This window comes from Bacillus sp. A260 (genome assembly GCF_009861435.1).
Taxonomy (GTDB): Bacteria; Bacillota; Bacilli; order Bacillales; family Bacillaceae_G; genus Bacillus_A; species Bacillus_A cereus.
The window spans coordinates 5,005,858-5,121,200 of sequence record NZ_CP046398.1; the positions used below are offsets into that span (position 1 = coordinate 5,005,858).

The window sequence follows — 115,343 nt, forward strand, 5'->3', positions numbered from 1 at the left end:
ACAGAAATGGGACTAGATCCAGTCACATTAAAAACAATCTATCTTGCAAACATCATTGGTAGTGATATCGGTTCACTATTACTACCAATTGGTACACTAGCTTCACTCATTTGGATGTATATTCTGAAACAAAACAAAATTAAAGTAAAATGGAAAGACTATTTAAGTGTATCCCTTATCGTTATCCCGCTCACAACAGTCGTCACACTATTCCTCTTATTCTACTGGGTACATCTCTTCTTTGCCTTATAAACAACAGAAGCCCCATTTGCTACCGTCTTAGCAAATGGGGCTTCTTCTATAATAAAGTTAGGTACTACAGTGTGATCAATCAAGTAAAGAGGTGTAACATATTATTGATATAAATGACTACCAGCTTCTTTAAATTCTTCTGCTTTCTCTTTCATTCCTTTTTCAATTGCTTCTGTCGTTTCTAAATCATTTTCTTTTGCATACTCACGAATATCATGCGAAATTCTCATACTACAAAACTTCGGTCCACACATTGAACAGAAGTGAGCTGTCTTTGCCCCTTCTGCAGGCAACGTTTCATCATGATATTCCATCGCACGTTCAGGATCTAAAGATAAATTAAATTGATCGCGCCAACGGAATTCGAAGCGTGCTTTTGAAAGTGCATCATCACGCTGATGAGCCGTTTTATGTCCTTTCGCAAGATCAGCCGCATGCGCTGCAATTTTATACGTAATAACACCCGTGCGTACATCATCTTTGTTTGGCAAACCTAAATGTTCTTTCGGCGTTACATAACAAAGCATCGCTGTTCCAAACCAGCCAATCATAGCAGCTCCAATTGCAGATGTAATATGGTCATAACCTGGTGCAATATCTGTCGTTAGCGGCCCAAGTGTGTAAAACGGCGCGCCCTGACAAATATCAAGCTCTTTCTCCATATTCTCTTTAATTAAGTGCATCGGTACGTGTCCAGGTCCTTCAATCATAACTTGCACATCATGTTTCCAAGCAATTTTGGTTAATTCGCCAAGTGTTTCAAGCTCAGAAAACTGTGCTTCGTCATTTGCATCTGCAATAGACCCTGGACGTAATCCATCTCCAAGAGAGAACGAAACATCGTACTGCTTCATAATTTCACAAATCTCTTCAAAGTGAGTATATAGGAAGTTTTCTTTATGATGGAATAGACACCACTGCGCCATAATCGAACCACCGCGCGAAACGATACCTGTCGTACGCTTTGCCGTGATTGGAATGTAACGAAGCAATACACCAGCGTGAATCGTAAAGTAATCAACGCCTTGCTCCGCCTGCTCAATTAACGTATCACGATATACTTCCCACGTTAAATCTTCTGCAATTCCGTTTACTTTTTCCAGCGCTTGATAGATCGGTACAGTTCCAACTGGTACAGGCGCGTTACGAATAATCCACTCACGCGTCGTATGAATATTTTTACCTGTAGATAAATCCATAATCGTATCTGCACCCCAGCGAGTAGCCCACGTCATCTTCTCTACTTCTTCTGCAATCGAAGAAGATACAGCTGAGTTTCCGATATTCGCGTTTACCTTCACATGGAAGTTACGCCCGATGATCATCGGTTCAGCTTCTGGATGATTAATATTCGCTGGTAAAATAGCGCGGCCTTCTGCGATTTCCTTACGAACAAACTCCGGCTCTACCCCTTCACGAATCGCAACATATTCCATCTCAGAAGTAATAATGCCATTACGTGCATAGTGCATTTGCGTAACGTTTGCACCTTGCTTTGCTCTAAGTGGCTGGCGATCCATTTGCGGGAAAACAGGTGTATGTTTCGAAGCCACTTTCACACCGTCATCCTCTGGTTTCACTTCACGCCCTTCGTATGCTTCTACATCACCACGCCCCATAATCCAAGAGTGGCGCGGCGTTGGAATCCCCTTTTCTAACTCCACTTTATACTCAGGATCCGTATAAGGGCCGCTCGTATCATACACACGAATTGGCGGATTTGGAACGCCATTCGTTTCGCTTTGTTCAATCTCACGCATCGGTACTTTCATGCCTTCTCGTGGCCCATCCACATATACTTTCTTACTCCCTGGTAAACTCGATTTCAATTCAATTTGCTCAGCTGAAACAGATTGTTTCATAATTTTTGTTGCCCCCCTGTACGTGACAAGGACGAGATATGGCCAGCGTATGCCAAAATAAAAAGAGCCAGGTCCATAAAAAAATAAGGACCTGGCTCATAAAAGACATCATTATGTAAAGCCGTTAACTTCCCTACGCTGGTACGAGCCAGATCAGGTCCAAAGGGTTAAGAAGTTCACGCGCTTCTCTCTCAGCCTACGCATACGTTAGGCACCCCTAGTTTATCACTGATTTAATTTTCAATACTTTCCCATCATACACCATAATCTGAAAAATTCAAAGCTTATTTCTTTTGCTCTTTACGGAATCATCCAAGTTAAATAATACGCCTGCACATACGTCATAATACCAACAATAATTACGAAGAATAAGCTATGCTTCACTGTAAAACGGAACAAATCCGATTCTTTTCCAGCAAGACCAACCGCTGCACAAGCGATCGCAATCGACTGCGGGGAAATCATTTTACCTGTTACACCGCCTGTTGTATTTGCTGCAACGAGAAGCACTTCAGATACGCCGACTTGCTGCGCTGTAATGGCTTGTAAATTTGAGAACAGTGCATTCGCAGACGTATCAGACCCTGTTAGGAATACGCCAATCCAGCCTAAGAATGGTGAGAAGAACGGGAATAGTCCGCCAGTTCCAGCTAATGCTAACGCTAACGTGGAAGATAGACCAGAATAGTTTGCGATAAATGCAAACCCTAGTACGAATCCGATAGATAGAATTGGCATTTTTAATTCGCTTAACGTTTCTTTAAATGTCACTACTGCATCTTTTACATTCATTTTCAAAATAAACATGGAAATGATACAAGCAATTAAAATCGCTGTTCCGGTTGCCGATAATACATCAAACTTCAGAATTGCCTCGTAAGGCGTTGGTTTATTTACAATTGGCTCTGCTTTCATTACTAGATTATGCAGACCTGGAATTTCAAACTTAAATACAAGACTTTCTAAAGCCCCTCCTGGAGTGAATAATGCCTTAAAGAAACTTTGGCTCCAAATGACTACCATAACCGTTAATACGATAAATGGGGACCATGCCTTCACTACTTTTCCAAACGTTAATTTCGGCATCGATGCCGCTGTCGTTGTTGCTGCTACTTCACTATTTGCTTGCCCAGATTGATAAATTTCTTTCGGCTGCCAAACTTTTAAGAACAGCGCTAAACTAATTAAACTTACAAGTGCCGATGTAATATCCGGAAGTTCTGGTCCTAAAAATGTCGCTGTAATGAACTGCGTAATCGCAAATGAACTACCCGCTACAAATAAGGCAGGCCACGTTTGTCGTATCCCCTTAAATCCATCCATTAAAAATACGATAAAGAATGGCACAAATAATGATAGGAACGGTAATTGATGCCCAGCCATTTGTCCAATTTTATGTGGATCAATACCTGTTACTTGTCCAGCAACTGTAATCGGAATTCCCATCGCTCCGAACGCCACTGGTGCAGTATTTGCAATCAAACAAAGACCTGCTGCGTATAAAGGATTTAACCCAAGCCCCGCAAGAAGTGCTGCTGTAATCGCTACTGGTGCCCCAAATCCTGCCGCTCCTTCTAAAAATGCTCCAAATGAAAATCCAATTAAAATAACGAGTAGACGATGATCGTTCGTAATCGATAATACCGATGCACGAATCACATCGAATTGACCTGTTTTCACAGAAATTTTATATAAAAATACCGACATAATGATAATCCAAGCAATTGGCCATAATCCGTATAAGAAACCATATCCGGTCGCTGCCATCGCCATCGTGAACGGCATTTTATAAGCGAATAACGCTACTAAAACTGTAAGTACAACTGTAATAAATCCTGCCACATACCCTTTCATGCGGAAAACTGCTAAAGCTAAGAAAAAAAAGATAATCGGAATAAGTGCTACCGCTGCCGAAATCCAAATGTTTCCGAATGGATCATAAACTTGTGTCCATGTGTTCATTGTTCTCTCCCCCTAAAGAATCCCCTTTTAAATAGAATAACCTCATCAATAGACTATCAGGTCATCATACCTTTAAGTCTAAAATAAAAAAACGTTTAAGAAAACGTTTTCAACAACTTTCATTTATACTGTACCATAACAATTTCCATTAAAAAAGATTTTTTTGAAAATTTTATCATTTAACGAAAAAATCTTACAAAATCGTCATGTTCCTGTAATGTTCATCGATAGAAAGCTTGCAAAATTTATTGCATAATAATAGTATAACAACGGACATTATTTATGAGGTGATATATATGAATGGAAACAAAATATTAGCTGCTTTATCGTACTTTAGTGTACTATTTGCCCCTATCTTATTCCCAATTATCGTTTGGATTGTGGGGGACGCTGAAACAAAGCCACATGCAAAACGTGCTCTATGGACACACATCATTCCAAGTATTGCTACATTTATCGGCGTAGCCATTTTAGGAATTATGGGCATGGGATCTGACCAAGCAGATGTAACACTTGGAATTGGATCAATGATTGTCTTAGCTATTTGCGGAATCATCAGCTTATACTACTTCATCTGGAACATTGTAAAAGGAATTAAAGTACTGAAAGCTTAATTTTAAACAAACGTTTGTTTAAAAAAGGACCCTTGCAAATTGCAAGGGTCCTTTTCCTAATTCGTTCACTTTATCTTCTGCGTTTCTTCTTTTTTCTCATCATTTTCTTTCGGCGCGTATTCACTTTATCCGCTATAATGTGAAGCGTACTTGCCACAACAATTCCCATTAAGAACGTTACAATTTCAACCTCATGTTTCTTCGCAATTTCTATTAAATTACCATCCAGTGCGATTACATTTAATAGAAATAAAAATGGAGAAAAGACGATTAACATGTACGCAATACGAATCACATCACCAAGTATAATCGTATGCGTAAAGAAAGATCGATGCGGCATTACTTTTTTATAAGGATACCAAAATATACGTAAGAAACCCCATTTGTTATAAGCATTACTGTACGTATCTAAATCTGGTGTTAAAAATGAAGTACCTACTAAAAAACCAATTGCAAAAGTTAATAAAAAATCAAAATTTGTTAATCCATACGAAAAGAGAAAAAACAAAACAACCGGAAGGGATATTAAGTTTATTTTCGTATGTGTTCTTCCTGATGGCATAATGCACTTCCTCGCTTACGTTCGTCCTGTCACCTTATGACAGGTTTCACCTATTGACCTAATTTCTGATCGATAAATGTTGTGTCTATATCCGAACCAAACCATTCTGCCAACTTCACTCGTGCCTTATCTTTCACATCTTCATTGACGTATAACGACACCTGTATTAGTGCGGCCGTTAACGCCCCTAAATCATCCGTATAGCCAATTCCAGCAATGAAATCTGGAATCGCATCAATCGGTGCAATAAAATAAGCAAGTGCTCCAATTACAATAATTTTCACTCGTTTTGGAACATCGGGTCTTTGCAAAACGTAAAACAGTAATAAACTTGCATAAATGACCGACTGCCCAGCTTGCTTTGCAACATGTTTTACTTTCTTCCAAAACGCTTCAACTGAAAATTTTTGTTTCATGTAAAAAGCCTCCCTATTTTTAAAAAGAAATAAGCTACAATATGTTATCAGTAAAAGTTCATGGAAATTACACAAAACCTATCAATGAACTTTTATTGTAACAAACAAACTAAAAAAGAACAAGTGTTCGTTAATTTTTACACGATTTCCTTCATATAATAGATTTCTAGATAACCCTTACCCATCTTCGTTTCTTATTTCTCAACAAAGAAAATTTTCACTTCTACTTAACATTCTGCTCTACCTTTGTTATATTTTCTAGTTGACGGACATATAAACGAATGTTAAAGTTTTCTCTGGTAGTGACAAATCTTATACAAAAAATGTAAAATGTTATAGTGTTTCTCAGAAATGAATTTTGTTGTATAATACAGAAATGACGTTATGCTTATGAGCAACAAAAGAAACCAAAAGGGTATGCATAGTTATAGTCGTATATGGGTGAATATAGAACCTTTAATTATGGCCAAGAAAACTATGTATTTTTTATTTTAGCATTTTTCGCTCCAAAATCGACCAAGCCTGATAGAGAAAGGGTGGAAATGAATGAAAGAAACCTTGAAATCACAATTTCAAAATGTGCGTTTCACTGTATTCGTAGCTTTAGCCTTATGGCTGAAAACTTACCTTATTACACGCACAAGCTTTGACTTAAAACTTGAATCTTTCATGCAAGAATTCATTTTATTCCTTAGCCCATTAGCAGCATCATTACTGCTTGTTGGTCTTGCATTATTTGCAAAAGGGAAAAAACGTAACTATATAGCACTTGGAATTAATTTTGTCTTAACAATCGTTCTTGTTGGTAACGTAATGTTCTACGGATTCTACAATGACTTCGTTACATTACCGGTGCTAGGACAAACATCTAACTTCGGAAGTTTAGGTTCTAGTGTGAAAGAATTATTTAACTACAAAATTATCCTTGCATTTGCAGACATTATCGTTTTCTTCGTTCTATTAAAGAAAATGAAGAACTTTGCACCTACAGAGCGTGTAGCACGCCCGATGCGTTCTCTATACTTCGTATCAACAGTTGCTATTTTCTTCGCAAACTTAGGACTTGCAGAAGCTGAACGCCCAGAACTATTAACACGTTCATTCGACCGCGTTATGCTTGTTAAAAACTTAGGATTATATGTACACCAAGTATACGATCTTGGCTTACAAGCAAAATCAAGTTCACAAAAAGCGTTCGCTGACGGTAGTAAATTACAAGAAACAGAAAACTACGTAAAAACAACACAAAGTAAACCAGATCCAAATATGTTCGGTACTGCAAAAGGGAAAAACGTAATTGTTGTCTCTCTTGAGTCATTACAAACATTCTTAATTGGTGCAACAGTTAACGGACAAGAAGTTACACCATTCTTAAACCAATTTACGAAAGAAAGTTATTACTTTGATAACTTCTTCCATCAAACTGGTCAAGGTAAAACATCTGATGCTGAATTCCTAGTAGATACTTCGTTATATCCACTAGACCGCGGTGCTGTATTCTTCACACACGGTAACAATGAATATACAGCAACTCCAGAAATTTTACGTCAGCAAGGGTATCACACGTCGGTATTCCACGCAAACAACGCAACATTCTGGAACCGTAACATTATGTATCCAGCACTTGGTTATGATCGTTACTACAACGAGCTTGACTACAAGATTACGCCAGAAACAAAATTAAATTGGGGATTAAAAGATATCGAGTACTTCGATCAATCTATTGATATGTTAAAACAAGTGAAGCAACCATTCTATACTCGCTTCCTTACTTTAACGAATCACTACCCATTCACTTACGATGACAGTACAAAATTAATCGACGAATACAATTCTGGTGATGGAGTATTTGACCGTTACATGGTAACTGCTCGTTACTTAGACGAAGCAATGAAACACTTTATTGAGCGTCTAAAAGCAGAAGGTATTTACGACAACTCAGTAATCGTATTCTACGGTGACCACTACGGTATTTCTGAAAACCATAACCGTGCAATGGCACAGTTCTTAGGAAAAGAAGAAATCACTGCATTTGACCATATGAACTTACAAAAAACACCGATGTTTATTCACGTTCCAGGTCAAAAAGAAGGTAAAACAATTTCGAAACCAACTGGTGAAATTGACATTAAACCAACTATTCTAAACTTACTTGGTGTAGATTCTACAAATGACGTTCGATTCGGTCATGATGTATTCTCACCTGATAATAAAGGATTCGTTGTTCTTCGTGACGGTAGCTTCGTTACAGATAAATACATGTACACAAACAGTACATTCTATGACCGTGCTACTGGCGAAGTTGTACAATTACCGAAAGAAGAATCTCAACCACTAATTGATCGCGCCCAAAATGAATTGAACATGTCTGATAAAATCATTGAAGGTGACTTACTTCGCTTCTCTGAAAGTAATAAGATCAAAACTGGTGAAGTAAAAACAGTTATTAAAGAAGAAAAGAAGAGTGCTGAGTAATCTCAGCCTCTTTTTTTATTTTCTTCCATACAACTACTTATATTCATTAACTTTAAAATTACATAACCTTTACCAAATATTCACATAGTGTTAATGAAAAATCTCTATAATAAAATATGTAAACGAGGTTCTACATATTTCTTATCTCTCATCTTTCGTAAGATCCCTTAAAGAAGTGTGTAAATCTTTTGTTTCTACTTTCTTATAATTGTCTTTCAACATGTTTTGTTTCCATACACAAAACATTCAACGAGACAATGTCCCTATGAAAGATAGCTACCCTCCTTGTGCAGCATTCCATAAGAATGTTGCTTTTTTTTATTTAAAAGCAGGATTCTCATTCTTATTTTCGAATTTGTATATACAAAATGCTGTAAAGTGAAACTTTAATCAGCCCTCACCAATCGGGCAGCTACGGGCAGTTATTCGCCCAATTCACTTCTTTGCTCCACCCGAATTTTTAAGTAGGAGTTTTACTGCCCGTTAATGCGGGGTAAACCATCCTTACTTCTCTATGATTTACAAATACATATACGGTCATATGTAGAGAATTGCTTACATAAAAATTACTATAGTGATTTTTATCTCGCATGAATGAAAGTTTCACGTTACTTACGTACTTACGAAAGGATGGGACGGAAATTGGCATACGAAAAATTTGTACTTTGGAATGATGAAGTTATTGATACAACAAAACAACAAACGTACATAGAACTTGAAGAGAGAGGTTCGCAGTTCGGAGATGGTGTCTACGAGGTTATTCGCCTATATAAAGGGAACTTTCACTTATTAGATCCGCACATAACGAGATTATATCGATCCATGGAAGAAATAGAATTATCGCTCCCTTTTTCAAAAGCTGAGCTCATCACTTTACTTTACAAATTAATTGAAAGAAACCATTTCCACGAAGATGGCACAATTTATTTGCAAGTATCTCGTGGTGTACAAGCTCGCACACATGTATTTTCATATGACACCCCTCCGACAATTTATGCCTATATTACAAAAAAAGAAAGACCAGCCTTATGGATTGAATATGGTATACGCGCTATATCAGAACCCGATACTCGATGGCTACGCTGTGACATTAAATCATTAAATTTATTACCAAACGTACTAGCTGCTACGAAAGCTGAACGAAAAGGCTGTAAAGAGGCACTTCTCGTAAGGAATGGTATTGTAACGGAAGGAAGCCATTCCAACTTCTTTTTAATTAAAAACGGAACTCTTTACACACATCCAGCCAATCACCTTATTTTAAATGGCATTATTCGTCAATATGTCCTTTCTTTAGCGAATACTCTTCACATTCCTGTACAGGAAGAACTTTTCAGCGTTCGTGACGTTTATCAAGCAGATGAATGCTTTTTTACAGGCACAACAATTGAAATTTTACCAATGACCCACCTTGATGGAACCGCGATTCAAGATGGGCAAGTTGGAGCTATCACCAAAAAACTGCAAAAATCTTTTAATAAAATCTTGTTACAATCCAATATGTCATCTTCTTAAACACGAATAATTTCTGTCCTTTTATATTCAATATATGCATTTAAATGGAAATCAAGGTGTAAATTTATACCTTGATTTTTTCTTGTAATCTTTTTGTCATATTCAGATTCCCACATAAGCCTTGACAGTAATCGACATGCTCTTTAGAATTTTTAACAGTTGGTAAATATTTCTTCACTACATTACAGACAGAAAGGAATCGACAAATTATGAAAAAGTATCTTGCCGGTCTTGCGGCAGTGTCTGTAGCAGGAGGAGCAGCACCTACACTTGATAGTGTTCAAGCTGCACCTGAACAAAATACACAAAAAGCTGCTACAACTGTCCAAGCTTCTGCGTCAAACAACTCATCTTATACGGTAAACACGAGCGTCTTACATGTTCGTGCGGGATCAAGCACTTCTCACGACATCATCTCACGTGTTTATAACGGTCAATCACTAAACGTGATTGGCGAAGAAAATGGTTGGTTCAAAATTAACATTAACGGAAAAACAGGCTTTGTTAGTGGCGAATTTGTATCAAAAAGTGGAGCAGCAAACAACAATGTAAGCACAGGTGGAAACAATAAAGTTACCGCTGATGTATTACGTGTACGTACAGCTCCTAACACTTCTAGTTCTGTTTCTGGACGTGTATATGCAGGACAAACATTAAACGTAATTGGACAAGAAAATGGTTGGGTGAAAATTAACCATAATGGACAAGTAGGTTATGTAAGTGGCGAATTCGTATCTGGCGGTTCTTCTAATGGGGGTTCTTCAAACAACAATACGAATAATAACAACCAAGAAGTAAAACCAGCAAGCGGAAACTATACAGTAAATGTATCTTCCCTTCGCGTTCGTACAGGTCCTAGCACTTCTCACACAACTGTAGGTTCTGTCAAAAAAGGACAAGTAGTACAAGTTGTTGGCGAAGTTCAAGATTGGTTCAAAATCAATTACGCAGGACAAACTGCTTATATAAGCAAAGACTACGTAACAAAAGGCGGTTCTAACGAAAACGTTACAGAAGGCAACAAACAAGGGCAAAACAATAATGGAACTATTCAAACTGGCGGTTCTTATGTAGTTAACGCTACATCTTTACGTGTTCGTACAGGCCCTGCTGCTTATCATAGTGTAATTGGTGGCGTTTTAAACGGTACAACATTAAACGTAGTTGGATCTGAAAACGGTTGGTTTAAAGTAAATTACCAAGGAAAAACAGGCTTTGTTAGCAGCGAATTTGTAAAATTCGTTAAAGGTGGCACTACTACTCCTGAGCAACCAAAACAACCTGAAAAACCTAACCAAGGTACAATTGGTGACTACTACATTAATGCTTCTGCACTAAATGTACGTAGCGGCGAAGGTACAAATTATAGAATCATAGGCGCACTTCCACAAGGTCAGAAGGTTCAAGTAATCTCTGAAAACTCTGGATGGAGCAAAATTAACTACAACGGTCAAACTGGTTATATCGGAACACGTTACCTATCTAAAACACCAGTTGGAGGCGCAGTAGATAATAAGCCTAACAATAACCAAAATAACAATCAAAACAATAACAACAATAATAATACAGGTAATAATAGCGGCGACAGTTCTTCCGTACTTGCATACGCAAAATCAATGCAAGGTGTACCATACGTTTGGGGCGGAACTTCTGCTAACGGTGTTGACTGCAGTGGTTACATCTACCACGTATTTAAGAAATTTGGTCATAACATTAGCCGCCAAAGTGTTGCAGGATATTGGAGTAGCCTACCAAAAACTTCAAGTCCACAACCTGGTGACTTAATTTATTTCCAAAACACTTATAAATCTGGCCCTTCTCACATGGGTATTTACCTTGGGGGCGGATCATTTATCCAAGCTGGAGATAAAGGTGTAGCAATCGCTTCATTAAGTAACTCTTATTGGAAGAGCCACTTCTTAGGATACACGAAAGCACCTTAATTAATAGTTTCAAAGCCTTCTAGTTTACTAGAAGGCTTTTTGCTATGAGTTCAACAATTACTCCCTTTCCCCTAGCTTCCCTCTACAAAAATAATGTATCTATTCTTCCATTTCATACACTTTATTCTGCAAAAACAATCCATAACGTTATCATAATGTATATATTCCCATAAAAAACATAACCTATTTCATGTCTATTTATTTCATATGTGTTTTTTTGAAGAATTTTCTTTTTATTTAAACTTTTCATTAGACGTTTGACCTCCGATGTCCATTATGATAAGTTACTTAAGATGTTATATTCGTAAACGTATAGACAACTGGTTTATACACTGTTTTTACTATGAGGAAGGAGCATACACTGCATGAATCTTTTATGGGGAATTGGCGGCGTGATTGGAGTATTAGCAATTGCATTCTTACTATCTTCCAACCGCAAAGCTATTAATTGGCGCACAATTTTAATCGCGCTAGCATTACAAATGTCATTTTCATTTATCGTATTACGATGGGATGCTGGTAAAGCAGGTTTAAAACACGCTGCTGACGGTGTTCAAGGATTAATTAATTTTTCTTACGAGGGAATTAAGTTCGTTGCTGGGGATTTAGTCAACGCAAAAGGACCTTGGGGATTTGTATTCTTTATTCAAGCACTACTTCCAATCGTATTTATTAGTTCATTAGTAGCAATCTTATATCATTTTGGTATTATGCAGAAATTTGTTAGCGTCGTTGGTGGCGCATTAAGTAAACTTCTTGGAACTTCTAAAGCAGAAAGCTTAAACTCAGTAACGACTGTATTTTTAGGACAAACTGAAGCTCCAATTTTAATTAAACCTTACTTAGCACGTTTAACAAATAGTGAATTCTTCGCTATTATGGTAAGCGGTATGACAGCTGTTGCTGGATCTGTTCTCGTCGGTTATGCAGCAATGGGTATTCCGTTAGAGCACTTATTAGCGGCTGCAATAATGGCAGCTCCATCAAGCTTATTAATTGCGAAACTGATTATGCCTGAGACAGAAAAAGTAGATAATAACGTTGAACTTTCTACAGAACGTGAAGACGCAAACGTTATCGACGCAGCTGCACGCGGTGCATCTGAAGGTATGCAACTTGTTATTAACGTAGCAGCAATGTTAATGGCTTTCATCGCATTAATCGCTTTATTAAATGGATTATTAGGATTGATTGGTTCTCTGTTCGATATTAAACTTAGCCTTGATTTAATCTTCGGTTACTTATTATCACCATTTGCAATCTTAATCGGGGTTTCTCCTGGTGAAGCTGTACAAGCAGCAAGCTTTATTGGTCAAAAACTTGCAATCAACGAATTCGTTGCATACGCAAACTTAGGACCACACATGGCAGAGTTCTCTGACAAAACAAATCTAATTTTAACATTTGCAATCTGTGGATTCGCAAACTTCTCTTCTATCGCAATTCAATTAGGTGTAACAGGAACGTTAGCTCCTACTCGCCGTAAACAAATTGCACAATTAGGGATTAAAGCAGTTATCGCTGGTACATTAGCGAACTTCTTAAATGCAGCAGTTGCAGGTATGATGTTCCTATAAACTTATATAGAGTCTTCTCTTTCTACAAGAGGAGACTTTTTTCATGCAATCCAAGCGTCTTTTATGCATCTATTAATCACCTTATGCCAAATATAGGAACATTATGATACAATAATGTTTAAGTCTTTTTATTTTTCTAATGAAAATAGCGATACTACTTATCGTTGCCCTTCAAAAGAATGTAACGACATGGTCAATTTCTTAATAATTGTGCATACTACAAGTATCTATTGATGAAATAGCTTTAAGGAGGAAAGTTTTGTGAAAGATAAGTTCTATAAAATCCTCTCTATGTGGATTCTACAAATTGTATTTTATTTTACTACTGTACATGTGACGAATTATGAGCATGCGCTCATTTTTACAATAATATACGTAATCGTAAATGTACTATTCTTATTTTTAGCTGACAAAACAGCATTTATTTTCTTCATACTAGGAACCATTATTTCCGTATTTTATTTGTTTTATGAAGCATGGCTTCATTTATGGAGTACATCAGATCAATGGCAATATATGATTACCCACTTCCTGATGGCAGCTAACTTCTTCATTGTATACATAACAACTCACCTATTGAAAAAAGTTATTCATGAAAATAAAACTTTGACTGAGCGTGTGAGAACGTTGGAACAATATATTGGAGAATCAAAATTACTAACAAGACAAGAATTCGAGAGACGCCAAGCTTTATTAACGACTGCAATGAATCGTCGTAATGAAACAGGCATTATTGTTTACTTTGATTTCACTTCCTTTAGTAAATATACGAAGGAAAGTGTTATGGACCGTGTAGCTTCCTTATTAGTTGAAACGGTAAGGAATGATTTTGACCTTGCTGCTGAATATGATAATAATACGCTAGTTATTTTATTACAAAACACAAATGAAGCTGGTGCTGATATTGTAATGAACCGCCTAAAGCCAAAAATGGAGCAATGGCTTGCAGCTGAAGCAATCCGAGATATAAAAATTTCATGCGAGCAAATTGGAAACAAAGGACAGACATTGTTATGATGACTCTCGTTATACTTCTTTTATTTCTTCTGTTTTGCGTACTCGTTTTTTGGATCAGTATCACATTTTCAATTAAATATGTTCTTATTTTTACGGCCTTTCTATTCTCTGGCTTACTCGTTTACTACTCTTTCTTAACAATTGCGGGCTTAATTCACCGAAATAGTAAACGAAAAGATCGTACGCTAGAACATTATCCGAGTGTCGATATTTTCATACCTGCCCATAATGAAGGCGTCGTTATTAAAGATACTTTAGAGGCAATGGCGAAGATTGAATATCCAGGAAAGCTAACCATTTATTTATTAAATGATAACTCTCAAGATGAAACACCTGAAATCGGCGATGATTTCGACAAAGCTTATGCCCACATTCGTCACATTCGTGTTCCACCCGGTGAACCGAAGGGTAAATCACGTGTACTAAACTACGGCCTTAGTATTTCAGATGGTGAATACTTCTGTGTGTACGATGCAGATAACCAGCCTGAGCCACACGCACTGCGAATGCTTGTAGAGCACGCTGAAACAACTGAAGATGCTGTTGGGGCTGTTGGACATGTTCGTACAGTAAATGAAAAAAGAAACTGGCTGACGCGAATGATTTCGCTAGAATTTCAAATCTTCCAGCTCCTTATGCAATCTGGACGCTGGTTACTATTCCAAACAGGCTCACTGACAGGAACAAATATGCTTCTTCGTCGCTCTGCACTAGAAGAGCTTGGTGGCTATGACCCTTATGCAATTGCAGAAGATGCCGAATTAACATTACGAATTACACAAAAAGGTTATCTCTTACCAATCGTCCCAGAATCAGTTACTTGGGAACAAGAACCAGAGCATTTAAAAATCCTTATTAAACAACGTACACGTTGGCTCCAAGGGAATTTATACATTTTAGAGAAAATGTTCTCGTCATTAAGCTTCTTTAAAGGAAAACTGCTCGTTCATTCCTTACAACAAGTTCTAGTGTATGTTGTATTTTGGCTATTCCTAATCATTTCGAACGTTTGGTTTGTAATTGGGCTACTCGGGATATTCCAAATTCAATATAGCATTCCGCTACTATTTATGTGGTATGTCGCATATATTACATATGTTTCTCAATTATTTAGTGCCCAGAGTGTCGAACGAACCTTTACACCGACTAATATTTTTATTAGCGTTATTATGTACTTTACGTACGCACAGCTCTTTACGTACTTATTTATTCGTAGCTTAATCTTATACTTACGTGCAAAGAGTAAGAAACAAGTCATCGGCTGGGATAAGACAGTTCGATTCAAAAAAGATAAATAATAAAAATAAGCACAGAGCGCCGTATGCTCTGTGCTTATTTATTGCCGTATAAATTATATATCAGACAATACCCCTTAGCTGAAAGTAATTTCACGTCCATCCCCCAACGAACGATCGACCTTCATTTATATACGAAAAAGTGATTGCTATTTTTGTAGAACCAATTGCTTCTCTTGCTGTTCTTTGCGCGTTTCAGTCTTAGGTTCCGTGCTTTCTTGGACACTACGATGTGCCACACGTTTCAAACAAATATGCTTCCACTTTCTTTCGTAACGTTTCATTATTCTAGATGTCCCCCTTGAATGCGCTTTAAAACTATTTGAAATCGCTTACAGGAAATAATATAGCACATATATATAAACGTGACAACACATTTCCGACATATTTTTGACAAAAATACGAATAGAATTCGTAAGGTATCGAATATTGTCGAAACCTATCGTTTTTTCTTCGTATAAAAGGCATACTACTTATATGGTAAAGTATTTTATTTCCCCTACCCGCATTTCAAATTCCTTCTATATAAAGTGAAACTTTCATTAGCCATCACCAATCGTACTTTTACAGGCAAATAGAGAAATAAAAAAGAGCTGATATGAAATCAGCTCTTTTCCTTCTATTATTAATGACGCTTCATACGTCCTTCTTTTTGTAACTCTTTAAATAATGCTGCCATCATAAAGAAAATAACAAAGACGAACGGGAATGCTGCAATGATAGCTGCCGTTTGTAAGGCTTCTAATCCGCCAATATATAATAGCGTAGAAGCTATCGCGGCTAGAACGATACCCCAAATCATTTTAATACGATTGGGTGGGTTTAAACTACCATGTGTCGTTAACATCCCTAAAACGAATGTTGCAGAGTCTGCAGATGTAATAAAGAATGTTGCAATAAGTAAAATACCTAAAACTGATAAAGCTGATCCAAAGCTGCCCATCTGATCGAACATAGCGAATAATCCTACTTCTGTTCCCATTTCTTTCACTTTGTCGAAGATATGTGCATCACCAAACAGCTCCATATGAATACCAGTACCGCCGAACACAGAGAACCAAAGTGCACCAATTACGGTCGGCACAAGTAACACACCGATAACAAACTCACGAATCGTACGACCTCGTGAAACACGAGCAATAAACGTACCTACGAACGGTGACCACGCAATCCACCATGCCCAATAGAAAATTGTCCATGACTGAATCCATTGATTCCCACCTTCGTCTAATGGACTTAAACGGAAACTCATACTTGGCAATTCCTGAATATAAGAACCGATTGTTGAAGTGAAGTAATTCATAATAAAGTTTGTTGGACCTGCAAATAATACAATGATCATAAGTGCAAATGCAAAAATAATATTCGTATTACTTAAATATTTAATTCCTTTATCAAGACCTGTTTGCGCAGATAACATAAATAATACTGTTACGATTGCAATAATAACTAACTGAGTCGTTAATGAGTTCGGGATAGATGTTAAATAACTAACACCACCTGCAATTTGTTTCGCACCAAGACCTAATGACGTTGCAACACCAAATACAGTTGCGAAAACAGCTAACACATCAAATGAATGAGCAATACGCCCGTGTTCCCCGCCCTTAAATAACGGACCTACTGTCGCACTAATCGTACTTGCTTTTCCTTTTCTAAAAGTAAAGTAAGCAATGCATAACGCTACAAACGCATATAGTCCCCAAGGATGTAATCCCCAATGGAAAAACGAAAAACGCAGTGCAAGGCGCGCACTTTCCTCAGTTGCACTATCTCCAAACGGAGGTGCGTATAAATGGTTTAATGGTTCGGCAACGCCCCAGAAAACTAAGCCAATACCCATACCAGCACTAAATAACATAGCAAACCATGTCATATAACTATAATCAGGTTCATCATCATCTTTACCTAAACGAATAGAACCGTATTTCGAAACAATTAAAAAGATAGAAACACCTAAAATAATAGACACTGAAATAATATAAAACCACCCGAACTTACTAACTAATGCAGTTTGAATTGCGGTTGTTACATTTCCTAAACTACCTTTTCCAATAATAGATTCGGGAATAATCCCCCAAATTGTAAATGCAATACATAATGTTAATGAAACGATGAATGTTTTTGTCAGTTTCCTCATCAAATCCCCCTTCGTAGGTTTCGCTTTTGTAAATAACATAAATTCCGATATGTAAAATCGGGTAGAAAACTATAATTTTGCGGTGATTTTCTTACTTTCACCTTCACCAATTCGAATTCTTATGGACAGCCTTACCTTTCGTATAACTTTTTCACTCTGCAAGAGCTACAAGTTAGAAATACTGCTGTCAAATTGTGTGAGAAAAACGCGGATAGGAATGTATTTTCCTAAAAAAGGATGTGTTACATATGTAAAAAAGGGCAAAGTTCTTCCTTGCAACCCTTTCGTTTTGTAACAATTATGCGGTTTTTTTGCTAGTATATAGCACGTGTTTATAGCTTCACAAACAAAATGTTTATGTTTATATAACTATATTACCCATAAAACGGTAAAATACTCAAGGAATGTAATCGTTTAGTAAACATCATGTGACATTCCTGTAACATTTTTATTTACGTCGAAAAAAACATGTTGTATTAAATATTTTGAATATAACTAGAAACCTATGAGTCATATAGAATGAAAAACGCTTTCCTATATTTTTTGTTATATTACAGGATGTTAACGACTTATTACGAATGGTTTGTAATTGTGTGTTTTCCCCAAATCCGAAAAAATCTGTTGCTATAATGAGGACACGAAAACAAACGCAATGGAGGCTATCATGAAAAAATTAATTGGTATAGCAACAGCAGCAGTTTTTGGTCTTGGGATTTTCACATCATCTGCTAATGCAGAAACTGTTGTAACAACAGACGTACTAAACGTACGCGAAAACCCTACTACTGAATCAAAAGTTGTCGGTAAATTACTAAACGGTAATAAAATAGATGTTCAAAATACAGAGAACGGATGGTCAAAAATTACTTTAGACGGTAAAGACGCATTCGTAAGTGCAGAGTTCACAAAAAGCATCTACTACGTAACAGCTAACGTATTAAACGTACGTGCTGAAGCGAACACAAACTCAGAGGTTCTTGGAAAGTTGAAGAAAGACGATGTAATCGAAACAACGAACCAAGTACAAAATGAGTGGTTACAATTTGAATATAACGGGAAAACAGCTTATGTTCATGTTCCTTTCTTAACAGGTACAGCACCTGTAATTGAGAAACAAGAAACAACTGCTCCTGCTAAAGCTGCAGCACCAGCTAAGGCTCAAGCACCTGTAGCACAAGCAAAACCAGCTGCTAAGCCTGCTGTGAAAGCTGCTGAAACTAGCACACCATCTGGTGGTCGTGAGTTAACAGTTGTAGCTACAGCATATACAGCTCACCCGAGCGAAAACGGTGGCACATATGGCGGCCGTGTATTAACTGCAATGGGTCATGATTTAACTGCGAATCCAAATATGAAAATGATCGCTGTTGACCCGAAAGTAATCCCATTAGGATCTAAAGTATGGGTAGAAGGTTACGGAGAAGCTATCGCTGGAGATACTGGTGGTGCAATTAAAGGTAACCGTATCGATATCTTACTTGGATCAGATAGCGCTGCTCAAAAATGGGGACGCAAAACTGTTAAAGTGAAAATTTTAAAATAACCAATGACTGCTAAATTACAAGCCGGTTCTCTTTATTGAGAGCTGGCTTTTATTTATTTATAATACATATAAGGAGGCTACGCCCATGAATGTACAAGCAAAAGTAGACTGGATTGGTACGCCAAAACCGTACATATATAAAGATGAAGTGACATATAACGCTACTTCTATTGATTTTTCACTCGCTGGCGATGATAACCGCTATAAGTTAATTGTGCTCAAGTCTGAAAACAATACACATTACAAAATTGTGCAATATGGAATAAAACCAGGCTCTCAAAAGCCATTTCCTATCGACATTCCATTTGAACAAAACATGTTACCAATTATAGAACAAATATTACATGATTCGTATGTACAAGCGATACTAAAGGAAACACACTCATAATTGTAAAAAAATATATCAACGATTTTTCAATTATATCTATCATAAATCGCAATATATCAACGATTTTCCGATTATATCTATCATAACTTACGATATATCAACGGTTCGACACGAAATATCGATTTAGCTACAAAAAGAAGCTGTTCAAATATTGAACAGCTTCTCTCATATTAACGAGTTGGACCAGATACATCTTCTGATTTCAACGTATTATTTGCCCCAAGAGAATGATACAACATCTTTCCATTTCCATTCACAGTTACAATATGTTCGTTATTAAAACTTTTGAACTTCACAGATCCATCACCGTAACGAATATGATACTCTTCATATGTCGTTACTTTATATTTCGTAGCACTTTGACGCTCTACATTACGAACTTCCATTGTTAATAAGTCTTCTGTAATTCCTTTTTTGTTTAAATACTGTATATAATCACGGTCTTCCTTATACGATTTTCCGCTCTTATCATAATTATTTTCAATTAAACTAAAATCATTTAATGAAATTGCACGTACGTTATCATAAATATGATTTCTTACAAATTCGCCCACTGCTGAACTTGATGTTTCTTTCGGGAATTTTAAGTAATATGTGCTTTGGTCTCCAATTTTAACACTTTCAGATTTCATCACACCAAGATCAGTAGTTTTCTCTAAATGTACTTCTACTGTTTCATCTGTGGATACAGGGCCAAGCTTATAACTTCCATAATTTAATTTTCCACGTTTTTTCCCATTCACAAATACAGTTGCATCACTTTCATCAGAAGAAATGCTTACATACTTGCCTTCAAGCGATAAATCCACTTTCACCTTCTCGCTCTGTTCATCCGCTAAATCTACTTCTTTCTCTGTTTCTAATTCAGTAAGTTCTGTCTTCGCCGTTGCCTTTACAACATATGTACCTGGGAAGTATGGCCCCAACTCTTTCGAAGTTTTATCACTAGAAAGCTCTGCTTCTTTTTTGTCATTCACATATATTTCTGCATTTTTTGCAGTTGTACTAACGCTCATATAATAAGATTTCATGCTGAACTTATACTTTGGATATAAGAACCACTCTTTTCCCTCTTCTACTATTTCCCCGTCCTTAAATGAAGATTTATCTTTTGTTAACTTTTGATCTACTGTCTCTTTCTGTAAATAAGACAGTAATTGTTTATTGTAAGAAGGATTCTCTTTTAAATAACGCATGTACGCTTTAAGATCCTCTGTCTTAATCTTTAAGCTTGAATCATTTGCTTTTACAAACTCATCAATTGCATTAATATCTTTCTTTTGGAATGCTTCAATCATTACATTTACTTGCTTTTCTTTTGAAAACTTATATGCTCCAAATTTATATGCCCCAAATAATAATGCAGCAATAATGGCAAAACCAATGATTAAAAATAAATTTTTTTTACTTTTCACTGGTTTTGTCTCGCTTTGTAATTCTGTATATGAAGCAGCAGTGTTATCAACGATTACTTCTACTTTACTCCCACACGCAGGACAAAAGTTCAAATGGTCTGCAACATTCTTTTTACATGTTCCACAAAACTTCAACGTGCTCTCCTCCTATTTTTTAGCTAATTTCATTCCAGCAAATGCCGCTACATATGTCACAATAAAACTAAACAAAATTAAATATGTAAATGAATTTTGCATAGATAGTACTGTTCCGCTTGTTCCAAATAAACTTGTTACAGTTCCTAAAACATTAATTTGGAACTTAGAAATCATATTCATTACAATCATCATAATTGTGTAAGAACCACTGCATACCGCTAATGTAATATATATATTGGCAGTCGGTAATTTAGCTAACTTTCTTCCCGCTCTAAACATAAAGAACAATGGAATAATAAGCAGTAATAAACCGTAATGGAATACGTTATTCACTTTATCAAATTCTGCAAGGCTTCCCTCATTTGCTCCTTTTGAAATCAATATCTCTCTAAGCTCTACGCCATTTACAGAGACGCCTGATATAAATGAAAACGATAGTGTGCTCTCATATGCATTTGATTTCTTACCAATTCTAGTAAATTCCTTACTAAGTGCTGGACTTGATACTTCTAACGGCGCAAAATGAGCCATACTCCATAATTGAGGTATTAACTCTAATGCTAATAATGTACTTTCAGATTTTAAAGTTGTTATTTCTTTTAATGGTTCAATACCGTCTTCCTTACTTACTAACGCCATAATACAAACCGCTACTGCTGTTACTAAAAGTCCTTTTATCATAGCCGAAACACCGTAATAAACAGACGCTCCATATGGCATTAACTCTTGAAATGCTGCTGCCATATTGTTTTTGCTTGTATGAGCAATAAATCCTAATAAGGTAAATAATGTCCCACATACAAAACCACTCAATAAATTCTTCATCGCTGAATAGCCAACCGTAATCTTACCTGCTTCTGAGAATGGGATTGCAAAAGATTGTGATGCTATAAAACTTATAATGAATAAAAAGACTCCATAAATAATACCAACTGTTGCTGCCATAAAGATTTGATTTTTAATCGTTTTCGCAACATGCTGTTTCCCTAACCAAATTCCTGTACCAGCGAAAATAATAAATGGAATGATTAATAATAATGTAAATGGAGGATGCCAAGATAAAGAAAATATCAATCCACTATCATCGTTAGCTGTAAAACCAAGTAAATGGTAACTTAACATCGTAGAAGTTGCACTCGAATAAAAACTTGGCAACATTTCTAATTCTTTCGCAAATTTGCTAAACATCTCACTTAACATAGAGGCAAATAATAAACTACCAATCCAACCAGCAATTAACATGAGAATACTTGCAACAGCCCCACGAATAAAACCTTTTTGTAAAACGGCTTTATCTACTTTAAATTCAACTTTAGGAGCACCATCCATTGTAGGCAATTTTACAGTTTGTTCTTTTTTCTTCACAACAGATAAAGAATACCCACACTTTTGACAATATAAATTTTTTTGAGCATTTTCACTGCCACAACCTCTGCAGTATTTTGCAGTATCTTTTTCTAATGTTACTGCATCTATAGCTCCTGCAATCTCCATACTACCTTCATTTGGGCAATAATTTACTTCTTCACCATGTTGTTTTCCACATGTGCGACAATACATTTAATTCACTCCCCACTTTGCTTAATTCCACAAACTGGACAGTAAGTAGAGTTTTTATCGATATGCTCATTACATGAAATACAATTTACCGTTTCACCTTCATTTTCTACTGCTAACATCGGGTTAGGCTTTCCACACGAACCACAAAACTTATCATTTATTGATAAAGGTCCACCACATTCACATGTAGCTTTTTCACCTTGTTGTTTTTGCAATTCAACAATGCGCTTTCTTGCTTGATAAATAGCTACATCAAATTCTTGAACTGGAGCAATCATTTCTTTTAAGCTCGCTTCATTTACTCCACTTCCTCTTAATTGAACATACACTTGCTGTCCAACCTCTAACAGAACCTCTGCTTTTTTCTGCATTTGCACTTGCATTCCCTTTTTCAATTGAGCAATTTCTTGTGCAACTTGCAACTTCATTTTCCCTTGTTCTATTCCTTCTTGTAACTTATTCATTCCACTACCTAACTTCGTCTGTAAATCTGACAAATCATTTCTCCTTCTATATATATATATATATATATGAAATTAACTTTTTATTTATTACCATGATTTTCAAGTTATGTAATCCAAATTTCATTTTTTCTGTTTTGAGCATTTTTTGTTTATAATGGTAAAGGAAAGAAATATGTGTACGGAGGAATATTATGCTGCAACACTCAATTACGAAAGATGAAATTATGATGATTGCGAATGAGTTCGTTCAAGGACTAGATCCACAGCAAACAGCTGATCAGGAACATGTCGCTACAGCTCGGCACCTATATCGTAGTGGTGTTGTCTACAACGTTGACTTTGATGGTTATACACTATCAGGAACTGTAGATGCGGAAGGCAACGTATATAGCGTTCATATTCCGATTCGTAATGTCGCTGAAAGTTATTGTGATTGCTTCGCACCAACACAATGTGAGCATATGCTCGCTGTATTACTATCTGCAGCGTCTAGTTTCGGGCAAGTAGGAGATGTATTAACTTTATTTAAAAATAATACGAAACCTTCCCTTCCTCCTATTCGAACTGCAAGACAAGTATTGCAATCATCAGCTTTTGAAGAAACGGATTATAAAAGTTGGGAATCATATTTTGAAAAAGAATATGAATCATTTAAAAAAGAACAAGCTCGCCTTACTTATAAACAAATGTATTTTCTTATGAGTATCTTTACAGATTTCTATACGAAGCTTGAGCGGAAAGCTCCGCGCGTCATCGCCATACATGAATTATTCAGGTTACATGCAGCACTTTACTGCTTTCAAAAATTATTAGAAGAAATCCAGGCATTCGAAGCAAACAAAACGTATTCTTATCACCAACCTGTTAATGTCGTTCGCCTATTTGTAGACAAAGTGGAATCCATCGTTCGGGACTTACAATCAGAAGCGATTCCTTCAGAGTCTGAAATAATTTTGCAAGAAACAGCTCGTCTTGTTCATGAAGTATTCTTCTCTACCGACGCTTATACACAAGAGCGATTTTTCATTTATCGCCACATATGGAGTGAACTTTTAAACAATAAGGAGAAAATACAAGAGGAAGAAAAACGAATCGATACGAAAATCAATCCACTATCTAAAGCATTAGCGTCTTCTCACCTTCTGTTTTTAAATGAAGAAGATCTACTAGCAATGGACTTACTAAAAAAACAGCCTGCTTCTGTTGTGAGTCTATACTTCTATTGGTTAGAAGAACTATTAAGTGCCATGCAGTGGGATCGTGCAAAAAACTGGCTTTCCTTTACGTATAAACAAGTAAAGAAAACGATCCAAAATCACGAAAATACGATTTTCATAAAAGATATCGTTCGGCTATTTGTAATCATGTATGAAACATACGCAACACATACAAATGAACAAGCTGGTTTTGAAATGATTTTACAAGAACTATTACCGTATAGTTTCACAAACTATGAACAGTACGTACTCGCGAAAAAACAGTATCGTACATGGGCAGAGCTTCATCTTTTATATGGGTTTGAAGCAATTGAACTGTTAAAAGAACCACTGAAAGATATTGAAAAAGAAGCGCCAGAAGCAGCACTTCCTCTTTATCATCTTGCTGCTGTAGAAGCAATTGAAGAACGAAATCGTAAATCATATAGACGCGCAGTTCGTTACTTAAAGAAATTACGTACATTATATAAACGATTAAAACGCACCGATGAATGGGATGCTTTCATTATTCACATCGCCAATCTCCATTCACGTCTGCGTGCACTACAAGAGGAATTACGGAAAGGAAAATTAATCGATGATCAATCAAACTGAAGTAACAATTAGGCTCCAGCATGTTAGTCAAGGTTGGTTCCTTTGGGGAGAAGATGACAGCGGTACTCCATTATCCGTAACAAGTTGGAAACGAAATGCATTCACATGGCACTCTACTTCTTTCTACGGTACGTTTCTAAAAGAAGCAACCTTCGAAGGAAAACAAGGTGTGCTGCTAACAAATGCACAAGCCTTTGAATACATTGCAAACAAACCGATGAATTCCTTTGCACATATTCAACTGAACGGCCCTATTACAGCACTTACAAAAGATGCAAATGAATTATGGGATGCCTTTACGAGTGGTAGCTTCGTACCAGATATGGAGCACTGGCCCAAACAACCATCTTGGAAAGTTCAAAACACGCCAATTGAAGATGACACATTAGCATCTCTTTTCTCAGCAGCAGTTAATGAAAGCATATTACAAGACAATCGCTCAAATGACGGCTGGGAAGATGCTAAAAGACTATATGAACATTACGACTTTACGAAAAGACAATTGGAAACAGCACTACATGAAGAAGATTGGCTTCGAAAAATTGGTTATATTGAAGATGATCTTCCGTTTACAATCGGACTAAGACTGCAAGAACCACAAGAAGAATTTGAAATGTGGAAACTTGAAACAATCGTGACACCAAAGCGCGGGGCGCATCGCATATATGTATATGAAAACATCGATTCCTTACCGAAAAGATGGCACGATTACGAAGAACGGATTACAGAAACACAAGAAGGTTTTAGTAAGCTCATACCGTGGTTAAAAGAAGGAGATACGTTCCGAAATGAGCTCTTTGAAACAGAAGCTTGGAACTTCTTAACAGAAGCAAGCAATGAATTACTTGCAGCCGGCATTACAATTTTACTACCATCATGGTGGCAAAATTTAAAAGCAACAAAACCGAAATTACGTGTCCAGCTGAAGCAAAATACAGTACAAACACAATCGTTCTTCGGTATGAATACGCTCGTTAATTTTGACTGGCGCATTTCTACGAATGGCATTGACTTATCAGAAAGCGAATTTTTCGAACTCGTTGAACAAAACAAACGTCTATTTAATATAAACGGTCAATGGATGCGACTAGATCCAGCCTTTATCGAAGAAGTAAGGAAACTCATGAACCGTGCCGATAAATACGGACTAGAGATGAAAGATGTCCTGCAGCAACATTTATCAAATACGGCTGAAACAGAAATTGTAGAAGATGATAGTCCGTTTACTGATATTGAAATCGAACTAGATGGATATTATGAGGAACTATTCCAAAAGCTGCTTCATATTGGAGATATTCCAAAAGTAGATGTCCCTACTTCACTAAACGCAACACTTCGTCCGTATCAACAACACGGCATTGAATGGTTGTTATATTTACGAAAGCTTGGATTTGGAGCATTGCTAGCTGACGATATGGGACTCGGGAAAAGTATTCAAACAATCTCTTACTTACTATATATAAAAGAAAACAATCTCAAAACAGGCCCTGCATTAATCGTAGCGCCGACATCTGTTCTTGGAAATTGGCAAAAAGAATTTGAGCGTTTCGCACCGAATTTACGTGTTCAATTACATTACGGAAGTAATAGAGATAAGGGCAATTCATTTGAAGATTTCCTTCAATCCGCAGATGTTGTATTAACATCTTATGCATTGGCTCAACTTGATGAGGAAGAACTAACTTCATTATGCTGGGATGCTGTTATTTTGGATGAAGCACAAAATATTAAGAACCCACATACGAAACAGTCGAAAGCAGTACGAAACTTGCAAGCAAATCACAAAATCGCTTTAACTGGTACACCGATGGAAAATCGCCTCGCTGAACTTTGGTCCATTTTCGACTTTATTAATCATGGATATCTCGGAAGCTTAGGGCAATTCCAACGTCGCTTCGTCACACCGATTGAAAAAGATCGTGATGAAGGAAAAATTCAGCAAGTTCAACGGTTTATCTCACCATTTTTACTGCGCCGAACGAAGAAAGATCAAACGGTCGCATTAAATTTACCAGATAAACAAGAACAAAAAGTTTACTGTCCTCTTACTGGTGAACAAGCTTCCTTATATGAACAACTTGTTCAAGATACACTGCAAAATGTCGAAGGATTAAGTGGAATTGAAAGACGCGGCTTTATATTACTTATGCTGAACAAGCTAAAACAAATTTGTAATCATCCAGCTCTTTATTTAAAAGAAGAAGAGCCACAAAATGTCGTTGAACGCTCTATGAAAACAAAAACGTTAATGGAGCTCATCGAAAATATAAAAGATCAAAATGAAAGTTGCCTCATCTTCACTCAATACATCGGCATGGGGAACATGCTAAAACGTGTGCTAGAAGAAAAATTCGGCCAGCGTGTCCTCTTCTTAAACGGTAGTGTGCCGAAAAAAGATCGCGACAAGATGATTGAGGAGTTCCAAAACGGAACGTATGACATTTTCATCTTATCCTTAAAAGCTGGCGGAACAGGATTAAACTTAACCGCTGCCAACCATGTCATTCACTACGATCGTTGGTGGAATCCAGCTGTGGAAAATCAAGCAACAGACCGCGCATATCGCATTGGTCAAAAACGATTTGTTCATGTTCACAAACTCATTACAACAGGAACATTAGAAGAAAAAATTGATGAAATGCTAGAAAGAAAACAATCTCTAAACAATGCGGTCATCACAAGCGATAGCTGGATGACTGAACTATCAACAGACGAACTAAAAGAATTACTTGGTGTATAAAGTGAAACTTTAATCAGTGGAGGTTTTACTCCCCGCAAAAAAAGCGCTAATCTTATTTGAGATTAGCGCTTCTTTCTATTCCAAAACCAATTACTTATTATAATTCCCGTTAATCCGCCGCACGTATCAAGCAATGAATCTTGCCACATTGGTGTACGGTCTCCCGTATACCATTGGTGAATTTCATCAAATGTTGCATAACCCGCAACGAAAAGAAGGGCATATATAAAGCATCTTTTCCTCGAATGACCTGATCGATGAAAAGCGTAATAAATCAATGAACCTAGCATAAAGAACACCATAAAATGAGCACCTTTACGAAGGAAAAACTCAATAAATCCGCCTACACCTTTATTCGCAATACTAACTGGGGTTCCTCCACCATAATCGATAGATACCCATGAAAAATGCTCTTTCACAAATTCAACATTTACATATTGTTCAATATCTGAACGCATATCCTGCTTTTTATATGGTTGTGCCGAAGAATAGAAAATCAGCCCCATCCATAGTAATACAGGAATCCAAAATAACCATTTACGATTCATTATCCAGAATTCTCCTCTCTTAATCTTTTAAGGGTACCAAAAAAAAGAAAAAATTTCACGCCAAAACATGACATTCATGCCCTATTTATAAAGTGAAAGGAGGTGATACACATGGCAATTGAAACAATCGTAATGGATTTAACTTTACGTCTTGTCTTAAATAACGGATTAGATAAGAACGGCAAAACAGTTTTCAAGAACAAACAATTTAAACGTGTTAAAACAAATGCGAGCTTAGATCAAGTACACAACGTAGCTCATGCTCTAGCTTCCTTACAAGCATCACCACTTCACGCTGTACAACTTGTAAGCACATCAGATCTTTCTAAACTATAAAGTAAAACTCGGATCAGTGGGGATTTTAATCATCCCCGCTGATTATTAGACCGCAATTTAACCGGCAGACCCAAATCCCATAAATAGCTTGATAAATACAAAGGAGGGAATAACACATGCAAGTACTAGAGTTGATTTTCGCAAAAGAAGATGGAAAAACAGTCGTTTTTTCTATCGATACGCCCATCACACCAATCGATGCACAAGTCGTAAATCAAGTAATGGATACAATCCTCGCCTCATCTGTATTTTCATCCATTGATGAAAATACACGAAAAAAGGGAGCTCGCCTTGTAGAAAAAAATGTATCTGAAGTTCCAATTACTCTATAAAATGAAAAAGACGAATCTGCATCATTTTGCAGATTCGTCTTTTTTCTTCGGCATTTCAATCGGGATAAAAATCTTTGAAAAACCGACGCATACATACTTATAATGTTCTTCCCCTATATCAAACTCAGTCGTATATGTTGAGAAGAATATATAATCATTTCGCTTCGTATAATGATCGATTAATAACCCAACTTGTGGCTCAACATACTTTTTCGCTAACTTTTTACCGGCCGATGCCAAGTCGCCAAGAAGACCCTCTTCATTCTCTTTTTGAACTTCATCTAGCTTCTTACTCACATCATTACGCTTCATAAACTGCTTCGCTGCCCATTCTGTATATTCTCCTTTACTCGGATTACTGTTTGCTAAATATACTAGGAGAACGACAACTAAAGCCATAATAATATATTTTTTCTTCATACTATATCACCGCCTACTCTTTTCTATTTTCATATATATGTACAAGCGATGCAAATTAGAAAGACTATCACCTATTGATTGTAAACGAATAGCCAAAATTTACAATACAAAACAAAATATTAACACCGAGTTTACTTATTCCGTATATAATTATATTCGAAATATTAATTTCATAAGGGAGGACTTAAAATCATGAATAATGAAAATAACATTATTATTTCTAGTTCTACTATGATGCTTGTTCCATACAATCACCCTTATTATCGTACAAAACTTATCGACAGTAGCGGAAATGATCTTCGTTCCTGCCAAACCGCATTACAACTCATCAAACAATCTTGCTTAACCCATATTCACTCTACTTATCAAGGCAGGCGTAATGCAGTCCAAACAAATTTTAGATTTAAACAAAACGTTCCAATTCCAATTAATCATCGGGAATACATTTGTACTTTTCCAACAGAATCTCCTTCATCTCCAAACTGTATATGGCTATTTTATAACCACATACACGATATAGAATTTTGCCAAAAGATTAAAAAGACTAAAATACACTTTTCAAATGGCACTACAACAACAATATCTATCAGTCCCCATAAATTGCAGCAACAATTATTAAAAGCTGGATACATACTATCTCGTATGAACATGCAAGATTCACTACAATTTAAAAACCCCTTGTTACATTTACTACATTAAACTAACAAATAGAATGGAAAGCAACATCTCTTGCCTTCCATTCTTATATTAATATTTATCCTCTTACACTATCTCGCATTTTCTCGAGTGCTTGCCGATACATCCATCTTACTTGATAATATGTCATTTCCATCTCTAAAGCGATTTCTCCCATCGTCTTCCCTACAAAAAAACGTTCAAAAATAATATACTTCTCCTTCTCATCTAACACGCTCATAAAATCCTTCACTCTTATTTCAACATCCTCAAAATGAAAGATATCCTCATACTCTCCTACACATACACATCTCTCCTGCACTGCGAACTCTTTCTTCAATCTCTCTAATATATAACCTCGCACCGTTACAACTGCATATGCAGGGAAATACCCCTTCTTTTCATCAAATCTTTCATACGCATGCCAAAGACCGATTAAACCACATTGATAATACTCTTCATAATCTTTACGAATACCTAATTTCTTTATTTGATTTACAATCATCCCTTCATACAAAACAACTGCCTCTTTAAAAGTCGCTGGCTTCACACAGTACCCGTTTCTAAAAGGTATACCTTTCTAGTATTCCGCGGTACCTTCACAATATAAAAATAAAGAAAAGATTTCACTGTGAGTAATTTCAAATACTACCGACGGAATTTGAAATTACACTAGATAGTATTTGAAATTTTGTTGGTGGTATTTGAAATAGAGGTAAAAATAAAAAAGGTGACTCTTGGAAGAGCCACCTTTTTCTAAAAGAATAAATTATGCACCAAATTTTGGAGCTAGACCACTTAAACTAGTAAATCCAACTGAAAGAATAAAGAAAATAACAATTAAAATCGTTGCTTGTTTTTTACTTAATCCAGCCGTAATATGTAATCCTAATCCCATTACAACTAATGTCCAAATATTGAAAACTTCGAATGATGAAGCAGCACCATGAGCAACTGTACCTGGCTCAAATAAAGTTGCTAAACTTGTATAAGAAGTTTCAATATCTCCACCAAGAATCATTCTAATAATAAAGTTCACAATTGCACCTAAAATTGAAATCGTATATGTGTAGACATAAATAGATAATAATTTCATGTATGAAGTATCATTACTCATAAACATCATAATCACTTTATAAATAGCTGCCGCAATGAAGAACCAAATCGCAGTACCAAATAGCCCTCCAACAATACCTGCTCCTATTCCGAAGTAACCAACAACTTTAGCCGTTTCAGCATCAGGCACCTCACTCATTACATCAGGATGATTCATTACTTGATACATGCTAATCCCTGCAATTACAGCTGTTAATATAATGAAAAGGAAAAATGCCCCCCATACTGGACTTTTCGTCTTCATTCTCTCAAATTGCTCACCTGGAGAAGTAATCATTCCTAATAATGATGGCTTCTTCGCACCTACATCTTGCGTATTAATATTTGCTTCCATTATAACGCCTCCTTCTATTTATATAACCCGTTCTAACGGGCGGTTCACTTCCTCATATAGAGGCTACGAACCGCCCACTAGAACGGTAATGTGTAGTTCTACTACACTATTAATTACTCATAACGCAATGCTTCAATTGGATCTAATTTCGCAGCTTTATTTGCTGGAATTAATCCGAAAATAATACCGAGTGTCATCGAGAACAGTACGCCTCCAACGACAACTTCCCATGAAACAAGTGGTGGCCATTTTGCGAATGTAGAAACGATATATGCTCCGCCATACCCAAGGCCAATTCCGATCAAACCACCTAGAAGTGTTAACATAACTGCTTCAATTAAAAACTGTAATAAAATTTTACTACGCGTTGCTCCAAGCGCTTTACGTATCCCAATTTCGCGCGTACGCTCCGTTACAGATACAAGCATGATGTTCATAACACCGATACCACCAACGACTAATGAAATACCAGCGATACCACCGATGATCATTGTCATAATGTTAGTAACTTTAGAAACATTTTCTTGGAATTCTTTTAAATTAACCAGTTCATATTTACCCGGAATTTCACTTGGCTTACGGCTATTTAATACATCAACAGCTTGTTTCCCTGCTGCTTCTAAATCATCTACATTTTTAGCTTGAATTGCGATACTTTGAATTTCATCTGTTCCGTATAAAACAGGCCATAACGTAAGAGGGATTAACGCTTCTTCCATTTCAAATCCCATAAATTCATTATCAGATGTATACACACCGACAATTTGCATCGGTTGTCCTTTCATCTCAATAATTTGTCCTACTGGATTTACACCCTTAAATAACGTCTCTTCTGTTTTTGTACTAATCATCACAACGTTATTTGCATGAGAAATATCTGATTCATTTAAAGTACGTCCCTTTACGACCTTTACTTTATTAACCGCAAAATATTCATTATCAAGACCAATAACATTCAAATTTGCTTTTTTATCATTTACATCAAGCACCTCTGTCGTCTGGTTTGTCGTAATAACATGTGAAACATCTTTCACTTGTTTTACTTCCAAAATATCCTCTTCCGTTAACTTCGGCATTTCAAATCCACCTATAGCAAACTCATCATTAATATCTGGTTTAAATTGAATTGGCATAAGGTTATTACCACCAGAACCTGCGAATTTCGACTTCAGCATCGCTTCTCCGCCTTGCCCAATTGCAACGACTGTAATAATCGAACCTACCCCGATAATAATACCGAGCATCGTAAGAGCTGAACGTAATTTATGTGCTAAAATAGAAGATAGGGCAATTTTTATACTATCTAGTAAACTCATACCGCACACCTTCTATCTTCTGTAACTTTCCCGTCTCGCAGTACAATGCGGCGGGAAGAATACGCTGCTACTTCCTCTTCATGCGTAACCATAACAATCGTCGTACCTTCTGCATTAAGCTTCGTGAAAATATCCATAACTTGCTCACCAGACTTCGTATCAAGTGCACCAGTCGGTTCATCAGCCATAATGAACGTTGGATTATTTGCAATCGCTCTTGCAATCGCTACACGCTGCTTCTGTCCACCTGATAACTCATTTGGTAAATGATGCACGCGGTCTGCTAATCCAACTTTACCTAACGCCTCCAAAGCACGCTTGCGACGCTCCGCTTTCTTCACGCCACCATATACGAGCGGAAGCTCAACATTCTCCACTGCTGAAAGACGAGGCAGTAAATTAAAATGCTGGAATACAAAGCCAATATATTCATTACGAATTAAAGCAAGCTTTGACTCGTCTGCTGTTAAGATATTCACGTCATTCAGCATATATTCGCCTTCTGTTGGACGATCTAAACAACCGATAATATTCATAAGCGTCGACTTACCAGAACCAGACGGTCCCATAATCGAAACGAACTCACCGCTCTGAATTTTTAAACTAATACCATGCAAAATCGGCACCGCCAATTTTCCTTGATAATACGTTTTAGCAATATTATTTAACGTAATCATTTCTCTTTCACTTCCATTCCGTCATACACATCGTCGGAAGGATTTTTAACCACCTTTTGCCCCACTGTTACGCCTTCTACAACCTCTGTCCAATCTCCATCAGTAGAACCTTTTTTCACATTTTGTTTACGAAGCTTCCCTTTATCCTCAACATAAACAAATGCATCATCGCCTTTTGCTACAATGCTCTTACTTGGGACAGCAATCATCTTCTTATTCTCTAAGTTTACTTGCAATGAAACATGATAACCTGGAGATAAACCATCTTGACTATCAAGACTTGCTTTATATGTATACTGAGACATATTTTGAGTTGCTTCACCCACGCCGCCAGCTTGCGCCATCTCTGCGCTCGTTGGGAATTCGCTTACCTCTGTAATCTTACCTGTCCACTTCTTCTTATTATTTGCTTTCGCCGTTACAGTGAATGTTTGATCCTTTTGAATTTGTGACTTCTGAAGCTCAGTTAACGTACCTTGAACTTGGAATGGATCTTTAGAAGCTACTTGTAAAAACGCTTTTCCTTGACCACCTAAAGCTTGAGATGAACTTTGTGCCGCATCTTTATCTAACTTTTGAACAACACCAGCGAAATTACTATAAATCGTAAGCTCTTTCTGCTTCTTACTTAACTCTTCTTTCTGCAACTTTCCTTTTTCTTTCTCAAGATCAGTTGTCTTTTGAGCTATCTCTAACTCGTTTACTTGCTCGTCCATTGGATCCGTTACTTCTTTCCCAGCTCCGCTATCTTTCGCCTTCTTAATTTCTTTCTTTAACGAATCAATCTTCTTTTTCCCTTGATCATAACGCATATCCGCCATCTTCTGATCAAGCTCAGCTTGCTTCATTTGAAGATTAATCTCTTCATTGTCATAAGAGAATAACTTCGTACCTTTTTCTACCTCTTGCCCTTCTTTTACCTCAATATCTTTCACTTTTCCTTTGGCCGGATCTGCATAAAAACTTTCAATATTACCAGGCTTCACCTGACCAGAAATTAACTTCGTATTATTCAGCTTACGCTCTGTCACTTTCTCAAAACTTACAGCATCAGCATTTGTTGATGCACCCTTCTTCTTACCTTGCATAACAAAAATATTAATTGCCGCTACAATAACAATTAGTGCAATAACCCCAATAATAATCCATTTCTTCTTCTTGTTTGGAGTACGAACCGTATTTGGTAACATATTCTCTCTCCCTTTATAAATTAATAGTTTAATAAATATCATAATTGTATAAAACTTTCCGAAAATAAATTGTATATTATTACAATCTTTTTACAAAGTTTTACACATCCATTTATATTGTAACAAAAATTCCAATGATTAGAAATATGACATTATATCTTTTAAGATAGATTTAAGAAAAGATTATATTATATAGAAAAAGCCATCCAATATAACAATTGGATAGCTTTTTTAAATAAAATATTATACTACTTTAGAAGATTTTCTCTCATGTCCCATTTGAACAATCAGTAAGAATATTGTTGATAAAATACCGCCTGCTAACAGTAACATGAAGCAACCATCCCAGCCAGAACGATCAACAATAATACCAATTGCTGCGTTAGCTACGAAACTACCCCCAACATAACCGAACAGACCACACATACCAACTGTTGTACCTACTGCAAACTTCGGTACTAATTCCATTGCACTTAAACCGATTAAGAACTGTGGTACATAAATTAAACAGCCAATTACAGAAACTGCAATACTTACAACAAGTATACTAGTTGCTTGCCAATATACAATCGTACCAACAACAACTCCAGCCATACTCATAACACATAATGGCATACGTTTTCCTTTGAATAATTTATCACTTAAAAAACCGACAATTAAAGAACTTGGAATCGCTGCTGCTTCAAATATTGAATATGCTGCATGTGCTTCTGTTTTCGTAAAACCTTTCACTGTTGTTAAGTAAATTGGTACCCAGTTAATAACACCGAAACGAATTAAATAAACAAATGCATTTGCAATACATAAGAACCAAACAAATTTATTTTTCACTACATACTTCATTAAAATTTCTTTTGGTGACATCTTATTAGCATTATCTGCTTTTTCAAGATTTTCATAGTCATTACGATACTCATCAATTGGCGGAAGACCTTCAGATTCTGGCGTATCTTTCGCATTAATCCAAACAAGAACTGCAATTACCATTGCGATAATCGCAGGGAAAATAAACACGCCGCCTTGCCAATGATTTTCACCGAAAATACCTACACCAATTCCAATGAATGGTGGAACAAGTAATCCACCAACGTTATGTGAAATATTCCAAAGACCTGTTTTCGTCCCACGTTCTTTCTTCGAGAACCATTTCGTCATAACAATACTACAAGGTGGTGCTCCCATACCTTGTACAATACCGTTTAGAACAAGTAATGTTAAAATCATCCCAAAGGAAGATGCATAACCGAAACAAATATTAACAAGCCCAGATAAAAATAAACCTACTGCAATAAATCGTTGAGCAAATGCCTTATCCGATAAATTACCCATAAAGAATTTACTAAGTCCGTAAACAACAGCCATTACTGCACCTAATAATCCGATTTGTGTAGTGCTAAATCCGAACTCGTCTACTAAATACGTAGTAGATAAATTAAAGTTACTACGAACTAAATAATAAGCAGCATATCCAACTGAAATCCCGATTAACACACGAATACGTAGTAATCGATATACACGATCGATCATATCCGCTGGCAATCTTTCAATTGCAGGTGCTGGCTTGAGCCATTTAAACATATATTTCTGTCTCCTTTTCTCACTTCAGAGAGAGACGCTGTCTATTCCATATCTCGATTATTCCGCTATTTGATATATTTTGGTTCGTCCTTCTAACCGGCTGTCCTTCTATTTCTTTCTCATTCTTCGCAAACATCGTTGGTACGCCAAACGACACTTTTTCTAAAATATGCCCCGCTTCTTCTGATAAACAATAATCAATAAATAAATCCGCAATAATACCACTCGGTGCACGTTTTAGTTTAGAAATCGCATTAACAGATAAGCCTGTTTGCTCAGGTTCGTTACTTAAAATCGGAAAGCCTTGTTTTTGAAGCATTCTCTGATCTCCCATAAAGTTGATGCCTATCATATATTCACCGCTCGCAACAAGTTCTGCTGGGATGTAACCATTCACTGTTACTTCTCCAACTTGTTCCGCCAGATTCTTCACATATTCCTTCGCTTCCTCTTCACCTAACGTATCAATAAGTGATTGAAAAAACGTATATGCTGTACCTGAAACATTTGGATCGGGCATGACAATCTTTCCTTTATATACTGGATTCAATAAATCTTTCCATCTTAACGGATACGAGAGACCGAGCGGCGCTATTTCCTCGTTCCACCGCTCTTTATTAATCGCAATTGCCAGCTTCTCCACTTCATAACCGTACCAATAACCATCTTTATCTTTAACAGTTTTTGAAATACGATTTGCATGTTGGCTTATCACAGGAATAGAAAGATTTTTTTGCTTCATCATTTGATGCGCATCTACTGTACCGCCAATAATAATATCCGCCTTCGGATTTCCGGCTTCTTCTTCCACTCTACGAAGAAGTTCTTCTGTTGAAAGACGAATAAATTCATACGTACATCCGCGCGGCTTACAAAATGATGAAAGTAACGCTTCACCAACTTCCTCACGAGCCGCTACATACGCAACAATATGACGATCATCCAAAATAGGGAGACCATTTTTACTATATTTAATAGAGGTTGTATCTCGAGAGCAACTAGACATCGCTCCTCCAATTACTAGCAAAAAGAAGAAAAAGGCTATCTTTCTCATGACGCATTCTCCTTTACGAATAACTCTGCTAGAGAACCTTTCATATACATGACATTTCCGTTATTATCACCGAGATATTGCACAACAAAGTACGATGGATACACAGAAATCGTAAGAATATCTTCACGATCATTCTTTACACGCTTACCTGTTTTATAAGCTGTAATATAAGCAATCGGTTCATTCTGCGATTGTAATAACTTCTGAATTTCTCCGTAATCTGTAATTTGCTTTGCGTATCGAATAGAATTAAGTATGTGCGTAAGATTGATAGTACGTACCACATCACCTTGACGTACTACGACATCCTTTGCTGAAGCAAAGAAATCACTAATACGCTCTGGTGTGTAATACAGGCTTAATAAATACGTTTGAAGTGCTGAAATCATCGGATCCATGCCATTCTTTCCGTATACATTTTCCCCATACTGGAACAAGTCACCTACTGCAAAAGTACGCTTATGTCCATTCAAGTACGTTACTTCTCCAGTAAATACTTGTTCTTGGCTCTTAACGTCCCCAGGCTCTATTCGAATTCGGTCAAAGAATGAAACAATCGTATGCAAACGAACTTCATCCGTTACAACAATTTCTCCCCACTTTTCATGTCTTACTTTCACTTCAATTGGAAGAGATTCATTCACCCTTTGTAAAACGGCTTGTTTATCATTTACAATGTTAATTCGATTATAGATTTGCTTCTCCATAACATAAAACAAAACAAGAGAAACAATCATACAAATGACAAACATAAGAATTTGAAATGATAGCCTTTTCATTTCTGCCTACCTCCAAGATAAAAAAACGTTGTTTCGAAAATACCGCATAATTGTTTCATAAATGTATCATTTAACCGCTTTCAAGTTTTTTATGTCTTCCATCCTTCTCGGAAGCAAAAATGTAATGAATGTTGTAGTACCTATTTCTTCACTACTCTCAATCCACATGCTTCCGCCCTGCTTATTCATAATCTCCTGACAAATATACAAACCATACCCATTCCCGTAACTAGAAGGAAGTGCCTTTCCTTTCGGAGACTCATTCCACTCCGCAAGCACCACTTCATCTATACCGATCCCATCATCATGAACAAAGACCTTCGCCTCATGCTCATTTACAATTACATTCATACGAATGTGCGAAGCATCACTATACTTAATTGCATTATCAAGCACATTTAAGAAAATTTGCTTCGTCTTATCAAAATCCGCAACAACACGTACATCCGTTAACTCATTTATCACTTCAATTTCAAACTGATTTAGACGAGGTTTCACAATTGAAACTGCTTCCTCTGCCAATTCCTTTATGTTCACAACTGTAGGTGACACTTCAAACGTACTCGTCCCATATTTCGAGGACTTAAGCAGCTCCTCTACAAGTGATAATAAACGCTCACTTTCCACAGCCACATAACGAAGACTTTCCTGTACATCTTCTTTCGACTGTAACTTCGGAATTAAATCAACATAACCGATAATTGCCGTTAGCGGTGTTTTTAGCTCATGCGTAATACGGTCTAGGAAATCTTTCTGCTTCTCTTTCTCCTCCTGCAATTGCTTAATATGCAGCTCAATTCCATCAGCCATCACATTAAAAGATGCTGAAAGCTGAGCGATTTCCACGTACTCATTTAACTCAATCTTACTCTTATAATCACCATTCGCGAGCCTCTGTGCCATTTGTCTCAACTGATCAATTGGTTTATGAAGAGACTTCGCCAAACGAATCGCAAAGAAAATACCGGTAGCTACTAAACAAAGAGACGTCATTAAGAAAGTCCAGCTCACATTTGTTAAAACTTCCTTCTCACCCGTTAACTCATTTATAAAACGAATACTTCCAATGACATCGTTTCCATAATAAACTGGGCTTGAAAACAAAAGAATGGGAGCGGGATCCGCCTCCTCGAAAACATAAGACTTCTTCCCCTTCAAGGAACTCTCAATGTCGATGTTACGGTGAAGCAATGCTCCTTTTTGTGTATCTGCAACAACATCGCCATTCTTCCCGATCATCTGCACACGGACATCCATACGCTTCGCTAAATACGACGCAATTAAAAGTGAATTCGGACCAAGCGTATCCACTTCTGCTTCCTTCTCTAAATAATTCATCGTATAAATTTGCGCTTCTACACTTAACTTTTCTAAAGAATCTGCTGCGTTATGATACATATTCTTTTCTAACGTAATATAAACAACTGCATATAAAAGAACAAAAATCGGAATTAACAGCCCAACTATTCCGAACACCATATTTCGCTTTAAAGACATACCATCACCACTTAACAATCCAGTTTATAGCCAACGCCATAAATTGTCTTAATATATTCTCCGCTCGTCCCAAGCTTCTTGCGAAGTCTCTGCACCATAATATCAACTGCTCTCGTATTTCCGATATACTCAAATCCCCATACTTTCTCAAGCAACTCATCCCTCATAAACACACGCTGCGGATTTGAAACAAACAACTGACATAAATTAAACTCTCGGTACGTTAACTGAATCTCTTGTCCACTCACATGTACCTTTCTTTCCTTAGGACAAATCACGATCTCTCCAGCCTCAATTACTTCATGACTTACAGCGGCCTCCGTCTTCTTTACACGCCGCGCCATATTCTTAACCCGAAGAATAAGCTCCGCATAATTAAATGGCTTCGTCACATAATCATCAGCACCAAGCTGCAAGCCAAGCAACTTATCATTCATCTGACTCTTTGCTGTTAACATAAGCACCGGAATATCCCTATCCCTCTCACGGAACAAACGAAGCAACTCATACCCATCCGTATCCGGAAGCATAACATCCAAAATCAATACATCCGGCCCTTCATTCCATTTCTCTAAAGCTTCTCTCCCATCAGCCGCTGCCAACACTTCATAACCTTCCATCTCCAACTGCATCCGAATCAAATTACGAATACTCGATTCATCATCAACCACAAGTATTTTCATCATTCTCCTCCTTCCATCATGTATTATAGTACAGTTTAGTATAGCAAAAATCCTATAAAAAAAGAGAGGGTATTGTCGAACATATTTTGTCGACGATACCCTCTCTTTCACTTATTATATTTATTTAGCATATCCATTCGGTTGCTTTTGATGCCAATTCCAAGCATGCTCAATAATTGTTTTCACATTTACATACTTAGGATCCCATCCTAGCTTCTCTTTCGCTTTCTTAGAAGAAGCAACTAAACGTGCCGGATCGCCTGCACGGCGCGGTGCTACCTCAGCCGGAATTTCATGATTTGTAACTTCGCGAACTGCATCAACGATTTCTTTTACACTGAAACCATTACCATTTCCTAAGTTATAGAAATCACTCTCTCCGCCGTTCTGCAAGTCTTTAAGCCCTAAGAAATGAGCCGCTACTAAATCTTCAACATGAATATAATCACGGATACAAGTACCGTCTGGCGTATTATAATCATCACCAAACATCATAATCTTCTCACGTTGACCTAAAGCCACTTGCAGCACAAGAGGAATTAAATGTGTCTCTGGGCGATGATCTTCTCCAATAATACCACTTGGAGTGGCACCAGCCACATTAAAGTATCTGAAAATCTTATAACGTAAATTTGAAGCTTGGCTATACCAATGAAGCATCTTCTCGATTGCTAACTTCGTCTCTCCATACGTATTCGTTGGATTTGTCATCATTTCCTCAGTAATAAGATCCACATCTACCTCACCATACGTTGCTGCAGTAGAAGAGAAAATAAACTTATCTACCTTAAACTCATCCATCACTTCTAACAAGCAAAGGGCACCATACACATTATTATTATAATATTGAAGGGGCTTCTCCATACTAACTCCAACTAAAGAATCAGCTGCAAAGTGCATAACCGCCTCAATATTTTCTTGTTTAAAAACATCCCTTAAAAAGGATTTATCACGAAGGTCGCCATTATAAAACTTCGCGCCTTCCATAATTGCATCTTCATGACCAGTTTGTAAGTTATCTACTACTACTACAGATAAACCTTCGTCTACTAATTTTTTCACAGCGTGAGAACCGATGTAGCCAGCTCCGCCACAGATTAGAATTGAGTTCATTGTTTTCCTCCTACTATTTCAAATATCTTAATTATAAAAGGAAAAGGTATACGATAACTCGTACACCTTTTATCTCTCCTTCATTACTTAGCTACAAAATAATCAGTTACATACTTCGCCCAAACGTCATGTCCTTTTGCACTTGGGAAACCGAATTCTTCTTGTAGGTATGGTAAAATTGCTTTCGTTGAAGCATCCGGCCATGCTGCCCAATGATTAATATATGTATAATTATTTTGCGTCGCAAATTGTTTTAATGCTTCAATCGCTTTCGGATAATTTTTCGCACCATACACTGGATTTGATGGTTGAATCATAATCGTAGCACTCTTTGCACTAGTAGAAAGTGCTTGAACGAACTTCTGTGTATTTGCGACAGAGTTTCCATTACCAGTTTTACCGTTATCAGTAATAAATGGTGGCTCAAATAAAATTACATCTGGATTCTCTTTCGCAATTTCTTTATCACGCTTATTCGCAATTAACTCTTCTGTGCTTTCACCTTTATATTCCTTTACAGTCACATTCCATAAACCTTTACCGTAAGCAGTTTCTAAATTAGACGTTAACTTAGCTGCCCAAGCACCTTTTTCAGATGAAGAACCTTCATCACCAACAATAATAAGGTTTACTGCCTTTTTATCCTCAGCAGCTTTCTTTAACTTCTCTTTCACTACATCTGGCAAGTTCTTCGCGTATGCCTCATTAAAAGATGACTTCGCATCTTGTTTTTTCTCTTCTTTTTTCTCTTCTTTCTTTGCTCCGCTATCTTTCACTTCAGCCTTTGTTTTCGTTACTTCACTTGTCTGTCCTGTTGCATTCGCAATCTTCTTATTCCAGTACAGTTTACCACTCACAACCGAAGCAACAAACAATACAAAAATAACAAGGACAAGTACTGCTTTCTTATTCATCGATTCACCTCATCTATTAATCTCACAATATATAATACTAATATAAATCCATGCAAAAATAAACCCAACTCCTTCCAAAGGAGTTGGGTTATTACATATTATTTAGTCACTTCAAGATGCGATCTTAACTTATTCGTTAAATCTTGTTTTGCTGCATCCGGAACATAGTAGTACCAAATACCATCAGCAGCTTTGTGACCATCACCTGGTATTTGGATTTCTTCACTATTCTGCATGCAATTTTTATAGTTCTTTTGAATATCAAACATTTGGTCTTGCGTTAAACTTGTTTTAACGTTTTTCTCAATTGCTTTTAATACATCACCGTAACTTGCTAGAGAAGATACACTTGCACCTTTTTTAATTACTGCTTGGACAACTTGACGTTGGCGCATTTGGCGACCAAAGTCACCTCGTGGATCATTATACCTTGCACGGGTATATAAAAGGGCTTTATCTCCATTTAAATGAACATCACCTTTAGTAAAATGAAATTTATCCACATCAAAGTCTAAATCATTATATACATCAATTCCACCCACTGCATCTACAACATCTTTAAAACCTTCCATATTAACTTCAATATAATGATCTACAGGCACATCTAAAAAGTTCTCAACAGTTTTAACTGCCATATCAATACCACCAAAGGCGTAAGCATGATTAATTTTATCTTTTTTTCCTTTTCCAACTATTTCAGTGTACGAATCTCTAGGAATACTAACAATCTTCATTGACTTATCTTTAGGGTTTAATGTTAATAACATCAATGAATCTGAACGCCCTTTGTCACCTTCCCTCTCATCTACACCTAGCATTAAAATAGAGATAGGCTGATTTTTACCAATCGCAACTTTCTCGTTTCTCTTTTCAGAATTTTCCCTATTTAAAGGCTTATGCACAGTATCTAATGTTTTAGATACTGTAGAATAGACATTATAAGCATATACCCCACCTGCAATTATCATTATTCCTATTATTCCTAATATCCAAAAGAAAATTTTCTTTTTCACTTTTAATACCCTCTTTAAATTATTTTTCAACTTAAAATCATGTATTATACGTATTCAACGCAAGAATTCATTAACTCCCTAAATTCATTTTCACCTAATCTTTTTACGCTTCTTCCATTTTCTCTAAAATCTCTTTTCAAAGCTCCAGATGCTATATTAATTAATGATGAACATATAGGGGTAGAAATATTAAAATATTCACCTAAGGATTCTAATAATACAAGTCCTTCTGGTACATCTTCCGTAATATACCTAGAATCAACCTCATTCGGGCCTTTTGGTGAATGATTGTTTGCATAATTAAAAAATACTTCTCTAGCATCCTCATTAGAGTTACTAGAATTTCTTTTCTTACATGCCTCTACATAAGATAAACGTGGTAAATTCAGCCGATCTAGAACTTTCATTTTCTCATTATCAAGTCCTTCTACTAAATTCCACACAGAAGGTGTGAAAACTTCTCTGTACATCCAGTACTCACCTTTTGTATATTCAATCCTTGGCATACTCATTATTGCTCCTAAAGTATGTACAATTAAATTTGGGTTATGCAAAGCACTTTCAATAATAGAATTCACACTTTCAAAATTATATCCTAAAGTAGCTAATTTAGTCAAAGCTCCTTCTGTCCTACGTACTGGATATACTCCAATAGGGTTTACAACGTTTTCAAACAATACAGTTACTTCTCCTGGGTTAGTAATACGACAATCTATAGGAGAACTCTCTGCTTCTACATAAGTAATTGTTTCTAATGAATTATATTTTTTAAAATAAAGTGTCCCTAAATAACCAGGCTGTAGCATTACAATTTGATCCTTTAAGTATGGAGCTATTTTTTTAGCAACTTCTTCATGGTAATTTGTTTGGATAAAAACAATTACTAGTTCGCTCCCTTGAAGGGCCATTTCATAATCTGTAGTAATTAATTTTAACCTCGCTACTTTTTTAACACCATTTCGAATTAATGATATTTTATATCCATTATTAAGAATGGTATTAAAATGTCCATTATGGATACCATTAGATGTTTTTAGTAGCGTAACTTCATGACCTTTGAGAGTTAAATCTGCTGCGATTGCCGATCCACCATTTCCTGCACCAACTATAGTTATTTTCATATTGTTCACACCTTTTATTTTAAATTATTAATTATAAGTTTCGTTTTCCCAGACTTTGTTTTTTCTACATTAGATATATACTTAATTTGAATATCGAAAAAATCTCCCCATTTTTTTTGTTGTGATTCTTTTATTTTTTTTTCAATATCAACATTATAATTATCTCTTCTTAAAACATGAAACTCTATTTTACCAACTTCATTTTGAACAACCTGAAATACTTCAACGTACTTCCATACAAACTGATCAATTGAAATTGAGAAACCAGGTATTTTAGCTCCAGTCCTTGTTATTAAAAATTCCTGGGCCCTTCCCTCTAAACTTCTCACATACCCATTCTCAATTTCCCCTAAATCTTCCGTTCTATATCTAATCAAAGGCATCACATAGTTCCAATAAGATGTGCCTACTAATTCCTTATAACCATCTTCTCGAATGTAATTTTCACTAAAACCGTATACCTTTTCACATTTATACACAATTGAATTATCCTTAAAAACGCCCCAGGCCAAATTGGTTCTTTCAGTAAGACCGTACCCAAAATTAATTCCGACTCTTTGTCCAAATATTTGATTTATCAAAATCAAAATTGACTTATCAACATACTCCGAAGCTATAAATATTCCTTTTAAACTCTTTAAGTCTAAATTATTTTCCTCCATGTATTGTAACAAATACATTAGAGAAGATGGATATGCATGAAAATACTCCACATTAAAATCATTAATCTTTTTATAAATAGCTTCAATCCACTTTTTATTCAAATGATAGGGCGAGATTAAGAGCCGATCCCCTTGATAGCTAAATGGGGAATCTGAATCTTTTTTAATACCATCAGCTCCAATTCGAACTACCTTAGATTTAGGATTATATCCTAATTTACCCCATTCATAATCATAGAAGGCCCTCTCAATCAGTATTTCCTCTAAATTATTAAAAACCTTAATTCCTCTTCCTGTAGAGCCACCACTAGTTCTTGTAATTAACTTTTGATTTATAAATTTTTGATTCAAAAATTTATCCGGTTGTTTCATTATGGTATCTTTTGAAATTAAAGGGAATTCCAAAAGTATTTCCCTAGCATTATCAGCATTGATTTCTGATACCGATATATTCAAGTTTAGCTCTTTATAAAAGGGAACATGTTGTAAAGATTCTCTTAAAATAAAAGCTAACCTACTATTAAGAATATCATCTAAATTTTCGCCATTATCCTGTCTCTTTAGTATTTTTTGAATCTCAAAATAACTTTTAGGATAAAAAAGTTTTTTAGGTATACGATTAGTTATTTTTATAATTGTTGAGTATAAAAATTTATTGTTTTTTATTTGACTTATCATTAAGTACGGTGCCTTCCTTTCTATAAAACATACCTAATTTCTATTTCTTCTTCCACTCTTTGTATAGCAAGGCTAGAAATCTAGAATTCCCCACAAGGTATCTTTTCCACATACGTCTTGGTTCTTGGATAAACCTATAAAACCATTCAAGTCCAGATTTTTGCATCCACACTGGTGCTCTCTCTGTAACACCAGCTATTACATCAAAACTTCCGCCTACTCCCATACAAAAAGGAGTATTTAAATCCGGTCCATATTTACTTAAAAATTCCTCCTTAGCAGGTGAGCTAAATGCTACAAATAAGATATCAGCCTTTGACTGGCTAATTTGTGTTACAACCTCTTGCTCTTCATCTCCTTTAAAATAACCATTTCGATATCCTGCTACCTGCAGGCTCGGATACAATGTCTGATAATGCTCTATGGTTTTTGTAACTACCTCTTCTTTTGCTCCAAAGAAGAATATTCTATAACCTTTCTCGGCTGATTTCTTTACAAGTTCCTCCATAATATCAATTCCAGTAACCCTTTCAGGAAGCGGCCTTCCTAATAATTTTGCTGCCCAAACAATTGATTGTCCATCTGCATTGATAAAATTACAACCTTCAACAATTCCCCTCAATCTCTCATTATCTTGCATCAAAACTACTTTCCCTGCATTAATTACAACATGTTGCGTATAACTTTTGGTATCAATAATCTCTTCTATTTGTCTTAATGTTTCATTTAAATTTAAGCAGGCAACATCACAATTAAATAATTTTACAGTATTCAAAACATTACTCCCCTAGCAGTTTTAATAGATTTATTTCTTCATTATTTATTACTATGCATTTATCTTTCAATACAAATGAATATGGTGAAATAATAGTGTAATGTACAGGATTATTAATAAAATTATGATTTATTAATAGTCCCGAAGACTTAATTTTTTCCATAAATTTGTTTGACACATATTTCTCTATAATTTGTAAATCAGATGAGGTATTTAAGTATAATTCATCATTAATTATTAAACTATTCGATGTTTGTTGTTTGATTTGAACCAGTGAATCAAATGTATAATTAATATCAGCTTCTTTATCAAATCGATCTGCAATTATTAATAATTCATATTTCTTTAAGTAACAGACTGCTCTATGATGTATAGATGAATCATAACCATCATGCTTCCCTTTTAACAAAAATCCATTTTCGAGCTTTTCAACATTTTCTAAAATAGCATTCGCCTTTTTTCCCCATAGGAAGGGACCTTGCATTTCAGATTGATTATCCCCAGATACACTCAACGTATTATGTACATCTGTGCGTCTAAAATAATCTCTCCATTCGGATTCTATGTTGTAAATATATGTGCCTGGTTCAACTAGGACCGGTTTATTTCTATAGTTATATATAATATTTAGCGCATCTGCATGACCATGTGCTGCCAACCCGCCAAACCCTAAAGGACCTGTATCAAATACAAGAAAGGTATCCTTGTTATTAATGACTGAATATCCACCTTTTTCAAACAAAGAAAGCTCCTCATATTCAATATACTCTAAATTAATACTTTGGATATCACCTAATAAAAATTCAATCTCCGGATATATTTTTTCTGATATAATAAATTGTTTCCTAAAATAAAAAGAAGCCAATTGTAATAAATATTGATAGTAATTTGTATATCCACCAAAACATACAATCTTAGCATCATCACTATCTCCTATCTCTGGAACCGAACCACTTTGAGATAAGCAACCTAAAAACTTTGTCATTTTGTATAATGTGTCTTCATGCAAGGGGGAATCTCCCTTTTTTTGAAGTACAATATTATACTGAATTAAAATATCAAGTACAAATGCATGATAGTGGACAGCCTGCTCCTTATTTACCCCATCACTATATACCTGTTTAGGAATTTCTTTTTCTAAAATATGATATCCTTTTTGGAACCAATCTTGTTTATAAACTGGTTCTAATATAAATCCAATAATTGAAGCAATTGCTACCTCTAAAATTAAGTGATTATTAGCTGAAGAATATTTCGATAAGTTTTTCATTACATAATTTATCGAATTGATACTCCCCTTTAAGAGATCTTCTGTAAACTTTGAATTCTTTTCTTTTAAAATAGAATAAGTTAATATCCATTGATATGCCCTAATACTAATTTCCATAGAAGAGGACCAATTTACTCCCTTATAAAAGGGGTTTTTATCCACCCAATCATAAAAATGTTTTTTTAATATTTTTAAATATTCTTCTTGACCGGTTTGCTTATATAGAGCGGCTAATCGCGGAAAAAATAAATGCCTATTTATCTCCCATGTATATCTTATTTCTCCTTTATCCGAATTTCGAAAAGGTATATCAAAAGAAAAGCTCTTAAAATCCCATTGAAATCCTTCTGATCCCTGATGCCAATCTATTTCTTTAAAAATGCTAATATTTCCATTAAATATTTTCAAATTTTCTTGTTTAGATATGACACTTAAGAAATCTTTATAATATAAATTCTCTAATCTCTTATTTGTTTCATCTATACCCTTTTTAGATAAATTAATATTACTATCTAATTCTAAAACCGAAGTATTTTCACTATACTTCCATCTCCCATAGTGCTTTTTAGATAATTGTATAAATCTATACGGAATCTCAGCAGGTGACATTGCCTTAAGTCTGTTATAATACCAATTAATCTTTTTCATACTGTACTCCTTTTCACACTATATACTATCCATAGTTTTAAAATACTTAGCTAATTTAATTTCTACGACCTATGTGACTCCTTAGGTTATTAAGGTTCAATATTTTAAACATTATTGATAAAATAAGAAATAAAATACCACCTATAATAATAGCGCACCCTATAGAAAACATTTGGGCAAAATTATTTGATATATTAATAAAACTTTCAATCCATACGTACGTAAATTTCGAACAAAAATATACAGGTATACTAATTATAAGTATTAATAAAAAATATTGAGGTATTCCCTTCAATATTACCCTCTTTGTCTTTAAATATTTCATTTGCAAGATAGTAACAATCATTACACTAAGTGACGTTGCCAATGCTATTCCGCTTAATGACAAGTATTGAACAAAAATAAGTTTAAGAACTATATTAATCACTACACCTAATATGGAAATATACATTGGTGTTTTAGTGTCTGCTAACGAATAAAATGATCTATTAAAAATCTCTCTAAATGTAATAAATATCATCGCAGGACTATAAAACAATAGAACTTTCGCAGTTTCCAAAGTAGCTTCATGAGTGAATTTACCTCTTTCAAATAAAATACTAATAATCGGTTCCTTTAGAGCTATTATTAATATTGTAATAGGTACTATTACTAAGCTAGTCATCTTCACAGCATTTTGTAATGTATTTGTAAACTCTCCCTTTTCGTTCCGGGCTGCTAATTCTGATAAAGTAGGAAAAACTACTGTTGCAATCGCTAATCCAATTACATGTGTTACCAGAACATTCAATTTAGATGCATAATTTAAGATTGATAAGGCACCTGACGCAATTAAGCTAGCCAATATACTATCAATTATTAAATTAATTTGTAGTACGGAAGATCCTATAAAAACTGGTATTATTCTTTTGAACATGTCCTTTATTCGACGTTCTTTAAAAGAAATGAATGTAGTGTATTGATATCCCACTTTTCTTACAAATGGTAACAACGATAAGATAGATATAATGTAACCGATCGTTATTGCATAAACAATCCCATACCTACCCAACTTATCATGCCAAAAGCATAAAAATATTATTAGCGTAAAATTTGTATATATACTGACACTTGCAGCTGCTCTAAAATTTTTATAACAATTCAAAATACCTACTAATATACTTTGGATGCCTATTAAAATTAAAGTAAAAGACATTATCTTGACCGAATTAATAGCTGTATTAAGTTCAAACTTTGAGTAATTAATTACAAACCCGGGTGCTAATAATTCAATAATTTGCTTTGCAAATATAAAACAGGAAAAACTTATACATATTAAAAATAGTAAAAAAATATTTAAGGTATTACTTATAAATTTATTTTGCTCTCTGTTGGATTCATTCACAATTAATGTAGATAATATAGGGCTAAATGTAGTGCTTACTGCTCCTCCTACAGAAATAAATATAAGAGTTACAATGGACACTAAAAATACATATAAATCGCTAGAAAATGAAGGCCCATATTTATAAGCAAATAGGGTATCTACACCGAAGCCTGAAATTTTACTTATTAACGTAAAAACAACTACAATGATGGTACTTTTAAAAAACGTACTTTTCATAAAATCCTCTTCCTTATGAATCCGAAGTTAACACGGCATACATATTCAATATTTCATCCCCTATTACATTTAAACTAAAAGATTTATCTACTTTATATTTTGCTGCCTCACCTAATTGTTTTCGAGCATCTTCATTTTCTAGTAAAAATTTAATGTGATTTAATAAACTCTCTGTATCACCAGGTTTGATAATAAAACCGCTAGCTTTATGATCAATTTGTTCTGGAATTCCACCAATATTTGTAGAAATGACCGGTAAACCTGCAGCCATAGCTTCTAAAATAGATACTGGTAATCCCTCATTATAAGAAGGCAAAGCAAATATTGATGAGCGCTCTAACAATTCAATTTTTTGATTGTGATTGATCCAACCATGTATACAAATTGAATTATTTATATTTAAATCTTTTATTTTTCTTTTTAAGGCTGGTAGATCACCATCACCTGCAATATGCAATTTCACATGAGGAAATTTACTTACAACTTGAGGCATTATATCTACCAAATCATATATCCCTTTTCTTGTTCCAACCCTACCCATAAATAATATGTTCTGATTATCCAAATTTGACAAATTAAATTTCTGGCTATCGATAGCATTGTATATAACTTTAACATTTCTATTATTAGTGATACTTTCTATATCTTCTTTCCATTTCTGAGACAATGTTATTATTACATCTACTTGATTTAATATCTCTCGAATCTGATTTCTTATATCCTCACTACTCTCCTGATAAAAAACCATAAACTCTGCACCATGTATATGTAAAACAACTTTTTTCTTAAATAATTTCCCTAGCTTAACAAATATTCTCTTACGGAAAAAACTTCCTCTAGAGGCAGTGTGAATATGCATTATTTTCACCTGTCTATTAAAGATTAATATGAATAAGCAGTGTACTATCCCCTTAAAAAAGGCTACAATTTTTTTGAACTGGCTTCCATCATTATATGAAGATACAAGAAACGTTCTATCATACATATTTTGTAGTTCTAATAATGATTTAATTACAGAAGAAATCCCTCCCCTATTAAGTGGGGAAGGACCAATCATAATAATATCTTTTTTATTTTTCATTAATATAAAATCTCCTCTTTAGAAGGTTCTCTTTTTACGCATCTATATTTTTCAAGTTACAATAATCAAATATATTAACATTACTTTTTATAACGGTAGCAGGATTCCCCGCGACGATCGTATTGTTAGGTACAGATTTAATCACAACTGAATTAGCACCTACAATAACATTACTTCCTATCGTAACGTCTCCCAATATTTTGGATCCTGTACCTAGATATACATTATCACCAATAATAGGGAGTTTAGGATTATTAGACTTACCACCTATTGTTACTTGTGGCCCAATCAATACGTTTTTGCCAATCACTGCTTTTGGATGAATAACTACCCCTATCCCACCATATCCTAATTTAGTATGCAATCCAATTTTTGCTTCACTAGGAACAATAGAATTATACAGAAAAAAAATTAACCCTTTGATAACTTTAGGTATAAAGGGTATTTTTTTTCTATATAAATAATTTCCGATTCTATGTAACTTTATAGCATTCATTCTATCACCCTCTTATTTTTCAATATTATATAAAATGTATTTCCTGTAAGATATAAACCACAACAATTAAAAGTATCCAGTATGACCTTGCCGAATACTGTTTATTAGAAATCATTATTATTACCATCATTTTTTCTCTTAAATATTAATAAACATAAAAATCACACTACCTCAAATAAGAAAAACCCTACTTTTCTAAATTACCATCTTATGCATATAACGATATTAAAATTTTATTTTAGACAATTGAATTAATTTAAGACTAATAAAGATTCAATTATAGATGATATTTCTGTTCTATTAATAGAGGAATGTCCCATGATAACTATATATATTTTATTACTCCTTAATATAAGGCCTCCTATTCTAATAGGTTTCTTATAAAGAACCTCTTTCTTATTTCCTCAAAATATTTTTGATATATTAAATTCGTCCAATTAACAACAACTTAGCTTATAATAACCCATAACAAATATTACTGAATTTCAATACCAATAAAGTTGTAAGAGGACTAAATTATTAAGATAATTCAGTCCCCTTAAGAGAAAATTCTTTATTATACAGAATCAATAAAAATCCAGTTAATAACCAAAAATAAAAGGATTGATATCTATCATTTAAATTGGAACTAAAAAAGCTTTCAGTTAAAATAACCCCTATATTCGAAGCATAGCCTAAAGCAAACCATTTTATAAAACGATGAGAAGTCTTTTTAAACAATTTTATACTTTTTATAAAACAAATAATATAAATGGCCACCCATAATAAAAGACCAATTAAACCAACTTGACCTAATATTGAAATCCAAAAAACATCCATTGAATATTGAATAGGAATATTATAATGTACATAAACAGAGGAATTTAAACTGATAGCTGGCTCCGTTCCATACATTCCCATACCAACCCCCAATAAAGGTACTTCTTGTAAAAATAATTTTCCAACTACGAATATAAAATATAGTCTTCCATAATTACGAATATCAAATAAGAAGTTTTCATATGTTAGCGCACCAAAAAAACGATTGGTAAAGTCTTGTGAGATATCATTCGCAACAAACCCCTGTGTATTTTGTAAGAATATAAAAAAACTGATTGTAACTATAGTAAAACCCATTCCCATAACAATTCGAAGCTTTTTATTATTATGCAAAATCGCTATAATTATAATACCTAAAATTACACCAAATACTGCTTGTCTCGCATATGTTAACATTAACATAATTCCTGTAAATAATAGCAATAGTCCACTTTTTTTAGTCATTATAAACTTCGCAAAAATAAAAACAAAGAATGTACTCAAGAACAACGCAAACGCACTATAGCGCCCAAAAGTAGAGTATACTGCGTATCTAGATATTCCTTGATCTAACTCTAGAGTAATTTGATTAGTTATTTCTAATGCTTTTGGTTTTAAAATTTCAGAAATTTTTTCTCCACCCAGCAATTGTAACACACCTACAAGATTCACAAATAAAACAACCCCGAAAATAATCAAAAATATCCTCTTAATCTCTTCTATACGCCAATCTAATAACATAACAATTAATAGAATGGGAATATACCTTAAGAACCATCTTAAACCTAATAAGAATATATCAACACTTACATCATTTAGCATTGATGAAATTAAGCTAACTACTAAAAATAATAATAATACTATACCTAAATTACCTATATTTTTAAAACTTAAATTTTTAGTGGCAAGTTTTTTACAGATTATAAATAATAAAAGAAATACAGAAATTGGTTCTATAGAATATTTTAAAATTACAGCTATTTGATTTGGAAGATTCTTAACTATAATTGTTTCCATTGGGAAGTAAATAATTAAGAAGTATAACCATAATTTATTATATTTTAAAAGTAAAAAAAGCATTACCGGAACTAATAAAGAAAACATATATAATACATTAGTATAAATACTTATTACTGTACCTAATAGTAATATTAATATACCCAAGAAGATTATTTTATCCTCTCTTCGATTTAATGAAAGATTCATACAGCCCTCCTTTTGATTCCTTTAATTTATTCACAAAAATTCAATTTACTATATACAAGGTTGATAAATATACTCAATTCTATATTTTATCACCATTAATTTCACTCAAATATCCCTCGGGTATCTATAACAATTTTTTCTTTCAAAAAGCTCTGATCTATTGAATAAAAATTCTCATGGTCTACTAAAACCACAATAATATCCGATACTTGTAAAGCCTTTTGCATATCTACCAGTTCTACCTTCCCTCCTAACTGTCCAGGAAGCTCTTTAATATGAGGCTCTACTACATTAACTTGACCAATTTTCTCAGAAATTAATTTCTCTACGATATTTATTGCTGGACTCTCTCTCAAATCATCAATATTAGCTTTAAAAGATAAACCTAAACAAGCAATTACTGGATTTTTAAAACGATTCGCTTTCTCTTTTACCTTCTCGACTACATACATTGGTTTATAATCATTTACATTTCTTGCTGTATGAATTAGTTTTGCTTCCTGAGGAGCAGCATCCACAATAAACCAAGGATCTACTGCGATACAATGTCCTCCTACTCCTGGTCCTGGCTGTAAAATATTCACACGCGGATGACGGTTTGCCAAACGAATTAATTCCCATACATTAATATTTAACTTATCACATATTAACGATAGCTCATTGGCAAAGGCAATATTTACATCACGGAATGAATTCTCAGTTAATTTTGCCATTTCTGCTGTTCTAGCATTCGTATCTAAAATTTGCCCTTTCACAAATTGTTTGTAAAATTCTACTGTACGTTTGGTAGATTCTTTATCCAACCCACCAATAATACGATCGTTTTCTACTAGTTCCTTTAAAATATGCCCTGGTAATACACGTTCTGGGCAATGAGCCACATAAACTCTTCCTTTATCACTATGCATCCCTTCAGAAGTTGTTAAGTCCGAACGCTCATCTAAAATCCACTCTGCAACCTTTTCTGTTGTACCAATTGGACTTGTTGATTCCAAAATAATAATATCGCCGTTTTTTATAACAGGCGCAATTGTTTTTGCAGCGGCCTCTACGTATGCTAAATCTGGTTTATGGCCATCTTTAAATGGTGTCGGCACCGCCAAAATGAAAATATCTGCTTCTTCGGGCTGTAATGAAGCTTTTAATTTCCCACTTTGTACTGCTGCTTTAACTAAAATATCTAAATCTGGTTCATAAATATGTACTTTTCCACTATTAATCATTTCAACTGCATTTTTATTTATATCAACACCATGCACTTGAAATCCTTTTGTTGCTAGTAAACTAGCAGTTGGTAAACCAATATATCCTAATCCCATTACACAAATCTTTTTATCCATTTTTTAACCTCTTTTCTATGAATTAACTACTAAGATGCACTATTAGACTTAATCATAATTTGAATCGTTTTAAAAATAATTTTCAAATCATAGAGTACACTTCTTTTATTTATATACTCTAAATCTAGTTCGACCATTTCTTTGAATCCAACACTATTTCTCTCCGTTACTTGCCAAAGCCCTGCACATCCTGGGGTAACAAGTAAACGCTGCTTATCATATGCTGTATATTCCTTTACTTCCCTTGGAAGTGGTGGACGTGGCCCAACTAAGCTCATTTCACCTTTTAATACATTTAATAACTGTGGCAGTTCATCAATACTTGTTTTTCGAATGAATTTACCGATTTTTGTAACTCGAGGGTCCTCTTTCATTTTAAACATTGCACCAGATACTTCGTTATGTTTTAATAAATCCTTCAACTTCTCTTCTGCATCTATTACCATTGAACGAAATTTATACATATAAAATTCTTTTCCATCTTTTCCAATACGAATTTGTTTAAAAAATACGGGTCCTTTTGGATCTTCATACTTAATTAATACTACTACAATCAAAAAAACAGGGGATAATAAAATTAGTCCACATAATGCACCGATAAAATCAATACAGCGCTTAGCTAATAAATATCCTTTACGTGCATTTACTTTTTCAAAATTAAGCTTTATATTATTTTCCTTTTCCATATCTCCACTTGATACTTTTAACAAGGCCAATGCTCTCCCCCTCACTTTTATACATGTACATTTTCTTTCTTTACAAGCCCACTCATATACTTCATTAATTCATCTTTCAGTTCTTCATGCTGGAGCGCTATTTCAATCGTCGTCTTAATAAACCCAAATTTCTCCCCAACATCGTAACGCGTGCCTTCAAAGTTATAAGCAAATACACGTTGGATCTCATTCAAACGTTGGATTGCATCCGTTAACTGAATTTCTCCACCAGCACCTGTTTCTTGTTTCTCTAAGAACATAAAAATTTCTGGCGTTAATACATAGCGTCCCATAATTGCCAAATTAGATGGAGCTGTTCCTTGGGCTGGTTTTTCTACAAATTTACGCACCTGATAACGACGTTCATTTTGTTCAACTGGATCGATAATACCGTAACGATGTGTTTCATTTTCTGCCACTGTTTGTACACCAATCACAGATGACTGTGTACCTTCATATTGATCCATCAATTGACGTAAACATGGTGTTTCTGCTTGTACAATATCATCACCAAGTAATACCGCAAATGGTTCATTCCCAATAAATTTACGAGCGCACCATACCGCATGCCCTAAACCTTTTGGCTCTTTTTGCCTTATGTAATGAATATTTATTTTTGAGGAAGCTTGTACTTTTTCAAGCATTTCATACTTCCCTTTTTCTAAAAGGCTTTGTTCTAATTCGAAAGAGTGATCGAAATGATCTTCAATAGCACGTTTTCCTTTTCCAGTAACAATAATAATGTCTTCAATTCCTGATTCAATCGCTTCTTCTATTATGTATTGAATTGTCGGTTTATCGACGATAGGTAACATTTCTTTCGGCATCGCCTTCGTTGCTGGTAAAAATCTTGTCCCAAGACCAGCAGCTGGGATAATTGCTTTTCTTACTTTTTTCAATTATACTCCCCCTATAATTCTATTTATTTGAATGTAACAATAACAAAAACCCTACCTATAGAGTCATTTTTATAACTCCATAGGTAGAGTTTCTATTAGAAATAAATTATGGGCATCTAACCCATCCTCACGCCATACTCCCGACGACAAGCGTCTAAGGTAGGCATGAAATAAAATTTCTACCCACAGCACGACCGAGTGCCTCCATTGATAACGGTTAGGAGACATCACCAATTCTTTATTTAAAAAATACCGAACAATTTTTTACGACGAATTTGTTCTGGATCCTCTTTGTAAATTGCCTTCCCGCTAATTAATAAGTACGGATTTTCTTTCAAATCACTCATAACATTCATTCCAAATTCTTTCTCAATTAATTCATAGCTTTCCGCTAAATGAAATCCTCTTGACGTTGTGTTATGTGCATCAGAAGCAACCATATGTGTTAAATTATGTTCTACAAGTTGAAGTGAAAATTTTTTAATTTTTTTACCGAATTTCCCTAATAAACTACCTGCCGTTACTTGCGTTAATGCCCCTTTATTTACAAGGTTATATAACTTATCTGGCTGCTCGATTAACTCGGCATTACGCTCTGGATGAACGATAATTGGAATCATTCCTTTTACACGTAGTTCATATAATAGTTGTTCTGCATAACGAGGTACATGATTAGATGGAAATTCAATGAATATGTATTTATTTGTTTCGTTCAAAGTAACGATTTTACCAGCTTCATAGTCTTCTAATAGGTCACCGTATAATCTGACCTCTTGCCCCGGTAAAATGGTAAGTGGGATATTATGTTGCTGTAGTTCATCATTTAGTTGTTTTACTCCGTGAATAATTGAGGTATGTTCATTTATATATTTACCATTTTGATGGTGCGGCGTTGCGACAATTGTATGTATTCCTTCTGAAACGGCTTGTTGTGCCATTGCTAAACTATCTGTTACTGTTTGTGCACCGTCATCGATGCCATGTAAAATGTGACAATGTAAATCGATCATTCTTTCAGCCTCCCTCTCTCCTATCAGTCTTTTTTCCCTTGAATATGAGACATCTCATATTCAAGGGAAAAAAGGAGATATGTTTCATATCATATCTCACTCTTTTCATTAGTTTGCACCATAATAATAATATAAGCCTTCTTCACGTTCACGATCGTTCAGAACAACGCCTAACAATTTACCTTTAGCCGATTCTAACAATCCTTTTGCTTTTACTGCTGTTTCTTTCTCTGTTGATTCACTACGAACAACAAGAATAGAAGCATCACATACATTTGCCATAATTTGTGCATCCGTTACAGCTAAAATTGGTGGCATATCAAAAATAACTAGATCATACATACTGTATGCTTGTCCAAGAAGTTCTTTCATTGATTTCGAACCTAACAATTCGGCCGGGTTCGGCGGGATTGGGCCACAAGCTAAAAAGTGTAGATTGTCTACAGATGTCGTTTGTACGCACTTCTCTAAACGTTCACTATTTGTTAATACGTTCGTTAATCCGAAAATATTATCTACTTGGAACATTTGATGCATTGCTGGTTTACGCATATCTGCATCAATTAATAATACTTTTTTTCCTTGTTGAGCAAAAACAACTGCCATATTCGCTGTCGTTGTCGTTTTTCCTTCACTTGGGTTTGCAGACGTGACCATTAATGAATGTAAATTTGTATCAACAGCTGCAAATTCAATATTCGTTCGAATATTACGATATTGTTCTGAAATTGGTGATTTCGGTTGTTGATGAGCAATTAATTGACGACGTTGACGATGATTTTTTTTCTTTTTAAATAAATTAAGAGCCAATTGTTTGTCCCCTCACTTTTCTTGATGATGGAGCGTGTGATTTCACGTTCATTGTTTCTTCATCCATACGAGCTACAATACCTAACACCGGTAAGCCAAGTAAGCTTTCTACATCTTCTTCTTTTTTCACTGTGTTATCTAAGTATTCTAGTAAGAACGCAAGACCAACTGAAGCCATTAAACCAACAACGAAAGCAATTGCCAAATTTAACATTGGACGTGGTTTAATTGGAGATTGATTTTCTACAACTTCTGCTTTAGATAACACGGTTACGTTATCAACGTTCATAATTTTTGCAACTTCACCTTTAAATACATCTGCCGTTGCATTCGCAATATCACGAGCTAGTTTTGGATCTTTATCCTCAGCTGTTACAGAGATTACTTGTGAATCCTTTTCATTCGCAACATTAATCTTTCCTGTTAGCGCTTGAGCTGTCATATTTAAATTTAATTTTTCATTTACTTGATCTAAGATTACTGGACTTTTAATAATAACCTTATATGTATTCGTTAATTGAATATTCGTTTGAATTTCACCCGCTTGGAACATTGCACCTTCTTGCTTCTTCTGGTTAACAAGAATTTGCGTCGAAGATTGATAGATTGGTGTCATGAAGAAAAAGCTAATGATAGCACTTACTATTGCTGCACCAAAGGCAATTACGAGGATCATTGCTAAACGTTTTTTTAAGATATGAAATAACTCTTTTAAACTAATTGTTTCTTCCATAAGTTCCTCCAACTTTCTAAAATTTACACATAGGAAAAATTATAACATATAAATCTTACATTTTTTATTTTTAATAATTCAGTTCTATATTTGTTCTCAAGAAACAAGTATAATCTTACAAAATAATCTTAAATATGACAACACATTCCAATGATTTTCCAAATTATTTATCATATCATGCTTTTTATGCTATGTAACTTGAGAAATAAATTTAAGAACACAAAAAAAGCCAACAAGTATTTCTTGTTGGTCTGTTTCTATTTTAGTAATAACCATACTGCTCTTTTTCTTCTCTTTTATCGTTTAAAACGACTCCAAGTAGTTTGCCTGATGCTTTATCTAATATTTGTTTCGCTTTTACGATTTTATCTTTTTCCGTCTTTTCACTTCGTACAACGAGTACGATTCCATCACATTTATTCGCTAGTATTTGCGCATCCGTAACCGCAAGGACAGGTGGTGTGTCAATTAATATAATATCAAACATGTTATATGCTTCTAGCAACGCCTCGTCCATTGCCCGGCTCCCTAATAGTTCTGCTGGATTTGGCGGGATTGGACCTGCTGCCATTAAGTATACGTTCTCTATATCTGTTTTTTGAATGCATTGCATAAGTTTCGCTTGTCCTGATAATAAGTTCGTTAACCCATTTGAACTATGAATGGCAAATAAGTTTTGTATCGTCGGCTTACGCAAGTCAGCTCCAATTAATAAAACTTTCTTTCCTTGTTGTCCAAAAACTACTGCTAAGTTTGAGATTGTTGTCGTTTTCCCATCACCCGGATCGGCTGAAGTAACAATAATAGAACGAACATGATTATCTACAGATGTAAACTCAATGTTTGTACGAATGTTACGGTATTGTTCTGTAATACGCGATTTAGGCTCTTTATGTGTAATTAATTGTCGTAATGGTTTTCTTCTCTTTCTCCCGAACATATTCATAATCTCCTTTTGTGAAATGCGACATTTCCCTTTTCTCTCTTTTATGCTCGATTTCATACGTCTAATTAATATTTTTGCTGATTTCCCCATATCTCATCATAATCAATAACATTCTACTTTGTCTTACTTAAGTACCTTAACAATATGACAATGCCTTTATTTCTTTATTACCTTTATCACTTATCCTGTTTTTTAGATAAATAATAAAGTAAGTATATGGTAATTACCATCTATTTACAAGGTATTTTCTGATTAGTTTGTATATTATTGTTTAATCGTTATATAGCAGAAATTAAAAAATCCCCTTGTCTTTTCACAAGGAGATTTTTTAGTACTATCTATTCTTTTTTATCACCAATCGCAAATGTAATTTCTGCCTCACATGCAACTTCACCATCTACTGTTGCGATTGCTTTTCCTTTTCCAATTGGGCCGCGTACGCGTGTCATTTCTACTTCTAGACGAAGCTGATCACCTGGGCGTACTTGTTTTTTGAAACGGCAATTGTCGATACCTGCAAAGAAAGCAAGTCTTCCGCGGTTTTCTTCTTTCTTTAATACTGCAACTGCTCCGACTTGTGCTAATGCTTCTACAATAAGTACACCAGGCATAACTGCATAATCAGGGAAGTGTCCGTTAAAGAATTCTTCGTTTGCGGATACATTTTTAATCCCAACCGCTCTTTTACCTTCATCTACTTCTAATATTTTATCAACAAGTAAAAATGGATAGCGGTGAGGAATGATTTCTTTAATTTGTTCTATATTTAGCATGTAACAATCGCCCCTTTTGTAATATTGGTCTTACCACTTGGACATATTGCTATTATCCCATTTTGTTTATTGTTTGTCATTACAAAGTAACATTTTATATTTAGCACAACTTCCTAAAAAAAAAATGCACACACTCTATTCCATTAAAATAGTTGCACATTTTTGCAACTGACACGGAGGTGGAAAGGAGTGTATGCCCAAATTAGGGAAAGGCAATATGTATTGAAACATTATTTGCCTTAATGTCGTATTCGACTCATTATATTATAAACGTTTTCAATTAAGGAAATATTAAATTTAACCATATATATGAATATTTTACCTGTTTCCTTCACATTTCTCTATTTTCCTTCCATTTTCGCAAAAAATCAAAATAAAAAAATATAAAAACGAAAAAAAAGAACTAAGGCGTCAGCCTTAGTTCTTTCAAATTATCTCAAAGCACGCTTTGGTAATCTGTCGATATTCTCTAACATAATACCTGTACCAACCGCAACGCAGTGCATTGGGTTTTCAGCAATTAATACTGGTACTTTTAGTTCTTCTGCTAGAAGCATGTCGATACCGTGTAGTAAAGCTCCACCGCCTGTTAGAATAACACCGCGGTCGATGATATCTGCAGATAATTCTGGTGGTGTGCGCTCTAATACACCTTTTGCAGCTTGTACAATAACAGCTGCATTTTCTTTTAATGCTTCTGTAATTTCTTCAGAGCATACTGTAATTGTACGTGGTAAGCCTGTTACCATGTCACGTCCGCGAATTTCAAGCTCTTCGCTACGTGCACCTGGGAATACTGTACCAACTTTAATTTTAATATCTTCTGAAGTACGTTCTCCGATTAATAGCTTATACTTACGTTTAATATAGTTTAAGATCTCCATATCAAACTTATCGCCAGCCATTTTGATAGAGGAAGAGGTAACAATATCACCCATAGATAGTACAGCGATATCTGTTGTACCTCCACCAATATCAACAACCATGTTACCGCTTGGTTGGAAGATTTCCATACCAGCACCAACTGCGGCTACTTTTGGTTCTTCTTCTAAAAATACTGTTTTACCACCTGAACGTTCAGCAGCTTCACGAATTGCTTTTTGTTCTACTGATGTAATATTTGTTGGACAACAAATTAAAATACGAGGTTTTGAAAAGAAGCTCTTTACGTCCAATTTGTTAATGAAATACTTTAACATTGCTTCTGTAATTTCGAAGTCTGCGATTACACCATCTTTAAGTGGACGAATTGCTACAATATTACCCGGCGTACGTCCCACCATACTTCTCGCTTCTTCACCGACTGCTAATACTTTACCACTATTACGATCGATTGCCACAACAGATGGCTCATTTAATACAATACCCTTACCTTTAACATGAATTAATACGTTAGCCGTACCTAGGTCAATTCCGATATCTCGCGCAAACATTCCCGTTTTTTCCTCCTCGATATTCAAAATCAGGTTACACCCGAATTCTTTTCACCTAATTTCTGATTTTATCATAAATTTAACAGAAACGTAATATTCGCAAAAAGAATTCTTCTGAAAAATATTACCGAATGTGAACGGAATGTTTGCTACTGTAACATTATTGACGTACAGGCTTCTCTACATCTTCTTTTCTATACTTTTGCTTTGTTGCTTCTCCACCTCTTAAATGACGAATAGACTTATGATAATCAAGAATTTCTTTCACTTCATTTGCGAGCTCTGGATTAATTTCTGGTAGACGCTCTGTTAAATCTTTATGGACTGTACTCTTTGATACCCCAAATTCCTTTGCAATGACACGCACTGTCTTTCTTGTCTCCACGATATACTTACCAATCTTGATAGTTCTCTCTTTGATGTAATCGTGCACACCACTCGCCTCCCTAATTTGGATGTGAGAAGGGTGAAATGAGCCTCGCTGCATACGACTAAGAAGTAAGTGTGAGTGCTGTTTGTAAGCGTTAAACATTCTTGGATTTATAATGAAATGATTCACGATTTCTCACCTCAAACACTCTCTTTGCTTTGGTTTATACCATTGTATTGCCCGCACTACTGATATATGCTACATGTTCACTATTTTTGCGGACTAAGTTAAGAAAAATTACGTTTTTTTGTGAGAAATACGTTAACAGTGACTATTTTGACGAAAAAAAATGACACCTTATGTATAAGGCGTCATTCTTCTCTTTCAAACTCTTCTTCTAATAATTGATGGTGGGGAACCTCTTTCTTACCGGCAATATAATAATATAAGGTGAATAAAACAAACAATAAAATAATAGCAGTCGACAGAACAAATAAAAATGACACAGTATCCCCTCCCTTTTGTAATATATATTCGAGAATCTCGTCATTTTTCCTTGTTTTTGCAACTTTTTTCTCGAAATTGAGTATTTTTATATAAAAATAAAAAAATCAGCTCCCCTAGTGGGAACTGATTTTTTCACTTTCTTATTCTTGTGAAGAAGAATCGTTAGATGATTCTGTAGAACCATTTGTTGATTTTTCTTCTTTCTTCGGTTCTTCTTTTTTGTCACTAGTTGAACCGCTTGTTGATTTCTCTTCTTTTTGAGACTTGTCTTCTGTTTTACTTTCTGGTTTCGTGCTCGTTGACTTCTCTTCTTTTGGAGATTTGTCATCAGCTTTTTTACCAGAAGCATTCGTAACCTTTGCAGCACCTGCATCAGCTTTAATTTCTGTTACTGATTTATTTAAGTAACGTTCAGGGTTCACAGCCACATTGTCTTTACGTACTTCAAAGTGAACGTGAGAGCCTGCCTCTTTATTCATTGCACTTAGACCGGATGTTCCTAATACTTCACCTTGTGCAACTCTTGCACCTTTTTCTACTTTCACACTGCCTAAGCTTTGATAAGATACCGCTACACCATTTCCACTATCAACTGTTACAACATAACCAAGAAGTGAATCTTTTTCAGCTTTCGTTACTGTACCACTTAAAGCAGCAGCAACATTGAATTCTTTTCCATTCTTCGCAGCAATGTCAATTCCTTTGTTCGGGGAATATGTGTTGTTATAAAAGACAAGTGCTTTTTCTTGTTCCGCCTCAGTTGCTGCATCTTCATAGAATTTCTTTTGTACGACTACTTCCGCATTCGCGGCAGCTGGCATTTTCACTACTTCTGAAGATTTCGTTACTGGTACTGCTGGATCTTCCGATTGTGTATACGGTGTTGCTTGATCGTGGTTTGGAGTCTTCTTCGGATTAGCTCCTTGGAACCATAGCGCAACCATTAAGATTACCGCTGCACAAGCAATGTATAGTGCCGGAAACACCCATCTTTTTTGAAATAAATGTACTACCTTTTGCGACTTTTTATTATTTCTTCCTCGCATTCCATCATCACCTCAGCAATCATTTTGAACAATATTCACGTATCCTATACAACGTATAACTAATTACTTTTCGACAAAATCTGTAAAAATATGTATAAGAACTGTAAAATTTCCGAGGAAATGATAGAAAAAAGAAAAAACTGAGCACTTTTAGCTCAGTTTTTAGTCTAATTGTTTCTTTTTATATACGATTAAACATACAACGAGCGATATAATAAGCCAAACTGCAACATTTAATACATGCCCACTAATACTACTAAATCCCGCCCCACCTACTAAGCTTTTAAGTGCTTTCACAATATGAGATGTTGGAAGATATCCAATCATCGTCTTAATTACTTTATTTTCAACCATTGGCTCAAACTGTACAGCCAAATACATCGTCATTAATATCGGCATTCCAATTATTGATGTTTGTGGTACAGAAGATGCAAGTAATCCGATCATTGTTCCAAGTACGATAAACAAAATAGTTCCGCATAAGAATATCAATCCTACCAATGGAAGGTTAATATTTAACTGATCTAAAATGAATAAATTTGCAATACAAATGACCATCGTCAGACCCGATGTTAATAAACTCTTTCCAAGTAGAACTTCAACCGAAGATGCCGGTGATAGCATTAATACACGCAATGTATGTTTTTCTTTTTCTTCTGCAATTACCATAGATTGAACAAAGCCTGCGACAAATAGGAAGGCTGTTATAGTAGTAATACCTAACATTTCCTTTCCCACTCCAAATCTGCTAAACAAAAATGAAAGTATAATTGGTAAAAATGCCATTAACAACACTTGTGAATTTGTCTTAAAATCTTGTACTTCTTTTCTAAAAATAGCTGATACACGTCTCATTGAAAATGTCATTATAATCCCCTCCCAGTAACTTCAATAAAGATATCGCCTAGCGTTGGTTCGTGTGAATGAATAGATAACAGTTCGCCCTTTTTCATCCATTCTGAAATACGATTTGCGCCTAATTCATCTTTTTGCACTACTTCTTTTCGTTTACCTTTTAATACGACCTCTATTTGATCCTTAGCGTATTGTAAGCGCAGGTTCTCTGGCGTATCGAGTGCTACAATTTCTCCGCCACAAAGGAAGGCAATACGGTTACAAAGCGTTTCTGCTTCATCCATGTTGTGAGTCGTTAAGAAAATCGTCGTTCCTTCTTCATTTAAGTCTTTTAAGATTTTATGAATGTTTTGTACGTTTACTGGATCAAGTGCAGATGTTGGTTCATCTAAGAAGAGGATATCTGGTTTATGAAGGATTGCTCTCGCTAGTGTGACGCGTTGCTTCATTCCCTTTGATAGTTTCTTTACTGGTGTTTTTTTATCATCTAATAAATTTACTTGTGTTAGTACTTCATCGATTCGTTCTTTTTTGCAATCGTATAAGTCACAAAATAATAGTAAGTTATCATAAATGCTAAGTCTTTCATATAAGCCGCTGTTATCTGTTAAAATACCAATTCGTTTGTAATCGATGCTACTTGGTCCTGTAATATCTTTCCCTAATACTCTTACCGTTCCAACACTATGAAGCAATTGAGAAGTTAAAATTTTTACTGTTGTCGTCTTACCAGATCCACTCGGTCCGAGGAATCCGAATATCTCTCCTTGCTTCACCTCAATATTTACATTTCGAAGTGCCGTTTTTCCACTGAAACTTTTCATTACATCTTTCATTTCAATTGCCAATGTCATTTCTTCATCCCCTTTGTTTTTCTTCTTTATAGATGAAAGTCGCTTTAGCGCTTTTCGTTCGTTTGTTTCGCTTTTCTTGACTCAATCATATGAAAAACAAAGGGGTTACGCAGTAAAATACCGGTAAAAGGAGTATTTTTACCGGTGAATGAATCGCATGTTGAGCTTATTGGAGCACTTTTTATAGCCCAATCACACCTTTTAATTCATCCATGCGTCCTTTTGAAAGCGGAATCGAACTTTTTCTTTCGTCGTCTAAAATTAAACTGAAACTGTTACGAGTCCATGTAATCACTTCTCGTACTCTTTGTAAATTTATAAGGTACGAGCGATGACATCTAAAGAAACCAAAACCTGTTAATCTCGCTTCTAGTTCACTTAATGTTAATGCACATACGAAATCGCCTTCACGAACGTGAATATGCGTTACTCCGTTTTGCGTTTCAATGAAATGGATTTCCATCGGATCAAGTAAAATGATTTTATCGTTCACTTTCGCAGGTATTCTTTCTAACTTCATTTGCGGAATTATTTGAACGACCTTCTCTTCATCGACTTCTTCCACTTCCTCTTGCTCAATTTCTATCTTTTTCACACCATCATTGTTTAATATGTATACATCCTCTGTTAACGAAAGGGCATCCGATAAAAATGATGACGTAATAAAGATTGCCTTTCCTTGCTCTTTCATTTTCATAATTGCTTTTCGAATAATAACCGTACTCTCTATATCTACATTTTGCTCCGGTTCTTCCAAAATAATTAAATCCGGATTATGAATCATTATTCGTCCAATATGAAGACGACGCTTCTCTGAAAATGATAGTTTTTCTATTTTAACGTTTAGCTTATCTAGGAGACCAACAGACTGCACAACTTCTTCTATACTTATCTTTGATTCATAAAGCCCTATTAAAAACTTAAAGTATTCTTTCACCTTCAAACGATCATATGCCTCATCTTTCAAAAAACAAAAACCGATGCGGGAATAATTTTTCTTTCCAATTGCTTCTCCTTCAAACAGTACATTGCCAGTCGACGCCTCTTCTTCACCAATAATGATGCGGTGTAACACTTTAGCTGTATGATTATTGCATTGCAAAACAATACATTGTCCCTTCTCTACCTTTAGCTCAATTGCCGGTAACTGGTTCGCCTTCCCTAATTGTTTCAACTCTAGTAACGCCATTTCATTTCCCCCAAATGCCTTTTTATCCTATTATATCAAACAGTTAATGGAAAATTATGATATTTTAAACAGAAAAAAATAGGTGCCAGAGTTCTGACACCTATTTCTTCACCATCAATTTTCCTTCATAATCATTCATCGTCTTTATTTCAACGCCTTTATAGTAATGAGCGACGATATCTGTATATTTCTTTCCTTCCGCTGCCATGCCGTTCGCCCCGTATTGACTCATACCAACACCGTGACCGAAGCCTTTCGTCGTAACGATGATTTTATCCCCTTGTTGTTTCCACGTAAAATCAGAAGAACGTAAATCTAACTTTTCACGAACTTCTTTTCCAGTTAATGTTTTTCCTTGAAAAGCTACATCCTTTACGCGCTTTCCTTCCGTAAGGTCTTTAATATTTCCAACCTTCCCGTCTGCTAGCACTTTCACACCGAGACGTTTTTGAAAATCAGCTACTGTAAATGTTTGCTCGCTCGTAAACTTTGGAGAGGCTTGATCCCACGGACTATCTACACTTTTCAAGTACGGATAATCATTTCCCCAATAGTCAGCTGCATTTTCTGTTCGGCCATTACTCGTTGAAAAGAAGGATGCTGAAATTGGTTTTCCATCATACGTTAAAACTTGTCCTGCTGTTTTCGAAACGGCTTCTTCGATTTTCTTCAAATTATTTTCGTAGTTATTACCCCATTGCTTCTTCAATTCATCTTTGCTTTTGTACACTTGATCTTTCACCGTATCTGTCACGTCCGCATTATTTTTCTTTCCTCCGCTTAGCATACGTTGTACTACAAATGTTCTCGCTGCTAATGCCTGCGCCTTTAGTGCCTCTATTTCAAAACTGGCATTCATCTCAGAAGCTACTACACCTGTCACATACTCCTCCACTGGTAATGTTTCTACCTTCTTCTGTTTTTCGCGATATACAGCAACTTGAACAGCTGTATCTACTTTTCCTGGAGCTGGTATGCTTTCTATCGCTGGAGGAGTTTTAGAGGCCGTTTCTTCCCCTACTTTTGCTTTCGCAAATGGAATAACAAGGGCTGCAGGTACAATGATAACGAGCGCTATTAAGAGCGCTACTGTAATAAAAAGTGGCTTTGAAAATTTCATCCTATTTTCCTCCAATATAAAAGCTTTACTCCATTCATTCTTATGGAACAACTCTTTCTTTTAGAACATACTTAAGGGGAAGAGTATAAAACGGAAATTTTCTAAATATTTTTACTGGTACGTGCATAAGTATAGAATTTATTGACTATAACAGTAATAACCCAAAAAAATAGCCCCTATGTCAAAAGACATAGAGACTATTTTAATTAAGCGTGAAGATCAGAAACTTCTTGTTCTTTCACTTCTTCTACTTTTTCGTTTACACGTTCAATAGTTGCACCTAATGCAGCTAATTTCTTATGGAAGTTTACATAGCCACGGTCAAGATGTTTTAACTCAGTTACACGAGTATAACCTTCTGATACTAAACCAGCTAAGATTAATGCAGCTGCAGCACGTAAGTCAGTTGCTGCTACTTCAGCACCTTGTAAGCTGTTTGGACCGTTCATAATAACAGAACGACCTTCAATTTTAATATCAGCATTCATACGACGGAATTCTTCAACGTGCATAAAGCGGTTTTCGAATACCGTTTCTGTAATCATGCTTGTTCCATCAGCTTGTAGTAATAATGCCATCATTTGTGATTGCATGTCTGTTGGGAAACCTGGGTGAGGCATAGTTTTAATATCAACCGCTTTTAACTTATCTGGGCCGATAACACGTACACCTTCGTTTTCCTCAATAATTTTAACACCCATTTCTTCCATTTTCGCTGTAATTGAGCGTAAATGTTCAGGTACAGCATTTTCAATTAAGATGTCTCCACCAGTAATTGCTGCTGCAACCATGAATGTTCCCGCTTCAATACGGTCAGGAATAATAGAGTGGTTTGCACCATATAATTTATCAACGCCTTCGATACGAATCGTTCCAGTTCCAGCTCCGCGTACTTTCGCTCCCATCGCATTTAAGAAGTTAGCTAAGTCAACGATTTCTGGTTCTTTCGCTGCGTTTTCAAGAATTGTTGTCCCTTTTGCTAATGTAGCTGCAGACATAATGTTTTCTGTCGCGCCTACGCTTGGGAAGTCTAAGTAGATTTTAGCTCCTTTTAGTTCTCCCTCAACATATGCCTCAACAAAACCGTTACCAACCTGTACTTTTGCTCCCATTGCTTCGAAGCCTTTTAAATGTTGGTCAATTGGACGTGAACCAATTGCACATCCACCAGGAAGTGCAATACGAGCACGACCGTTACGTGCTAATAATGGTCCCATTACTTGAACAGATGCACGCATTTTACGTACATATTCAAATGGTGCTTCAATGTTTAGTTCTTTAGAAGAATCGATTGTTACTTGATTATTTTCAAATACGACTTCAGCATTTAAATGACGTAATACCTCATTAATTGTGTATACATCAGACAAAACTGGTACTTCAGATAGTACATTCTTTCCATCACTCGCTAATAGGGCTGCAGCGATTATAGGTAATACAGCATTTTTTGCGCCCTCAACACGCACTGTGCCGTTTAACCGCTTTCCGCCACGGACGATGATCTTTTCCAAATTATTCCCCTCCGTGTCCTTTTTTCAGTATCTATTCACTCAATACTCAGAAGTTATGATCGGTGTGCCAACCACAATTGTATCTTTGTTGTCTGTAGAACGTATTGCTATTTGCACATTTATTTTCTCTCTATTTGTTGAAAGAGCGTCATCCCACTTTTTATTGTATGCGGAGACTGACACAAATGCTCTTTCTTCTACTTGTTCGATCGCTCTTGCTGAAAGATCTTTCAAAACCTGATTGGTTTTATTTTGCAAAACACCTTCAATCTTATCATTCAGTACACCTTGAACACAAGTGTAAATTATAGGTTTTTCACTAAAAATTTTATTCATGTTTTGAACATACTTCGGGTCCCATTTCGCCCCACTTACTTCAAAGATAATGAAAGTGTTTTCTTTAGTATTTTCTTTACTCCAAGTTACTACTACTCGTTCTTCATAAGAAGAAAGCTTTTTATAGGATGTAGCTTTATATCCATCTGGAGATTGCTCTACTTCCCACTTTTGAATATTTGCCTTTTCCTTCACATCGTTTAACAACTTTTGAAACGTATGTATGTTAGAAATTGTTTTTGTTTCTCTCGCTAACCATGACCATTTTTCTACTTTAGCATCATTTTTCTCTAAAGCCTTGATCATGCTCTCCATTTTATGTTCATCGCTTATCGGTTTCATCTCTCTATATCCAACCAAAAATAAAACAACACTAAGTGCAACAATAAGAATGGCTTTAAGCTTCAATTTCATCCCCTCCTATCCCCATTGTTAACGGAGATTTGAGGTTCTATACACTTACTTTACTAAATACGTTAAACTCTTCGAATAGCCTAAATAATCAAGGAAAAAGTTACTTACAGATGTCCCAATTGCAATTGTAATTAAGATGAGTAATACTCGCGTCTGCAGCACTTTTCCGGACTTCATTAAACGCTCAATGTGAATGCCTTGTAAGGCCCACCACGTAATGGTAATAAACAATAAATGCGAAACAATGGCAATCAGTGCTTGTTGCCCTAAAAGTTGTGCCAAAAAATCGACCCCTTTTTACTCAGCTACTACTTATGAAAGAATATAAAAACGATACCATAATAAGTAGGAGCTACACTTTTTCAAATGCACATAGACATCTTACATTTTACATCGTGATTTTCTTTCCAAAAACGTATATCTACATTACAAGTTAACACAAAATAAAAAGCGCAGAGTACTGACTCCACACCTTTTATTTTCACTATTGTACCACGTTCCCTAAGAAGAAGAAATCTTTCATTAATGGAAAATATTCATAAAAGAAATTGTACCCAATCATCGGCATAATCCCTAGTATTACAATCGAAATTGCACAAAGACTCATAACAACCTTTATATTTAACGGTAACCGTATTCTCTCTTCTGTCTCTCCGGTGCGGAAAAACATTTGTTGTAAAATACGGAAATAATATACGAATGAAACAACTGTCGTACCCATCATAATCGAAGCTAGTACGTAATGTGCTGGCTCTACATGAAGTGCGCCTAAAAAGATATTAATCTTTCCAATGAAGCCAGCCGTTCCTGGTATCCCAGCCAACGATAAAATAAAAATTGTCATCATTATCGCTGTAAATGGCGACCTTTTATATAAACCTGTGAAAATTGTTATATTTTCCTCATTATTTTGTAAGATTAAGCCGTGGATAATGGCAAATGCGCCTATATTCATAAGCATGTATGCCAGCATATAAAACCACATGCTATCCATCGTAAATGGTGATAATGCCACAAGTGGAACGAGTAAATACCCTGCATGAGCAATGCCCGAATAAGCAAATAAACGCTTTATATTGTATTGTTTTAACGCTACTACATTCCCAACAATCATCGTAATACTTGCTAGCACCGCAATATATATACTCATATGCCCATATAAAGATTGCATATCTCCTTGTATTAATACACTTGCAAAGATCATAAGGAACAAACGAATAATGAGTAGGAACCCGGCAATTTTAGAAATCGTTCCAAGAAAAGCAGTAACTGGTGTAGCTGCTCCTTCATACACATCAGGTGCCCACATATGAAACGGCACTGTGGCAATTTTAAATGAGAGACCAACTAGCAATAAAAGAAATGCGAGAGCTAACAATAACTGAATACCACTAGCGAGTTCCCCAGTGAGTACCTTTTGCATATCTACAATGTTAGTTGAACCTGTAATACCGTATAAATAACTCATTCCGAAGAGCGTAATCGCCGTTCCAATTCCTCCGCTAATGACGTATTTCATTGCCGCTTCATTTGATGCACGGCTCTTTTTTCGTATTCCTACTAAGATATAGGAAGAAAGTGAAAGTAACTCCAAACCAACGAAAAGGGTAATAAAATCTACACTAGAAGCCATGAACATCGCGCCAAGAAGTGCCATTAAAAATAAGTAATAATATTCACCTTTATCTTCAATTGGATTCTTCTTATCATCGCTCATTGCGGTGCATAAAATGAGAGCTGCGGCACCTAATAGCAACGTTTTAAACCCTTTCGAAAATCCATCTAACACAAACGATCCATTTAAAATATCTCCTGCCGGTTCGCTATATAGAGTAATTAATGACACGATTGCTAATACGATGGCAGCAATCGCACCAAGAGCTACATATCTATGGTTCAGCTTAAAAAACAAATCACATATGGAAAGGAGGATGGCGGCGCCGAGAATAATAAATTCTGGCACCATTAGATGCCATGATAAGCTAAGTAACGTATTCATATCCATCCTACTTCACCCCCAATGTTTTCAATGTATTTTGAAGCGGATCTCCTAGTATTTCTGGCATAACTCCAATTGCAATAATACAAAAGATAAGTAGTAAAACAGGGACATACTCCCATCCGTGTATATCAGATTTTGCTTCCCACTCTTTCTTTCCAAATGTCACTTGAAGTGTCGCCCTTAATACATATACAGCGGTTAAAATGATGCCAATCACACCGACTGCAGCAATGACGGGCTCTCCTTGAAATAAACCGAGAAAGGCAAGAAATTCGCTAACAAACCCAGACATCCCTGGTAATCCGAGCGATGCCATTCCTCCTGCTAAGAAGAAGCCGCTAAGTACTGGGACACTTTTTGCGAGTCCACCAAGCGCTGTAATGTCTGATGTTCCGAAACGTTGTTCTATAACACCGAGTAAGAAAAACAGCAAGGCTGCAATTAAACCGTGCGATACAACCTGGAATAACGCTCCTTGTGTACCAGGTGCATTAAGTGACGCAAGTCCCATTAACACAATTCCCATATGCGAAATACTAGAGTAAGCCAGTACTTTCCTAAAGTCTGTTTGGATGAGCGCTAAAAAGGCACCGTATAATAAATTAATTACGCCTAATATCGCAATTAGTGTTGCAACATCGTGAAAATATTCCGGGAATAGCCCTTTCCCGAAGCGAATAATACCGTACGCTCCAATCTTCAGCAAAACACCCGCATGAAGCATAACTACAGCTGGATGCGCTTCTATGTGTACATTGACCATCCAGCGGTGCAACGGAAAAACAGGTAGTTTAATTGCAAAAGCAATCATTATGGCAATAAATACACTAAGCTGCAAACTACTTGGGATGACGAGTGCTCCCTCTGCGTTTACGCTTCTTAATATCTCTTTCAGCTCCACAATATTTGTTGTACCTGTTTTCGCGAACAAAATTGAGAAAACAATGAGCAAAATAGCTGAGCCAATACCGTTATATATTAAATAACTATACGCAGCCTTTTCACTCGACAATTTTCCCCACTTTCCAATTAATAAGAACATTGGTGGCAACGTAATTTCAAAGAAGATAAAAAACAACATTAAGTTTTGAGCAGCAAAGACGCCGAGCATTCCTATTTCTAGCATGAGTAACAGCATATAAAATGCTTTTAAATTTCTTTTAATAGAAAAGGCTGCAATTGCTGCAAGCGTTGCTAGAAGAGCCGTCAGTACCATCATGACAAGCGACAAACCATCAATACCGAGCTCGTAATAAATAGAAAACCACCTTTTATCTACCGCTGTAAAATCGCCGAACTTAATCCATTTCATCTTTTCATCGAATAGTGACAAATTCTTTCCAGAAGCATATGTACAAGCGAGGACGATAGCGATTCCAAATGGAAGTGCCGTCCCAAATAAGCCAAGCGCTCGCACTGTACGCAATTCCTTTTTCGGTGTTAATACAAGCAATAAAATTCCTAAAAGCGGGGAAAAAATGAAGAACGTTAACAACAAATCATTCATCGTAAATCCCCTCCCGTATAGAGCAAAATAATGACGAGTACAGCGAGCGAAACCGCCGTTACAGTACCGTACACTTGTACATTCCCGTTTTGAAGTTTCGATCCAAGGTTACTTGTGCCTTTCACTACACTTGCAATTAAAACTGCAATTCCTTCGACTACATACACTTCAAATAAGCGAAGCACATGAGCGATTCCTTTCGTAATAGAGATCACCGTCATGTTGTATAGTTCATCCACATAATATTTTTCTTTTAAAAGATTATAAAGCGATGTTTCCGTACCCCCAGCCCAATTCCTAGAAATTGATTTCTTCCTATATATGAAATATGCAAGAGCGATTCCCGCAAATGAAACGAGTGTCGCAACAATCATAATCCAAACTGGTCCATGCGTTTCTTCAACCTTAAACTCTACATCTTTCGTCAACCAATCTCCGAGAAACGTCCCAAACCATGGTGTATTTATATATCCTGCCACTACTGCGAGAACGCCGAGAACAATCATTGGATACGTCATAACGCGAGGCGATTCATGCACTTCTTCCTTCGTCTTCGTTTCTCCAGTAAAGACAAGAAAGTAAAGGCGGAACATATAAAACGCTGTTAAAAACGCCGCAATTACCGCTAAAGTAAATAAAACGTAATTGCCATTCATCCACGTCGCCGCTAAAATTTCATCTTTGCTGAAAAAACCGGAAAGCAGCGGAACACCGCTAATGGCAAGGGTACCTATTAAAAATAGCGTACCAGTTACTTTCATCTTCTTCTGTAAACCGCCCATTTTATTAATGTTTTGCGTATGCACAGCATGAATTACACTTCCTGCCGCCAAAAATAGTAGTGCTTTAAAAAAAGCATGTGTCGTTAAATGAAATATACCAGCTACATAACCGGCAGAACCTAACGCGAGCATCATATACCCGAGCTGGCTAACTGTAGAATAAGCAAGCACCCTCTTTATATCTGTTTGCACAAGACCGATAGAGGCCGCAAAGATTGCAGTGAAAGCTCCAACGATTGCCACTGTCTGCATCGCCACTGTACTTGCTGAAAATAGAGGGAACATCGTCGCTACTAAATATACGCCAGCTGCGACCATCGTCGCCGCGTGAATAAGTGCCGAAACGGGTGTTGGCCCCTCCATTGCATCTGGCAACCACGTATGAAGCGGGAACTGACCTGATTTCCCCATCGCCCCGATAAAAATTAATATCGCTGTTATTGTAATCATGTAAGGAGGTAGATCCCCTGTATAAATCGCCCTAAATATTGCGTCATATTCAAAACTACCTGCGTACCAAAAAATTAAAATCATCCCGATAAATAAACCAACATCCCCAATACGGGTCATAATAAAAGCCTTTTTTGCAGCAGCCTTCGCTTCTTCTTTAAAGAAATAAAAACCGATAAGTAAAAATGAGCCAAGGCCAACTAATTCCCAAAATATATAAAGTTGTAATAAATTCGTTGATATAACAAGCCCTAACATCGCAAATGTAAAGAGTCCTAAATATGCGTAAAAGGTCGGTAATCGTTCATCACCTTTCATATAACCTTTCGAATACACATGTACAAGTAGACTCACAAGCGTCACGATAAATAACATTAAAGCTCCTAATGCAGTCACTTCAAAGCCGAATGATATATCCACATCTCCAGCTCTAAGCCACACCCACTTATGCTTCACGCTTGCTTCTGAAAACCTTTCTATTAACACAAGTACCGCAAGTATAAAGGAGAGAAAGACGAAAAAAATACTAAGTACGCTGCTTCCTTCTCTAATTTTCTTCCCGAATATAATAAGTAACAAAAACGAAACGAGTGGGAAAAGCGGTATGAGCCATGCATAATCGATCATTGTTTCCTTCCCCCTTTTTCGGTCACAATGCTATCCTTTGAGCGTATCCATTTTATCCACCTGAACTGTCGTACGATTACGATATAAAGCAATTAAAATAGCGAGTCCTACCGCCGCTTCCGCTGCCGCTACAGCCATCGTAAACAGTGAGAAAATTTGACCTGTTAAATTCGGAAATAAGCCTAATTTACTAAACGCCACTAAGTTTAAATTGGCAGCATTCAGCATTAATTCGATACAAACTAATACGATTACTGTATTCCGCTTTGTTAAAGCTCCAAATAGACCGATGCAAAACAAAATAATCGCAAGTGTTAAATATGCAGAAGCTGGAACGCTACTCATTGGAATCCTCCTCTTTCTCGTCCTTTTTCGCAAGTATAATTGCGCCAACGAGTGCTACAAGTAAAATAACTGAAGTTAGTTCAAATGGAATAATATATTTTGAATAGAGAAGCGTACCGATTTGAAGTGTGTTGTTTTCATGGAGAGGTAAACTTCCTTGTGTGCTTTCATTTGCAAAATCAACACTATTAACAGCGAAATACATAACCGCTCCAAATGCTACAACTGCAAAGAAGATAATCCATTTTCGAAGAGTAAGACGCGATTCATTTTCCGCGTTATGTTTCGTTAACATAATGCCGAAAATCATAATAATTGTGATTGCACCAGAGTAAAGTAAAATTTGTGCAACGCCTATAAATTCGGCTGACAAAAGAAAATACAAACCTGCAATGCTGAGAAATGTCAGAACGAGAGCTAGCATCATGTGCATAACTTTCGTTAAGTTCAACATAAGAACACCGCCGATAATTGCAGACAAGGATAGTATAAAGAATGCTACAAACTCGCCATTCATGCCTTGTTCTCCTTCCTGACGTTTTCGTCGTTTTCGTCAAGCCACTGCAAATTTTTAAATAAGTCATCACGTGAATATTCCGCGAGTTCAAAGTTATTTGTCATGACAATTGCCTCTGTCGGACAAACTTCTGTACATAAATCACAAAGAATACAAATTTCAAAATTAATATCATACGTGTCGATAATTTTCCCTTTTTTCGTAGGATCCGGATGTTTCTTTCCTGTTAACTGAATACAGTCTGTCGGACAAATGTTAGAGCACTGATTACAAACAATACATTTCTCCGGATAAAATTTTTGAATCCCCCGAAAACGGTCTGGCAACGGCAACGGTTGATTTGGATAATCATACGTTACCTTCTTCTTGCTCAAATTACTTAATGTATATTTTAACCCTTTAAATAGTCCTTTCATCTCTTACTGGCACCCCCCTCATAGATTAGAAGAATAACTCCTTAATCAATGCCGTTAAGAAAATATTTGCAAGTGCAATCGGCAATAATACTTTCCATCCAAACTCCATTAACTGGTCACCTCTTATACGCGGGAACGTAACGCGGAACCAAATTAATAGAAAGACTACACTGCTAAATTTCAAAGCAAACCATACGGCACCTGGGATAAATCCAAGAAACATGACTGGATTCCATCCGCCTAAAAAGAGCACTGTAATTAACGATGCCATCCCGAAGAAATATACGTACTCTGAAAGCATGAAAAACGCCCAGCGAAAACCTGAGTATTCCGTATGATATCCAGAAACAAGTTCTGACTCCGCTTCCGGCAAATCGAATGGCGTCCTATTTAACTCTGCAACTGCTGCGATTAAGAAAACGACGAATCCAATTGGCTGTACGAAAATGTACCAGACCTTCTCCTGCGCCGCTACAATCTCATTTAAATTCAGACTACCAGCTAGCAAAACGATGCCAATTACACTCATTACGAGCGGAATCTCATAAGAAATCATTTGCGCCGCCGCACGCATCCCTCCTAAAAGGGAATATTTATTATTCGATGCCCATCCCCCAGTTACAACACCTATCGTCGTAATACCGGAAACAGCAATATAATAAAGTAGCCCGACTCCAATATCTGCAAATTGAAATTTATCAGTGAACGGGATAACTGCAAGCACCATAAATGCTGGTGCAAATGCAATGACAGGCGCTAATATAAACAGCGGTTTATCTGCTGCTTTCGGAATACTATCTTCTTTCAATAATAGTTTTAAAACATCAGCTACCGTTTGCAGTAAACCGAATCGGCCTCCAACCTGGTTTGGTCCAATCCGCCCTTGCATAAACCCCATCACTTTCCGTTCTGCCAAGATTCCATATGTAACGAAGCCAAGGACTGCAAATAGTAGAAGCACCGCTAATCCGAAAAAAATGAAGAAATTCGTCCAGCTTGAAGGTGATTGTAAGAGCGCCTCAATCATTAGCCATCAACCTCCCCAAGTACAATATCAACTCCACCTAAAATCGTAATTAAATTAGCGATGTTTTCACCTTTCAATAACTTCGGTAAAATTTGCAAGTTATAAAAAGATGGCCTACGAAACTTCAAACGGTACGGCTCTTTCTTTCCGTCACTTGCGATATAACAACCAATCTCTCCGCGCGGCGATTCGATACGTACAAATGCTTCTCCCTTAGGTGCCTTAATAATTTTCGGTACTTTTGCCAGCACAGCTCCATCTTTCGGGAACTGCTGAACCGCTTGCTCAACAATCTTTAAAGACTCCTCGATTTCTTGCATTCGGCAAACGTAGCGATCCCAAGCATCTCCCACGCTTCCAACAGGAATATCAAAATCAAAACGATCATAAATCGAATACGGCTCATCTTTGCGAAGATCCCAGTTTACTCCAGTGCACCGCAAATTTGCTCCGCTTAAAGAATACGAGATTGCTTCTTCCGCGCTATATATACCAACGCCTTTCACACGATTTAAGAAAATCTCATTACCGCTAACAAGATCATGATAACCTGCTAATTGCTCCCTCATATACGGAACAAACTCTTCCACCTTTTCAATCCAACCATCTGGCGCATCCCACTTCACACCACCAACTCTCATATAGTTAAAAGTAAGCCGTGCCCCGCATAATTCATTTAATAAATTTATAATCATCTCTCGTTCACGAAACGCGTACAAAAACGGGCTGACCGCTCCTATATCAAGAAGATTCGTCCCCCACCAAACGAGATGACTCGCAATTCTTCCTAACTCCATCGCAAGTACTCGCAAGTATTCGGCACGCTCCGGAATTTCAAGCCCCATCATCGTCTCCACAGCATGGCAAATGACGTAATTATTCGTCATGGCTGATAAATAGTCCATTCGATCTGTATAAGGGATAATTTGCGTATACTGTAAGCTCTCAGCGATCTTTTCGGTCCCGCGATGCAAATATCCAATAACAGGTGTAGCTTCTTTAATAATTTCCCCGTCAATCTTAATTACGAGCCTGAACACACCATGTGTACTCGGATGCTGAGGTCCTACATTCAAAAGCATCTCTTCCGTGCGGATCATAGCTACACCTCCACATCATACGGTTCATAGTCTTTTCTAAGCGGATATCCTACCCAATCATCTGGCATTAAAATACGCGTTAAATTCGGATGCCCTTTAAATACAATGCCGAGCAAATCGTATGCTTCTCGCTCCGGCCAGTCAGCTCCTTTCCAAAGCGCTGTCACAGATTCGACTTGCGGCGCTTCCCGGTCTAGCTTTACCTTCACCGCTACCGATTGTTTCTTGCCATATGAAAACAAATGAACATACACTTCCATATGTGTCACAAAATCCGTCGCATGTAGCTCTGACATATAATCAAAAGCAAGTCCCTCATGGAATCGCAGTGACTCCATCACTTCATAATACTTTTCGGGATCCACCACAAGAGTTGGCACATCCTTTGACAGTTTATTAATGTAGGAATCTACTAATGCACCCTCTCCTAACTTCTCCCTAATAGCCTCAACATACTGATTTAAATACGGCTGATTTACGGACGGTTCTTCCTGCTTCGGCTCATCCTCTTTCTTACCTTCAGCTCCCTTTGTCTTCGCTCTTGCAGCCGCTGCTGCTTTCGCTTTTGCCGCTGCAATTGCCTTTGCCTTTTCATCTCCCGAATCCCCATCACCTTGCGAGGCTTTCTGCTTCGCCAATGCTGCCGCTTTTGCCTTTGCAGTTGCTGCTGCCTTCGCTTTCGCTTTTTCTTCTTCCGTTACTTCTTCTGTCCCTTCTCTTTTCTGCTTCGCTAATGCCGCCGCTTTTGCTTTTGCGGCGGCTGCTGCCTTCGCCTTCGCTTTCGCTTTTTCTTCTTCCGTTACTTCTTCGGTTCCTTCTCTTTTCTGTTTCGCTAACGCCGCCGCTTTTGCTTTTGCGGCGGCTGCTGCCTTCGCCTTCGCTTTCGCTTTTTCTTCTTCCATTACTTCTTCGGTTCCTTCTCTTTTCTGCTTCGCTAACGCTGCCGCTTTTGCCTTTGCAGCTGCTGCTGCCTTCGCCTTCGCTTTCGCTTTTTCTTCTTCCGTTACTTCTTCTGTCCCTTCTCTTTTCTGTTTTGCTAATGCTGCCGCTTTTGCTTTTGCGGCGGCTGCTGCACGTCGTTTTGCTTCTTCTATAGTAATATCATCATTTTTTGGTAGCGCTTTCTCTTTTTCTTGATCTTCCTCCTCAAGTTCACTTATTTCCGCCTCGTGTTTCGCTACAAGGCGTTTTCTCGCTTCTTCTTTCGCACGCCTAGCTGCTTCTTTTTTCAGATCCTCTAAATCTTTATTTGGATTACTCATTTATTCGTCACCTGCTTTCCGGTCTTTGCCTCGTAACGAATTTTCTCTTTTAATTTATTAATTCCATAGATTAAAGCAGCTGGATTTGGGGGACAACCAGGAATATACACATCAACTGGTACGATTTGGTCTACACCTTTCACAACAGCATATGAATTTACATACGGACCACCTGCTGTCGCACAAGATCCCATCGCAATAACCCATTTCGGTTCGGGCATTTGATCATATAAACGCCGAACAATAGGAGCCATCTTCTTCGTTACTGTTCCCGATACAATCATGACGTCCGATTGCCTTGGTGAAGTTCGAAAAAATGACCCAAATCGATCTAAATCGTAATGTGATGAGCCTACCCCCATCATTTCAATTGCACAGCATGCCAGTCCGAATGTCATCGGCCATAAAGAGTTGCTCCTCGCCCATCCTTTCAACTGTTCCAATGTAGAAAAAAAGATATTTCGTTCTAATTCTGCTCGCTCATTTGGATGTAATTCCTCAAAATTTATAACCATTGTAACACCTTCTTTTTCCAAGCATACGCTAATCCAACTAGCAACATTACAACAAAGATGAGCATTTCAATTAATGCAAATAAACCTAGCTTGTCATACGCAACAGCCCAAGGATATAAAAATAAAGTTTCTACATCAAAGATCACAAACAATAAAGCGAAAATATAATAACGAGCATGAAACCGAATATTTGCATCATGAAAAGGCTCAATTCCACTCTCATACGTCGTCGCCTTTGCTGCACTTGGTTTATTTGGGCGCAGCATCCTTCCTAATGTAAGAGCCACTACCGGCAGCAATATACCTAATAGCAAGAAAATCAAAACGATCATATAACTATTTTCATATACACTTGCCATTGTGAAACCCTCCCCCCTAAATTAAGAACAAGTTCACATAGTAAACAATATGTCCTAGTTGCAGCAATTATTATTTTTAAATTTTTCTAAAAAATGCAACTATTCTAATCATTATAGCAAACTTCAAATTCCTATGTCGATATGTTGGGAGACAGAAACAAGAATTATTAAAATCTATCTTTACAACTTGCTATAATTGTGCAAAATAAATATAAAACTTATATATGCTTTTCAAGAAACCGTAGGTGATATAAATGAAAAAACAAACACATGTAAGTATTCTTATAAGCATTGTATTGCTGTCTATAACGCTTCACTATGTAGCAATGCCTTTTGTATATGAATACTCATTTCCTTTTCAGCTATTAATCGGAACGAGCACCCTATTAATTGATATTATCGCTTGTAGTTATATACTTTATTTTTCAAACATGAAAGAAGGGCTATCTCGTTTATTTTGGATCATATTATCTGTTGGAGCTCTCTCTTATTTTATCGGTGATATAGTCGTTGCCTATCAGCGTTTAATTGTAAAGGACTTCTATACGTTCGTTGATCCATCTGACTTTTTTTACTTACTTTTTTTAGTTAGCTTTACGTTTGCCTTTCTATACGAAATCATTTATAACCGAGATTTATTAGAAAAACTTTTTATGCTATGTGATATTTGTATTATCGTTACAGCCCAATTTACTTTAAGTTACTACTTACTTATTGAACGAACTATTCATATCTTTACAACATCCTATATCGACATATTTGTTCAACTTACCTATCCAATGGCTGATTTACTCTTTCTCTTAATAGGAATCAACCTTTTATTCAAACCACTATCCTTATTACCTAAAAAGGTCGGTGCACTTCTTGGCAGTGCTTTAATTTTATATGCTACTACAGATGCGATTTATGCTTATATAAAATACTTCATACCAGAGTATTCTATGTTTACAGTTACGCCTTTCTATCAAGTAACCTTAGTACTAGTAGCAATCGCCTGTATTCTCCATACAAAAAAGCCTGAAAAACAAGAACAAGTACTACTAACACCAAAAATTGGCGAATCAATCCGATTATCATTACCGTATATTTCTGTATTAATGCTTATTGTTTTTATATTAGTTGAATACGTTTTTGCGCCTATTATAGTAATCGGACTTATAATAACTTTTTCTTTCGTTCTCATACGTCATAGTTTAGTTCGAAAACAAAATAAAATATTATTGATCGCTCAAATGCAATTCAACTCAGAACTCGAGAAACAAATTAAACTACGTACAGAAGATTTAGTAGAACAGAAAAATGAACTCTATCATAATCAACAAATGTTTAAATCTTTATACGAGCATCATCCAGATCCAATTTTCACATTAGATTTGTACGGTAATTTTCTCAAAGTAAATAACGCTGGTACTACTTTACTCGGTTATCAAACGAATGAATTATTAAACCAGCCTTACTATTCACTCATATACGAAGAAGATTTAGAAGAAATGATTAACGCCTTTCATCGCGTGAAAAAGGGATATTCGATTTCTTTAGAAATACGGGCTTACCATAAAAACAGAGATATTTACTACTTGCACGTTACCGCCGTACCGATCTTTTTAAAGGAGAAAATTTCTGGGGTTTATTTAATGATTAAAGATATTACGGAAAGCAAACAACAACAAGAACAAATCAACTTCCTAGCATACCATGATACTTTAACAGAGCTTGCAAATCGTCGTGCATTTCATCAACATTTAGAACAGGCAATTGCGCGAGCAAAAATATCGAAAAAGCCTTTTGCTGTTATGTTTCTCGACCTAGACCGTTTTAAAGTTATTAATGATACCCTCGGTCATCGAGTAGGAGACTTATTGCTCATCGCAGTAGCAAAAAGGCTCGAAAGAATAGCAACATCAAATATGAAACTCGCGCGGCTAGCTGGGGATGAGTTCACAATCCTTATCGAGAATTACAAAAAAAAGCCAGATGTCCAAAAAATAGCTGATAGGATTGTAGCGGCCATGAATGAGCCATTTGAAATCGAAAATCAACATTTACAAATCTCACCGAGCATCGGAATTGCAATATATCCTGAAGCAGGTGAAGATGCGCTATCCATTTTGCAGCATGCTGATATGGCCATGTACGAAGCAAAGAATAAAGGAAAAAACGGTAGCTCTCTTTACACGAAAGAACTATATAAAAAAATGGAACGAAAAGCTCGAATTGAAAAAGATTTGCCAATCGCTTTAGTAAACAAAGAATTTTATCTCGTTTATCAACCACAAATTGATACGACAACAAATAAAATTATCGGTGCTGAAGCTTTAATACGATGGAAACACCCGCTATTAGGTGACATTTCACCATGTGAGTTTATTCCAATTGTAGAAGAGACGCCACAAGTAGTCCCACTTGGACATTGGGTATTACAAGAAGCTTGTCTTCAATTAAAAATATGGCATACCTTTGGCTACCAAAATTTAAAAATAAGTGTTAATTTATCCGCAAAAGAATTCCGGCAAGATCAATTAATCGAAAACATTTCACAAATATTAAACGACGTGCAAGTCGACCCAAAATATGTAACCCTTGAGTTAACAGAAAGAATTGCAATGATTGACGAGAAAGAAACGTTATTGAGACTGAAGCAATTAAAAGAGTACGGTATCCAAACTTCCATTGATGACTTCGGTACTGGGTATTCTTCTCTTGCTTATTTATCAATTTTTCCAATCGACACATTAAAAGTACCGAGAGAATTTACACAATTAGCTGATCATCGTCCTGAAGAACGAGCCATCGTTTCTACAATACTTTCCCTCGCAAATACTTTAAATCTTTCAGTCGTTGCCGAAGGAATTGAAACCGAAAAACAGCTTAAGTTTCTGCAAAAACATAACTGTAAATATATGCAAGGTTACTATTTCAGTAAACCACTTACTAGTAATCAATTTATAAAATTTCTACAAAAAACCCCCAGTATGAACAAATAATTCATACTGGGGGTTTTATAGTGCTAAATTTTTTTCTCATAATATTCTTCTGCAATCTCTTCGTAAAAAGCTGCAGATGTCGTATAGAAATATGGAATTAACCATAAGAATCCAATCCCTAACGTAATACAACTTAATATAAACCAGCCAATAAAACTTAAACATAAAATGAAATACTCCATCTTATGTCCATCCATCATACGACGACTTTCTGTAATAGCTTGGTTCAGTGAATACTCAGGATGATCGTTTATAATAAAGTATGTCATCGCATAAGAAAATGATTTAATAATACCTGGAATAATGAACAATAACGTCCATAAGAAAAGATAAAGATTTACTAATAAATATAATAAAAATGATTTTAGAAATCTCTTTCCCTCTGAAAACCAAATGAATACATTACCAATACTAGCTTGCTTTTCACGAAGGATATTTAAACCAAGGTAATATCCACCTAAAGTTAACGGTCCAGTTACAAAAAATGAAAGAATATTCGTTGAAAGTGAACCATTTGTTTTTTGCCAACCGAAAATTAAAGAAAATCCCCAATCAACACTAAAACTAAAAGCCGTGATAAGAATTGAAATGAGTAGTGTAGCTCCAACAGCTAATCCCCATTTCCCTTCTAATGAATCTAGTGCTTCTCCTTTTAAATCACTAATCATGCGTAGCCTCGCCTCCTATACACAATAATTCTATTAGTATAGCATGTTCCTATTGAAATTCACCTTTTGAAATGTAGCGATAAAAGTGTGCTGTCGTCGTACTCATATACGGACTAAGCCAAAGAAATCCTATTCCAAAAGTAAGCAGCGCTAAAATAGCCCATCCTATGAAGCTCAGCCATAAAAGAAACAAATCTAACTTATGACCCTTCATAAGATTCTTACTTTCCTTCATCGCCTGCGAAACACTATATTCTGGATTTTCAATCATCACATAGTACGTCAGTGCATAAGAAAAATACATCACAATCATACCAACAATTGAAATTGCTAATAGTACGAAGAAAGCTATTGCAAATGACGTATTCCCTTCTTCACCTAACAATGCAAATAAGCCTATTAACAGCATCGGAATCCATGTACCTGTATATAACAAAATCGCAAGCATTGCCCACATTGTTTTCATCATTCTTTTAAAGCCACGAAATCCTTCGAATAAGTAATCTACTTTAGCATCTTCTCGTTTACTAATCTGTAAAAATACATTTGTATAACCATATGACGTAATCCCATACGATGCGTTACTCAAAATTATCATAATGCAATAAAAAATTCCAAAGGTAATACCTGCTCCAATTGACATCGTTTCCTCTTCAAATGATCCAGTTAAGCTTACAACTGAGAGAAATATAATAATTCCTGGAATTAATAGTATAAGCATTGCAGCCAGCGAAACAACATAACTTAAAATAAAATATAAAATTGTTGATCCAACACCTAGTCCCCATTTTCCCTTTAAAGAGTACAATGCTTCTCGCTTCATTTCACCAATCATTGATCCATCCCCTTTATGAAATATAAATTGTTGTACACTTCTACTTATACAAGCATCGATATAATTATACCAGTTTTGTAAAATTATCCATAAAATACACAAAAAAAAAATCCGTAAAGGCAAAGCCCTTACGGATTTTTTTACTTCATATCGGAAACGTTCAAACGGTTCACGGCACGTTGTAATGCCATTTCTGCACGTTTAAAGTCAACATGTGCTTGTTTATCTTGCAGACGTTGCTCAGCGCGACGCTTCGCTTCATTTGCGCGATGGATATCGATATGGTTTGCTTCTTCAGCAGATGATGATAATACAGTCACTTTATCTGGACGAACTTCGATAAAGCCACCACTTACTGCTACATAATCAGTGTGTCCACCATTTTTCAGACGAACTGCACTAATTTTTAATGGTGCAACAGTTGGAATGTGACCTGGTAAGATCCCCATTTCCCCACTCTCTGCTTTTACACTTACCATTTCTACTTCTTTTTCGTAAACCGGTCCATCAGGAGTTACAATACTGACTGGAAATGTCTTCATACTTCGTCCCTCCTAAGGCCTTACGCCATCATTTTCTTCGCGTTTTCAATAACTTCTTCAATGCCACCTACTAAGCGGAATGCATCTTCTGGAAGGTCATCATATTTTCCTTCTAGAATTTCTTTGAAACCACTAACTGTATTCTTTACAGGTACGTAAGAACCTTTTTGACCTGTAAACTGCTCAGCTACGTGGAAGTTTTGAGATAAGAAGAATTGAATACGACGAGCACGATGTACAACTAACTTATCTTCTTCAGATAACTCATCCATACCTAAGATAGCGATGATATCTTGAAGCTCTTTATAACGTTGTAAAGTTTGCTGTACTTGACGAGCTACTTCATAATGCTCTTCTCCTACGATTTCTGGAGAAAGTGCACGAGATGTAGATGCTAATGGATCTACGGCTGGGTAAATACCCATTTGCGTTAAACGACGCTCTAAGTTTGTTGTTGCATCTAAGTGAGCGAACGTTGTAGCTGGTGCTGGGTCAGTATAGTCATCGGCTGGTACATATACCGCTTGGATAGACGTGATAGACCCTTTATTTGTAGATGTAATACGCTCTTGTAATTGACCCATTTCTGTTGCAAGTGTTGGTTGGTAACCTACCGCAGATGGCATACGACCAAGAAGGGCAGATACTTCAGAACCCGCTTGCGTGAAACGGAAGATGTTATCGATGAACAGAAGTACGTCTTGTCCTTGCTCATCACGGAAATGCTCAGCCATTGTTAAACCTGTTAATGCAACACGTTGACGTGCTCCAGGTGGCTCGTTCATTTGTCCGAATACCATCGCAGTTTTCTTGATTACGCCAGAATCGCTCATTTCGTGGTATAAGTCATTACCCTCACGAGTACGCTCACCTACACCAGCGAATACAGAGATACCACCGTGCTCTTGTGCGATGTTATTGATTAATTCCTGAATTAATACTGTTTTACCTACGCCGGCACCACCGAATAGGCCGATCTTACCACCCTTAATGTAAGGAGCAAGTAAGTCTACTACTTTAATACCAGTTTCAAGAATTTCTACTTTAGTAGATAATTCTTCGAATGCAGGTGCTTGACGGTGAATTGGATCACGGTGTACATCCGCAGGAAGTTCACCATCTAAGTCAATTGCATCACCTAATACGTTGAATACACGTCCAAGTGTTGCATCACCAACTGGTACAGAGATTGCTTTACCAGTATCTTCTACTTCTGTGCCACGAACAAGTCCATCTGTGGAAGACATCGCAACTGTACGAACTGTATCATCACCTAAATGAAGTGCAACTTCAAATGTTAAGTTCATGCTTCCGTTTTCGTTGCTTTGTTTTACCGTAAGGGCATTGTAGATTTCTGGTAGCTTTCCGCCATCAAACTTAACGTCTACAACCGGACCCATGATTTGCGTAACGCGCCCTTTATTCATCGGGTTCCCTCCTAGCTTTCTTTTAATTAGCTACCTCTATCAGAGAAGTTAGCTTTTAATTTTTTATTAGTTTAGCTTACGCGACTCTCCTGAAAGAGCCGCTTCCGCTTTTTATTGAATCCAGCTCCAGCGGTTAGAATGTTCGGTGGCTTCGCTTTTTCCTACGAGGCACAAATCGCCTCTACGTCAAAAGGCTCCATCCCCCTCTCATTCTGAACGAACCGCTTCCGCTTTTTAATACTATTCTAACGCTGCTGCTCCACCAACGATTTCCGTAATTTCTTGCGTAATCGCTGCCTGACGCGCACGGTTGAATGAAAGTGTAAGTGAATCGATAACTTCCATTGCGTTGTCTGTAGCACTCTTCATTGCTGTCATACGCGCTGCGTGCTCACTTGCTTTACCGTCTAGTAATGCACCGTACACTAAGCTTTCTGCGTATTGTGGCAATAGTACTTTTAAAATTTCTTCTTCAGAAGGTTCGAATTCATAAGCTGTCGTCGGTTTGTCAGACGCCACATCAGTAAGCGGTAAAATTTTATTTTCCGTTACCTCTTGTGAAATTTTACTTACGTAATGGTTGTAGTAAATGTACAGCTCATCATAAGCACCATCTGCGAACATCGCAATTGCTCGAGAAGCAAGGTCTTTAATATCAGTAAATGATGGGTGGTCAGATAATCCAACTACTTCATCAATAATGTTAAAGCTGCGACGTTTTAAATAATCACGTCCTAGTCGTCCAAGCACAATAATAGAATATTGGTTTGAATCCATATTATGACGTTCACGAATTACGTTACTTACTGTACGTAATACGTTACTGTTATAACCACCTGCTAGTCCGCGATCAGACGTAATAACGATGTATCCTGTACGCTTTACAGGACGCGCATTTAGCATTGGATGATTAATCCCTTTGCTTCCTTGCGCAATGCTCGCTACTACTTCTTGAATCTTTTCCATATACGGAACGAAAGATTTAGCATTTTGCTCTGCACGGTTTAACTTAGATGCAGATACCATCTCCATCGCTTTCGTAATTTGACTCGTTTTCTTTGTCGAGTTAATCTTCGCTTTTATATCGCGTAAAGATGCCACAGGTTTTCACCACCTTTTTTCCGGAAGTTGGCACGATTAGTAAGAATCCTCTTCCTAATCTACGTTGCAAGATATTCTTGCTCATGATTGAAGGAAAAGAATAGGTGCACCTACTCTTTTCCTTTACATGACCTTTAGCAATCTCAGAGCCCGAGATGCCTTTTATATATACTATCTAGCTCCAGCGGTTTGAATGAGCCGCTTCCGCTTTTATTATTCAGAAGCTACGAATACTTTTTTAAATCCATTGATTGCTGCTGCAAATTTGTCGTCATCCGCAAGTTTCTTAGTTGTGCGGATTTCTTCTAATAAGTCAGTCGCATTAGAATCTAACCAAGCATGGAATTCTTCTTCAAAACGAGTGATATCTACTACTGGGATATCATCTAGGAATCCACGTGTTAAAGCGTAAAGAATGATAACTTGTTTCTCTACACGTAACGGTTTGTGTAATCCTTGTTTTAATACCTCAACAGTACGAGCACCACGGTTTAATTTCGCTTGAGTTGCTTTATCAAGGTCAGAACCGAACTGAGCGAACGCTTCTAACTCACGGTAAGATGCAAGGTCAAGACGAAGTGTACCTGATACTTTACTCATTGCTTTAATCTGAGCAGATCCACCTACACGAGATACAGAAGTACCCGCATCGATCGCTGGACGTACGCCAGAGAAGAATAGGTCAGATTGTAAGAAGATTTGTCCATCCGTAATAGAAATTACGTTTGTTGGGATGTATGCTGATACGTCCCCTGCTTGTGTTTCGATGAAAGGTAGTGCAGTTAAAGAACCGCCGCCTTTTGCATCACTTAATTTTGCTGCACGCTCTAATAAGCGAGAGTGTAAGTAGAATACATCCCCTGGGTAAGCTTCACGACCTGGAGGACGACGTAATAGTAATGACAGCTCACGGTAAGCCGCTGCTTGTTTTGATAAGTCATCATATACTACTAATACGTGTTTACCATTGTACATGAACTCTTCACCCATTGTTACACCAGCGTAAGGAGCTAGGTATAATAATGGAGCTGGTTGAGAAGCAGATGCAGTTACAACGATTGTGTAATCTAATGCACCGTGCTTACGTAGTGTTTCTACTACGTTACGTACAGTTGATTCTTTTTGTCCAATTGCTACGTAGATACAAATCATATCTTCATCTTTTTGGTTAATGATTGTATCAAGTGCAACTGCTGTTTTACCAGTTTGACGGTCACCAATGATTAACTCACGTTGACCACGGCCAATTGGTACAAGAGCATCGATCGCTTTAATACCTGTTTGAAGTGGCTCATGAACAGATTTACGATCCATTACACCTGGTGCTGGACTTTCGATTGGACGAGTGTTTGTTGTATTGATTGGGCCTAAACCATCAACTGGTTGACCTAATGGGTTTACAACACGACCAATTAGTTCTTTTCCTACTGGTACTTGCATGATGCGACCAGTACGACGAACTTCGTCACCTTCACGGATTTCTGTGTAAGGTCCTAAAATGATAATACCTACGTTGTTTTCCTCTAAGTTTTGTGCTAGTCCCATAACGCCGTTAGAGAACTCTACAAGTTCACCAGCCATAACGTTATCAAGACCATGAGCACGCGCGATACCGTCACCAACTTGGATAACTGTACCAACATCACTAACTTCGATTTCAGACTGATAGTTCTCGATTTGTTGCTTTATCAGTGCGCTAATTTCTTCAGCTCTGATGCTCATGTGCTTCACCCCTATCTATTCTTCATTAATTCACGCTGAATACGTGCTAATTTTCCTTGTAAACTTCCGTCATAAATGCGATTTCCAATACGTACTTTAATTCCGCCTAGTAAATCTTCATCTACAACATTTTTCACGCGAATTGCATCTTTTCCCGTTCTCTTTGCAAATGCTTCAGCAATGTTAAGCTTCTCTTCTTCTGATAGAAGACGAGTAGAATATACAGTTGCATCCGCTACGTTACGTTCTTCATTAGCAAGAACAACATATTCATCTGCAATTTCAGGTAAGATATCAATGCGTTTGTTATCAATTAAAATATATAACGTATTTAAAATAGATTCAGAAACAGATCCGAATACGTTTGCAAGAAACGTTTTCTTTTGTTCCTTTGAAATGTTCGGTTGCGTTAAAAAGCTATGTAGTTCTCCGTTCTTTACATAAACGTTTTGTACAAGGCGTAATTCCTCTTCAAACATTTCTAATACGTGTTTTTCTTTTGCAATTTTAAAAAGAGCGACAGCATAACGTTTTGCTACAATCCCATTGCTCATCGCGCTTCTCCTACTTCTTTAATATAATCGCGAATTAACTTCACTTGATCTTCTTCTTTTAATTCTTTTTCAATTACTTTAGAAGCAATTTGAACAGATAAAGAAGCGACTTGTTCTTGTAAAGCAGCAATTGCTTGCTCTTTTTCGCGTTGAATTTCTTGTACAGCAGATGCTTTAATTGATTCTGCTTCTTCTTTCGCAGCAGCAACAATAACATCCTTTTGATCTACAGCTTGCTTTTTCGCTCTTTCGATTAACTCTTGTGCTTCAACACGCGATTGTTTTAACATCTCACGTTGTTCTTCTACTAATTTCTTCGCTTCAGCATTATTTCTTTCTGCAGCGTCGATTTCATTAGCAACGTGCTCTTCACGTTCTTTCATAATTCCCATTAAAGGACCCCACGCAAATTTGCGTAGCATTACTAATAGAAGTAAGAAAATGAACAATGTATAAGCAATCGTTCCAAATGGAATGGAAGCTCCTAATAATAAAGTTGGCACAAGGATTCACTCCCTTCAAAATATCTAAATTGATCATATGAAAAAAAAAGACATACGTTTCGTTCATAAAGCAATGGCGAAGAAAGTTCGGAAAAACACTCTTCGCCATCTATGTAAGGGGAGTCTCCCTTATTTGTTCATTACGATGAATGCAATAACTACACCGATGATTGGAAGTGCCTCAACTAAAGCAACCCCGATGAACATAATTGTTTGAAGTGCGCCTTTTAATTCTGGTTGACGAGCAACACCTTCGATTGTACGTGATACGATAAGACCGTTACCAATACCTGCACCTAATGCTGATAAACCAATTGCAATTGCAGCTGCGATTACACCTAAACTCATTTAATTTGTCCTCCTTTGTATTATAAAAAAATAAATTTTTTCTTACTTAAATTATATTAATGGTCATGGCTTACTTTATGAGCCATATAAACCATCGTTAACATAACGAAAATAAATGCTTGGATTGATCCAACGAATACACTGAATCCCATCCATGCTAACATTGGTACAAGCGCACCTAATGCCCCAAGGACTGATGCTCCGCCCAACTTAGCAAGTAATCCTAATAAGATCTCACCTGCATAAATGTTACCAAATAAACGAAGACCTAACGTTAATGTGTTAGCAAACTCCTCAATAACCTTTAATGGGAATAAGAATTTCATAGGTTGGAAATAACCTTTTACGTACTCTTTCGTACCCTTCATCTTAATTCCATAATAATGGGTGAGGGTAACTACCATCACGGCTAATGTTAATGTAACTGCTGGATCAGACGTTGGTGATCTCCACCATGCAATATGTTCGCCAGCTTCAGTTGCTGAATACATGAATGGTAAACCAAGGAAGTTCGATACGATGATAAACATGATAAGCGTAACGCCAAGCGTTAAGAAACGTCCACCTGTTTTCCAGTCCATCGTACTATTGATAATCCCTTTCACGAAGTCAAACACCCATTCCATGAAGTTTTGCATCCCGGTTGGGCGAAGAGCTAAGCTGCGAGTTCCGATAACAGCGATTAAGAAAACAATAACTGCTGCTACAGTAACCATCATAACTGATGACAAATCGAACGTTAAACCTAGAAATTCAACTAATTTACCGTGTTCCACTAGTAATTCACCTCTCTTCCCTGCTCTTATACTCTAAATAAAGAAAATCTATGATCATGACAAGGTATCCTGTCAGCAATCCTACACCTAGGCCCCACATCGCGATTAACTCTTGATATTTGGCTGCAAATAAAATTAATAACCCAATCGTGGCGAATCTTGAATATGTACTTACCGCTGTTGCCTTGAACTTCACGTTTTCTCCATTTGTTACGCGATCTAGCAGCTTGTCTGTTCTACGTGCAATGATGCGCAAACTAAGAAAACTGAAAATCGTACCGATAATCAGTCCAAGAAATACATCCTTGTAAGAGGTAAATCCCCATCCTAGCACTAGAAGCGCAAGCAAGTAGTACATATATTTCTTTTGTCTTTGGACAAGTCCATGTACGTCTATCATCATTGCTCTCCCGAATAGTAATGTCGAATGAGTCGAATCATTGCGTATACCCCTGTTCCTAGTCCGAGTAATAACCCTATAATAAGAAACAACGGAAACGTTCCAACCTTATTATCAATCCACTGCCCACCAAAGATTCCAACAAGAATAGAACCGACTAACTGAGCGAGAATACCTGACATTAAAGCATAAGCTTTTATATGGCTGCGATCGTTTTTTTGCAAGGATTCATCCCTCCAATATGTAACCCTCATTCACGATGTGTTAATAATAACTCATTTTTTTGCATAAATCCTATACAAAACAAAAAGTTTACATTTTCGTCACGGAATAGATGTAATTTTGTCACTGAAAGCCCTACCATCTATCCCCGTTGTTAGCATACAATAGGGTATTAACAGTGTCAACGAGAAATCGTAAAAAATCTAAAAATTTGAGTATTAGGCATTTCCTCCCAAAAATGAAAACGTTCCCCTTCTAAATACTGGTTACATATATGCAATTTCTAACAGTTTTCTCTTTATAATAGAAGGAAATGTTCACAAGTTTGTCACTATTATATTTTCGAGATATAACGCTTTTCTTCCATAATATAGTGTTCCTCAGACGTAAGACTTCTATATTATATGTGAGGTGTATGCAACTTATGTTGTATATACGATGTATATTTATCCTCTCCCCCTCCCCTACTTGCTTACAACAAAAAAAGACGAGCTGGGGAATCTCCCTGCTCGTCAGTTGTCTTACTTCGTTCCGAATAAACGGTCACCAGCATCACCAAGACCTGGTACTACATATCCGTGGTCATTTAATTTCTCATCTAATGCTGCTACATAAATATCAACATCAGGATGTTCTTCTTGTACTACTTTTACCCCCTCTGGAGCTGCAACGATACACATTAATTTAATTTGTTTCGCACCGCGCTTTTTCAGAGAGTTAATTGCTTCAGCCGCAGAACCACCTGTTGCTAGCATCGGATCTAGTACGATAAAGTCACGCTCTTCTACATCCGTTGGAAGTTTCACATAGTATTCTACCGGTTGCAATGTTTTAGGGTCACGGTATAAACCAACGTGTCCTACTTTTGCTGCTGGAATTAATTTCAGAATTCCATCAACCATTCCTAAACCTGCACGTAAAATCGGAATTAAACCAAGTTTTTTACCAGCGATCACTTTTGTTGTCGCTTTGCTTACAGGTGTTTCAATTTCAATGTCCTTAAGTGGAAGGTCGCGAGTAATTTCGAAAGCCATTAAGCTTGCTACTTCGTCCACTAATTCACGAAAATCTTTCGTACCTGTATTCTTATCGCGAATATATGTAATCTTATGTTGAATTAACGGGTGATCAAATACATACAGTTTTCCCATGTGAATCTCTCCTTTAGATGATATTCATGCGTTTGCACGCTTTTTTACACTATTTACGATTGTAAAGAAAACGCTACTAATATTCAAGGGCAAATTTGGCAAAATCATGATTTTACAATGAATCTATCTAGTATCTTTACCAATTATGGGAGCTGTATCCTTCATTATATCGCCAAAATTTATTCATCATTTGTATACATACTTTAAAAATAATATATGTCCAAAAAAAAGACCGCCAAAACAATTAAGTCTCGGCAGTCTTCTTCAATCTATTATAGATTTGGATACATTGGGAATTTGCTAGTTAACGCTTCTACACGCTTACGTGCTTCTTCTAATGCAGCTTCATTTTCATGATTTTTTAATGTATAAGCAATAAGTGACGCAATTTCATCCATTTCTTCTAAACCAAAACCACGAGATGTTACAGCTGCTGTACCGATACGTACACCACTTGTTACAAATGGGCTTGCTGTTTCAAATGGAATTGTATTTTTGTTCACTGTAATACCAACTTCATCTAATACGTGCTCTGCTACTTTACCTGTGATTTCTAAGTTACGAACATCAATCAAGATTAAGTGATTGTCTGTTCCGCCAGAAACAAGTGTAAGTCCTTCTTTTTGAAGACCTTCAGCTAAGCGGTTCGCATTGTTAATGATATTTTGTGCATATGTTTTGAAATCATCTTGAAGTGCTTCACCAAATGCAACAGCTTTTGCAGCGATTACGTGCATAAGTGGACCACCTTGAATACCAGGGAAGATTGATTTATCAATTTGTTTTGCAAATTGCTCTTCACATAAAATCATACCACCACGCGGACCACGTAACGTTTTATGTGTTGTCGTTGTAACGAAATGTGCATGTGGTACTGGATTTGGATGTAAACCAGCAGCTACTAAACCTGCGATATGTGCCATATCAACCATTAAATAAGCGCCCACTTCATCTGCAATCTCACGGAATCGCTTGAAATCGATAACACGAGGGTATGCACTTGCACCTGCAACGATTAATTTTGGTTTATGTTCTTTCGCTTTTGCTAATACATCATCGTAATTAATACGGTGAGAGTCAGCATCCACGCCATATTCTACGAAATTATATTGTACTCCACTGAAGTTAACAGGGCTTCCGTGTGTTAAGTGACCACCATGAGATAAGTTCATACCAAGTACTGTATCGCCTTGCTCTAAAATCGTGAAGTATACTGCCATGTTCGCTTGTGCACCAGAGTGTGGTTGAACATTTACGTGCTCTGCGCCGAAAATTTCTTTCACGCGATCACGTGCGATATCTTCTACTACGTCTACGTGTTCACAGCCACCATAGTAACGTTTTCCAGGATATCCTTCAGCATACTTATTCGTTAAAACAGAACCTTGTGCCTCCATTACTGCTTCACTTACGAAGTTTTCCGAAGCAATTAACTCAATCTTTGAACGCTGTCTTCCTAGTTCTGCCTCAATTGCAGCAAATACCTTTTCATCTTGACGTTTTAAATGATCCACCAAAATCCCCCTTTTCTGAACGAATTACATCGATTCCCAACAGTTTTTTCTTATTTATTCAGAAAAAACGAAAATTCAGGTTGTAATTCTTTCGAACCTTCATGTTTTCAACTACATTCTAACATGACTTTCTATATCATAAAAGAAAAAAAAGACCGAAAATCGGTCTTTTCTTTCTTCTATTATAAAGTCAGACAACATACCTTTTATCTTATGATAAACAGGTACTATATGACTTTCTAATTTCTCATATTTAACGGCAAGTGGTAGTCTCTTCCACTGCCGCATAGACAGCACGTGCTCCACCAATTAGTTTTCCACGTGTTTTGGCCATCGTTACATGCGCACTTCCAATTTCCTTCACACTTGTACGAACCGGAACAGCTACATGCTTTAAATGCATACCGATAAATGTATCACCAATATCCATTCCTGCATCAGCTTTAATAAACTCAACTACTACCGGATCTTTCAAATTGTCATACGCGTATGTCCCCAATGCACCACCTGCTGATCTAACAGGCGTAACTGTTACAATTTCAAATTGATATTTTATCGCTACTTCTCTCTCAACCACTAAAGCACGGTTTAAATGCTCACAACATTGAAACGCTAATTCAATACCTGTTTGCTCTTGAAATTGTTTTAACTCAGAGAAAATCGCCTCTGCTACTTCCATCGTTCCTGATGTTCCAATTCTTTCGCCTAGCACTTCGCTCGTGCTACAACCCACTACAAAAACTTGACCGCTTTGTAATGAAGCTTGTTCTTGGAAATCAGAAAGCGACATTTGTAGCTGTTCTCTTACCTTTACGATTTCTGTCATTACGCCTCTTCCTTTCACAGGTTGGTTCACCAAATTATATTTCACACTACTGATAGTTAGAATCTATTACTTTGTTTCGTATGTTTTAATTTTTCCTACGCGGTTTTCGTGACGACCACCTTCATAATCAGTTGTTAACCAAATTTTCGCGATATCACGTGCTAGACCAGCACCAATTACACGCTCGCCCATTGCTAGCATGTTAGTGTCATTATGCTCTCTCGTCGCTTTCGCGCTGAAAGTATCATGAACTAACGCACAACGGATACCATTTACTTTGTTTGCTGCGATTGACATACCAATGCCTGTCCCACAAACTAAAATACCACGATCTACTTCACCATTCGCTACCATTTCAGCTGCTGGAAACGCAAAGTCAGGGTAATCAACAGAACCAGCTTCACATTCACAACCTAAATCAATATATTCAATATTTAACTCTTCTAATAAACTTACAAGTTCTTTGCGGATATTCATACCGCCGTGATCAGATGCTATTACTACTTTCATTTTTACCCCTCCAAAGTTTCAATCAATTATCTTCATTTCACACTCGCTACCTCATATAGGAAGAAGTGATCTCCAATATCGTATTATACACGAAACATCAACCTACTGAATGTTTTTTCAGTAAAGTTTGTACAAGTTTTTCCATCTCATCTAACGTTTCTTTATAAATAGAAAGCGAGCCTCCAAATGGATCTGAAATGTCCTTGCCTATACCTTCAGTTAATCCATATAACGTATTTAATTTCTTTTCAACGCTCGGATAATGCCCAAGTACAATTTGCTTATGGTTTTCTGTCATCGTTACGACAATATCAGCCCAATCAAGCAAAGTTTCATTTACTTGCTGCGCCGCATGATCAATTGAAATTCCTTTTTCAGCTAAAGCTTCCTTCGCATGTACCGATGCATCGCTCCCAGGATAGGCGAAAACACCAGCAGATTGCACTTCAAACTTATCTCCTCCGTGATGACGAAGCAACGCCTCAGCCATTGGACTACGACATGTATTGCCAGTACAAACAAATAACACTCGTTTCATTCAAACCCACCCCTATATTCAATTTCTTATCATTCATCATAACTTACATTAGAATAGAACAAAAGAAATGTGAATATACAAAAGGCGCATTTCTCTTATATTTTTTCTAAGAAAAATGCGCCTTATCCACATATATGTGAAACCCTATTTCCAAGTGCCTAGAGTATTTTAACATACATACTGAACACGCAACAAAAATAAGGAATCCATTTCATACGAAACGGATTCCTCTTATATTGCAATTATTTCATTGTAACTTTCATTACTTCTGTTGAACCTTTTGTAGCTGCTACGCCTACAGTTGTCTTAATAGACTCAGCTGCATCTGTGTTTGTAATAACAATTGGAGTAATTGTGCTTTTCGCTTTTTCACGGATTAATTCTAAGTCGAATGAGATTAATTTATCTCCAGCTTTTACAGCTTGGCCTTCAGAAACGTGAGCTTCGAAACCTTCACCTTCCATTTTTACAGTTTCTAATCCAACGTGGATTAAAATTTCTGTACCGTTTTTCGCTTTAATTCCGATAGCATGTTTTGTGTGGAATAATTGTACGATTTCACCATCAACTGGAGATACAACTACACCTTCAGTAGGATCAATTGCAACACCGTCACCCATCATACGACCAGCAAATACTGGATCTGGTACTTCTTCAATATTTTTCACTGCTCCAGTTAATGGAGCTACGATTGTTTCTTCATTTGTTTTTGAACCAAGACCGAATAATTTTTTAAACATAGGATAGTCCTCCTTATAATTTACCTAAAAGTTTATAGGGCAATCCCTAGTAAAACTCGGGATACATGTAAGACTTCATACTTCGAATATTATACTGTAAAAACGCTTTCGAAATAAATTATGTCATTACTAATAGACTCTTATTGTAGCGCTTCACAAAATTCCAGTCAATTCTGATTGTCTGAATAACAATTAGAAGTTAACTTCTATTTATATTTTCTCTTTTTTTGCTCAACTTGTCTAGAGGTCTTTACTACATTTTATTTTTTGTTGTTAATTTGTAAAATTTAATTCAAACTTTTTTAAAAATCCACTTGACTATAGTAAGTAACTATTTTATTATTACTTACGTAAGGTAAGTTAATAACTTTTAGGAGGTTTTTAAAATGATGGATTTCGGTCTACTTATTATTCGTCTTATTATAGGAATTACATTCATGGGTCATGGCGCTCAAAAATTATTTGGTTGGTTCGGCGGTTACGGTTTAAAAGGAACAGGTGGCTGGATGGAGTCAATCGGTTTACGTCCTGGTGTATTTATGGCATTTATGGCTGGCGCAACTGAATTACTAGGTGGTTTCTTATTCGCATCAGGTATTTTCATTGTAGTTGGTTCATTATTTATCGTTGGAACAATGTTAATGGCTATCTTCACTGTTCACGGAAAAAATGGTTACTGGGTAACACAAAACGGATATGAATATAACTTAATGTTAATCGCTGTCGCTGTTGGTGTAGCTTTAATCGGGCCTGGGGCATACGTTTTACTTTAATTTTTATCTCAAATTTGAGATTCTTGAAAAAGAACTTACTTCATTACAATTGAAGTAAGTTCTTTTTATGAAACAAAATATTATTTCCAGCAGGATTTTCTCATCGTTATCTTGTAAACAAACAATAAGTATTCATATTTAGAAAGGGGATTACAAGCATGTTATCCATTAATCCAAATGAACAAACTGAAAAAGATAATTACAAATTACTTACCGGAAGTATCATCCCTCGTCCTGTCGCATTCGTTACTTCTGTAACAAAAGAAGGTGTACTAAACGGAGCACCATATAGTTATTTCAATATTGTCGCTGCTAATCCACCACTTATCTCAGTATCTGTACAACGAAAAGCAGGAGAAAGAAAGGACACTTCCCGAAACGCAATTGAAAAAGGAGAATTTGTCGTACATATTTCTGACGAATCATATGTAGCAGCAATTAACGAAACAGCAGCTAACCTCCCGCCAAATGAAAGTGAAATTGAACTAGCAAAATTAACACCAATCGAAAGTGAAGTCATCTCTGTTCCAGGTGTAAAAGAAGCAAATATTCGAATGGAATGCGTATTAGAACGTGCAATTCCACTTGGCGGAACGGAAGACTCCCCAGCTTGTGATCTACTAATTGGACGCGTCGTTCGTTTCCACGTTGCCGAACATCTATATGAAAAAGGGCGCATTCACGCAGAAGGACTCAAACCAATAAGCCGCCTAGCAGGACACAACTATGCAAAATTAGGAGAACAATTTGAATTGGTTAGGCCAGTTTAAAAGTGGAAGTGGCCCGTTTAGCTCTGACCAGCTAAGGTTCTCTCGCACAAAAGGTGCTTTTTACCTTTCGTGCGGGAGGTTCTTAGATGCGAAGAGCTGGCCACTGGAACTGGATAATATCTAAAAGCGGAAGCGGCTCGTTCAGAATGGGAGGAGGATGGAGCTTCTGACGTAGAGGCGCTTTTTGCCTCACAGGAAGACGCGAAGCCACCGACCATTCTAGCAGCTGGAGCTGGATAACATCTAAAAGCGGAGGCAGCTAGATTCCTCCCATCACTCAAATATAAAATCCCCTGCTTTTTAGCAGGGGATTTTATCATTGTAATTCTTCCTTCTTTTCCTCTAAAGTAGGCATTTTCTCTTTTTTCGGCTTCCCTAGCTTAATTACGAAGAAGTATAGGGAAAGCAATGTAATAAGAAAAACAATTAAAAACGGGTACGGAGAGTAAAAGGCACGCGCCGCCTCAGTCTTTCCCGCAACAAATTTCAATGACTCAATATCTAAAAACTCAGCAAACATTTGTACACCGAGCATACTAAACCAAAAAACAAAAAAACTAATAATAATACCAAAAACTTGCTTCAATCTCGTCATTCATCTCATCCTTTCTATATCTGTAATTTTTAGCGTAATAAATATAGTACAAACAAAATATTCACAGAAAGGAACTATCTCACCATTCACGAATTAACTTAATCCAACCTAACATCGAAATTTGCAAAATAATACCCCAAATTATAAGTCTTCTTAGCCATCGAGGAAAGAAGGTTAAAAATTTAACATACCATTCCAATAGCTTGTTCATAATTCCCTCCTACATAAAATTATATAGGAAAAAGGATATATAATCCAAACCCAACCAAAATGATACCACCTACTATCTCACCGTATGTACCGAGCATATCTTTCGCATGTCTCCCAATTAATAAACCAATCCACGCTAATAACATGCTAACAAATCCAAAAAGTAAAATCGTAATAATTGTCTGTGCCCCATAAATACCAAGACTAAGCCCTACTGAGAAACTATCTATACTGACGCCAAATGCAAATACGAATAAACTAATTCCAATAGGAGCAGTTCTAGTCTCTTCATTTTGTAAAATGGTCGAATATACGATATAAAACCCTAGTCCGATTAATAAAATAGCACCCGCAAAATGTGCGATATCTCCATATTTCTCTGATAAAAAACGACCTAGTACCATTCCTATAAACGGCATAATAATATGAAATATCCCTATCGTCATACCAATATACAGGATTTGTCTTAACTTTAGGGGCATCATCCCCATACCAAGACTCACCGAGAACGCATCCATCCCTAAGGCGAATGCCATAATTATTAAAGGTATTAGCTGTTCAAACGTCATTCATGCCCCTCCTTGGACGTGCTACTTCACAATATGCTTATCCAAGGAGAAATATTCTGTTTGCTAATCTTACCTTATCATTCAATAATAATATGATGTCCTGCCGCTTTTGTTAAACGATTCATAATTGCATTCCCTATTCCTTCATTAGGGAATGACTCACTAAAAATAACATCCACTTCACTTGCATCAAATGTTCTAAGTACATCATATAATTTAGTCGCAACGCTAGCTAAGTCACTTCTAACACCACAAGATAATATAACATCTGCACTATATACATGCTGATACTCTTCTGTCGTTAATACGCCTACTTTAAATCCTTCTTTCTTTTTCTCATCCACAAGATGCTGAATAAACTCACGTGAGCCCTCGACAATACTAAGTGGTGCTTTCGGCGCATAATGTGTGTATTTCATTCCAGGCGATTTCGGTTTTTCCTTCTCATCCTTTAAAGCTGGATCTAAAGAAACAGTACCTATCACCGCTTCTAATTGTTCTTTCGTAATCCCACCTGGACGTAATATTGTTGGAACCGTGCTTGTACAATCAATTACAGTTGATTCAACGCCTACTCCAGTTGCACCACCATCAACAATACCTGCAATCTTCCCATTCAAATCTTCATATACGTGAGAAGCTAATGTTGGACTTGGACGCCCTGAACGATTCGCACTTGGTGCCGCAACAGGTACATTCGCCTCTTCAATAAGAGCAAGTGCAATTGGATGATCAGGCATTCTTACTCCAACCGTATTAAGTCCTGCCGTCACCTTCTCTGAAATTCCTTCTTTTCTCGGCAAAATAATTGTTAATGGTCCTGGCCAAAAATGCGCCATTAACTTCTCTGCAACTGGTGGAATTTCTTTCACAATCCCATCTAACTGAGATTTTGTACCTATGTGGACAATGAGTGGATTATCACTCGGTCTTCCTTTCGCTTCGAAAATTTTCGCGATTGCTTCATCATCCATCGCGTTTGCCCCTAACCCATATACTGTTTCCGTAGGGAAAGCAACCGCCTCATTTTCTCTTAATAATTTTGCTGCTTCTTGTAACTGTGGATAATATTTTTTTCTTTCCACAACATTATCCACAACCCACATATTTGTATGCATTTTTTTCCACGTCCTTTTCTAGCCTTAAATACTTGTCTATTTTTAGTTTACTATGAGATTTATCCAAAAGACAAACAAGGTTTATCCACAAAATGTGGATAAACCTAATTAATCCGTGGATAACTTTGTGAATAGCTGACAATTTAGTATTATTGCATTCTGCTCTTTTATATTTTTACAAAAATGTTCTAGCTGTTGAATTCCCTCTGGAACCTCATCCTTTTCTATAGTAAAAAAGTCAAAGAACTGAAAGATCGGTACAGATTGTGGATGATTTGTTAGTAAGTACAATTGTTGAACACTTTTTTCTTTCATATACTGCAAAAACATTTCAAAAAAATATAAGAAAGTCTGTTTATCCACATGAGGTGTGAATAAACAAGAACGAATAAGTACATCTTCCCCACTTTGTTCATAACCAATTACAGCTCGTATTTCTTCCGCCTCTTCCAAAATCATAAATTGTGCGTACAACTCATTTATTTTATCATCTTTTTTATTAGCTTGTCCGAAAAAAGAATGTAATCTTTCCACATCTGCTTTCGTAGCAAAATACACTTTCTTCATAATAAATCCCTCCTCATTTATATATATGAGGAGGGATTTATTAATAGTACTATTTAGAGAATAAAGATGTAAAAGCTTCTACAATAAACAATTTAACTTCTGGCTTTTCTTCTTCCTCTTCTACTTTTACATACTCATTTTGCTTTTCTTGTTTTTTCTCCACAGATTTCTCCACTTTTTCCACATTTTTTGTTTCTTCTTTACTTACAGGCTGCTCTTCGACTTTTGTTTCATTTTTCACTACTTTCTTTTCAGAAGCTGTTACTTTTTTTACTGCTTCCCGCTTTACAACTTTCGTTTCTTTTACCTCATCCTCTTTTTTCTCTTCTACATTTACTACTTCTTCATTATCTATTTGTTTTACTTGCTCCTCTTCAGGAGATTCAGCCTTCACAACATGTTCTTCTTTCCTTACAGCTGTACCACTTGAAAAATCTAAGAAACACATCGGTGGAAATAATACACACCACCAGTTTGCCCCTTCACCTTCCCCAATTGTAATTAAGACTGCTTCATATTCCCCTGCCGGATAAATAAAATTCCCATATACCTTTGTAGGAAACTTTACATTCTTACTAAATTTCACTTGAAATGATTCTTTACTTCCTTCTCTTTTTAACGTATTTTCCACCGTTTTCTCGATTTCTGGAATATGACTTTGAATTACTTTGCGCGCCTCTTCAAATGAAGTTAAATCCGCTACCCATCCATCAATTTGTGCTTTTACTTCATCACGCACTTTACGCTTTAATGCCTGGTCTTTATCTGAATCACTATTTGCTAAAATTCGTAATCGAACGGCCTCTTTCGGAATAACTGAAGGCCCTTTCGCATCAGCTTTCATATATCCAAACTGCACAAGTAACTGTGCACCAATTAATAGTATAAGAAGATAAGCAATAACTTGTTTTTTCATTTCCTCCACCGTCCCTTCTACAAACAGTGTGGACAGACTTTCATCTTTCTAAACTATTAAATTCAAAATCTATATGAATTTTTCCACAAAAAAATAGAGTAAGGTGTGAACCTTACTCCATCTCTGCAAATACCATACGATCTTTTCCGTTAATATCGAAAACAACCTCAACATGAGCATGTGGAAAAGCTTGTTGTAACAATCTTTTTACATCCTCACCTTGTCCTACTCCAATTTCAAACGCCACAATCGCTTTCTTCTGCAACACATTCGGCAATTCTTCCATAAAACGGCGATAGAAATCTAATCCGTCTTCACCACCAACAAGTGCTCTCTTCGGCTCATGCTCTTTCACAACAGGAGAAAGACCACGCCAATCCTCTTCCGGTATATATGGAGGATTTGAAACAACAACATCTAGCTTTTGACCCGTTTTATGAAATGGTGACAATAAATCACCGTGATAGAACGTTACTTCTGCACCTAAAGCTTTTGCATTTTCTTTTGCAACTTCAATCGACTCTTGTGCAATATCTACTGTATACACATGAAGATTTTTATTTTCTAAAGCAAGCGTAATAGAAATCGCTCCACTACCTGTACCTATATCTGCTACATGTAGTTTCTCATCACCAAAATGGCGCTCGATTCTTTCTAATACTCCCACTATAAGCTCTTCTGTTTCCGGCCTTGGTATTAATACTTCTTCATTCACAAAGAAAGACCGTCCATAAAATATTTCATAACCAATCATATATTGAATAGGAATACCTTCTACATGCTTATGGATAAACTCCGTAAAGCTTTTCTCTTGTTCCTCAGTTATTTCTTCACGCATATTCATAAGTAATCCTGTTCTGTTCACCTTTAATACATGACAAAGGACAATTTCTCCCGCATTTTCATCTCGTCCATTTTCCTGTAAAAAAGAAGAAGCCCATTTCAGGGCTTCATAGACACGCATTACTCAGCTGCCTCCATCTTTTGAGCCTGATCTTCCATCACTAAGGCATTGATGAAATCATCTAACTTACCTTGTAAGATTTGATCTAGCTTTTGAATCGTTAAACCGATTCGATGGTCTGTAACACGGTTTTGCGGGAAGTTATACGTACGAATACGCTCTGAACGATCTCCCGTACCAACAGCTTGTTTACGGTTTTGATCATACTCAGCTTGCGCTTCTTGTCTAAACTTATCATAAACACGTGCGCGTAATACTTTCATCGCTTTTTCTTTATTCTTGATCTGTGATTTCTCATCCTGACAAGATACAACTACACCAGTCGGTAAATGCGTTAAACGCACCGCTGACATCGTTGTATTAACGCTCTGTCCACCAGGTCCACTAGAAGCGAATGTATCAACACGAACATCTTTCTCATGAATATCAATTTCTACTTCTTCTGCCTCTGGTAATACAGCTACAGTTGCTGTAGATGTATGAATACGTCCACCAGATTCCGTTTCAGGAACACGTTGTACACGGTGAGCACCATTCTCGAATTTCAGCTTCGCGAAAGCACCTTTACCATTAATCATAAAGATAATCTCTTTATATCCACCTAACTCTGTATAACTAGCCTCAATAATCTCCGTTTTCCAGCCCTGTACCTCAGCGTAACGGCTATACATACGGTATAAGTCACCAGCAAATAAAGCTGCCTCGTCTCCACCAGCAGCTCCACGAACCTCAACGATAACGTTCTTATCATCATTAGGGTCTTTTGGAACAAGTAAAATTTTCAGACGCTCTGATAATGTTTTATCTTGTGATTCTAACTCAGAAACTTCTTCTTTTACCATTTCACGCATTTCTGCGTCTAACTTATCTTCTAACATTGCTTTCGCATCTTTTAATTGCTCACGAACATCCTTATACTCACGATACACCTCTACCGTTTCCTGTATATCAGACTGTTCCTTTGAATATTCACGAAGCTTATTTGAATCACTAATAATCGCTGGATCACTTAACAATTCATTTAACTTCTCATAACGATTTTCTACAGCTTGCAAACGATCTAACACATCATTCACCTCTACATCCTAGTATCTAATACAAATAGTATATGGTACTTACTCAAAAAAACGCAAATTATATTTAAAAGCGCAAGCGGCTCGCTCAGAATTGCAGGCCATTGGAGCTCTCGACCTTGAAGCGCTTTTTGCTTCGAGCGAGAGAGCGAAATGGCCGGAGATTCTAGCCGCTGGAGCTAGATAATATATTTAAAAGTGGCAGTGGCTCTTTCAGCTCTGACCAACTAAGGTTCTTTCGACCTAAAGGTGCTTTTTACCTTTCGGGCGGAAGGTTCTTAGATGCGAAGAGCTAGCCACCGGAACTAGATATATTTAAAAACGTAAGCGGCTCACACCGCTCATTCTCTCTATTTTGAAAAAAACCCGCCTTGCGCAGCGAGTTTTACTTATCTTTGTTTGCAGGTACTGCATGACAATGACGACAACGTGGTTCATACGATTCTGAAGCTCCAACTAAAATAATTGGATCATCAAATGCCGCTGGTTCTCCATCAATTAATCGTTGTGTACGACTTGCTGGAGATCCACATACAGAACATACTGCTTGTAGTTTTGTCACATGTTCAGCAATCGCCATCAGCTGAGGAACTTGTCCAAATGGTAGACCACGGAAATCTTGGTCTAAACCAGCTACAATGACACGATAGCCACGATTTGCCAATACTTGCACCACTTCCACAATGTCCCCATCAAAAAATTGCACCTCATCGATTGCAATAACATCCAGCTCTTCTGTAATATGTTCAAATATATCCTTTGAAGCTGAAACAGGAACTGCTTTTACCTTTAATCCGTTATGTGATACAACATCTTCTTCACTATATCGATTATCAATACATGGTTTAAATACAATTGCATGTTGTTTTGCAAATTGCGTACGGCGCACACGGCGGATTAGCTCTTCTGACTTGCCAGAAAACATACTACCGCAAATTACTTCAATCCAGCCATTTTGATTTATTAAGTACATGAAGCTCTCCTTTCATCTACTTTTCAGTTAAAAGTAGGGTAAAGGTATAATATTTTCGCAAAAAAAACAGACAAGCGAATACATACACTTGCCTGTTTTATGTTTTTATTACTTAAGACCGTATTTCTTATTGAAGCGGTCAACGCGTCCGTCTGCAGTAGCAAACTTCTGACGTCCAGTGTAGAATGGGTGAGAATCAGAACTGATCTCAACTTTTAGTAATGGATAAGTGTTACCATCTTCCCACTCAACAGTTTCGTTAGATCCTTTAGTAGATCCGCTTAAGAATTTGAAGCCTGTGTTTGTGTCCATGAATACAACTTTCTTGTAATCTGGGTGAATTCCTGCTTTCATTCTTTTCATCTCCTTCCGCCCTGAATCATTTTCGAAACAGAGTTTTTCATCTTCAGCTGCATACACAACTATATTGATGAAACACATATGATGAAATTATAACAAGGCTAACTTCATTTTGCAACTACCTGTTTTTGTCTTTTGAAATTAAAAGTGTAGACGGCTCGTTTAGCTCTGACCGGCTAAGGTTCTCTCGCACAAAAGGTGCTTTTTACCTTTAGTGTTGGAGGTTCTTAGACACGAAGAGCTAGCCGTCGGAACTAGATACAATTTAAAAGCAGAAGCGGCTCGTTCAGAATGGGAGGGGGATGGAGCTTCTGACGTAGAGGTGCTTTTTACCTTGTAGGAAGACGCGAAGCCACCGACCATTCTAGCCGCTGGAGGGAGCTCATCCAGCTCTGACTAGCTCAGGTTCTTTCACTTATTTCTCTCTTTAATATCACCTAAACAGCATAAAAAACTCGCTTACTATAAAATAAGCGAGTCCTGATTTTTTCCCTTTACTTAGTTGTTACATACCTTTTCGAGTCTGCAACAATGTTTTGTAAAAACTCTTCATTTGTCTTCGTTTGACGAAGCTTACGTAAGAAACTTTCAACAAAGTCTGGTGTATCACGCATTGTCTTACGAATGCCCCATAACTTGTCTAAATGTTCTTTTGGAATTAATAGATCTTCTTTACGTGTACCAGAACGACGAATATCAATCGCTGGGAAGATACGACGTTCAGCTAATGAACGATCTAAGTGAAGTTCCATATTTCCAGTTCCTTTAAATTCCTCGTAAATAACATCGTCCATACGTGATCCTGTATCAACAAGGGCTGTTGCTAAAATTGTTAAGCTACCGCCTTCTTCAATATTACGTGCAGCTCCAAAGAAACGCTTCGGTCTATGGAAGGCAGCTGGATCGATACCACCTGATAATGTTCTACCACTTGGTGGAATAACGAGGTTGTAAGCTCGAGCTAAACGGGTAATACTATCCATTAAAATGATAACATCTTTCTTGTGCTCTACAAGACGCATCGCACGTTCTAACACAAGCTCAGCTACTTTAATATGATTTTCTGGTACTTCATCAAAAGTAGAACTTACAACATCTCCTTTAACAGAACGTTCAATGTCTGTTACTTCCTCTGGACGCTCATCAATTAAAAGTACAATTAGTTCTGCTTCCGGATGATTTGTTGTAACACTGTGCGCGATTTCTTTTAATAGACTTGTTTTACCAGCCTTTGGAGGCGCAACAATTAAACCACGTTGTCCAAATCCAACTGGTGCGATTAAATCCATGATGCGTGTCGGTAACTTTTTCGGTTCCGTTTCCAATTTCATTTGGCGATCTGGGTATAATGGTGTTAATGCAGGGAAATGCACACGCTCTTTTGCTGAATCTGGATCATCTCCGTTTACAGCTTCAACTTGTAATAACCCAAAATAGCGTTCATTTTCTTTCGGAGGTCGTACTTTACCAGAAACCTTATCTCCATTACGTAAATCGAAACGACGAATTTGCGAAGCTGAGATATAAATATCTTCTGAGCTTGGAGAATAGTTGATAGGACGTAGGAATCCAAATCCTTCTGATTGAATAATTTCTAATACGCCTTCCATGAAAAAGAAACCTTCTTTTTCTGCTCGAGCTTTCAAAATAGAAAAAATCAGCTCTTTTTTCGTTAACTTGCTATAATACGAAATCTTAAATTCTTTCGCAAGCTCGTATAACTCTTTTAATTTCATGTTTTCTAATGCTGCAATTGACAAATTCATTCAGACACCACACTTTAACGTTATTCTCTTTTTTCATGGGTAAAGGGAAAAAATACGGAAGGCAAATAATTAATAATGAAAGGCAATAAGTTCAAGTAGGGTAATATTCACTATTGTAACCCTTTTATCTAGTTTTAATCAATACGTTGGAACACAAATACAAGAAGCGAAGACAAGAAAATTTGTCTTCGCTTCTTATTTAATTTAGTTCCAGCTCCGATAGTTAGAAAGATCGACCATTTTAACCTTTCTGAAGGAGCTGCTTACGCTTTTTATTTAATCTAGCTTCAGCAGCTAGAATGGTCGGTGGCTTCACTTCTTCCTGCGAGGCAAAAAGCACCTCTACGTCAGAAGCTCCATCCCCCTCCCATTCTGAACGAGCTGCTTACGCTTTTTACTTAAATCCAGTTCCAGCGGCTAGAATCTCCGGTCATTTCACTCTCTCACTCGAAGCAAAGAGCGCTTCAAGGTCGAGAGTTGAAAGTGTCCTGCGATTCTGAGCGAGCCGCTTCCACCTTTTACTTAATAACCAAGTTCGGTTTTTTATTTAAGCTATGACGACCATCTACGAAGCGAACTGTGCCTGATTTTGCGCGCATAACAAGGGATTGCGTTGTTCCTACGCTACCTTTAAATTGAACACCGCGTAATAGTTCTCCATCTGTTACGCCTGTTGCTGCAAAGATTGCATCGTCACCTTTTACTAAGTCCTCCATGCGAAGGATACGATTAATGTCTTCTATGCCCATTTTTTTACAACGTGCTAATTCAGCTTCGTTTTGTGGCAATAGTTTTCCGTGAATTTCTCCACCTAAACATTTTAAAGCAACTGCTGCTAATACACCTTCAGGTGCTCCACCAGATCCAAATAAAATATCTACACCTGTACGATCAAACGCTGTATTAATCGCTCCAGCTACATCTCCATCATTAATCAATTTAATGCGCGCACCAGCTTTACGAATTTCTTCAATAATTTCTTGATGACGTGGACGATTTAAAACTGTCGCTACAACATCTTCAATATCTTTATTTTTCGCTTTCGCAACTGCACGTAAGTTATCAATAATAGGCGCATCAATGTCGACCGCCCCAACTGCTTCTGGGCCAACCGCGATTTTATCCATGTACATGTCAGGGGCATGTAACAAATTACCGTGGTCTGCAATTGCAATGACAGCAAGAGCATTCCAGCCACCAGCTGCTACGATGTTTGTCCCTTCTAAAGGATCAACCGCAACGTCTACACGTGGTCCATATCCTGTACCTAATTTCTCTCCGATATATAGCATTGGTGCTTCATCCATCTCACCTTCACCAATTACAACTGTACCTTTCATCGGAATTGTATCAAATACATCACGCATAGCTGATGTTGCTGCACCGTCTGCCTCATCCTTTTTCCCGCGCCCCATCCAACGCGCTGATGATAAAGCTGCAGCCTCTGTTACACGTACTAACTCCATAGATAAACTTCTTTCCACGATAATCCCTCTCCTTTAAGCCTTTATATTTCTGCCGTATTTTGTGAACCGTGTTTTTCTATAAAGTGTACTTCCGCAAGTAGTGATGCTTCGCTTCCCCCTTGCGGAAGTATCACTTATGCGTTCTTCATTTCTTCAATTTCTTGCTTTGTCATTTGTTCTCGCCAAATGTTTGCACCAAGCCCTTTAAGCTTGTCCACTATATTCTCATAACCTCGATCAATATGCTCAAGTCCTGTTACTTCTGTAATTCCATCTGCCATTAACCCTGCAATAACAAGTGCCGCTCCTGCTCGTAAATCACTCGCCTTCACTTTTGCGCCTTGCAGTAACACAGGACCAGTTACAATTGCCGAACGACCCTCTACTTTAATTTGAGCATTCATACGACGTAATTCATCAATGTGTTTGAAACGGGCACCGTAAATTGTATCTGTTACAACTCCCGTCCCGTGTGCCTTTGTTAAAAGCGTCGTAAACGGCTGTTGTAAATCCGTTGGAAAACCTGGATATACAAGCGTTTTGATATCAACTACTTTTAACTTTCTATTACCGTTCACCGTAATTTGATCATCGTTCGTTTCAACTTGAACACCAGCTTCTCTTAGCTTTGCAGTAACTGATTCTAAATGCTGAGGAATAACGTTATCAACCGTTACTTCTCCTCCTGATGCAGCTCCTAGAATCATATACGTACCAGCTTCAATACGATCTGGGATGATAGTATGGTGACAACCATGTAAAGAGTCAACACCATCTATTCGGATTACGTCAGTACCAGCACCTTTAATACGTGCTCCCATGCTTGTTAACAATGTAGCTACATCAATGATCTCAGGCTCTTTCGCTGCATTTTCAATAACAGTTCTACCTTTCGCTCGTACAGCTGCTAGCATAATATTAATCGTAGCTCCTACACTAACAACATCTAAATAAATACGTGCCCCGCGTAGCTCATCTGCTCTTAAATAGATGGCACCTTGTTCATTCGTAACATGTGCACCTAGCGCTTCAAACCCTTTAATATGCTGATCAATCGGCCTCGGTCCTAAATGACATCCACCCGGAAGCCCAATAACAGCTTTTTTAAAACGGCCAAGCATTGCACCCATTAAATAATAAGAAGCGCGCAATTTTTTCACTTTTCCATTTGGCAAAGGCATTGCAACCATGTTAGAAGGATCGACTACCATCTCTTCCTCCTGTCCATAAGTTACTTTCCCTCCAATTTCCTCTAGTAAGTCTCCTAACATTTTCACGTCCGAAATATTAGGGACACCACCAATAGTTACTGGAGTATCTGCTAAAATTGTCGCTGGAATTAATGCAACGGCACTGTTCTTTGCACCACTTACTCGAATTGTTCCATTTAAAGCTCTTCCGCCTTCAATTAGCAATTTTTCCATATTGAGCTCCCTTCTTGTGAATGTATTTACTTTCTATCTTTTTATAGAAAGCTCCCCTTAAGAATCTCAATTACTCTTTCCATCCCAAAACTCAATAAATAGGAAACCATTATCTTCATTTCTCCTGTAGCACGAATAGATAAAGATCAACTATTCATCGAATTTACTTTATCAATTTAGATACGTTATCACATTTATTAATAGGACTATGCACATTATTTTCTATTTAAAAACCAAAAATGATAAAATCTTTAGACTTGTTCACGCTTTCATTATACAACGAAAGGAAACCGTCTAAAAGACTAGACGGTTTCCAAAACGGAATTTTATTCTTACGCTTTACCGTTAGAACCGAATTCGCGAATTTTACCAATAACAGTTGCTTTGATAGCGTCGCGGCCAGGTCCGATAAATTTACGAGGATCGTAAACTTCTTGGTCTTTATTTAATACTTCACGAACAGCTTTTGTAAACTCGATTTGGTTCTCAGTGTTTACGTTGATTTTTGAAGTACCTAAAGAGATAGCTTTTTCGATATCAGCAGTTGGGATACCAGTACCACCATGTAATACTAAAGGTACGCCAGTGAAGTCACGAACTTGTTCCATTTCAGCGAATCCTAAGTTAGGCTCACCTTTGTAAGGACCGTGTACAGAACCTAAAGCTGGAGCTAGGCAATCGATACCTGTTGCTTCAACAAGGTGCTTACACTCTGCTGGGTCAGCGTAAATTACGCCTTCAGCGATTACGTCGTCTTCTTGTCCGCCAACTGTTCCAAGCTCAGCTTCAACAGATACGTTACGAGCGTGTGCGTATTCTACTACTTGTTTAGTAGTTTCAACGTTTTCTTCGAATGGGTGGTGAGAAGCGTCGATCATTACAGATGTGAAACCTGCATCGATTGCTTCTTTACATTTTTCGAAGCTTGAACCATGGTCAAGGTGAATCGCTACAGGAACAGTGATGTTCATTTCTTCGATTAAAGCTTTAACCATAGCTACAACTGTTTTGAAACCAGTCATATGACGAGCTGCACCCTCAGATACACCTAGGATTACAGGAGATTTTTCTTCTTCCGCAGCAGCTAAGATAGCTTGAGTCCACTCTAAGTTGTTCATGTTGAATTGACCAACTGCGTATTTTCCTTCTAGTGCTTTGTTTAGCATTTCTTTCATAGAAACTAAAGGCATGGTGAATCCTCCTAAAAAACGTTTTTTGTATCCGATAAGTTCTTATCGCTGGTAGTATGACCAGAATAAGGTAAAATATGTATATCTACATACCGGACTTTTTTCTACACTCAATAGGATAACAACTTGTACTCAAAAACTCAACCGTATTCACCTGCACAATAGTCCATGTAAACGCTTTTTTCCATATTTTTTATAAAAAATTCATTTTTATGCCTCTACAGCGAGCTCATTTCTCACAGCTTGACGAATTTCATCAATATCAAATGGTTTAGCAAAATGCATTAAAGCTCCTAAATCTTTTGCTTCTTGGATCATATCAAGCTCTCCATAAGCAGTCATTAAAATTACTTTAATACTCTCATCAATTTCTTTTACATGCTTTAAAATCTCTATACCATCCATGCCTGGAATTTTCATATCTAACACTACTAAATCTGGATTATCTTTTTTCACGATATCTAAAGCTTGAAATCCATTCGCTGCTTGGAATGTCTGATAACCTTCTTTTTGGAACACTTCATGTAATAACACACGAATCCCATATTGATCATCAACGATTAAAATTTTACCTTCCATAATTCCCAACCTTTCTGTGTAAGTACAAGATTTAAAGCTTCTTATATCTTAACGATTTAATTTCGCTATTCTTTGGCAAATTCCTTCCTATTCTTTCTTATTTTACCGTTTCCTATTTTGTTATGCTACCCTACGATTTCACCTTTCTAAAAAAATAAATTATAATGAAAGCCGGCAAACACGTACGAAGGGAGTAACATTATGTTAAAAATTTTTTCAACTCAATTAAGTGGTTATTTCTCCAGAGTTTCTCAAAAAGAAGAAATGAATATAGAAGATAGCGCTCGTTTACTTGCTCAAGCATTAGTTGGCGATGGTTTCATTTATTTACATGGTACAAATGAAATGGAGGGCGTTGTTGCCGAGGCACTATTCGGTGCTGAACCAATGAAGCAAGCAAAACGCTTATTTGAAAATGGTAAAGAAGCAGAAGTAACCTCTGCGGATCGTGTACTTCTTATTAGCCGTTTTTCAACAGATGAAGCGGTTGTAGAAATTGCAAAAAAACTACAAGAAGAGGGACACTCTATTGTCGGCATTTCTGCTCTTCAAGAAGGTACGGAATCACTCGAACGATATACAGACGTACATATTGATACAAAACTGTTACAAGGTCTTATTCCAGACGATGAAGGTAATCGCTACGGATTCCCAAGTTTAATAGTAGCCTTATTTGCTTATCACGGGATCAAATTCACAATCGATGAAATGTTAAATGAATATTAAAAAAAGCGCCTTATTTCAGGCGCTTTTTTTATTACTTGCTCTCTTTATTCGTAATAGAAGCTCTTACGAAGTCATGGAACAATGGTTGTGGACGGTTTGGACGAGAAACAAGTTCTGGGTGGAACTGTGCTGCCACGAACCAAGGATGATCTTTTAATTCAATGATTTCAACTAGACGACCGTCTGGGCTTGTACCAGAGAATACAAATCCTTCTTTTTCCATATCCGGACGGAACTGGTTGTTGAACTCATAACGATGACGATGACGTTCATATACAACCGGCTCATTATAAGCATTGTAAGCATTTGTTTCTTCAGCAAGCTTACATGGGTATAGACCAAGACGAAGTGTACCACCTAGGTCCTCTACATCTTTTTGTTCTGGTAATAAGTCGATGATTGCATATGGTGTGTCAGGGTTGATTTCAGAAGAGTTAGCACCTTCTAAACCTAATACATTACGTGCAAATTCGATTGATGCAAGTTGCATACCTAAGCAAATTCCTAAGAATGGAACTTTGTTTTCACGAGCATATTGAATCGCAACGATTTTACCTTCTACACCACGAT

115 protein-coding genes and 1 riboswitch (2 of these 116 only partly in view) are annotated in these 115,343 nt (G+C 36.6%); of the genes, 19 read left to right on the forward strand and 96 right to left on the reverse strand.

Annotated features, from left to right (window positions below; genetic code table 11):
- A protein-coding gene (locus tag GD442_RS25495; protein WP_000021123.1) for an arsenic transporter crosses the window boundary here: on the forward strand, nt 1-252 show its 3' portion. 1,107 nt of this gene lie to the left of the window's left edge; only the last 252 of its 1,359 coding nucleotides appear in the window; the start codon falls outside the window, past its left edge; its stop codon occupies nt 250-252.
- Nucleotides 253-353: 101 nt separating this feature from the next.
- Here GD442_RS25495 and thiC read toward each other — a convergent pair whose 3' ends face one another.
- Both thiC and lldP read right to left on the reverse strand, forming a co-directional pair.
- Complete coding sequence (gene thiC / locus GD442_RS25500; RefSeq protein ID WP_000814485.1) at nt 354-2,114, reverse strand: phosphomethylpyrimidine synthase ThiC; 1,761 nt, start codon at nt 2,112-2,114, stop codon at nt 354-356.
- A gap of 113 nt (nt 2,115-2,227) precedes the next feature.
- Nucleotides 2,228-2,343: riboswitch (TPP riboswitch) on the reverse strand.
- 71 nt (nt 2,344-2,414) lie between these two features.
- Nucleotides 2,415-4,076, reverse strand: a complete 1,662-nt coding sequence (gene lldP, locus GD442_RS25505) for an L-lactate permease (RefSeq protein ID WP_001099333.1) — start codon at nt 4,074-4,076, stop codon at nt 2,415-2,417.
- 296 nt (nt 4,077-4,372) lie between these two features.
- On the opposite strand from lldP, the gene GD442_RS25510 reads away from it, so the two are divergent.
- On the forward strand, nt 4,373-4,690 hold the full coding sequence (locus GD442_RS25510; RefSeq protein ID WP_001014096.1) for a magnetosome magnetite crystal formation protein family: 318 nt from the start codon (nt 4,373-4,375) through the stop codon (nt 4,688-4,690).
- A gap of 70 nt (nt 4,691-4,760) precedes the next feature.
- Here GD442_RS25510 and GD442_RS25515 read toward each other — a convergent pair whose 3' ends face one another.
- Nucleotides 4,761-5,252, reverse strand: a complete 492-nt coding sequence (locus tag GD442_RS25515) for a metal-binding protein (protein WP_001139056.1) — start codon at nt 5,250-5,252, stop codon at nt 4,761-4,763.
- Nucleotides 5,253-5,302: 50 nt separating this feature from the next.
- The gene (locus GD442_RS25520; RefSeq protein ID WP_000810369.1) at nt 5,303-5,668 is read right to left on the reverse strand and encodes a YkvA family protein; all 366 of its coding nucleotides are present in this window, start codon (nt 5,666-5,668) and stop codon (nt 5,303-5,305) included.
- A gap of 546 nt (nt 5,669-6,214) precedes the next feature.
- On the opposite strand from GD442_RS25520, the gene GD442_RS25525 reads away from it, so the two are divergent.
- The 6 genes from GD442_RS25525 to GD442_RS25550 all read left to right on the forward strand — a co-directional run bounded on the left by GD442_RS25525 (nt 6,215) and on the right by GD442_RS25550 (nt 15,493).
- Nucleotides 6,215-8,143 (forward strand): LTA synthase family protein, encoded by a 1,929-nt coding sequence (locus GD442_RS25525; protein ID WP_000665358.1) that lies wholly within the window; start codon nt 6,215-6,217, stop codon nt 8,141-8,143.
- 630 nt (nt 8,144-8,773) lie between these two features.
- The gene (locus GD442_RS25530; RefSeq protein WP_086407870.1) at nt 8,774-9,658 is read left to right on the forward strand and encodes a D-amino-acid transaminase; all 885 of its coding nucleotides are present in this window, start codon (nt 8,774-8,776) and stop codon (nt 9,656-9,658) included.
- A gap of 209 nt (nt 9,659-9,867) precedes the next feature.
- Complete coding sequence (locus GD442_RS25535; RefSeq protein ID WP_000760276.1) at nt 9,868-11,601, forward strand: C40 family peptidase; 1,734 nt, start codon at nt 9,868-9,870, stop codon at nt 11,599-11,601.
- 365 nt (nt 11,602-11,966) lie between these two features.
- Complete coding sequence (locus GD442_RS25540; protein WP_001051015.1) at nt 11,967-13,178, forward strand: NupC/NupG family nucleoside CNT transporter; 1,212 nt, start codon at nt 11,967-11,969, stop codon at nt 13,176-13,178.
- A 261-nt stretch (nt 13,179-13,439) separates the two neighbouring features.
- Nucleotides 13,440-14,195, forward strand: coding sequence for a nucleotidyl cyclase domain-containing protein (locus GD442_RS25545; protein WP_086407869.1), 756 nt, complete (start codon nt 13,440-13,442; stop codon nt 14,193-14,195).
- Nucleotides 14,192-15,493, forward strand: a complete 1,302-nt coding sequence (locus GD442_RS25550) for a glycosyltransferase family 2 protein (RefSeq protein ID WP_000988751.1) — start codon at nt 14,192-14,194, stop codon at nt 15,491-15,493. The genes GD442_RS25545 and GD442_RS25550 overlap by 4 nt, the downstream gene beginning before the upstream one ends.
- 622 nt (nt 15,494-16,115) lie before the next feature.
- On the opposite strand, the gene opuD is transcribed toward GD442_RS25550, so the two are convergent.
- On the reverse strand, nt 16,116-17,630 hold the full coding sequence (gene opuD, locus GD442_RS25555) for a glycine betaine transporter OpuD (protein WP_001229103.1): 1,515 nt from the start codon (nt 17,628-17,630) through the stop codon (nt 16,116-16,118).
- Between the two features lie 664 nt (nt 17,631-18,294).
- On the opposite strand from opuD, the gene GD442_RS25560 reads away from it, so the two are divergent.
- On the forward strand, nt 18,295-19,173 hold the full coding sequence (locus GD442_RS25560; protein ID WP_000733328.1) for a cell wall-binding protein EntA: 879 nt from the start codon (nt 18,295-18,297) through the stop codon (nt 19,171-19,173).
- A gap of 85 nt (nt 19,174-19,258) precedes the next feature.
- The gene (locus tag GD442_RS25565; RefSeq protein WP_001102541.1) at nt 19,259-19,561 is read left to right on the forward strand and encodes a DUF3910 family protein; all 303 of its coding nucleotides are present in this window, start codon (nt 19,259-19,261) and stop codon (nt 19,559-19,561) included.
- Between the two features lie 170 nt (nt 19,562-19,731).
- Here GD442_RS25565 and GD442_RS25570 read toward each other — a convergent pair whose 3' ends face one another.
- The 3 genes from GD442_RS25570 to GD442_RS25580 are packed head-to-tail and all read right to left on the reverse strand — an operon-like array spanning nt 19,732 to nt 23,171.
- The gene (locus GD442_RS25570; RefSeq protein ID WP_086407868.1) at nt 19,732-21,111 is read right to left on the reverse strand and encodes a zinc ribbon domain-containing protein; all 1,380 of its coding nucleotides are present in this window, start codon (nt 21,109-21,111) and stop codon (nt 19,732-19,734) included.
- Between the two features lie 12 nt (nt 21,112-21,123).
- Entirely contained in the window at nt 21,124-22,674 is a 1,551-nt protein-coding gene (locus GD442_RS25575) for a zinc ribbon domain-containing protein (protein WP_086407867.1), read from the reverse strand.
- 5 nt (nt 22,675-22,679) lie between these two features.
- The gene (locus GD442_RS25580) at nt 22,680-23,171 is read right to left on the reverse strand and encodes a zinc ribbon domain-containing protein (RefSeq protein WP_001281753.1); all 492 of its coding nucleotides are present in this window, start codon (nt 23,169-23,171) and stop codon (nt 22,680-22,682) included.
- Nucleotides 23,172-23,329: 158 nt separating this feature from the next.
- On the opposite strand from GD442_RS25580, the gene GD442_RS25585 reads away from it, so the two are divergent.
- Nucleotides 23,330-24,949 carry an SWIM zinc finger family protein gene (locus tag GD442_RS25585; protein WP_000939141.1) on the forward strand — a complete coding sequence of 540 codons (1,620 nt, stop codon included), beginning with the start codon at nt 23,330-23,332 and terminating at the stop codon, nt 24,947-24,949.
- Complete coding sequence (locus GD442_RS25590) at nt 24,933-27,689, forward strand: DEAD/DEAH box helicase (RefSeq protein WP_086407866.1); 2,757 nt, start codon at nt 24,933-24,935, stop codon at nt 27,687-27,689. The genes GD442_RS25585 and GD442_RS25590 overlap by 17 nt, the downstream gene beginning before the upstream one ends.
- A 62-nt stretch (nt 27,690-27,751) precedes the next feature.
- Here GD442_RS25590 and GD442_RS25595 read toward each other — a convergent pair whose 3' ends face one another.
- Nucleotides 27,752-28,237, reverse strand: coding sequence for a VanZ family protein (locus GD442_RS25595; protein WP_001080707.1), 486 nt, complete (start codon nt 28,235-28,237; stop codon nt 27,752-27,754).
- A 111-nt stretch (nt 28,238-28,348) separates the two neighbouring features.
- Here GD442_RS25595 and GD442_RS25600 point away from each other — a divergent pair, with 111 nt between their 5' ends.
- Nucleotides 28,349-28,573 carry a DUF1659 domain-containing protein gene (locus GD442_RS25600; protein ID WP_000963857.1) on the forward strand — a complete coding sequence of 75 codons (225 nt, stop codon included), beginning with the start codon at nt 28,349-28,351 and terminating at the stop codon, nt 28,571-28,573.
- A 116-nt stretch (nt 28,574-28,689) separates the two neighbouring features.
- A complete protein-coding gene (locus tag GD442_RS25605; RefSeq protein WP_001197593.1) occupies nt 28,690-28,905 on the forward strand; it encodes a DUF2922 domain-containing protein in 216 nt (71 codons plus the stop codon).
- Nucleotides 28,906-28,926: 21 nt separating this feature from the next.
- Here the strand turns inward: GD442_RS25605 and GD442_RS25610 are convergent, their stop codons facing one another.
- Nucleotides 28,927-29,325: a DUF4359 domain-containing protein gene (locus GD442_RS25610; RefSeq protein ID WP_000731405.1), complete on the reverse strand. Its 399-nt coding sequence runs from the start codon at nt 29,323-29,325 to the stop codon at nt 28,927-28,929.
- Nucleotides 29,326-29,517: 192 nt separating this feature from the next.
- On the opposite strand from GD442_RS25610, the gene GD442_RS25615 reads away from it, so the two are divergent.
- Nucleotides 29,518-30,024 (forward strand): competence protein ComK, encoded by a 507-nt coding sequence (locus tag GD442_RS25615; RefSeq protein ID WP_001058462.1) that lies wholly within the window; start codon nt 29,518-29,520, stop codon nt 30,022-30,024.
- 55 nt (nt 30,025-30,079) lie between these two features.
- Here GD442_RS25615 and GD442_RS25620 read toward each other — a convergent pair whose 3' ends face one another.
- The 51 genes from GD442_RS25620 to nuoA form a co-directional block, all read right to left on the reverse strand.
- On the reverse strand, nt 30,080-30,550 hold the full coding sequence (locus GD442_RS25620) for a sigma-70 family RNA polymerase sigma factor (protein WP_048568630.1): 471 nt from the start codon (nt 30,548-30,550) through the stop codon (nt 30,080-30,082).
- Between the two features lie 219 nt (nt 30,551-30,769).
- Nucleotides 30,770-31,450 (reverse strand): YknW family membrane protein, encoded by a 681-nt coding sequence (yknW, locus tag GD442_RS25625; RefSeq protein WP_000387922.1) that lies wholly within the window; start codon nt 31,448-31,450, stop codon nt 30,770-30,772.
- A gap of 113 nt (nt 31,451-31,563) precedes the next feature.
- On the reverse strand, nt 31,564-32,766 hold the full coding sequence (locus GD442_RS25630) for an ABC transporter permease (protein ID WP_000054365.1): 1,203 nt from the start codon (nt 32,764-32,766) through the stop codon (nt 31,564-31,566).
- Complete coding sequence (locus GD442_RS25635; protein WP_000631613.1) at nt 32,763-33,443, reverse strand: ABC transporter ATP-binding protein; 681 nt, start codon at nt 33,441-33,443, stop codon at nt 32,763-32,765. The genes GD442_RS25630 and GD442_RS25635 overlap by 4 nt, the downstream gene beginning before the upstream one ends.
- Nucleotides 33,440-34,633: an efflux RND transporter periplasmic adaptor subunit gene (locus GD442_RS25640; protein WP_086407865.1), complete on the reverse strand. Its 1,194-nt coding sequence runs from the start codon at nt 34,631-34,633 to the stop codon at nt 33,440-33,442. The genes GD442_RS25635 and GD442_RS25640 overlap by 4 nt, the downstream gene beginning before the upstream one ends.
- A 243-nt stretch (nt 34,634-34,876) precedes the next feature.
- Nucleotides 34,877-36,211, reverse strand: a complete 1,335-nt coding sequence (gene pgtP, locus GD442_RS25645; RefSeq protein ID WP_000477583.1) for an MFS transporter — start codon at nt 36,209-36,211, stop codon at nt 34,877-34,879.
- 19 nt (nt 36,212-36,230) lie between these two features.
- Nucleotides 36,231-37,265 (reverse strand): ABC transporter substrate-binding protein, encoded by a 1,035-nt coding sequence (locus GD442_RS25650; RefSeq protein WP_001225641.1) that lies wholly within the window; start codon nt 37,263-37,265, stop codon nt 36,231-36,233.
- The gene (locus tag GD442_RS25655) at nt 37,262-38,044 is read right to left on the reverse strand and encodes a DUF3919 family protein (RefSeq protein WP_086407864.1); all 783 of its coding nucleotides are present in this window, start codon (nt 38,042-38,044) and stop codon (nt 37,262-37,264) included. Before GD442_RS25655 ends, GD442_RS25650 begins: the two co-directional genes overlap by 4 nt.
- A gap of 66 nt (nt 38,045-38,110) precedes the next feature.
- On the reverse strand, nt 38,111-39,541 hold the full coding sequence (locus tag GD442_RS25660; protein ID WP_086407863.1) for a HAMP domain-containing sensor histidine kinase: 1,431 nt from the start codon (nt 39,539-39,541) through the stop codon (nt 38,111-38,113).
- Nucleotides 39,542-39,552: 11 nt separating this feature from the next.
- Entirely contained in the window at nt 39,553-40,224 is a 672-nt protein-coding gene (locus GD442_RS25665; RefSeq protein WP_000699548.1) for a response regulator transcription factor, read from the reverse strand.
- Between the two features lie 120 nt (nt 40,225-40,344).
- Nucleotides 40,345-41,337 (reverse strand): UDP-glucose 4-epimerase GalE, encoded by a 993-nt coding sequence (gene galE / locus GD442_RS25670; protein WP_086407862.1) that lies wholly within the window; start codon nt 41,335-41,337, stop codon nt 40,345-40,347.
- A gap of 83 nt (nt 41,338-41,420) precedes the next feature.
- On the reverse strand, nt 41,421-42,251 hold the full coding sequence (locus GD442_RS25675; RefSeq protein ID WP_159365229.1) for an SGNH/GDSL hydrolase family protein: 831 nt from the start codon (nt 42,249-42,251) through the stop codon (nt 41,421-41,423).
- 98 nt (nt 42,252-42,349) lie between these two features.
- Nucleotides 42,350-43,264, reverse strand: a complete 915-nt coding sequence (tagU, locus tag GD442_RS25680; protein ID WP_000726747.1) for a polyisoprenyl-teichoic acid--peptidoglycan teichoic acid transferase TagU — start codon at nt 43,262-43,264, stop codon at nt 42,350-42,352.
- 44 nt (nt 43,265-43,308) lie between these two features.
- The gene (locus GD442_RS25685; RefSeq protein WP_000704912.1) at nt 43,309-44,385 is read right to left on the reverse strand and encodes an NAD/NADP octopine/nopaline dehydrogenase family protein; all 1,077 of its coding nucleotides are present in this window, start codon (nt 44,383-44,385) and stop codon (nt 43,309-43,311) included.
- 14 nt (nt 44,386-44,399) lie between these two features.
- A complete protein-coding gene (locus GD442_RS25690) occupies nt 44,400-45,725 on the reverse strand; it encodes a phenylacetate--CoA ligase family protein (RefSeq protein ID WP_000625360.1) in 1,326 nt (441 codons plus the stop codon).
- Nucleotides 45,726-45,765: 40 nt separating this feature from the next.
- Nucleotides 45,766-46,500 carry a WecB/TagA/CpsF family glycosyltransferase gene (locus GD442_RS25695; RefSeq protein WP_001098863.1) on the reverse strand — a complete coding sequence of 245 codons (735 nt, stop codon included), beginning with the start codon at nt 46,498-46,500 and terminating at the stop codon, nt 45,766-45,768.
- A 4-nt stretch (nt 46,501-46,504) separates the two neighbouring features.
- The gene (locus GD442_RS25700) at nt 46,505-48,418 is read right to left on the reverse strand and encodes an alginate lyase family protein (protein ID WP_000723614.1); all 1,914 of its coding nucleotides are present in this window, start codon (nt 48,416-48,418) and stop codon (nt 46,505-46,507) included.
- A 55-nt stretch (nt 48,419-48,473) separates the two neighbouring features.
- A complete protein-coding gene (murJ, locus tag GD442_RS25705; protein WP_086407860.1) occupies nt 48,474-50,021 on the reverse strand; it encodes a murein biosynthesis integral membrane protein MurJ in 1,548 nt (515 codons plus the stop codon).
- Nucleotides 50,022-50,034: 13 nt separating this feature from the next.
- Nucleotides 50,035-51,102: a glycosyltransferase family 4 protein gene (locus GD442_RS25710; RefSeq protein WP_086407859.1), complete on the reverse strand. Its 1,068-nt coding sequence runs from the start codon at nt 51,100-51,102 to the stop codon at nt 50,035-50,037.
- A 34-nt stretch (nt 51,103-51,136) separates the two neighbouring features.
- Nucleotides 51,137-51,598, reverse strand: a complete 462-nt coding sequence (locus GD442_RS25715; RefSeq protein ID WP_086407858.1) for a serine O-acetyltransferase — start codon at nt 51,596-51,598, stop codon at nt 51,137-51,139.
- 519 nt (nt 51,599-52,117) lie between these two features.
- The gene (locus GD442_RS25720) at nt 52,118-53,602 is read right to left on the reverse strand and encodes an O-antigen ligase family protein (RefSeq protein WP_001054139.1); all 1,485 of its coding nucleotides are present in this window, start codon (nt 53,600-53,602) and stop codon (nt 52,118-52,120) included.
- Nucleotides 53,603-53,703: 101 nt separating this feature from the next.
- Nucleotides 53,704-54,942 carry a UDP-N-acetyl-D-mannosamine dehydrogenase gene (wecC, locus tag GD442_RS25725; RefSeq protein WP_000358341.1) on the reverse strand — a complete coding sequence of 413 codons (1,239 nt, stop codon included), beginning with the start codon at nt 54,940-54,942 and terminating at the stop codon, nt 53,704-53,706.
- A gap of 29 nt (nt 54,943-54,971) precedes the next feature.
- Nucleotides 54,972-55,658 carry a sugar transferase gene (locus tag GD442_RS25730; protein ID WP_001196385.1) on the reverse strand — a complete coding sequence of 229 codons (687 nt, stop codon included), beginning with the start codon at nt 55,656-55,658 and terminating at the stop codon, nt 54,972-54,974.
- Nucleotides 55,659-55,675: 17 nt separating this feature from the next.
- A complete protein-coding gene (galU, locus tag GD442_RS25735) occupies nt 55,676-56,557 on the reverse strand; it encodes a UTP--glucose-1-phosphate uridylyltransferase GalU (RefSeq protein ID WP_000757788.1) in 882 nt (293 codons plus the stop codon).
- A 242-nt stretch (nt 56,558-56,799) separates the two neighbouring features.
- Entirely contained in the window at nt 56,800-57,567 is a 768-nt protein-coding gene (locus GD442_RS25740) for a tyrosine-protein phosphatase (protein WP_000566187.1), read from the reverse strand.
- A 108-nt stretch (nt 57,568-57,675) separates the two neighbouring features.
- The gene (locus GD442_RS25745) at nt 57,676-58,377 is read right to left on the reverse strand and encodes a CpsD/CapB family tyrosine-protein kinase (RefSeq protein WP_001207173.1); all 702 of its coding nucleotides are present in this window, start codon (nt 58,375-58,377) and stop codon (nt 57,676-57,678) included.
- Nucleotides 58,367-59,110, reverse strand: a complete 744-nt coding sequence (locus GD442_RS25750; protein WP_000393135.1) for a YveK family protein — start codon at nt 59,108-59,110, stop codon at nt 58,367-58,369. The genes GD442_RS25745 and GD442_RS25750 overlap by 11 nt, the downstream gene beginning before the upstream one ends.
- A 262-nt stretch (nt 59,111-59,372) precedes the next feature.
- Nucleotides 59,373-60,050 carry a CpsD/CapB family tyrosine-protein kinase gene (locus tag GD442_RS25755; protein ID WP_000467973.1) on the reverse strand — a complete coding sequence of 226 codons (678 nt, stop codon included), beginning with the start codon at nt 60,048-60,050 and terminating at the stop codon, nt 59,373-59,375.
- Between the two features lie 344 nt (nt 60,051-60,394).
- Nucleotides 60,395-60,829 carry a 3-hydroxyacyl-ACP dehydratase FabZ gene (fabZ, locus tag GD442_RS25760; RefSeq protein WP_000931959.1) on the reverse strand — a complete coding sequence of 145 codons (435 nt, stop codon included), beginning with the start codon at nt 60,827-60,829 and terminating at the stop codon, nt 60,395-60,397.
- A gap of 431 nt (nt 60,830-61,260) precedes the next feature.
- Nucleotides 61,261-62,262, reverse strand: a complete 1,002-nt coding sequence (mreB, locus tag GD442_RS25765) for a rod shape-determining protein (RefSeq protein ID WP_000457978.1) — start codon at nt 62,260-62,262, stop codon at nt 61,261-61,263.
- A gap of 160 nt (nt 62,263-62,422) precedes the next feature.
- Complete coding sequence (gene spoIIID, locus GD442_RS25770) at nt 62,423-62,695, reverse strand: sporulation transcriptional regulator SpoIIID (RefSeq protein ID WP_000544012.1); 273 nt, start codon at nt 62,693-62,695, stop codon at nt 62,423-62,425.
- Between the two features lie 308 nt (nt 62,696-63,003).
- Nucleotides 63,004-63,138 carry a hypothetical protein gene (locus tag GD442_RS25775; RefSeq protein WP_000008901.1) on the reverse strand — a complete coding sequence of 45 codons (135 nt, stop codon included), beginning with the start codon at nt 63,136-63,138 and terminating at the stop codon, nt 63,004-63,006.
- Nucleotides 63,139-63,279: 141 nt separating this feature from the next.
- Nucleotides 63,280-64,185 (reverse strand): stage II sporulation protein SpoIIQ, encoded by a 906-nt coding sequence (gene spoIIQ, locus GD442_RS25780; RefSeq protein WP_086407857.1) that lies wholly within the window; start codon nt 64,183-64,185, stop codon nt 63,280-63,282.
- Nucleotides 64,186-64,347: 162 nt separating this feature from the next.
- Entirely contained in the window at nt 64,348-65,052 is a 705-nt protein-coding gene (locus GD442_RS25785) for an ABC transporter permease (protein ID WP_000144450.1), read from the reverse strand.
- A complete protein-coding gene (locus GD442_RS25790; protein WP_000170866.1) occupies nt 65,052-65,894 on the reverse strand; it encodes an ABC transporter ATP-binding protein in 843 nt (280 codons plus the stop codon). Before GD442_RS25790 ends, GD442_RS25785 begins: the two co-directional genes overlap by 1 nt.
- Nucleotides 65,895-66,075: 181 nt before the next feature.
- Entirely contained in the window at nt 66,076-67,083 is a 1,008-nt protein-coding gene (locus tag GD442_RS25795; protein ID WP_001185915.1) for a LytTR family transcriptional regulator DNA-binding domain-containing protein, read from the reverse strand.
- A gap of 100 nt (nt 67,084-67,183) precedes the next feature.
- Nucleotides 67,184-68,203: a stage II sporulation protein D gene (gene spoIID / locus GD442_RS25800; protein WP_000672663.1), complete on the reverse strand. Its 1,020-nt coding sequence runs from the start codon at nt 68,201-68,203 to the stop codon at nt 67,184-67,186.
- Nucleotides 68,204-68,409: 206 nt separating this feature from the next.
- Complete coding sequence (gene murA, locus GD442_RS25805) at nt 68,410-69,714, reverse strand: UDP-N-acetylglucosamine 1-carboxyvinyltransferase (protein WP_000411274.1); 1,305 nt, start codon at nt 69,712-69,714, stop codon at nt 68,410-68,412.
- 39 nt (nt 69,715-69,753) lie between these two features.
- On the reverse strand, nt 69,754-70,458 hold the full coding sequence (locus GD442_RS25810) for a YwmB family TATA-box binding protein (protein WP_000767900.1): 705 nt from the start codon (nt 70,456-70,458) through the stop codon (nt 69,754-69,756).
- A 51-nt stretch (nt 70,459-70,509) separates the two neighbouring features.
- Nucleotides 70,510-70,746: a DUF1146 family protein gene (locus tag GD442_RS25815; RefSeq protein ID WP_000057889.1), complete on the reverse strand. Its 237-nt coding sequence runs from the start codon at nt 70,744-70,746 to the stop codon at nt 70,510-70,512.
- A gap of 202 nt (nt 70,747-70,948) precedes the next feature.
- On the reverse strand, nt 70,949-72,463 hold the full coding sequence (gene nuoN / locus GD442_RS25820; RefSeq protein ID WP_002164649.1) for an NADH-quinone oxidoreductase subunit NuoN: 1,515 nt from the start codon (nt 72,461-72,463) through the stop codon (nt 70,949-70,951).
- Nucleotides 72,464-72,470: 7 nt separating this feature from the next.
- A complete protein-coding gene (locus GD442_RS25825; RefSeq protein WP_000998925.1) occupies nt 72,471-73,973 on the reverse strand; it encodes an NADH-quinone oxidoreductase subunit M in 1,503 nt (500 codons plus the stop codon).
- Nucleotides 73,970-75,832: an NADH-quinone oxidoreductase subunit L gene (gene nuoL, locus GD442_RS25830; RefSeq protein ID WP_000568219.1), complete on the reverse strand. Its 1,863-nt coding sequence runs from the start codon at nt 75,830-75,832 to the stop codon at nt 73,970-73,972. Before nuoL ends, GD442_RS25825 begins: the two co-directional genes overlap by 4 nt.
- Before the next feature lie 30 nt (nt 75,833-75,862).
- On the reverse strand, nt 75,863-76,177 hold the full coding sequence (gene nuoK / locus GD442_RS25835) for an NADH-quinone oxidoreductase subunit NuoK (RefSeq protein ID WP_000100080.1): 315 nt from the start codon (nt 76,175-76,177) through the stop codon (nt 75,863-75,865).
- On the reverse strand, nt 76,170-76,694 hold the full coding sequence (locus tag GD442_RS25840) for an NADH-quinone oxidoreductase subunit J (RefSeq protein ID WP_001012821.1): 525 nt from the start codon (nt 76,692-76,694) through the stop codon (nt 76,170-76,172). Before GD442_RS25840 ends, nuoK begins: the two co-directional genes overlap by 8 nt.
- Nucleotides 76,691-77,110 carry an NADH-quinone oxidoreductase subunit NuoI gene (gene nuoI / locus GD442_RS25845; protein WP_000677191.1) on the reverse strand — a complete coding sequence of 140 codons (420 nt, stop codon included), beginning with the start codon at nt 77,108-77,110 and terminating at the stop codon, nt 76,691-76,693. The genes GD442_RS25840 and nuoI overlap by 4 nt, the downstream gene beginning before the upstream one ends.
- Nucleotides 77,111-77,135: 25 nt before the next feature.
- Complete coding sequence (nuoH, locus tag GD442_RS25850) at nt 77,136-78,137, reverse strand: NADH-quinone oxidoreductase subunit NuoH (protein ID WP_000568570.1); 1,002 nt, start codon at nt 78,135-78,137, stop codon at nt 77,136-77,138.
- Nucleotides 78,137-79,237, reverse strand: a complete 1,101-nt coding sequence (nuoD, locus tag GD442_RS25855; protein WP_000621434.1) for an NADH-quinone oxidoreductase subunit NuoD — start codon at nt 79,235-79,237, stop codon at nt 78,137-78,139. Before nuoD ends, nuoH begins: the two co-directional genes overlap by 1 nt.
- A 2-nt stretch (nt 79,238-79,239) precedes the next feature.
- A complete protein-coding gene (locus GD442_RS25860; RefSeq protein ID WP_086407856.1) occupies nt 79,240-80,499 on the reverse strand; it encodes an NADH-quinone oxidoreductase subunit C in 1,260 nt (419 codons plus the stop codon).
- A complete protein-coding gene (nuoB, locus tag GD442_RS25865; protein ID WP_000236331.1) occupies nt 80,496-81,014 on the reverse strand; it encodes an NADH-quinone oxidoreductase subunit NuoB in 519 nt (172 codons plus the stop codon). Before nuoB ends, GD442_RS25860 begins: the two co-directional genes overlap by 4 nt.
- A complete protein-coding gene (nuoA, locus tag GD442_RS25870; RefSeq protein WP_000179273.1) occupies nt 81,005-81,373 on the reverse strand; it encodes an NADH-quinone oxidoreductase subunit NuoA in 369 nt (122 codons plus the stop codon). The genes nuoB and nuoA overlap by 10 nt, the downstream gene beginning before the upstream one ends.
- 254 nt (nt 81,374-81,627) lie before the next feature.
- On the opposite strand from nuoA, the gene GD442_RS25875 reads away from it, so the two are divergent.
- Nucleotides 81,628-84,357 carry an EAL domain-containing protein gene (locus GD442_RS25875; protein ID WP_000745009.1) on the forward strand — a complete coding sequence of 910 codons (2,730 nt, stop codon included), beginning with the start codon at nt 81,628-81,630 and terminating at the stop codon, nt 84,355-84,357.
- Between the two features lie 23 nt (nt 84,358-84,380).
- Here the strand turns inward: GD442_RS25875 and GD442_RS25880 are convergent, their stop codons facing one another.
- The 19 genes from GD442_RS25880 to GD442_RS25970 all read right to left on the reverse strand — a co-directional run bounded on the left by GD442_RS25880 (nt 84,381) and on the right by GD442_RS25970 (nt 98,734).
- Nucleotides 84,381-85,025 carry a DUF975 family protein gene (locus GD442_RS25880; RefSeq protein ID WP_000622462.1) on the reverse strand — a complete coding sequence of 215 codons (645 nt, stop codon included), beginning with the start codon at nt 85,023-85,025 and terminating at the stop codon, nt 84,381-84,383.
- A 49-nt stretch (nt 85,026-85,074) separates the two neighbouring features.
- Nucleotides 85,075-85,860: a DUF975 family protein gene (locus GD442_RS25885; protein ID WP_000578820.1), complete on the reverse strand. Its 786-nt coding sequence runs from the start codon at nt 85,858-85,860 to the stop codon at nt 85,075-85,077.
- A 140-nt stretch (nt 85,861-86,000) separates the two neighbouring features.
- Entirely contained in the window at nt 86,001-86,402 is a 402-nt protein-coding gene (atpC, locus tag GD442_RS25890) for a F0F1 ATP synthase subunit epsilon (protein ID WP_000847211.1), read from the reverse strand.
- Nucleotides 86,403-86,422: 20 nt separating this feature from the next.
- Nucleotides 86,423-87,829 carry a F0F1 ATP synthase subunit beta gene (gene atpD / locus GD442_RS25895; protein WP_001032595.1) on the reverse strand — a complete coding sequence of 469 codons (1,407 nt, stop codon included), beginning with the start codon at nt 87,827-87,829 and terminating at the stop codon, nt 86,423-86,425.
- 240 nt (nt 87,830-88,069) lie between these two features.
- Nucleotides 88,070-88,930, reverse strand: coding sequence for a F0F1 ATP synthase subunit gamma (gene atpG, locus GD442_RS25900; protein WP_000157698.1), 861 nt, complete (start codon nt 88,928-88,930; stop codon nt 88,070-88,072).
- 213 nt (nt 88,931-89,143) lie between these two features.
- The gene (atpA, locus tag GD442_RS25905; RefSeq protein WP_000027512.1) at nt 89,144-90,652 is read right to left on the reverse strand and encodes a F0F1 ATP synthase subunit alpha; all 1,509 of its coding nucleotides are present in this window, start codon (nt 90,650-90,652) and stop codon (nt 89,144-89,146) included.
- Between the two features lie 11 nt (nt 90,653-90,663).
- A complete protein-coding gene (gene atpH, locus GD442_RS25910) occupies nt 90,664-91,206 on the reverse strand; it encodes a F0F1 ATP synthase subunit delta (protein ID WP_000064683.1) in 543 nt (180 codons plus the stop codon).
- Nucleotides 91,203-91,709, reverse strand: a complete 507-nt coding sequence (atpF, locus tag GD442_RS25915; protein ID WP_001142624.1) for a F0F1 ATP synthase subunit B — start codon at nt 91,707-91,709, stop codon at nt 91,203-91,205. Before atpF ends, atpH begins: the two co-directional genes overlap by 4 nt.
- A 129-nt stretch (nt 91,710-91,838) precedes the next feature.
- On the reverse strand, nt 91,839-92,057 hold the full coding sequence (gene atpE, locus GD442_RS25920) for a F0F1 ATP synthase subunit C (protein WP_000052064.1): 219 nt from the start codon (nt 92,055-92,057) through the stop codon (nt 91,839-91,841).
- Between the two features lie 56 nt (nt 92,058-92,113).
- Nucleotides 92,114-92,833: a F0F1 ATP synthase subunit A gene (gene atpB, locus GD442_RS25925; protein WP_000399871.1), complete on the reverse strand. Its 720-nt coding sequence runs from the start codon at nt 92,831-92,833 to the stop codon at nt 92,114-92,116.
- 7 nt (nt 92,834-92,840) lie between these two features.
- Entirely contained in the window at nt 92,841-93,233 is a 393-nt protein-coding gene (locus tag GD442_RS25930) for an ATP synthase subunit I (RefSeq protein ID WP_000567600.1), read from the reverse strand.
- Nucleotides 93,233-93,457 (reverse strand): AtpZ/AtpI family protein, encoded by a 225-nt coding sequence (locus tag GD442_RS25935; RefSeq protein WP_001171223.1) that lies wholly within the window; start codon nt 93,455-93,457, stop codon nt 93,233-93,235. The genes GD442_RS25930 and GD442_RS25935 overlap by 1 nt, the downstream gene beginning before the upstream one ends.
- A gap of 26 nt (nt 93,458-93,483) precedes the next feature.
- Nucleotides 93,484-93,597, reverse strand: coding sequence for a DUF4024 domain-containing protein (locus GD442_RS25940; protein ID WP_000232962.1), 114 nt, complete (start codon nt 93,595-93,597; stop codon nt 93,484-93,486).
- Nucleotides 93,598-93,976: 379 nt separating this feature from the next.
- The gene (gene upp, locus GD442_RS25945) at nt 93,977-94,606 is read right to left on the reverse strand and encodes a uracil phosphoribosyltransferase (protein ID WP_000517539.1); all 630 of its coding nucleotides are present in this window, start codon (nt 94,604-94,606) and stop codon (nt 93,977-93,979) included.
- A gap of 272 nt (nt 94,607-94,878) precedes the next feature.
- Complete coding sequence (gene glyA, locus GD442_RS25950; RefSeq protein ID WP_000349805.1) at nt 94,879-96,120, reverse strand: serine hydroxymethyltransferase; 1,242 nt, start codon at nt 96,118-96,120, stop codon at nt 94,879-94,881.
- Between the two features lie 253 nt (nt 96,121-96,373).
- Nucleotides 96,374-96,946: a TIGR01440 family protein gene (locus tag GD442_RS25955; RefSeq protein ID WP_236582425.1), complete on the reverse strand. Its 573-nt coding sequence runs from the start codon at nt 96,944-96,946 to the stop codon at nt 96,374-96,376.
- Nucleotides 96,947-97,012: 66 nt separating this feature from the next.
- Nucleotides 97,013-97,456: a ribose 5-phosphate isomerase B gene (gene rpiB / locus GD442_RS25960; RefSeq protein WP_000869542.1), complete on the reverse strand. Its 444-nt coding sequence runs from the start codon at nt 97,454-97,456 to the stop codon at nt 97,013-97,015.
- Between the two features lie 97 nt (nt 97,457-97,553).
- Nucleotides 97,554-97,994 (reverse strand): low molecular weight protein arginine phosphatase, encoded by a 441-nt coding sequence (locus tag GD442_RS25965; RefSeq protein WP_000832373.1) that lies wholly within the window; start codon nt 97,992-97,994, stop codon nt 97,554-97,556.
- Nucleotides 97,995-98,236: 242 nt separating this feature from the next.
- Nucleotides 98,237-98,734 (reverse strand): PTS sugar transporter subunit IIA, encoded by a 498-nt coding sequence (locus tag GD442_RS25970; RefSeq protein WP_000473665.1) that lies wholly within the window; start codon nt 98,732-98,734, stop codon nt 98,237-98,239.
- Nucleotides 98,735-99,120: 386 nt separating this feature from the next.
- On the opposite strand from GD442_RS25970, the gene GD442_RS25975 reads away from it, so the two are divergent.
- Both GD442_RS25975 and GD442_RS25980 read left to right on the forward strand, forming a co-directional pair.
- On the forward strand, nt 99,121-99,507 hold the full coding sequence (locus tag GD442_RS25975) for a DoxX family protein (RefSeq protein WP_000968616.1): 387 nt from the start codon (nt 99,121-99,123) through the stop codon (nt 99,505-99,507).
- A gap of 158 nt (nt 99,508-99,665) precedes the next feature.
- Nucleotides 99,666-100,277: a flavin reductase family protein gene (locus GD442_RS25980; protein WP_000949055.1), complete on the forward strand. Its 612-nt coding sequence runs from the start codon at nt 99,666-99,668 to the stop codon at nt 100,275-100,277.
- 316 nt (nt 100,278-100,593) lie between these two features.
- Here GD442_RS25980 and GD442_RS25985 read toward each other — a convergent pair whose 3' ends face one another.
- From GD442_RS25985 to spo0F, 15 genes are all read right to left on the reverse strand, one after another.
- The gene (locus GD442_RS25985) at nt 100,594-100,872 is read right to left on the reverse strand and encodes a DUF3935 domain-containing protein (protein WP_000197472.1); all 279 of its coding nucleotides are present in this window, start codon (nt 100,870-100,872) and stop codon (nt 100,594-100,596) included.
- A gap of 79 nt (nt 100,873-100,951) precedes the next feature.
- Nucleotides 100,952-101,083, reverse strand: coding sequence for a hypothetical protein (locus GD442_RS28315; protein WP_001037634.1), 132 nt, complete (start codon nt 101,081-101,083; stop codon nt 100,952-100,954).
- Nucleotides 101,084-101,102: 19 nt separating this feature from the next.
- Nucleotides 101,103-101,651, reverse strand: a complete 549-nt coding sequence (locus tag GD442_RS25990; protein ID WP_000142475.1) for a manganese efflux pump MntP — start codon at nt 101,649-101,651, stop codon at nt 101,103-101,105.
- Nucleotides 101,652-101,728: 77 nt separating this feature from the next.
- Nucleotides 101,729-102,769: an L-threonylcarbamoyladenylate synthase gene (locus GD442_RS25995; RefSeq protein WP_000557353.1), complete on the reverse strand. Its 1,041-nt coding sequence runs from the start codon at nt 102,767-102,769 to the stop codon at nt 101,729-101,731.
- Between the two features lie 108 nt (nt 102,770-102,877).
- The gene (locus GD442_RS26000) at nt 102,878-103,336 is read right to left on the reverse strand and encodes a GNAT family N-acetyltransferase (protein WP_000758437.1); all 459 of its coding nucleotides are present in this window, start codon (nt 103,334-103,336) and stop codon (nt 102,878-102,880) included.
- Nucleotides 103,337-103,385: 49 nt separating this feature from the next.
- Entirely contained in the window at nt 103,386-104,252 is an 867-nt protein-coding gene (gene spoIIR / locus GD442_RS26005) for a stage II sporulation protein R (RefSeq protein ID WP_033666656.1), read from the reverse strand.
- 112 nt (nt 104,253-104,364) lie between these two features.
- Nucleotides 104,365-105,216, reverse strand: a complete 852-nt coding sequence (gene prmC, locus GD442_RS26010) for a peptide chain release factor N(5)-glutamine methyltransferase (RefSeq protein ID WP_001267061.1) — start codon at nt 105,214-105,216, stop codon at nt 104,365-104,367.
- The gene (gene prfA, locus GD442_RS26015; RefSeq protein ID WP_000887064.1) at nt 105,216-106,283 is read right to left on the reverse strand and encodes a peptide chain release factor 1; all 1,068 of its coding nucleotides are present in this window, start codon (nt 106,281-106,283) and stop codon (nt 105,216-105,218) included. The genes prmC and prfA overlap by 1 nt, the downstream gene beginning before the upstream one ends.
- Before the next feature lie 391 nt (nt 106,284-106,674).
- Complete coding sequence (locus tag GD442_RS26020) at nt 106,675-107,262, reverse strand: thymidine kinase (protein ID WP_000280859.1); 588 nt, start codon at nt 107,260-107,262, stop codon at nt 106,675-106,677.
- A gap of 108 nt (nt 107,263-107,370) precedes the next feature.
- Nucleotides 107,371-107,616, reverse strand: coding sequence for a type B 50S ribosomal protein L31 (locus GD442_RS26025; RefSeq protein WP_000643433.1), 246 nt, complete (start codon nt 107,614-107,616; stop codon nt 107,371-107,373).
- A gap of 500 nt (nt 107,617-108,116) precedes the next feature.
- Entirely contained in the window at nt 108,117-109,388 is a 1,272-nt protein-coding gene (gene rho, locus GD442_RS26030) for a transcription termination factor Rho (protein WP_001053903.1), read from the reverse strand.
- A gap of 518 nt (nt 109,389-109,906) precedes the next feature.
- Nucleotides 109,907-110,872 carry a class II fructose-bisphosphatase gene (gene glpX / locus GD442_RS26035; RefSeq protein ID WP_000442340.1) on the reverse strand — a complete coding sequence of 322 codons (966 nt, stop codon included), beginning with the start codon at nt 110,870-110,872 and terminating at the stop codon, nt 109,907-109,909.
- 116 nt (nt 110,873-110,988) lie between these two features.
- Nucleotides 110,989-112,278, reverse strand: a complete 1,290-nt coding sequence (gene murA, locus GD442_RS26040) for a UDP-N-acetylglucosamine 1-carboxyvinyltransferase (RefSeq protein WP_000413254.1) — start codon at nt 112,276-112,278, stop codon at nt 110,989-110,991.
- A 332-nt stretch (nt 112,279-112,610) separates the two neighbouring features.
- A complete protein-coding gene (locus GD442_RS26045; RefSeq protein ID WP_001131855.1) occupies nt 112,611-113,468 on the reverse strand; it encodes a class II fructose-bisphosphate aldolase in 858 nt (285 codons plus the stop codon).
- 210 nt (nt 113,469-113,678) lie between these two features.
- Nucleotides 113,679-114,047 (reverse strand): sporulation initiation phosphotransferase Spo0F, encoded by a 369-nt coding sequence (spo0F, locus tag GD442_RS26050; RefSeq protein WP_000398594.1) that lies wholly within the window; start codon nt 114,045-114,047, stop codon nt 113,679-113,681.
- 201 nt (nt 114,048-114,248) lie between these two features.
- Between spo0F and GD442_RS26055 the strand changes: the two genes are divergently transcribed.
- Nucleotides 114,249-114,773, forward strand: a complete 525-nt coding sequence (locus GD442_RS26055) for a DUF2529 domain-containing protein (RefSeq protein WP_000912403.1) — start codon at nt 114,249-114,251, stop codon at nt 114,771-114,773.
- Nucleotides 114,774-114,804: 31 nt separating this feature from the next.
- On the opposite strand, the gene pyrG is transcribed toward GD442_RS26055, so the two are convergent.
- On the reverse strand, nt 114,805-115,343 hold the 3' portion of the coding sequence (pyrG, locus tag GD442_RS26060; RefSeq protein WP_000170460.1) for a CTP synthase. 1,069 nt of this gene lie beyond the right edge of the window; only the last 539 of its 1,608 coding nucleotides appear in the window; the start codon falls outside the window, past its right edge — the gene reads right to left on this strand; it ends in the stop codon at nt 114,805-114,807.

Bases quoted from the DNA above. Each gene is read 5' to 3' on its own strand.
- thiC (WP_000814485.1), bottom strand. From the start codon at position 2,114: ATGAAACAATCTGTTTCAGCTGAGCAAATTGAATTGAAATCGAGTTTA.
- lldP (WP_001099333.1), bottom strand. From the start codon at position 4,076: ATGAACACATGGACACAAGTTTATGATCCATTCGGAAACATTTGGATT.
- GD442_RS25510 (WP_001014096.1), top strand. From the start codon at position 4,373: ATGAATGGAAACAAAATATTAGCTGCTTTATCGTACTTTAGTGTACTA.
- GD442_RS25515 (WP_001139056.1), bottom strand. From the start codon at position 5,252: ATGCCATCAGGAAGAACACATACGAAAATAAACTTAATATCCCTTCCG.
- GD442_RS25520 (WP_000810369.1), bottom strand. From the start codon at position 5,668: ATGAAACAAAAATTTTCAGTTGAAGCGTTTTGGAAGAAAGTAAAACAT.
- GD442_RS25525 (WP_000665358.1), top strand. From the start codon at position 6,215: ATGAAAGAAACCTTGAAATCACAATTTCAAAATGTGCGTTTCACTGTA.
- GD442_RS25530 (WP_086407870.1), top strand. From the start codon at position 8,774: ATGGGACGGAAATTGGCATACGAAAAATTTGTACTTTGGAATGATGAA.
- GD442_RS25535 (WP_000760276.1), top strand. From the start codon at position 9,868: ATGAAAAAGTATCTTGCCGGTCTTGCGGCAGTGTCTGTAGCAGGAGGA.
- GD442_RS25540 (WP_001051015.1), top strand. From the start codon at position 11,967: ATGAATCTTTTATGGGGAATTGGCGGCGTGATTGGAGTATTAGCAATT.
- GD442_RS25550 (WP_000988751.1), top strand. From the start codon at position 14,192: ATGATGACTCTCGTTATACTTCTTTTATTTCTTCTGTTTTGCGTACTC.
- opuD (WP_001229103.1), bottom strand. From the start codon at position 17,630: ATGAGGAAACTGACAAAAACATTCATCGTTTCATTAACATTATGTATT.
- GD442_RS25560 (WP_000733328.1), top strand. From the start codon at position 18,295: ATGAAAAAATTAATTGGTATAGCAACAGCAGCAGTTTTTGGTCTTGGG.
- GD442_RS25565 (WP_001102541.1), top strand. From the start codon at position 19,259: ATGAATGTACAAGCAAAAGTAGACTGGATTGGTACGCCAAAACCGTAC.
- GD442_RS25575 (WP_086407867.1), bottom strand. From the start codon at position 22,674: ATGTATTGTCGCACATGTGGAAAACAACATGGTGAAGAAGTAAATTAT.
- GD442_RS25585 (WP_000939141.1), top strand. From the start codon at position 23,330: ATGCTGCAACACTCAATTACGAAAGATGAAATTATGATGATTGCGAAT.
- GD442_RS25590 (WP_086407866.1), top strand. From the start codon at position 24,933: ATGATCAATCAAACTGAAGTAACAATTAGGCTCCAGCATGTTAGTCAA.
- GD442_RS25595 (WP_001080707.1), bottom strand. From the start codon at position 28,237: ATGAATCGTAAATGGTTATTTTGGATTCCTGTATTACTATGGATGGGG.
- GD442_RS25600 (WP_000963857.1), top strand. From the start codon at position 28,349: ATGGCAATTGAAACAATCGTAATGGATTTAACTTTACGTCTTGTCTTA.
- GD442_RS25605 (WP_001197593.1), top strand. From the start codon at position 28,690: ATGCAAGTACTAGAGTTGATTTTCGCAAAAGAAGATGGAAAAACAGTC.
- GD442_RS25610 (WP_000731405.1), bottom strand. From the start codon at position 29,325: ATGAAGAAAAAATATATTATTATGGCTTTAGTTGTCGTTCTCCTAGTA.
- GD442_RS25615 (WP_001058462.1), top strand. From the start codon at position 29,518: ATGAATAATGAAAATAACATTATTATTTCTAGTTCTACTATGATGCTT.
- yknW (WP_000387922.1), bottom strand. From the start codon at position 31,450: ATGGAAGCAAATATTAATACGCAAGATGTAGGTGCGAAGAAGCCATCA.
- GD442_RS25630 (WP_000054365.1), bottom strand. From the start codon at position 32,766: ATGAGTTTACTAGATAGTATAAAAATTGCCCTATCTTCTATTTTAGCA.
- GD442_RS25635 (WP_000631613.1), bottom strand. From the start codon at position 33,443: ATGATTACGTTAAATAATATTGCTAAAACGTATTATCAAGGAAAATTG.
- GD442_RS25640 (WP_086407865.1), bottom strand. From the start codon at position 34,633: ATGTTACCAAATACGGTTCGTACTCCAAACAAGAAGAAGAAATGGATT.
- pgtP (WP_000477583.1), bottom strand. From the start codon at position 36,211: ATGTTTAAATGGCTCAAGCCAGCACCTGCAATTGAAAGATTGCCAGCG.
- GD442_RS25650 (WP_001225641.1), bottom strand. From the start codon at position 37,265: ATGAGAAAGATAGCCTTTTTCTTCTTTTTGCTAGTAATTGGAGGAGCG.
- GD442_RS25655 (WP_086407864.1), bottom strand. From the start codon at position 38,044: ATGAAAAGGCTATCATTTCAAATTCTTATGTTTGTCATTTGTATGATT.
- GD442_RS25660 (WP_086407863.1), bottom strand. From the start codon at position 39,541: ATGTCTTTAAAGCGAAATATGGTGTTCGGAATAGTTGGGCTGTTAATT.
- GD442_RS25665 (WP_000699548.1), bottom strand. From the start codon at position 40,224: ATGAAAATACTTGTGGTTGATGATGAATCGAGTATTCGTAATTTGATT.
- galE (WP_086407862.1), bottom strand. From the start codon at position 41,337: ATGAACTCAATTCTAATCTGTGGCGGAGCTGGCTACATCGGTTCTCAC.
- GD442_RS25675 (WP_159365229.1), bottom strand. From the start codon at position 42,251: ATGAATAAGAAAGCAGTACTTGTCCTTGTTATTTTTGTATTGTTTGTT.
- GD442_RS25685 (WP_000704912.1), bottom strand. From the start codon at position 44,385: ATGAAAATAACTATAGTTGGTGCAGGAAATGGTGGATCGGCAATCGCA.
- GD442_RS25690 (WP_000625360.1), bottom strand. From the start codon at position 45,725: ATGATAAGTCAAATAAAAAACAATAAATTTTTATACTCAACAATTATA.
- GD442_RS25700 (WP_000723614.1), bottom strand. From the start codon at position 48,418: ATGAAAAAGATTAATTGGTATTATAACAGACTTAAGGCAATGTCACCT.
- murJ (WP_086407860.1), bottom strand. From the start codon at position 50,021: ATGAAAAGTACGTTTTTTAAAAGTACCATCATTGTAGTTGTTTTTACG.
- GD442_RS25710 (WP_086407859.1), bottom strand. From the start codon at position 51,102: ATGAAAAATAAAAAAGATATTATTATGATTGGTCCTTCCCCACTTAAT.
- GD442_RS25715 (WP_086407858.1), bottom strand. From the start codon at position 51,598: ATGAATGCTATAAAGTTACATAGAATCGGAAATTATTTATATAGAAAA.
- GD442_RS25720 (WP_001054139.1), bottom strand. From the start codon at position 53,602: ATGAATCTTTCATTAAATCGAAGAGAGGATAAAATAATCTTCTTGGGT.
- wecC (WP_000358341.1), bottom strand. From the start codon at position 54,942: ATGGATAAAAAGATTTGTGTAATGGGATTAGGATATATTGGTTTACCA.
- GD442_RS25740 (WP_000566187.1), bottom strand. From the start codon at position 57,567: ATGATCGATTTACATTGTCACATTTTACATGGCATCGATGACGGTGCA.
- GD442_RS25750 (WP_000393135.1), bottom strand. From the start codon at position 59,110: ATGGAAGAAACAATTAGTTTAAAAGAGTTATTTCATATCTTAAAAAAA.
- GD442_RS25755 (WP_000467973.1), bottom strand. From the start codon at position 60,050: ATGTTCGGGAGAAAGAGAAGAAAACCATTACGACAATTAATTACACAT.
- fabZ (WP_000931959.1), bottom strand. From the start codon at position 60,829: ATGCTAAATATAGAACAAATTAAAGAAATCATTCCTCACCGCTATCCA.
- mreB (WP_000457978.1), bottom strand. From the start codon at position 62,262: ATGTTTGCGCGAGATATCGGAATTGACCTAGGTACGGCTAACGTATTA.
- spoIIQ (WP_086407857.1), bottom strand. From the start codon at position 64,185: ATGCGAGGAAGAAATAATAAAAAGTCGCAAAAGGTAGTACATTTATTT.
- GD442_RS25785 (WP_000144450.1), bottom strand. From the start codon at position 65,052: ATGACATTTTCAATGAGACGTGTATCAGCTATTTTTAGAAAAGAAGTA.
- GD442_RS25790 (WP_000170866.1), bottom strand. From the start codon at position 65,894: ATGACATTGGCAATTGAAATGAAAGATGTAATGAAAAGTTTCAGTGGA.
- GD442_RS25795 (WP_001185915.1), bottom strand. From the start codon at position 67,083: ATGGCGTTACTAGAGTTGAAACAATTAGGGAAGGCGAACCAGTTACCG.
- spoIID (WP_000672663.1), bottom strand. From the start codon at position 68,203: ATGAAATTTTCAAAGCCACTTTTTATTACAGTAGCGCTCTTAATAGCG.
- nuoN (WP_002164649.1), bottom strand. From the start codon at position 72,463: ATGAATACGTTACTTAGCTTATCATGGCATCTAATGGTGCCAGAATTT.
- GD442_RS25825 (WP_000998925.1), bottom strand. From the start codon at position 73,973: ATGAATGATTTGTTGTTAACGTTCTTCATTTTTTCCCCGCTTTTAGGA.
- nuoL (WP_000568219.1), bottom strand. From the start codon at position 75,832: ATGATCGATTATGCATGGCTCATACCGCTTTTCCCACTCGTTTCGTTT.
- nuoK (WP_000100080.1), bottom strand. From the start codon at position 76,177: ATGAGTAGCGTTCCAGCTTCTGCATATTTAACACTTGCGATTATTTTG.
- GD442_RS25840 (WP_001012821.1), bottom strand. From the start codon at position 76,694: ATGAATGGCGAGTTTGTAGCATTCTTTATACTATCCTTGTCTGCAATT.
- nuoI (WP_000677191.1), bottom strand. From the start codon at position 77,110: ATGAAAGGACTATTTAAAGGGTTAAAATATACATTAAGTAATTTGAGC.
- nuoH (WP_000568570.1), bottom strand. From the start codon at position 78,137: ATGATTGAGGCGCTCTTACAATCACCTTCAAGCTGGACGAATTTCTTC.
- nuoD (WP_000621434.1), bottom strand. From the start codon at position 79,237: ATGATCCGCACGGAAGAGATGCTTTTGAATGTAGGACCTCAGCATCCG.
- GD442_RS25860 (WP_086407856.1), bottom strand. From the start codon at position 80,499: ATGAGTAATCCAAATAAAGATTTAGAGGATCTGAAAAAAGAAGCAGCT.
- nuoB (WP_000236331.1), bottom strand. From the start codon at position 81,014: ATGGTTATAAATTTTGAGGAATTACATCCAAATGAGCGAGCAGAATTA.
- nuoA (WP_000179273.1), bottom strand. From the start codon at position 81,373: ATGGCAAGTGTATATGAAAATAGTTATATGATCGTTTTGATTTTCTTG.
- GD442_RS25875 (WP_000745009.1), top strand. From the start codon at position 81,628: ATGAAAAAACAAACACATGTAAGTATTCTTATAAGCATTGTATTGCTG.
- GD442_RS25880 (WP_000622462.1), bottom strand. From the start codon at position 85,025: ATGATTAGTGATTTAAAAGGAGAAGCACTAGATTCATTAGAAGGGAAA.
- GD442_RS25885 (WP_000578820.1), bottom strand. From the start codon at position 85,860: ATGATTGGTGAAATGAAGCGAGAAGCATTGTACTCTTTAAAGGGAAAA.
- atpC (WP_000847211.1), bottom strand. From the start codon at position 86,402: ATGAAGACATTTCCAGTCAGTATTGTAACTCCTGATGGACCGGTTTAC.
- atpD (WP_001032595.1), bottom strand. From the start codon at position 87,829: ATGAATAAAGGGCGCGTTACGCAAATCATGGGTCCGGTTGTAGACGTT.
- atpA (WP_000027512.1), bottom strand. From the start codon at position 90,652: ATGAGCATCAGAGCTGAAGAAATTAGCGCACTGATAAAGCAACAAATC.
- atpH (WP_000064683.1), bottom strand. From the start codon at position 91,206: ATGAGCAATGGGATTGTAGCAAAACGTTATGCTGTCGCTCTTTTTAAA.
- atpE (WP_000052064.1), bottom strand. From the start codon at position 92,057: ATGAGTTTAGGTGTAATCGCAGCTGCAATTGCAATTGGTTTATCAGCA.
- GD442_RS25930 (WP_000567600.1), bottom strand. From the start codon at position 93,233: ATGATAGACGTACATGGACTTGTCCAAAGACAAAAGAAATATATGTAC.
- GD442_RS25940 (WP_000232962.1), bottom strand. From the start codon at position 93,597: ATGGTAGGGCTTTCAGTGACAAAATTACATCTATTCCGTGACGAAAAT.
- upp (WP_000517539.1), bottom strand. From the start codon at position 94,606: ATGGGAAAACTGTATGTATTTGATCACCCGTTAATTCAACATAAGATT.
- GD442_RS25955 (WP_236582425.1), bottom strand. From the start codon at position 96,946: ATGACAGAAATCGTAAAGGTAAGAGAACAGCTACAAATGTCGCTTTCT.
- rpiB (WP_000869542.1), bottom strand. From the start codon at position 97,456: ATGAAAGTAGTAATAGCATCTGATCACGGCGGTATGAATATCCGCAAA.
- GD442_RS25965 (WP_000832373.1), bottom strand. From the start codon at position 97,994: ATGAAACGAGTGTTATTTGTTTGTACTGGCAATACATGTCGTAGTCCA.
- GD442_RS25970 (WP_000473665.1), bottom strand. From the start codon at position 98,734: ATGTTTAAAAAATTATTCGGTCTTGGTTCAAAAACAAATGAAGAAACA.
- GD442_RS25975 (WP_000968616.1), top strand. From the start codon at position 99,121: ATGATGGATTTCGGTCTACTTATTATTCGTCTTATTATAGGAATTACA.
- GD442_RS25980 (WP_000949055.1), top strand. From the start codon at position 99,666: ATGTTATCCATTAATCCAAATGAACAAACTGAAAAAGATAATTACAAA.
- GD442_RS25985 (WP_000197472.1), bottom strand. From the start codon at position 100,872: ATGACGAGATTGAAGCAAGTTTTTGGTATTATTATTAGTTTTTTTGTT.
- GD442_RS28315 (WP_001037634.1), bottom strand. From the start codon at position 101,083: ATGAACAAGCTATTGGAATGGTATGTTAAATTTTTAACCTTCTTTCCT.
- GD442_RS25990 (WP_000142475.1), bottom strand. From the start codon at position 101,651: ATGACGTTTGAACAGCTAATACCTTTAATAATTATGGCATTCGCCTTA.
- GD442_RS25995 (WP_000557353.1), bottom strand. From the start codon at position 102,769: ATGCATACAAATATGTGGGTTGTGGATAATGTTGTGGAAAGAAAAAAA.
- GD442_RS26000 (WP_000758437.1), bottom strand. From the start codon at position 103,336: ATGAAGAAAGTGTATTTTGCTACGAAAGCAGATGTGGAAAGATTACAT.
- spoIIR (WP_033666656.1), bottom strand. From the start codon at position 104,252: ATGAAAAAACAAGTTATTGCTTATCTTCTTATACTATTAATTGGTGCA.
- prmC (WP_001267061.1), bottom strand. From the start codon at position 105,216: ATGCGTGTCTATGAAGCCCTGAAATGGGCTTCTTCTTTTTTACAGGAA.
- GD442_RS26020 (WP_000280859.1), bottom strand. From the start codon at position 107,262: ATGTACTTAATAAATCAAAATGGCTGGATTGAAGTAATTTGCGGTAGT.
- GD442_RS26025 (WP_000643433.1), bottom strand. From the start codon at position 107,616: ATGAAAGCAGGAATTCACCCAGATTACAAGAAAGTTGTATTCATGGAC.
- rho (WP_001053903.1), bottom strand. From the start codon at position 109,388: ATGAATTTGTCAATTGCAGCATTAGAAAACATGAAATTAAAAGAGTTA.
- murA (WP_000413254.1), bottom strand. From the start codon at position 112,278: ATGGAAAAATTGCTAATTGAAGGCGGAAGAGCTTTAAATGGAACAATT.
- GD442_RS26045 (WP_001131855.1), bottom strand. From the start codon at position 113,468: ATGCCTTTAGTTTCTATGAAAGAAATGCTAAACAAAGCACTAGAAGGA.
- spo0F (WP_000398594.1), bottom strand. From the start codon at position 114,047: ATGGAAGGTAAAATTTTAATCGTTGATGATCAATATGGGATTCGTGTG.
- GD442_RS26055 (WP_000912403.1), top strand. From the start codon at position 114,249: ATGTTAAAAATTTTTTCAACTCAATTAAGTGGTTATTTCTCCAGAGTT.